General features: G+C 57.1%; 96 protein-coding genes, 1 tRNA gene and 2 riboswitches (2 of these 99 only partly in view). Of the genes, 38 read left to right on the forward strand and 59 right to left on the reverse strand.

The features are described 5' to 3' along the window. A protein-coding gene (gene gyrA / locus D7S44_RS06355; protein WP_120453115.1) for a DNA topoisomerase (ATP-hydrolyzing) subunit A crosses the window boundary here: on the forward strand, window positions 1-1,261 show its 3' portion. Its footprint begins 1,379 nt before the window's first position; only the last 1,261 of its 2,640 coding nucleotides appear in the window; its start codon lies off the left edge, out of view; its stop codon occupies window positions 1,259-1,261. 192 nt (window positions 1,262-1,453) lie between these two features. Then, entirely contained in the window at window positions 1,454-4,306 is a 2,853-nt protein-coding gene (gene rcsC / locus D7S44_RS06360; RefSeq protein ID WP_120453117.1) for a two-component system sensor histidine kinase RcsC, read from the forward strand. Between the two features lie 65 nt (window positions 4,307-4,371). On the opposite strand, the gene rcsB is transcribed toward rcsC, so the two are convergent. Genes rcsB through D7S44_RS06375 form a run of 3 tightly spaced genes read right to left on the reverse strand, consistent with a single transcriptional unit; the run spans window position 4,372 to window position 8,856 of the window. After that, window positions 4,372-5,022 carry a response regulator transcription factor RcsB gene (gene rcsB, locus D7S44_RS06365; RefSeq protein ID WP_033750421.1) on the reverse strand — a complete coding sequence of 217 codons (651 nt, stop codon included), beginning with the start codon at window positions 5,020-5,022 and terminating at the stop codon, window positions 4,372-4,374. A 1-nt stretch (window position 5,023) separates the two neighbouring features. Further along, on the reverse strand, window positions 5,024-7,678 hold the full coding sequence (gene rcsD, locus D7S44_RS06370) for a phosphotransferase RcsD (RefSeq protein ID WP_120454172.1): 2,655 nt from the start codon (window positions 7,676-7,678) through the stop codon (window positions 5,024-5,026). A 23-nt stretch (window positions 7,679-7,701) separates the two neighbouring features. Continuing rightward, window positions 7,702-8,856 (reverse strand): MFS transporter, encoded by a 1,155-nt coding sequence (locus D7S44_RS06375; RefSeq protein ID WP_120453119.1) that lies wholly within the window; start codon window positions 8,854-8,856, stop codon window positions 7,702-7,704. A 941-nt stretch (window positions 8,857-9,797) separates the two neighbouring features. Here D7S44_RS06375 and ompC point away from each other — a divergent pair. Next, complete coding sequence (gene ompC, locus D7S44_RS06380; RefSeq protein ID WP_120453121.1) at window positions 9,798-10,910, forward strand: porin OmpC; 1,113 nt, start codon at window positions 9,798-9,800, stop codon at window positions 10,908-10,910. A 25-nt stretch (window positions 10,911-10,935) separates the two neighbouring features. Here the strand turns inward: ompC and D7S44_RS06385 are convergent, their stop codons facing one another. Further along, on the reverse strand, window positions 10,936-11,499 hold the full coding sequence (locus tag D7S44_RS06385) for a TetR/AcrR family transcriptional regulator (RefSeq protein ID WP_120453122.1): 564 nt from the start codon (window positions 11,497-11,499) through the stop codon (window positions 10,936-10,938). A 103-nt stretch (window positions 11,500-11,602) separates the two neighbouring features. On the opposite strand from D7S44_RS06385, the gene D7S44_RS06390 reads away from it, so the two are divergent. The 4 genes from D7S44_RS06390 to D7S44_RS06405 all read left to right on the forward strand — a co-directional run bounded on the left by D7S44_RS06390 (window position 11,603) and on the right by D7S44_RS06405 (window position 16,030). Then, window positions 11,603-12,058: a nuclear transport factor 2 family protein gene (locus tag D7S44_RS06390; RefSeq protein WP_205685216.1), complete on the forward strand. Its 456-nt coding sequence runs from the start codon at window positions 11,603-11,605 to the stop codon at window positions 12,056-12,058. Window positions 12,059-12,584: 526 nt separating this feature from the next. Then, window positions 12,585-13,616 (forward strand): FAD:protein FMN transferase ApbE, encoded by a 1,032-nt coding sequence (gene apbE / locus D7S44_RS06395; protein WP_120453125.1) that lies wholly within the window; start codon window positions 12,585-12,587, stop codon window positions 13,614-13,616. Between the two features lie 17 nt (window positions 13,617-13,633). Continuing rightward, entirely contained in the window at window positions 13,634-14,275 is a 642-nt protein-coding gene (gene alkB, locus D7S44_RS06400) for a DNA oxidative demethylase AlkB (RefSeq protein WP_120453127.1), read from the forward strand. An 84-nt stretch (window positions 14,276-14,359) separates the two neighbouring features. Beyond that, window positions 14,360-16,030 carry a multidrug ABC transporter permease/ATP-binding protein gene (locus D7S44_RS06405; RefSeq protein ID WP_120453129.1) on the forward strand — a complete coding sequence of 557 codons (1,671 nt, stop codon included), beginning with the start codon at window positions 14,360-14,362 and terminating at the stop codon, window positions 16,028-16,030. 124 nt (window positions 16,031-16,154) lie between these two features. Here D7S44_RS06405 and D7S44_RS06410 read toward each other — a convergent pair whose 3' ends face one another. The 8 genes from D7S44_RS06410 to D7S44_RS06445 form a co-directional block, all read right to left on the reverse strand. Further along, entirely contained in the window at window positions 16,155-16,892 is a 738-nt protein-coding gene (locus D7S44_RS06410) for a 4'-phosphopantetheinyl transferase family protein (RefSeq protein ID WP_120453131.1), read from the reverse strand. 61 nt (window positions 16,893-16,953) lie between these two features. Then, complete coding sequence (locus D7S44_RS06415) at window positions 16,954-17,157, reverse strand: hypothetical protein (protein WP_120453133.1); 204 nt, start codon at window positions 17,155-17,157, stop codon at window positions 16,954-16,956. 676 nt (window positions 17,158-17,833) lie between these two features. Continuing rightward, on the reverse strand, window positions 17,834-18,319 hold the full coding sequence (locus D7S44_RS06420; RefSeq protein WP_120453135.1) for an Hcp family type VI secretion system effector: 486 nt from the start codon (window positions 18,317-18,319) through the stop codon (window positions 17,834-17,836). A gap of 21 nt (window positions 18,320-18,340) precedes the next feature. Next, window positions 18,341-18,673 carry a DUF1493 family protein gene (locus tag D7S44_RS06425; RefSeq protein ID WP_120453137.1) on the reverse strand — a complete coding sequence of 111 codons (333 nt, stop codon included), beginning with the start codon at window positions 18,671-18,673 and terminating at the stop codon, window positions 18,341-18,343. Next, window positions 18,667-19,125, reverse strand: a complete 459-nt coding sequence (locus tag D7S44_RS06430; protein ID WP_120453139.1) for an STM2901 family protein — start codon at window positions 19,123-19,125, stop codon at window positions 18,667-18,669. Before D7S44_RS06430 ends, D7S44_RS06425 begins: the two co-directional genes overlap by 7 nt. A gap of 536 nt (window positions 19,126-19,661) precedes the next feature. Continuing rightward, window positions 19,662-19,738 (reverse strand) — tRNA-Pro (locus tag D7S44_RS06435). A gap of 71 nt (window positions 19,739-19,809) precedes the next feature. Then, window positions 19,810-21,564 carry an LPS biosynthesis-modulating metalloenzyme YejM gene (yejM, locus tag D7S44_RS06440; RefSeq protein WP_120453141.1) on the reverse strand — a complete coding sequence of 585 codons (1,755 nt, stop codon included), beginning with the start codon at window positions 21,562-21,564 and terminating at the stop codon, window positions 19,810-19,812. Between the two features lie 21 nt (window positions 21,565-21,585). Further along, the gene (locus D7S44_RS06445; RefSeq protein ID WP_033750387.1) at window positions 21,586-21,813 is read right to left on the reverse strand and encodes a YejL family protein; all 228 of its coding nucleotides are present in this window, start codon (window positions 21,811-21,813) and stop codon (window positions 21,586-21,588) included. 158 nt (window positions 21,814-21,971) lie between these two features. Here D7S44_RS06445 and yejK point away from each other — a divergent pair, with 158 nt between their 5' ends. Further along, window positions 21,972-22,976 carry a nucleoid-associated protein YejK gene (yejK, locus tag D7S44_RS06450; protein ID WP_120453143.1) on the forward strand — a complete coding sequence of 335 codons (1,005 nt, stop codon included), beginning with the start codon at window positions 21,972-21,974 and terminating at the stop codon, window positions 22,974-22,976. Window positions 22,977-23,049: 73 nt separating this feature from the next. Here yejK and rplY read toward each other — a convergent pair whose 3' ends face one another. Beyond that, a complete protein-coding gene (rplY, locus tag D7S44_RS06455; RefSeq protein WP_033750384.1) occupies window positions 23,050-23,334 on the reverse strand; it encodes a 50S ribosomal protein L25 in 285 nt (94 codons plus the stop codon). Between the two features lie 130 nt (window positions 23,335-23,464). Next, window positions 23,465-25,219 carry a DNA repair helicase RadD gene (radD, locus tag D7S44_RS06460; protein WP_120453145.1) on the reverse strand — a complete coding sequence of 585 codons (1,755 nt, stop codon included), beginning with the start codon at window positions 25,217-25,219 and terminating at the stop codon, window positions 23,465-23,467. A 164-nt stretch (window positions 25,220-25,383) separates the two neighbouring features. Between radD and rsuA the strand changes: the two genes are divergently transcribed. From rsuA to D7S44_RS06475, 3 genes are all read left to right on the forward strand, one after another. Further along, complete coding sequence (gene rsuA, locus D7S44_RS06465; RefSeq protein ID WP_120453147.1) at window positions 25,384-26,103, forward strand: 16S rRNA pseudouridine(516) synthase RsuA; 720 nt, start codon at window positions 25,384-25,386, stop codon at window positions 26,101-26,103. Between the two features lie 10 nt (window positions 26,104-26,113). After that, on the forward strand, window positions 26,114-27,310 hold the full coding sequence (locus tag D7S44_RS06470) for a Bcr/CflA family multidrug efflux MFS transporter (RefSeq protein ID WP_120453149.1): 1,197 nt from the start codon (window positions 26,114-26,116) through the stop codon (window positions 27,308-27,310). A 404-nt stretch (window positions 27,311-27,714) separates the two neighbouring features. Beyond that, entirely contained in the window at window positions 27,715-28,035 is a 321-nt protein-coding gene (locus tag D7S44_RS06475) for a YejG family protein (RefSeq protein WP_120453151.1), read from the forward strand. Here the strand turns inward: D7S44_RS06475 and yejF are convergent. From yejF to yeiP, 9 genes are all read right to left on the reverse strand, one after another. Next, entirely contained in the window at window positions 28,022-29,620 is a 1,599-nt protein-coding gene (gene yejF, locus D7S44_RS06480; protein WP_120453152.1) for a microcin C ABC transporter ATP-binding protein YejF, read from the reverse strand. The two genes, D7S44_RS06475 and yejF, sit on opposite strands and share 14 nt — an antisense overlap. Window positions 29,621-29,622: 2 nt before the next feature. Then, window positions 29,623-30,648 (reverse strand): ABC transporter permease, encoded by a 1,026-nt coding sequence (locus D7S44_RS06485; protein ID WP_179256399.1) that lies wholly within the window; start codon window positions 30,646-30,648, stop codon window positions 29,623-29,625. Further along, window positions 30,645-31,730 carry a microcin C ABC transporter permease YejB gene (locus D7S44_RS06490; protein ID WP_120453156.1) on the reverse strand — a complete coding sequence of 362 codons (1,086 nt, stop codon included), beginning with the start codon at window positions 31,728-31,730 and terminating at the stop codon, window positions 30,645-30,647. The genes D7S44_RS06485 and D7S44_RS06490 overlap by 4 nt, the downstream gene beginning before the upstream one ends. A gap of 10 nt (window positions 31,731-31,740) precedes the next feature. Next, window positions 31,741-33,546, reverse strand: coding sequence for an extracellular solute-binding protein (locus D7S44_RS06495; RefSeq protein ID WP_120453158.1), 1,806 nt, complete (start codon window positions 33,544-33,546; stop codon window positions 31,741-31,743). A gap of 50 nt (window positions 33,547-33,596) precedes the next feature. Next, the gene (locus D7S44_RS06500) at window positions 33,597-35,177 is read right to left on the reverse strand and encodes a cyclic di-GMP phosphodiesterase (protein ID WP_120453160.1); all 1,581 of its coding nucleotides are present in this window, start codon (window positions 35,175-35,177) and stop codon (window positions 33,597-33,599) included. Window positions 35,178-35,403: 226 nt separating this feature from the next. Beyond that, entirely contained in the window at window positions 35,404-35,973 is a 570-nt protein-coding gene (gene mepS / locus D7S44_RS06505; RefSeq protein ID WP_120453162.1) for a bifunctional murein DD-endopeptidase/murein LD-carboxypeptidase, read from the reverse strand. A gap of 545 nt (window positions 35,974-36,518) precedes the next feature. Continuing rightward, a complete protein-coding gene (locus D7S44_RS06510) occupies window positions 36,519-37,220 on the reverse strand; it encodes a phosphatase PAP2 family protein (RefSeq protein ID WP_120453164.1) in 702 nt (233 codons plus the stop codon). Window positions 37,221-37,262: 42 nt separating this feature from the next. Continuing rightward, window positions 37,263-38,240 carry a CobW family GTP-binding protein gene (locus D7S44_RS06515; RefSeq protein WP_120453165.1) on the reverse strand — a complete coding sequence of 326 codons (978 nt, stop codon included), beginning with the start codon at window positions 38,238-38,240 and terminating at the stop codon, window positions 37,263-37,265. 71 nt (window positions 38,241-38,311) lie between these two features. Then, window positions 38,312-38,884, reverse strand: a complete 573-nt coding sequence (gene yeiP, locus D7S44_RS06520) for an elongation factor P-like protein YeiP (protein WP_103794119.1) — start codon at window positions 38,882-38,884, stop codon at window positions 38,312-38,314. Between the two features lie 160 nt (window positions 38,885-39,044). On the opposite strand from yeiP, the gene D7S44_RS06525 reads away from it, so the two are divergent. The 4 genes from D7S44_RS06525 (at window position 39,045) to fruA (ending at window position 43,347) form a co-directional block, all read left to right on the forward strand. Further along, the gene (locus D7S44_RS06525; RefSeq protein ID WP_120454174.1) at window positions 39,045-39,299 is read left to right on the forward strand and encodes a YkgJ family cysteine cluster protein; all 255 of its coding nucleotides are present in this window, start codon (window positions 39,045-39,047) and stop codon (window positions 39,297-39,299) included. Between the two features lie 274 nt (window positions 39,300-39,573). After that, window positions 39,574-40,704: a fused PTS fructose transporter subunit IIA/HPr protein gene (gene fruB / locus D7S44_RS06530; RefSeq protein ID WP_120453167.1), complete on the forward strand. Its 1,131-nt coding sequence runs from the start codon at window positions 39,574-39,576 to the stop codon at window positions 40,702-40,704. Then, a complete protein-coding gene (fruK, locus tag D7S44_RS06535; RefSeq protein ID WP_120453168.1) occupies window positions 40,701-41,639 on the forward strand; it encodes a 1-phosphofructokinase in 939 nt (312 codons plus the stop codon). The genes fruB and fruK overlap by 4 nt, the downstream gene beginning before the upstream one ends. 16 nt (window positions 41,640-41,655) lie before the next feature. Then, window positions 41,656-43,347: a PTS fructose transporter subunit IIBC gene (fruA, locus tag D7S44_RS06540; RefSeq protein ID WP_120453170.1), complete on the forward strand. Its 1,692-nt coding sequence runs from the start codon at window positions 41,656-41,658 to the stop codon at window positions 43,345-43,347. A gap of 94 nt (window positions 43,348-43,441) precedes the next feature. Here the strand turns inward: fruA and nfo are convergent, their stop codons facing one another. Then, window positions 43,442-44,287: a deoxyribonuclease IV gene (gene nfo / locus D7S44_RS06545; protein ID WP_120453172.1), complete on the reverse strand. Its 846-nt coding sequence runs from the start codon at window positions 44,285-44,287 to the stop codon at window positions 43,442-43,444. A 222-nt stretch (window positions 44,288-44,509) separates the two neighbouring features. Between nfo and D7S44_RS06550 the strand changes: the two genes are divergently transcribed. From D7S44_RS06550 to D7S44_RS06570, 5 genes are all read left to right on the forward strand, one after another. Further along, window positions 44,510-44,890, forward strand: coding sequence for a YkvA family protein (locus D7S44_RS06550; protein ID WP_120453173.1), 381 nt, complete (start codon window positions 44,510-44,512; stop codon window positions 44,888-44,890). Window positions 44,891-44,899: 9 nt separating this feature from the next. Then, window positions 44,900-45,766: a DNA-binding transcriptional regulator YeiE gene (gene yieE / locus D7S44_RS06555; protein WP_120453175.1), complete on the forward strand. Its 867-nt coding sequence runs from the start codon at window positions 44,900-44,902 to the stop codon at window positions 45,764-45,766. 129 nt (window positions 45,767-45,895) lie between these two features. Beyond that, window positions 45,896-47,362, forward strand: coding sequence for an amino acid permease (locus D7S44_RS06560; RefSeq protein WP_120453176.1), 1,467 nt, complete (start codon window positions 45,896-45,898; stop codon window positions 47,360-47,362). 224 nt (window positions 47,363-47,586) lie between these two features. After that, complete coding sequence (locus D7S44_RS06565) at window positions 47,587-48,645, forward strand: FecCD family ABC transporter permease (protein WP_120453178.1); 1,059 nt, start codon at window positions 47,587-47,589, stop codon at window positions 48,643-48,645. Continuing rightward, window positions 48,642-49,430: an ABC transporter ATP-binding protein gene (locus D7S44_RS06570; RefSeq protein ID WP_120453180.1), complete on the forward strand. Its 789-nt coding sequence runs from the start codon at window positions 48,642-48,644 to the stop codon at window positions 49,428-49,430. Before D7S44_RS06565 ends, D7S44_RS06570 begins: the two co-directional genes overlap by 4 nt. Window positions 49,431-49,481: 51 nt before the next feature. Here D7S44_RS06570 and fghA read toward each other — a convergent pair whose 3' ends face one another. The 3 genes from fghA to ptrR all read right to left on the reverse strand — a co-directional run bounded on the left by fghA (window position 49,482) and on the right by ptrR (window position 52,461). Then, the gene (gene fghA, locus D7S44_RS06575) at window positions 49,482-50,324 is read right to left on the reverse strand and encodes an S-formylglutathione hydrolase (protein WP_120453182.1); all 843 of its coding nucleotides are present in this window, start codon (window positions 50,322-50,324) and stop codon (window positions 49,482-49,484) included. 12 nt (window positions 50,325-50,336) lie between these two features. Then, entirely contained in the window at window positions 50,337-51,461 is a 1,125-nt protein-coding gene (locus D7S44_RS06580; RefSeq protein ID WP_120453184.1) for an S-(hydroxymethyl)glutathione dehydrogenase/class III alcohol dehydrogenase, read from the reverse strand. A gap of 88 nt (window positions 51,462-51,549) precedes the next feature. Further along, entirely contained in the window at window positions 51,550-52,461 is a 912-nt protein-coding gene (gene ptrR / locus D7S44_RS06585) for a putrescine utilization regulator PtrR (protein WP_120453185.1), read from the reverse strand. Window positions 52,462-52,565: 104 nt separating this feature from the next. Here ptrR and D7S44_RS06590 point away from each other — a divergent pair, with 104 nt between their 5' ends. The 7 genes from D7S44_RS06590 (at window position 52,566) to mglC (ending at window position 61,017) form a co-directional block, all read left to right on the forward strand. Continuing rightward, complete coding sequence (locus D7S44_RS06590) at window positions 52,566-53,693, forward strand: YbfB/YjiJ family MFS transporter (protein WP_120453187.1); 1,128 nt, start codon at window positions 52,566-52,568, stop codon at window positions 53,691-53,693. A gap of 125 nt (window positions 53,694-53,818) precedes the next feature. Next, window positions 53,819-54,484, forward strand: a complete 666-nt coding sequence (gene folE, locus D7S44_RS06595; RefSeq protein ID WP_120453189.1) for a GTP cyclohydrolase I FolE — start codon at window positions 53,819-53,821, stop codon at window positions 54,482-54,484. Between the two features lie 254 nt (window positions 54,485-54,738). Next, window positions 54,739-55,899 (forward strand): DUF418 domain-containing protein YeiB, encoded by a 1,161-nt coding sequence (gene yeiB / locus D7S44_RS06600; protein ID WP_120453191.1) that lies wholly within the window; start codon window positions 54,739-54,741, stop codon window positions 55,897-55,899. Window positions 55,900-56,046: 147 nt separating this feature from the next. Further along, complete coding sequence (gene galS, locus D7S44_RS06610; RefSeq protein ID WP_120453194.1) at window positions 56,047-57,087, forward strand: HTH-type transcriptional regulator GalS; 1,041 nt, start codon at window positions 56,047-56,049, stop codon at window positions 57,085-57,087. Between the two features lie 314 nt (window positions 57,088-57,401). Next, a complete protein-coding gene (gene mglB, locus D7S44_RS06615; protein ID WP_120453196.1) occupies window positions 57,402-58,397 on the forward strand; it encodes a galactose/glucose ABC transporter substrate-binding protein MglB in 996 nt (331 codons plus the stop codon). Window positions 58,398-58,466: 69 nt separating this feature from the next. Next, complete coding sequence (mglA, locus tag D7S44_RS06620; protein ID WP_120453198.1) at window positions 58,467-59,987, forward strand: galactose/methyl galactoside ABC transporter ATP-binding protein MglA; 1,521 nt, start codon at window positions 58,467-58,469, stop codon at window positions 59,985-59,987. Window positions 59,988-60,006: 19 nt separating this feature from the next. Next, on the forward strand, window positions 60,007-61,017 hold the full coding sequence (gene mglC / locus D7S44_RS06625) for a galactose/methyl galactoside ABC transporter permease MglC (RefSeq protein WP_120453200.1): 1,011 nt from the start codon (window positions 60,007-60,009) through the stop codon (window positions 61,015-61,017). Between the two features lie 231 nt (window positions 61,018-61,248). Here mglC and sanA read toward each other — a convergent pair whose 3' ends face one another. From sanA to metG, 6 genes are all read right to left on the reverse strand, one after another. Further along, window positions 61,249-61,968: an outer membrane permeability protein SanA gene (gene sanA / locus D7S44_RS06630; protein WP_120453202.1), complete on the reverse strand. Its 720-nt coding sequence runs from the start codon at window positions 61,966-61,968 to the stop codon at window positions 61,249-61,251. A 135-nt stretch (window positions 61,969-62,103) separates the two neighbouring features. After that, window positions 62,104-63,801, reverse strand: a complete 1,698-nt coding sequence (locus tag D7S44_RS06635; protein ID WP_120453203.1) for an NAD-dependent malic enzyme — start codon at window positions 63,799-63,801, stop codon at window positions 62,104-62,106. Window positions 63,802-63,956: 155 nt separating this feature from the next. Beyond that, window positions 63,957-64,847, reverse strand: coding sequence for a cytidine deaminase (cdd, locus tag D7S44_RS06640; protein WP_120453205.1), 891 nt, complete (start codon window positions 64,845-64,847; stop codon window positions 63,957-63,959). Between the two features lie 119 nt (window positions 64,848-64,966). Beyond that, window positions 64,967-65,659: a CidB/LrgB family autolysis modulator gene (locus tag D7S44_RS06645; RefSeq protein WP_120453207.1), complete on the reverse strand. Its 693-nt coding sequence runs from the start codon at window positions 65,657-65,659 to the stop codon at window positions 64,967-64,969. Beyond that, the gene (locus D7S44_RS06650; RefSeq protein ID WP_120453208.1) at window positions 65,652-66,041 is read right to left on the reverse strand and encodes a CidA/LrgA family protein; all 390 of its coding nucleotides are present in this window, start codon (window positions 66,039-66,041) and stop codon (window positions 65,652-65,654) included. Before D7S44_RS06650 ends, D7S44_RS06645 begins: the two co-directional genes overlap by 8 nt. A 345-nt stretch (window positions 66,042-66,386) precedes the next feature. Then, complete coding sequence (gene metG / locus D7S44_RS06660; RefSeq protein ID WP_120453212.1) at window positions 66,387-68,417, reverse strand: methionine--tRNA ligase; 2,031 nt, start codon at window positions 68,415-68,417, stop codon at window positions 66,387-66,389. Between the two features lie 163 nt (window positions 68,418-68,580). Between metG and apbC the strand changes: the two genes are divergently transcribed. Further along, the gene (gene apbC, locus D7S44_RS06665; protein ID WP_120453213.1) at window positions 68,581-69,693 is read left to right on the forward strand and encodes an iron-sulfur cluster carrier protein ApbC; all 1,113 of its coding nucleotides are present in this window, start codon (window positions 68,581-68,583) and stop codon (window positions 69,691-69,693) included. Window positions 69,694-69,716: 23 nt separating this feature from the next. Here apbC and D7S44_RS06670 read toward each other — a convergent pair whose 3' ends face one another. Next, the gene (locus D7S44_RS06670) at window positions 69,717-70,145 is read right to left on the reverse strand and encodes a GNAT family N-acetyltransferase (RefSeq protein WP_120453215.1); all 429 of its coding nucleotides are present in this window, start codon (window positions 70,143-70,145) and stop codon (window positions 69,717-69,719) included. A 227-nt stretch (window positions 70,146-70,372) separates the two neighbouring features. On the opposite strand from D7S44_RS06670, the gene ahpC reads away from it, so the two are divergent. Continuing rightward, a complete protein-coding gene (gene ahpC, locus D7S44_RS06675) occupies window positions 70,373-70,936 on the forward strand; it encodes an alkyl hydroperoxide reductase subunit C (RefSeq protein ID WP_120453217.1) in 564 nt (187 codons plus the stop codon). Between the two features lie 71 nt (window positions 70,937-71,007). Then, window positions 71,008-72,576 carry an alkyl hydroperoxide reductase subunit F gene (gene ahpF / locus D7S44_RS06680; protein WP_120453219.1) on the forward strand — a complete coding sequence of 523 codons (1,569 nt, stop codon included), beginning with the start codon at window positions 71,008-71,010 and terminating at the stop codon, window positions 72,574-72,576. 59 nt (window positions 72,577-72,635) lie between these two features. Here ahpF and D7S44_RS06685 read toward each other — a convergent pair whose 3' ends face one another. Both D7S44_RS06685 and D7S44_RS06690 read right to left on the reverse strand, forming a co-directional pair. Next, on the reverse strand, window positions 72,636-73,595 hold the full coding sequence (locus tag D7S44_RS06685; RefSeq protein WP_120453221.1) for an AEC family transporter: 960 nt from the start codon (window positions 73,593-73,595) through the stop codon (window positions 72,636-72,638). A 76-nt stretch (window positions 73,596-73,671) separates the two neighbouring features. Beyond that, on the reverse strand, window positions 73,672-73,869 hold the full coding sequence (locus tag D7S44_RS06690) for a hypothetical protein (RefSeq protein ID WP_120453223.1): 198 nt from the start codon (window positions 73,867-73,869) through the stop codon (window positions 73,672-73,674). A gap of 341 nt (window positions 73,870-74,210) precedes the next feature. Further along, a riboswitch (TPP riboswitch) is annotated at window positions 74,211-74,307 on the forward strand. Window positions 74,308-74,392: 85 nt separating this feature from the next. Here D7S44_RS06690 and D7S44_RS06700 point away from each other — a divergent pair. Together D7S44_RS06700 and D7S44_RS06705 are read left to right on the forward strand one after the other, a co-directional pair. Next, a complete protein-coding gene (locus D7S44_RS06700) occupies window positions 74,393-75,685 on the forward strand; it encodes a tyrosine-type recombinase/integrase (RefSeq protein ID WP_120453226.1) in 1,293 nt (430 codons plus the stop codon). 362 nt (window positions 75,686-76,047) lie between these two features. Next, window positions 76,048-76,692 (forward strand): recombinase family protein, encoded by a 645-nt coding sequence (locus tag D7S44_RS06705; protein ID WP_120454176.1) that lies wholly within the window; start codon window positions 76,048-76,050, stop codon window positions 76,690-76,692. Between the two features lie 122 nt (window positions 76,693-76,814). Here the strand turns inward: D7S44_RS06705 and D7S44_RS23455 are convergent, their stop codons facing one another. The 5 genes from D7S44_RS23455 to D7S44_RS06725 form a co-directional block, all read right to left on the reverse strand. Beyond that, window positions 76,815-76,985 carry a hypothetical protein gene (locus D7S44_RS23455; protein ID WP_158591219.1) on the reverse strand — a complete coding sequence of 57 codons (171 nt, stop codon included), beginning with the start codon at window positions 76,983-76,985 and terminating at the stop codon, window positions 76,815-76,817. 383 nt (window positions 76,986-77,368) lie between these two features. After that, a complete protein-coding gene (locus D7S44_RS06710) occupies window positions 77,369-77,791 on the reverse strand; it encodes a hypothetical protein (protein ID WP_120453228.1) in 423 nt (140 codons plus the stop codon). Window positions 77,792-77,946: 155 nt separating this feature from the next. Next, complete coding sequence (locus tag D7S44_RS06715) at window positions 77,947-79,218, reverse strand: hypothetical protein (protein WP_147402084.1); 1,272 nt, start codon at window positions 79,216-79,218, stop codon at window positions 77,947-77,949. A gap of 294 nt (window positions 79,219-79,512) precedes the next feature. After that, window positions 79,513-79,980, reverse strand: coding sequence for a hypothetical protein (locus D7S44_RS06720; RefSeq protein ID WP_120453232.1), 468 nt, complete (start codon window positions 79,978-79,980; stop codon window positions 79,513-79,515). Further along, window positions 79,977-80,357, reverse strand: a complete 381-nt coding sequence (locus tag D7S44_RS06725; protein ID WP_120453234.1) for a hypothetical protein — start codon at window positions 80,355-80,357, stop codon at window positions 79,977-79,979. The genes D7S44_RS06720 and D7S44_RS06725 overlap by 4 nt, the downstream gene beginning before the upstream one ends. A gap of 457 nt (window positions 80,358-80,814) precedes the next feature. On the opposite strand from D7S44_RS06725, the gene D7S44_RS06730 reads away from it, so the two are divergent. After that, window positions 80,815-81,453, forward strand: a complete 639-nt coding sequence (locus D7S44_RS06730) for a DNA N-6-adenine-methyltransferase (protein ID WP_271153145.1) — start codon at window positions 80,815-80,817, stop codon at window positions 81,451-81,453. A gap of 533 nt (window positions 81,454-81,986) precedes the next feature. Here D7S44_RS06730 and D7S44_RS06735 read toward each other — a convergent pair. Both D7S44_RS06735 and D7S44_RS06740 read right to left on the reverse strand, forming a co-directional pair. Continuing rightward, the gene (locus D7S44_RS06735; protein WP_120453238.1) at window positions 81,987-83,111 is read right to left on the reverse strand and encodes an RNA-guided endonuclease InsQ/TnpB family protein; all 1,125 of its coding nucleotides are present in this window, start codon (window positions 83,109-83,111) and stop codon (window positions 81,987-81,989) included. Window positions 83,112-83,235: 124 nt separating this feature from the next. Beyond that, window positions 83,236-84,744 carry a flagellin N-terminal helical domain-containing protein gene (locus D7S44_RS06740; RefSeq protein ID WP_120453240.1) on the reverse strand — a complete coding sequence of 503 codons (1,509 nt, stop codon included), beginning with the start codon at window positions 84,742-84,744 and terminating at the stop codon, window positions 83,236-83,238. A gap of 382 nt (window positions 84,745-85,126) precedes the next feature. Next, window positions 85,127-85,221: riboswitch (TPP riboswitch) on the forward strand. Window positions 85,222-85,255: 34 nt separating this feature from the next. On the opposite strand from D7S44_RS06740, the gene thiM reads away from it, so the two are divergent. The 3 genes from thiM (at window position 85,256) to fbaB (ending at window position 88,048) form a co-directional block, all read left to right on the forward strand. Continuing rightward, window positions 85,256-86,050, forward strand: coding sequence for a hydroxyethylthiazole kinase (gene thiM / locus D7S44_RS06745; protein WP_240629437.1), 795 nt, complete (start codon window positions 85,256-85,258; stop codon window positions 86,048-86,050). Continuing rightward, window positions 86,047-86,847 (forward strand): bifunctional hydroxymethylpyrimidine kinase/phosphomethylpyrimidine kinase, encoded by an 801-nt coding sequence (thiD, locus tag D7S44_RS06750; protein ID WP_120453244.1) that lies wholly within the window; start codon window positions 86,047-86,049, stop codon window positions 86,845-86,847. Before thiM ends, thiD begins: the two co-directional genes overlap by 4 nt. A gap of 148 nt (window positions 86,848-86,995) precedes the next feature. After that, entirely contained in the window at window positions 86,996-88,048 is a 1,053-nt protein-coding gene (gene fbaB, locus D7S44_RS06755; RefSeq protein ID WP_033750266.1) for a class I fructose-bisphosphate aldolase, read from the forward strand. A 108-nt stretch (window positions 88,049-88,156) separates the two neighbouring features. On the opposite strand, the gene D7S44_RS06760 is transcribed toward fbaB, so the two are convergent. The 13 genes from D7S44_RS06760 to D7S44_RS06820 all read right to left on the reverse strand — a co-directional run bounded on the left by D7S44_RS06760 (window position 88,157) and on the right by D7S44_RS06820 (window position 107,932). Then, a complete protein-coding gene (locus D7S44_RS06760) occupies window positions 88,157-88,843 on the reverse strand; it encodes a GntR family transcriptional regulator (protein ID WP_120453246.1) in 687 nt (228 codons plus the stop codon). 100 nt (window positions 88,844-88,943) lie between these two features. Continuing rightward, the gene (locus D7S44_RS06765; protein WP_120453248.1) at window positions 88,944-90,404 is read right to left on the reverse strand and encodes a mannitol dehydrogenase family protein; all 1,461 of its coding nucleotides are present in this window, start codon (window positions 90,402-90,404) and stop codon (window positions 88,944-88,946) included. 64 nt (window positions 90,405-90,468) lie between these two features. Then, window positions 90,469-91,752, reverse strand: a complete 1,284-nt coding sequence (locus D7S44_RS06770; RefSeq protein WP_120453250.1) for an MFS transporter — start codon at window positions 91,750-91,752, stop codon at window positions 90,469-90,471. Window positions 91,753-91,829: 77 nt separating this feature from the next. After that, a complete protein-coding gene (locus tag D7S44_RS06775) occupies window positions 91,830-92,837 on the reverse strand; it encodes a Zn-dependent oxidoreductase (protein WP_120453252.1) in 1,008 nt (335 codons plus the stop codon). Window positions 92,838-92,847: 10 nt separating this feature from the next. Then, complete coding sequence (gene manD / locus D7S44_RS06780) at window positions 92,848-94,062, reverse strand: D-mannonate dehydratase ManD (protein WP_120453254.1); 1,215 nt, start codon at window positions 94,060-94,062, stop codon at window positions 92,848-92,850. A 323-nt stretch (window positions 94,063-94,385) separates the two neighbouring features. Then, on the reverse strand, window positions 94,386-95,285 hold the full coding sequence (yegS, locus tag D7S44_RS06785; RefSeq protein WP_120453256.1) for a lipid kinase YegS: 900 nt from the start codon (window positions 95,283-95,285) through the stop codon (window positions 94,386-94,388). A gap of 222 nt (window positions 95,286-95,507) precedes the next feature. Continuing rightward, window positions 95,508-96,869, reverse strand: a complete 1,362-nt coding sequence (trhP, locus tag D7S44_RS06790; RefSeq protein ID WP_120453258.1) for a prephenate-dependent tRNA uridine(34) hydroxylase TrhP — start codon at window positions 96,867-96,869, stop codon at window positions 95,508-95,510. A gap of 120 nt (window positions 96,870-96,989) precedes the next feature. Next, window positions 96,990-97,697 carry an envelope stress response regulator BaeR gene (gene baeR, locus D7S44_RS06795; protein WP_120454178.1) on the reverse strand — a complete coding sequence of 236 codons (708 nt, stop codon included), beginning with the start codon at window positions 97,695-97,697 and terminating at the stop codon, window positions 96,990-96,992. 6 nt (window positions 97,698-97,703) lie between these two features. Further along, window positions 97,704-99,092: an envelope stress sensor histidine kinase BaeS gene (gene baeS / locus D7S44_RS06800; RefSeq protein WP_120453260.1), complete on the reverse strand. Its 1,389-nt coding sequence runs from the start codon at window positions 99,090-99,092 to the stop codon at window positions 97,704-97,706. Continuing rightward, window positions 99,089-100,495 (reverse strand): multidrug transporter subunit MdtD, encoded by a 1,407-nt coding sequence (gene mdtD, locus D7S44_RS06805; protein ID WP_120453262.1) that lies wholly within the window; start codon window positions 100,493-100,495, stop codon window positions 99,089-99,091. The genes baeS and mdtD overlap by 4 nt, the downstream gene beginning before the upstream one ends. A 20-nt stretch (window positions 100,496-100,515) precedes the next feature. Then, window positions 100,516-103,590 carry a multidrug efflux RND transporter permease subunit MdtC gene (gene mdtC, locus D7S44_RS06810; RefSeq protein WP_120453264.1) on the reverse strand — a complete coding sequence of 1,025 codons (3,075 nt, stop codon included), beginning with the start codon at window positions 103,588-103,590 and terminating at the stop codon, window positions 100,516-100,518. Then, entirely contained in the window at window positions 103,587-106,709 is a 3,123-nt protein-coding gene (locus D7S44_RS06815) for an MdtB/MuxB family multidrug efflux RND transporter permease subunit (RefSeq protein WP_120453266.1), read from the reverse strand. The genes mdtC and D7S44_RS06815 overlap by 4 nt, the downstream gene beginning before the upstream one ends. Beyond that, entirely contained in the window at window positions 106,709-107,932 is a 1,224-nt protein-coding gene (locus tag D7S44_RS06820) for an MdtA/MuxA family multidrug efflux RND transporter periplasmic adaptor subunit (RefSeq protein ID WP_120453268.1), read from the reverse strand. Before D7S44_RS06820 ends, D7S44_RS06815 begins: the two co-directional genes overlap by 1 nt. A gap of 238 nt (window positions 107,933-108,170) precedes the next feature. Between D7S44_RS06820 and D7S44_RS06825 the strand changes: the two genes are divergently transcribed. Together D7S44_RS06825 and D7S44_RS06830 are read left to right on the forward strand one after the other, a co-directional pair. After that, the gene (locus tag D7S44_RS06825; RefSeq protein WP_120453270.1) at window positions 108,171-109,130 is read left to right on the forward strand and encodes an aldo/keto reductase; all 960 of its coding nucleotides are present in this window, start codon (window positions 108,171-108,173) and stop codon (window positions 109,128-109,130) included. 212 nt (window positions 109,131-109,342) lie between these two features. Continuing rightward, window positions 109,343-110,683 (forward strand): carbohydrate porin, encoded by a 1,341-nt coding sequence (locus D7S44_RS06830; protein WP_167456956.1) that lies wholly within the window; start codon window positions 109,343-109,345, stop codon window positions 110,681-110,683. A 128-nt stretch (window positions 110,684-110,811) separates the two neighbouring features. Here the strand turns inward: D7S44_RS06830 and yegD are convergent, their stop codons facing one another. From yegD to D7S44_RS06845, 3 genes are all read right to left on the reverse strand, one after another. Further along, a complete protein-coding gene (yegD, locus tag D7S44_RS06835) occupies window positions 110,812-112,164 on the reverse strand; it encodes a molecular chaperone (RefSeq protein WP_120453272.1) in 1,353 nt (450 codons plus the stop codon). A 63-nt stretch (window positions 112,165-112,227) separates the two neighbouring features. Continuing rightward, complete coding sequence (locus D7S44_RS06840; RefSeq protein ID WP_120453274.1) at window positions 112,228-114,792, reverse strand: diguanylate cyclase; 2,565 nt, start codon at window positions 114,790-114,792, stop codon at window positions 112,228-112,230. Between the two features lie 167 nt (window positions 114,793-114,959). After that, a protein-coding gene (locus D7S44_RS06845) for a phosphatase PAP2 family protein (protein ID WP_120453276.1) crosses the window boundary here: on the reverse strand, window positions 114,960-115,343 show its 3' portion. It continues 231 nt past the right edge of the window; 384 of the gene's 615 nt are visible here — the last part of the coding sequence; its start codon lies off the right edge, out of view; it ends in the stop codon at window positions 114,960-114,962.

Here is a 115,343-nt window from a genome sequence, read left to right on the forward strand (position 1 = left end):
TCTTCGTCTGCAGAAGCTCACCGGACTTGAGCATGAAAAGCTGCTCGACGAGTACAAAGAGCTGCTGGAGCAGATCGCTGAATTGCTCAATATCCTGATGAACGCCGAGCGTCTGATGGAAGTGATCCGGGAAGAGCTGATCGCCATGCGCGACCAGTTCGGCGACGAACGCCGCACCGAGATCACCGCCAACAGCGCCGATATCAACATCGAAGATCTGATCAATCAGGAAGATGTGGTCGTGACGCTGTCGCATCAGGGTTACGTCAAATATCAGCCGCTCTCGGATTACGAAGCGCAACGTCGCGGCGGCAAAGGCAAGTCGGCGGCGCGCATCAAGGAAGAGGATTTTATCGATCGTCTGCTGGTAGCCAATACCCACGACACTATCCTCTGCTTCTCCAGCCGCGGCCGTCTCTACTGGATGAAGGTCTATCAGCTGCCGGAAGCCAGCCGTGGCGCGCGTGGCCGCCCAATCGTCAACCTGCTGCCGCTGCAGCCTGACGAGCGTATTACCGCTATCCTGCCGGTGCGCGAATATACCGAAGGCTTCAATATCTTTATGGCGACTGCCAGCGGCACCGTGAAGAAAACGGCGTTGCAGGAGTTCAGTCGTCCACGCAGCGCGGGCATCATCGCCGTGAACCTGCGCGAAGATGACGAGCTGATCGGCGTCGCGCTGACCAACGGCAACGACGAGGCGATGCTCTTCTCTGCCGGCGGTAAAGTGGTGCGCTTTGCGGAAAGCGCTGTCCGCGCCATGGGCCGTACGGCGTCAGGCGTGCGCGGCATCAAGCTGGCGGAAGGGGATCGCGTGGTGTCGCTGATTGTGCCGCGCGACGAGGGCGCGATTCTCACCGTGACGCAAAACGGCTACGGCAAGCGTACCGCGATTAGCGAGTATCCTACCCGGTCGCGTGCGACTCAGGGCGTGATCTCCATTAAGGTCACTGAGCGTAACGGTCCGGTGATTGGCGCGGTACAGGTTGTCGACAGCGATCAGATCATGATGATTACCGATGCCGGCACCCTGGTGCGCACCCGCGTCTCCGAGGTGAGCATCGTGGGTCGTAACACCCAGGGCGTAATCCTGATCCGTACTGCGGAAGATGAGAACGTGGTTGGTCTGCAGCGCGTAGCCGAACCGGTGGAAGAAGAAGAGCTCGACGCTATCGACGGCAGCGTGGCGGAAGGCGAAGAGGATATCGCGCCGGAAGCTGAAACTGACGACGACGCGCCGGAAGCGGACGAAGAAGAGTAACGCTTCAGGCTCACGCCGCCAGGGAGGGCGGCACTGAATTTTACGGCAGGAAAGGGCAACCCGACCTGCCGTTGTTTTTTACGGCGCGGCTTGTTACGCACCGATGCTGACTGGCTTTTCTTTCCTGATAAAGCTAGTGTAATGAGCATTCTGAAGCCAGCCCGTTATTAACCTTGCCGTAGTGAGTTTCCCTTGAAATATCTGGTCTCTTTCCGAACCACGCTGCGTATCTCACGCTACCTGTTCCGTGCGCTGGCGCTGCTGCTCTGGACGTTGGGCGCGGTGCTGACCACCTTCTTTATCATCAGCGTGCTGCATGATAAAGAGAGCAGCGTGCGGCAAGAGTTCGCCAGCAACTACGGTCAGGCGGAATGGTATGTACGCCACTCCGCCGACGTGATGCGCGAACTGAAGTACATTACTGAAAACCGCCTTACCAGCGCCAGCAGCGGTCTGGATATGCTTAACGGCGTGCTGCCGGGCAAATCGACGCTGCCGCAGTTTACGCCGCTCTTCTCCGACGGCGACTGCTCCTCCATGAGTAATACCTGGCGCAACTCGCTGGATACCCTCAGCTACTACATCAACTACTGGAAAAGCAACTTCGCCTCGACCTACGAGCTGAACCGCGTATTTTTTATCGGCGGCGAGAGCCAGTGTCTGGCGGACTTTAGCATCGGCAGCAGCAAGGTGGATCGCGAACGCAGCCTGAAGGCGCTGCGCGAGCGCGTGCTGCGCTATCGCAACGGCAACGACGAAGAGCGCCGCAACCCGATCTACTGGGTCAACGCCAGCGCGCAGCCCGGCGTCGGCACCTTTTATATGATGGTGCCGGTCTATGTCGCCAATAAGCTGCAGGCGCTGCTGGGCGTCGAGCAGAATATCCGCCTGGACGAGTTTATCCAGCCAGGCAGCCTGCCGGTGGTAGCCACCATTATCGACGAAAATTACCGCCCGCTGCTGACGTCGCGCCGCGGCGGCGCTGGCTTCTCGCTGGACGATCTGTCGGATGATAAAAGCTGGTTCGGCTATCTTGACGGCTACCGGCAGCTGGTGCTGAAAAAGCCGCTGCCGCCCTCTGATTTAAGCGTGGTGTGGTCGGTATCGACGCGCGTGCTGGTCGATCAGCTCAAGCTGATGATCATCAACGCGCTGCTACTGAATCTGCTAAGCGCAATTGTGCTCTTCACCCTGGCCTGGCTTTTCGAGCGCCGGATGTTTCTGCCGGCCGAAGAGAATGCGCACCGGCTGGAGGAGCATGAGCAGTTCAACCGCAAAATCGTCGCGTCGGCGCCGGTGGGTATCTGTATTTTACGCACCCGTGACGGCACGAATATCCTCAGTAACGAACTGGCGCATAACTATCTGACGCTGCTGACGCAGGAAGATCGCCAGCGGCTCAATGAAATTATCGGCAGCCAGCAGGTAAATTTCGTCGACGTGCTGACCGGCAGCAATACCAACCTGCAAATCAGCTTCGTGCATTCGCGCTACCGCAATGAGAATGTGGCGATCTGCGTGCTGGTGGATGTCTCCGCGCGCGTGCGCATGGAGCAGTCGCTGCAGGAGATGGCGCAGGCGGCGGAGCAGGCGAGCCAGTCGAAATCGATGTTCCTCGCCACCGTCAGCCATGAGCTGCGTACGCCGCTCTACGGCATTATCGGCAATCTCGATCTGCTGCAGACCAAACAGCTGCCGAAAGAGGTCGATTCGCTGGTGACCGCGATGAATAACTCGTCGAGCCTGCTGCTGAAGATCATCAGCGATATTCTCGACTTCTCAAAAATCGAGTCGGAACAGCTGAAAATTGAGCCGCGTCCTTTCTCGCCGCGCGAGGTCCTTAGCCATATCGCCGGGAACTACCTGTCGCTGGTTATGAAAAAGCGGCTGACGCTCTACTGCTTTATCGAGCATGACGTGCCGCTGGCGCTGGATGGCGATCCGCTGCGGCTGCAGCAGGTGATCTCCAACCTGCTCAGTAACGCCATTAAGTTCACGCACACCGGCTGCATTATCCTGCATGCCAGCGTGAAAGAGGGGTATCTGGCGTTCCGCATTCGCGATACCGGCGTCGGCATCCCCGCGAAAGAGATTACGCGACTGTTCGATCCTTTTTTCCAGGTGGGTAACGGCGTGCAGCGCAACTTCCAGGGCACCGGGCTGGGGCTCGCCATTTGTGAAAAGCTGACCAATATGATGGATGGCGATATCGAAGTGGACTCCGAGCCTGGCATGGGCAGTCAGTTTATCGTGCGTATTCCCGTCTATAACGGCCAGCATCCTGCGCCGCCGCTTCTCGACGGGCTGCACGATAAAACCCTGTGGATCGATATGCGCAACGACTATCTCGCCAGCTTTATCGAGCGCGATCTGCAACAGCAGGGCATTTATATCCAGCCCTATACCGGCAAAGCGGGCAGCGACGACGTATTGATCACCGACTACGAATTCGAAACCGACCAGCCGCTGCAGGCGGTTATTATCTTCAGCGGCGCGCATATCGACATGCCGCGTGAAATTGCGCCGGGACGCTGGCTGCACAGCACGGCGACGCCGCACGAGCTGCCGAGCCTGCTGGCGCGCATCTACCGCATCGCTATCCAGAGCGATACGGCGACCAACCTGGCGCTCTCTGCGCCGGCGGAGGAGGTGATCAGCAACGACGACATCATGGTTCTGATTGTCGACGATCACCCCATCAACCGCATGCTGCTGTCGGAACAGTTGGGCACCCTGGGTTATCAGGTGAAAACCGCGCAGGACGGCGTCGATGCGCTTAACGTCATCAGCCGCAGCGAGATCGATATTGTGCTGAGCGATGTGAATATGCCGAATATGGACGGTTACCGTCTGACGCAGCGTCTGCGCCAGCTCGGCCATGCTTTCCCGGTGATCGGCGTGACCGCCAACGCGCTGGCGGAAGAGAAGCAGCGCTGTATGGAAGCCGGTATGGATAACTGCCTGTCGAAACCCGTAACGCTGGACGTGCTGAAAACCACGCTGGCGGTTTATGCCGAGCGCGTAAGAAAAACGCGGGAAGGGTAGGCTGGTGTCAGCGTGGTTTGGGAAAGGAAAAGCAGACGGCGCGTTAGCGCCGTCTGAGCAGCGCGTTAATCCTTATCGATTTGGGTGGCGCTGACGGAAGAGAGATAGTTCAGCAGGGCGATATCGTTATCTACGCCCAGCTTCATCATCGCCGATTTTTTCTGGCTACTGATGGTTTTAATACTGCGGTTCAGTTTCTTGGCGATTTCTGTCACCAGGAAGCCTTCGGCAAACAGACGCAGCACTTCGCTCTCTTTCGGCGACAGACGCTTGTCGCCATAGCCGCCGGCGCTGATTTTCTCCAGCAGCTTCGCCACGCTTTCCGGCGTGTACTTTTTACCTTTTTGCAGAGCGGCCAGCGCTTTCGGCAGATCGGTCGGCGCGCCCTGTTTCAGCACGATGCCTTCGATATCGAGATCCAGTACGGCGCTGAGGATTGCCGGGTTATTGTTCATGGTCAGTACAATAATTGACAGATCGGGATAGTGACGTTTGATGTATTTGATCAGCGTGATGCCATCGCCATACTTCTCGCCAGGCATGGAGAGATCGGTGATCAGGACGTTGGCGTCAAGCTTTGACAAGCTGTTAATCAGTGCTGTTGAGTCTTCGAACTCACCTACAACGTTGACCCATTCAATTTGCTCCAGAGACTTTCGGATACCGAAAAGAACAATTGGATGGTCATCGGCAATAATTACATTTAAGTTATTCATCTTATTGGTTACCTTGCTGCAGCAGTTCATTGACATAAGCGTCGATGGCACTGGTGGTATTTGTAATGTTTGAATCGTCACATGCTTTGATGTGCTGTTCTAACTCTTCACAAAGCTGTTTGCCCGGCGTCAGGTTGAGCATGGCAAACACGCCTTTAAGGCGATGCGCTGTCTGAGCAAGCATGGCGTAGTCCTTTTCCGCCGACTCAGTATACAGTCTCTTTACATCAGGCGGTACTGTCTCGGTAAACAGCTGGAAGTAGCCACCGCTGAGCAGCGGGGTCAGTTCCTCGTCTTCTGTACTCTCCTCCATGGAATCATGGGCCAGCTGTTGTTCAATCAGAGCCAGCAGCGCATCCTGGAGCGCATTGCTGAGATTGAAGTTGACCCGGTATTGCCGATCGTTTAGCGCGTGATGACCCAACTCATCCTCCGCCAGCAGCAGCGCCCAGCCGCTCAGCCTGGCAGGATCGTCGGTCACCAGCACGTCATGTTCCTGGCCTGACAGCCGCTCCTCGGGCGACAGGCAGCGCGCGCCCCAGTTTTCCAGATGGCGGCAGACGATTTTGTATACATCCTCTACCTCAATCTCGATGAGCGCGGTCACGCCGTCCAGCAGCTTCTCCTCTTCTTCTTCCGTCTGCGGCTCTACTGCCAGCGGAAGCTGAATAGAGTAGCGTGTGCCGATATCCGGCTTAGCGATAATGTCCAGGCTGCCGCCCATCTGCTTGCAGAGCTGCTTACAGAGGAAAAAGGCCATGCCGGACGCCTGGCCATAGCGATCCTGGCTGGTTTCGCCCAGGAACGGGAAGTCGGCGTTCGCCAGCTCGTCGACGGTCAGCCCCGCGCCGGTATCCACCAGCTCAATCATCAGGCGCTCCGGACGGGCCTCATCGGCGCTCACCGTCAGGGAAATCTTGCCCCAGCGCGTGGTGGTCAGCGCATAGTGCATCAGCGTGGCGAGCACTTTACGCAGCGCGCGACGGTCGCCGAAACGCTGTTCATCATTGGGCTGCAGGTTATTCACTACCAGCGACAACCCTTTACGCCGCATCAGCGGCAGGCTTTCCAGGGCGATCTCATCCAGCAGTTCCTGCAGACTGAAAACGCTGGCGTCGGGCGACCAGTCGTGCGCTTCCAGTCGGTTAAGCAGCACAATATCGTCTACCAGCCGCGCCAGGCTTTGGCTCTGGTCCAGCAGGTCGAGCACGGTTTCATCTTCGTCGCGCTGGCTAAGCTGCACCAGCTGCGCCACTACTTTCTCCAGCGGACGATTCAGCGCGTGACCGAGATTTTGCAGCAGCTGTTGCCGCATCTGATGGTTGCGATCCAGTACCTGCTGCGCCTTTTGCAGCTTTTTGTTTACCAGCAGCTCGCGATCCTGATCGCGCATCAAAAAGAGCTGAGTATGCGGCGACAGCACGCTGCGCGCATGGCGAATCTCATACACTTCGTTGTTAATGGTCGCCTGCAGAACGCCCTGATGCTGGTCAGACATATTAATGATTTTTTGCAGGTTCAGATGCGGCAAAAGATGTTCTGCGATCTTATTGCTGAGAATGGTGCGGTTGCTGGCGAAATCATACACCAGCAGGCCAACCGGCAGGCTGGCGACGATCTCTTCGTTCAGCACGCGCAGCGAATCCAGCTCTGCGCTCTGGTTTTCGCTCGGGCGCAGCGACTGCTGGCGCAGCAGCGTCATACCGGCGAAAGAGAGCAGGAACAGCACCAGGTTCACCAGCAGCGGCCACAGCAGATTATGCAGCGTATCCATCATCAGGCTGGTGAGCGGCACGCGATAAACCAGCTGCAGCGGCGTGCTTGGCAGGGTGGCGGCTATCTCCAGGTCTGGATTGACGATAGCGATCTGCGTGTTTTCGCTCTCTTCCTGATCGTTTGCGGCAGGCAGGGTGGCGTCCTGGCGCAGCTGGAAATTTTCAATCGGCATGTTCTGCGGCGTGAGATCGTTGATCGGCAGATCGAAGGCGACCACCGTCGCCAGATGGCCCGGCTGGTTAAAAGTCGTGCGCAGCGTAAAGTAGTGATCGTTCTGAAAGGCGAAATGGCGCAGCGGCGAGAAACTCTCGCGCTCGTCCAGTGCATTGGCCTGCTGCAGCATCTCGGCGCGACGACCATCCACCAGCGAGCTGATGGCGCTCTCTTTATAGCGCGTCGCCATATCTTTCAGCGGCAGGGTGGAGATCATAATCAGGCTGTTGTCCTGACCATTGAGGAAATACATCGACCAGGTCGGATTCTCCGCGCCCCACAGCGTATCCAGGTAGCTCGACATGCGCATTGTCATATCGAGCGTGCTGCTGTCGTGCGAGCCGAAAATCAGCGCTTCCGTTTTGCGGCGAGTTTTTTCCAGATAGTAGACGTCCGGACGCAGCCGCGTCTCCTGCAGGCTACTGTTCGGCGAGCTTCCCGCCGCGCTGGTGGCAAGATTTTCATAGATTTGCCAGGTGGCGAAGCGATAGGCGTCGATACGTTTTTGCGTCGCTCGCGCCAGATCGGTCATAGCATAGCGTTTCTCGGTCAGCCAGGCGTTGACCGAGTTGTGTACCATAAAGCCCAGCGCCAGCAGCAGCACCAGATTAAAAATCACAAAAAAGCGAGTGACATTGCCGGATGTCAGTGGAAACTTAAAGGGCAACATAGCGTGTCAGGCACCTGAAATCATCGCGCAACCAGTCGGGCACTGGCGGCCACAGCCAGCAGCAGCAGCGCGATGAGCAGAAAGGCACCGCTGAGGCTCAGCCATTGAGAAATAAATCCGATTAAGGCCGGACCTGAGAGAATACCCGCATATCCCAGCGTTGTCATGGCGGAAATCCCCAGATTTGAGGGCATATCCTTTTGATTCCCGACGGCATTAAATAACATCGGCACCGTATTGGATAAACCAAAGCCCACCAGCAGAAACGCGAGCAGGGCCATCTGCGGCCAGGGCAGATATACCGCCAGCGCCAGACCGGCCGCCGCCGTCAGCGCGCCTGTCAGCATAACGAGAAAACGGCCAAAACGGTGGATGATTCTGTCGCCGGTCAGACGGCCAATGGTCATCGCCACCGAGAAGAGCGCATAGCCCAGGCCCGCGTGCGCGGTTGACATATCCGGGCTTTGCAGCAGCAGCAGCGCGCCCCAGTCGAGTACGGCGCCTTCGGCAAGAAACAGAATAAAGCAGAGCAGGCCAAGAAAAGCGACGAAGCCGCGCGGGACCACCAGCCACGGCTGATCGGGCTGGTGCAGGCGCTCGCTCATCAGCGTCGGCAGGCTCGTTGCCAGCAGTAGCAGCATCAGAAGCATCACCAGCATGACCGATGCCAGCGGCGACAGGCCGACGCCGAGCAGCAGGCTGATCGCGCCTGCACCCAGAATGCCGCCGAGACTAAAGAAGCCGTGGAAACCAGACATCATCGGCCTGCGCGCCGCTTTCTCTACCTCGACCGCCTGCACGTTCATGGCGACGTCCAGCATGCCCAGCCCGGCGCCGAAGATCATCAGCGTCACGGCCATCATCCACATGACGTTCAGCGTCGCCAGCAGTGGAAGCGTTGCCAGGATCACCAGCGTAGAACAGAGCATGACCCGACGGCAGCCGAAACGGCCGACCAGCGAGCCGGTTACCGGCATTGCCGCCAGCGAACCGATGCCCAGACAAAGTAGAAGCGCGCCCAGCGAAGCGCCACTCAGCGCCAGACGCTGGCTGGCGAACGGCACCAGAGGCGCCCAGGAGGACATGCCGAGACCGGCGATAAGAAAAACGAGGCGTGTCCCCAGACTGACACGGTTATGAAGTTTCCTGGGTGATGCAGCGTCCAGTGCGGTCATAGTCATTTTCGTGAGTGTTAAAGCGACGAAGTGTAGCATTAAAGCCATTGCCGCACGCGTTGCCGGTAAAGGCAGAGTAACGATAATTCCATGTAAAAACCGGCATTTTAATGACTTTTACCCCGCCTCCACGCTTTTCCAGAACTTTCCTGGCTCGCTTGTGAAAAAGCAGCGACGCTAAAGCCAGTTTTCTCCATTGAAAATAGCCCTCTTAACGCTTTTAAAAACCCGTCTGGGTCAGCCTGGCGCAACAGGTGCGTCGGCCGTTCGGGTTATAAACAACGCACTGAAAGGCTACATCTTTTCCGGTGAAATATATCCCGACGAACGCAGCGCTGAAGAGAAATAAGCCCAGGGGCAACAGGAAACTCAACGCTTTATTACCGTGATAAATCATTGGCGAGAATATTAAAGAACACAATTAACTGGATGTGCGATTATTAGCAATAAATGCTCAAGGGAAGTGGAGCAATTTTAAACGAAGTTACTGACTTAACTTACGAGGCGGGATAACAGGAAATGCAGGGCAAAAAAATGCCGGGCATACAGGCCCGGCGGGAAATAGGGTAAACATCTCATTCGGGGTGAATGAAGGTAATAATGAAATAAATGATGATAGCGGGATCTATTGTATTCACAGATGACGCATATGTTTTATCATTCAGTGCTCAGAAATTAGTGATTCTAATAACATGAAATTTAAGGATAAAAAATCCATTTGATATTTTGTGCGATAATTTTTATCGATGCGTGCTGGTTATTAGTTCCGCAAAATTTACATTTGGAAATAACTATTTCGAATTATGAAACAGTTTTGGAAATTTCGTAGCATTTTCGTGATAGCTTATTGCCCTTTATAAAATAACAATGGCGTGCCGGCTGAATTTTTAAGCGTTCAGCTCGCAGTGGCAAAAATAAGGCACATAACAGAGGGTAATAAAATGAAACGTCGCGTTCTCTCCCTGATGATCCCTGCGCTGCTGGTTGCAGCAGGTTCTGCAAGCGCAGCGGAAATTTACAACAAAGACGGCAACAAATTAGACCTGTTTGGTAAAGTCGACGGTCTGCACTATTTCTCAGATAACGACGGTAATGACGGCGATCAGTCTTACCTGCGCTTCGGTTTTAAAGGCGAAACCCAGATCTCCAACGAGCTGACCGGCTACGGCCAGTGGGAGTATCAGGCGGCGCTGAACACGGCGGAAAGCGAAGGCACCGCTGACAGCTATACCCGCGTTGGCTTCGCCGGTATCAAGTTCGGCGATGCGGGCTCATTCGACTACGGCCGTAACTACGGCGTAGCTTACGATATCGGTGCCTGGACCGACGTCCTGCCGGAGTTCGGCGGCGACACCTACGGCGCGGACAACTTTATGTTCCAGCGCAGCAACGGTCTGGCAACCTACCGTAACTCTAACTTCTTTGGTCTGGTGGACGGCTGGAACTTCGCCGTTCAGTATCAGGGCAAAAACGACAACCCGAGCCGCGAAACCTCTGGTCGTAGCGTGCTGGGCGAGAACGGCGACGGCTGGGGCCTGAGCACCACCTACGATCTGGGCTCCGGCTTCGGTATCGGCGCGGCGATGTTCGAGTCTGACCGCACCAACAACCAGAACGGCGCAGCGCCAGGCATCCTGGGCCGCGGCGACAAGGCGGAAGTCTACACTGGCGGCCTGAAGTATGACGCCAACAATATCTACCTGGCGGCGATGTATAGCCGTTCCTACAACGCGACGCGCTTTGGATCCACGAGCGACACGGCGTACGGTTTCGCCGACAAAGCGGATAACTGGGAGCTGGTGGCGCAGTATCAGTTCGATTTCGGCCTGCGTCCGTCTCTGGCGTTCGTTACCTCACGCGGCACCGACGTGCAGAACTGGGGCAAACAGAACCTGAAAAAATATGTTGATGTAGGTGCGACCTATTACTTCAACAAAAACATGTCGACCTACGTTGATTACCAGATCAACCTGCTGGACGACAACGCCTTCACCGACGCTGCCGGTATCAATACCGACGATATCGTCGCGCTGGGTCTGGTTTATCAGTTCTAAACCCGCCAGGAGCGTAGCCTGCGGGCTACGCTCCCGTTTGCAGAATTGCCGCCAGCGCGGCCGCTAAATCCGCCGTCACCGCCTCCGCCTCTTCTCCCAGCTGTACCTGCACAATCGCGCCTTCCGCCAGCAACATGATCTGTCCGGTTTTGCATCGCTCTTCTGGCGCCAGCCGCCGTGCAATGGCGTCCGCCATTTCTCGCTTATGCCGTCGAATCCGCTCGCTAATATCGGGCAGGCTATCACCCAGCTCTGCGCTGGCGTTAATAAAGGCGCAGCCGCGATAGTCCTCTTCATCAAACCAGCTTTTCAGCGCGGCGGGCAGGGCATGCTGCAACAGCGGCATCTGCGCCAGCGCCTGCTGAAATCCCTGCATCCAGCGCTGATGACGCAGATCCAGCACCGTAGCGATAAGCTGGTTTTTCGCCGGGAAATGGCGATAGAAAGTCACTTTGGTTACGCCAGCCTCCGCAATCACTTTGTCGATGCCGGTGGCGCGAATACCTTGCTGATAAAAGAGCCGCTGCGCCGTGGTCAGAATACGGTCTCGGGCAGAGGCGTCAGGATCGAAAAGGAGCGGAGCGAGCATAATCAGACCTGCGTTTTTTAGTAGACAGAATTGTCTACATGCAGCAGAGTAAAGCAAGTAGACAAACCTGTCTACCGACTGACTTTAACCACAGGAGATGACAATGCTGCTTCCTCCGTTTAGCGAACAGAGTGCAATACAAAAAGTACGTATGGCGGAAGATGCCTGGAACAGCCGCGATCCACAGCGGGTATCACAGGTTTACAGCCTGGAGACGCGCTGGCGCAATCGCAGCGAAAATGTGCAGGGGCGCGACGCGGTGGTGGCGTTTCTCAGCCGCAAGTGGGCGAAAGAGCTCGATTACCGTCTGATCAAAGAGCTGTGGGCGTGGCATGAGGATCGGCTGGCGGTACGCTTTGCCTATGAATGGCATGATGACAGCGGCAACTGGTTTCGCAGCTACGGCAATGAAAACTGGCGCTTCGGCGCGGATGGCCTGATGATCGAGCGTTTTGCCTGCATTAACGATCTGCCGATTACGGCCAGCGAACGCCGTTTCCACTGGCCGCTCGGCAGGCGCCCGGACAACCATCCGGGGCTTAGCGAGCTGGGCATGTAATTACGACTGCGGTGTGCGCCTGCGCCTTGCCGCCTGTTTTTTCTCAGGCTGCGGCGGCACGCTGCCTTCAAATCCTGTTCCTGCCAGAGTAAACGCGGAAAAACTCAGCCACTGTTGCCATTGGCTGAACGTTGACGATGATTTACGCATGCTGCACCTCCCGGAAATAAACCCGGTCTAAACAGTGCAGCATTCATGCCAGCTCGATCGCTCTCACAGCCACGGATTACCCGCATACTTTGCTACACTGCCGCAGCATTTTGGTGCAGCTCTGCTCAACGCTGGCGCGCCGCGCCCCATGCGAGCCGTTTTTGACGCCGCTGTTGCAGCAGCTTGATGATGCTGAAAATAAATACGCCGCCAGCGATGGCGAGAATCAGATAGATCATAGGAGCCTCCTGTTATCAGCCGGGACAGCACCACAGGGTGTGCCAGGCTGCGCGGGTTTACAAGCCGCTTTTGGTTACTTTACTGACTAGTTATGCTTTGTTTCGGGCTGGAATATAGCGTTACAGATGAGAGAAGAATGCGATACTGGAATATTCTGCTAATGACAGCGGCGATCTGCGCCCTGAGCGCCTGTGATAAGGCGACGCCGCAGCAGGCGATGGTGCTGGAAGGCAAAACCATGGGGACGGTGTGGCGTGTATCGCTGGCGGGCGTTGACGCCGCTCGCAAAGCGGGATTGCAGCAGGCGATCCAGCAGCAGCTTGACGCGGACGACCAGGCGCTTTCAACCTGGAAACCTGATTCAGTGCTGTCGCGCTTTAACCGCTATCAGGGGAGCGCGCCGCAGCCGGTTAGCGCCGACATGGCGGATATCGTGACTGAGGCGCTGCGTATCGGCGCGAAAACCGGCGGCGCGATGGATATTACCGTGGGGCCGCTGGTGAATCTCTGGGGCTTCGGTCCGGCAAAACAGCCTGCTCACAGCCCAACGGAGGCTGAAATTGCCGCAGCGAAAGCGCTAACTGGCTTGCAGCACCTGCGCGTGATCGAGTCGGTAGAAGGGCAGTGGCTGCAGAAAGATCTGCCCGGACTCTATGTCGATCTCTCTACGATGGGCGAAGGCTACGCGACCGATCACCTGGCGCGGCTGATGGAGCGCGAAGGGATCAATAATTATCTGGTTTCGGTAGGCGGGGCGGTATTGAGCCGCGGCCAGAATGCTCAGGGACAGAGCTGGCGCGTGGCAATTCAGAAGCCCACCGACAGCGAGAACGCCGTACAGGCGCGCGTCGATTTGCAGGGACACGGCATCAGCACATCCGGCAGCTATCGCAACTATTATGAACTGGATGGCAAACGCATTTCGCACGTCATCGATCCGGCGACTGGCCGTCCCATCGAGCATAAGCTGGTCTCTGCCACGGTTATCGCCACGACGGCGCTGGAGGCGGACGGCTGGGATACCGGACTGATGGTGCTGGGCAGCGAGAAGGCGAAAGCGCTGGCGCTGCAGCAGCATCTGGCGGTCTACCTGATCAGTAAAGAGGGCGATAAATTCGTCAGCTGGATGTCGCCGCAGTTTGCTGCCTTTGTGATCGACAGCGAATAAAAGCGCAAGGGGGAATAATGCTTGACCTGTTTAGCGAAGAAGCGCCGTGGCAGGAGCCGCTGGCTGACGGCGCGGTGATCCTGCGACGTCGCGCGCGTGAAGAAGCGCCAGCCCTAATGGCGGCGATCCTGGCGGTAGCGCAGCAGAACCCGTTTTATCATCGCATCACGCCAGGCGGCCACCGCATGTCGGTGGCGATGACTAACTGCGGCGATTTCGGCTGGTCGAGCGACTCGCGCGGCTATCAGTACACCGAACAGGACCGCGAGAGTGGCCGCAAGTGGCCGCCAATGCCGCCGCTGTTTCGTCAGCTGGCGCTCGACTGCGCGCGCGAGGCGGGATTTCCGCACTTTAATCCCGACGCCTGCCTGATAAACCGCTACGAGCCTGGCGCAAAGCTGTCGCTGCATCAGGACAAAGATGAGAAGGATCTGCATCAGCCGATCGTATCGGTTTCGCTGGGACTACCGGCGGTGTTTCAGTTCGGCGGTTTCGCGCGCGGCGACGCCACCCAGCGCGTGCTGCTGGAGCATGGCGACGTGGTGGTATGGGGTGGGCCGTCGCGCCTGCGTTATCACGGTATTTTACCGCTCAAGCCTGGCGACCATCCGCTTGCTGGCGCGTTCCGCTACAACCTGACCTTCCGCCGCGCCTTCTGAGCGCGGCGTTGTTGCGAATAACTATTGCTATCATTCCGCATCGCTTTAAACTGCTGGCTGCTTTCCTGACTGCTGGACTTATTTATGGCGTTGCTCAAGGTTGTTTTTCGCCAGTTTCGCTGGCCTTTTATCGGTGTCATCCTGCTGACGCTGCTCAGCGCCGTGCTCGGCATCGCCATGATCGCCTATATCAACAGCGAAATGATCTCGGCCATCAATACCTCTTTCTCCGTGCTGCCTGGCTTTTTGCTGCAGCTGGTGTTGCTGATGGCGGTGACGCTCGCCGCGCAGCTGGCGCTGACGCTGCTGGGGCACCAGTTTGTCTGGCGGCTGCGCGGCGAATTTATTAAGCGCATTCTTGATACCCGCGTCGAACGGCTGGAGCAGATCGGCAACGCGCAGCTGCTGGCCGGGCTGACCAGCGATATTCGCGCGATTACGATCGCCTTTGTCCGTCTGCCGGAGCTGATTCAGGGCATCATCATTACGCTGGGCTCCGCTCTCTATCTCGCCTGGCTGTCGCCGAAAATGCTGATGGTCTCCAGCCTGTGGATGGCGATCACACTGGTGGGCGGCTGGCTGCTGGTGTCGCGCGTTTATCGCCATATGGCGAAACTGCGCGAGGTTGAAGATGATCTCTACCGTGATTTCCAGACGGTGACGGAAGGGCGCAAAGAGCTGCATCTTAACCGCGAGCGCGCCCAGCTGATCTACGAGACCGTTTATCAGGAGGACGCGAAAGCTTATCGTCACCATATTGTGCGCGCCGACACCTACCATCTCAGCGCGGTGAACTGGTCAAACATCATGACGCTCGGCGCCATCGGCATGGTGTTTTTTATGGCGAACAGTCTTGGCTGGGCGAACACCGCGGTGGCGGCAACCTTCTCACTGACGCTGCTGTTCCTGCGCACGCCGTTGCTGTCGGCGGTTGGCGCGCTGCCGACGCTGCTCAGCGCGCAGGTGGCGTTTCGCAAGCTTAATGCCTTTGACCTTGCACCTTACCAGGAGGGCTTCCATACGCTGCCGCCGCTGGCGGAGTGGCGCACGCTGGAACTGCGCGACGTCAGGTTCCACTACGGGAAAAACGGCTTTGAAGTTGGGCCAATCAACCTGACGCTGCGGCGCGGCGAGCTGGTGTTTCTGATTGGCGGCAACGGCAGCGGCAAGTCGACGCTGGCGATGCTGCTGACGGGCCTCTACCAGCCGCACGCCGGCACGCTGCTGCTGGATGGCAAGCCGATCGGCGCGGAAGCGCTTGACCACTGGCGCAAGCATTTCTCCGCCGTGTTTACCGATGTGCACCTGTTCGACAGGCTGATTGGCCGGGAGGGCGTGCCCGCTAACCCTAAACTGGTACAGGCCTGGCTTGAGCGTCTGAAAATGCAGGACAAGCTGAAAATCGAAGGCAACAAAATACTCAACCTGCAGCTGTCGAAAGGGCAGAGTAAGCGAGTGGCGCTGCTGCTGGCGGCGGCTGAGGAGCGCGACGTGCTGCTGCTGGACGAATGGGCGGCGGATCAGGACCCCCATTTCCGGCGTGTCTTCTATCGTGAGCTGCTGCCCTGGCTGCAGGCGTCAGGCAAAACCGTGTTCGCTATCAGCCACGACGACCACTATTTTATCCATGCCGACCGGCTGCTTGAAATGCGCGAAGGCAAACTCAGCGAGCTGACCGGACGCGAGCGTGAAATGGCGACGCTGGATGCGGTACAGCGCACCGATCTGTCTTATCCGCAAAATGAGAAAGCTTAGCGTAAAGGGTTAGTGGCGGGGTTGCTGGCGCTGGCGTTAAGCTGTGCCTCAGCAAAAACAGCCGTTTTTGCCTCCCTGGAATATTTTCTGTCGTCTTGTGTTTATACCGGCTTAGCCTCTCTTGCTAAGCCGGTTTTTTATTGCCCGTAAGCGGATGGACCAACAGCGTCAGCACCCGATCCGCCTCCAGCTGAAATTCCGCTTCCAGCCGCGTACCCGCGGCGAAAGCCCGGCTAAAAGAGTCATTCAGACAGATTACCGCCTTGCCCGTTGTTAAATCGACCTCCTGCAGGCTCGCCTGATGAAAATCCATCGGCTGGTGCAGCTGCGGCCACAGCGCTTTGTACAGGCTCTCTTTCAGCGAAAAGAGCAGCGTCGCGGCCTGTGGAAAGGGCAGCGGCAGCACACGCAGTCGTGCGTTCTCTTCATCGCTCATCAGTACAGCAGCGGTTTCTTCGGCGGTGCGCTGGCTCATTGTCATTTCGATATCGACGCCAACACAGCACGGCTGCTGCGTAACGGCCAGCGCCACCGCGCCGTCGGTGTGCGACAGCGATGCCTGAATGCCCGGCGGCCAGACAGGGGAGCGATCGCTGTGGTTCCGCAGCAGAAAATCAGAGATGCCAAAGCCGCGCATCACTTCGCGCGTCAGCCAGCGGCTGGCAAGGTACTCGGCACGACGTTTTTTCACCGCCCGGCGCAAAGCGGAAGGGAGAGGCAGGTTCCAGCGCACGCTGAGGTCGTCGTTATAGAGGTTTAGATCGAAGCGCGCCTGCGCCAGCACGTGATCGCCACGGTGCATATGGGAGGTATAAATAAAGCCGCCTTCGGGGGGCGGCAGGGAAATCATTTGAAGATTCATGAGGTTCCACGGCAGCGCGCAAAAGGACATTAAAGCAGCCCACCATGGACGCGGCAACCGCTTAGTCGTTAGGCGGAATGGCAAAGCCCTTCACGGAAACCACGAAATGGTTGTGACCCTTGGTGATGCGCGCGCCGCGATCGCACCAGCGAGAGGCCAGCCGAAAAAAATCGTCGCTGCCGATATTGTAAGCCAGTTCCACTTTACTGACGCCTGAATGAAGCAGTTCTTCTGCATCCTGCAGGCTCTTCGCTTTGATAACCATTGTGATATCCATCCGAAATTCAGAGATCTTTAGATTAATCACTTTTTATGACAGTTTTGTTTCATTAGGGTTAAAAAGCGCGACGGCTTGCAATTTTTGTGAGACCGGTCAGGGATGATTGCACAGAGTAAGCAGCTGAAGGGCCTACAAATCCTTTACTCTCCTGGCAGTTACTCTGTTCATTTTCATAGAGCGCAGCCATTAAAAAGGCCGCACATGGCGGCCTTAGTGGGTTACTACTTCTTATCCGGTTCAGGACGTTTATCGCCTGACTCCGGCGCGTTGTTTGGATCGTCTTTTTCAATGTAATGCATAAACTCTCCTCTTGTTACCCACACACAAAAGAGAGTATAGACCATGTTTCTGACCCGATGGTGGAAGGGGGCGGTTCAGGCCCGGCACGGCAGTAACAAAACGGGGCAGCAAAGAGTACAAGGCGGGTTGCAGATCATGTCTTTCTTTTGACGTAAAAGTGACATCAGAATTAACCGGACAATAACTGCGCCAGTAGCAAAAATGTAATCGCCTTCTTTGCTTAATGAAAAGCAGGCCGCTTCAGATCATGGCAGTTGGCGTGTTGGAGCTAGCTGAGGGAACAAGCCGCGTCTGGTTTATCTGCATCGAAGGGTGGGAATGGTTAATAATTACGTTTGCGATACCATCACGGCATGTCGGCTCAGGCGGTAGGTCGCTCATTCCATGAATCATGAGCCAGCAGATTACCGTCCTTATACAGATGGGTTATTTTTTCGTAGTTCAGCGCGACTTCCTCCATATGACCTGTGCCCGGACAATCACGGGTGTCGTGCATCATGGGGCTGACCGAAATCACTTTAACCTTTTCCAGCGTGATTCGGTAATACTCCACTTCTTGCCCAGCGTAGTCGATATGATAAAACCGAAACTCAGCTGTTTGAAGTGTCTGGCCCGTTGCTGCGGCCTTGAAAAGATACGGAGAGGCGCTATCAATTTCTTTAGTAAACTGGAAAGGCGAGTGCTGGCGTGTTCCCGTTACTCTTCCTGTCATCGGGTCCGTAGGAAGAGTTAAGCTATGGTGAAAACCTCGTAGCTCTATACTTCCTTCACGATCCAGCACATCGGATGCCCCCTGGATAACTGAACCGCCGTCATCGGTCAAAAATAAGTGAACAGGTACGGCCATTTTAATGCTCCTTACTTGTGTTTAATCGTATAACCAGCGACCAGCCTTCGCTGATTCAATTAGCATACCGATGGTGAAATCTGGGACGGGTATCGGCGGGACTTTTTTAAAGGGGTTCCATGAAACAGGCACGTCAGGATAATAGGTCTCTATTTTAAAGTTGCCCTTGTCAATGTTGAAAGTTGTAAAAAATTCGTCCATAAGATCTTCGGCTTCACTTACATCTAACTGCATATCTGTATCTAAATCGGTCTTCGGATTTAGCTTCCTTTGTTTTTTCTCGTTATTAAATAAATAAACGCCGTTGTAGCGCCTGACTAAGTGGTAAATACGCTGCTCAATATCATCTACCATAATTTATCCTTACCTCGTGCTATGGCATTGTAATCCCGTACAGAACAGTAGGTGATACGAGATACATCGGTAATTAAAATAACTTCACCTATAAGAGGGATAGTTCGACCGACGAAGGTACTGATTTTAGCAACCATTCTGCGTTCTGCTGTCCATGGGGTGTAACCTCCGACCCACGTTGGTAATTTGATCCCAAAAGGAAATTTTGCGGTTTTAAACAGCCCTCTCATGGACTGAGATGCTCGTGATGTGCCTTGTTTCGCTCCAGCAGGTTTCGCCCTGGTTTTCTGATTATTCACCCCACTATAGAGGGCAACCACAGCGGCAATATCCTGAATGCCGAAATGATTCGCAGTATTCATTACAAAAACCATGAAAAAAAGCTCAGAGGCGGTAAGGTTGGATCGCCCTGCATAGAAATATGCTCCGTTAAGCTCTTCAACTGTATCCATACGTTACCCTCGACGCTTTTCTTGTTTGAGGAGGAACCGGCCACAGGATTAACGGAATACAATTCTTCAGAAGGGGCGGCCAACGAACCGTTTTCTATATTAAGAAAATTCTCTCTTTAGTAAACAGAAGACGTGAACGTATTTCTTCTCATTTGAGAATGAACGTAACCTGATAAAGTCTCCCGTGCTCTGGCTGTTTTTATACCCATCCTTCGATGAAGCACTCGTCACGGCACGTAAGTTCGAAGCACACCGTTCACAGAACGCGGCGAAGAGGTACTGAGCAGGTTAAAAGAGAGCAGGTTGATAACCCGGACGGGCGGCGGTTTTGTCATTACAGACAGCGGATAAAAATCGCGGGCAAGGCGTCTGCTGAGGCCGGTGTACCGGAAACGTAAGTGACATCATTATGCGCGTTTGACGGGATGACGAGCCTGTATAGTCATCAACGCTTCATTTCTTCAGCACGAGGTTTGCCATCGTAAGATTCAGGCATAAAAAAAGCAGCCTTAACAGGCTGCTTTAGTTGGGAATTTTGGTCGGCACGAGAGGATTTGAACCTCCGACCCCTGACACCCCATGACAGTGCGCTACCAGGCTGCGCTACGTGCCGAACAGTGGGGCTTAGTCTACTGTTTCTTCGCCGGAATGCAAGCAGCTGGCGTCTAACTGCCTCATAAATAATCAGTTAGCGATAAAGCGCTTCTCTTCCGTCAGCACCTGCAGCAATAACGCCAGCTCTGGCCGGTGATCTTTCAGGAGATTGCCCTGCGCATCGTAGGCGCGATAGCTGCCATTATTGTTGAGCACCAGCGTCACCTGAGGCGTGGTCACCACCAGACGGTTATCTTCGCTGCTGGCGACCCAGTCGTGGCGGCGCTGCGCGGCAAAGAGATCTTCCCCTTGCGAATAATTCACCGGGCTGGTGCGCACATGCAGCAGGCGCTGCATCAGCGTCGCCATCACATCCTGATGGTCGGTCAGACGATCGATGGTCTGCGCAGGCGTATCCGGCCAGTGAATCACCAGCGGAACCTGCAGGTTCGCACGATTGCCTACGTTACCGGCGTTGCCGTCCAGCGCCACGCCTTGTTGCGCAGTAATCACCACCACGGTCTTTTTCAGCAGATCGCGCTGTTGCAGCGTGGTGAGCACGTTATGAATTTGCTCATCAATCGTCGCAGCCTGACGCAAGTAGCTGCGTTGACGCATTTTCGCCGGCGTGCCGCTCAGATCGACGCCGTCCAGCGCAAGCCAGGAGAACCAGGGGTTGCCGTCGCCTTTCTGCCCGTTCAGCCAGTTTTGCCACTGGGTGACCGTGCTGGCGTTGGGCTGGCTGTCGGTATTCGGCAGCGTATAGTCCGTCAGCAGCGCCTGGCGATAGAGCGGCTGGTTAAAGCCCTCCGATGAGAAAAGCCCAAACTGGTAGCCCTGCGAACTTAATGCGCCAAGCAGCGCCGACGGCATGCGCGCCGCCAGCACGCCGTCCATATAGCTGGCAGAAATGCCGTAGAACAGGCCAAACAGCCCTTTTTCCGGAATATCGCCTGCGCTGTAGTGCTGGGTAAAACGCACATTATCGCTGGCGAACTGATTAAGCTGCGGCAGCGTTTTTGCCATATCGCCGCCGTTCAGCGTTTTCACGGTGATGACCAGCAGGTTATTGCGCGTGCCGCCATCGCGGAAGGTGATATCGCTAAGCGGGTACTGTACCGAAACCGCTTCCGGATCGCCCTGCTGAATCAGGCGCTGCTGATAAGCCTGCGCGTCCAGTAAACCGTGGCGCTCAAGAAAGCGTCGGGCGGTCATCGGATAGGAGAGCGGCAGGTTAGCGCGCTGCATGGTAATCGGACGATAGAAATTGGCATCGGCCCAGATATAGAGCAGGTGGCTGGCGAAAAACGCACTGATAAACAGCGCCGCCAGCGGCTTGCCGAACGAGCGCCGGTTCAGGCTGCGCAGCTTCTGCCAGCTCCAGGTGGCGAACAGCATCTCCACCAGGAAAATCAGCGGCACGCTGATAAACATCAGCTGCCAGTCGCGCGCCATCTCGCTCTGGTCCGGGTTGATCACCAGCTCCCACACCACCGGATTAAGGTGCAGATGGAAGCGGTTGAACACCGCGCTGTCGACCATAATCAGCGTCAGCCCGACGGTAGCGATAATCGCCGACAGGACGCGCAGCAGCCGCTGCGACATCACGACAAAGGTCAGGGGAAATATCGCCAGCAGGTAGACGGCGAAAACAATAAAGCTGAAGTGGCCGATCCAGCTGCTGAAAGCGTAAACGCGTCCAACGAGCGAAGCGGGCCAGTCGGCGACCGCCAGATAGCGGCTGCCTAAAATCAACGCGAATAAAATATTAAACAGAGCAAACCAGTGCCCCCAACTGATCATCTGGGACACTTTTTCGCGGTAGCGCTGCCGGTTGGTTACCATATTATGCGGTCAAATCAGCGATTAATGGGCGTTGTCGTCACGTACGGAGGCCTGCAGGGCTTCCGCGAAAGATCGTGCCAGTGAACGGCGCTGCGCCGGCGCAACGTCGCTGTTGATCACGTTGGTCACCATATTCCCCAGCACCATCAGGGAAAGGTCGGTCGGCGCATTGTCTTTCTGCAGCACCTGGGCCAGTTGCGCGAGGAGTTTTTCCACGCGTTCGTCGCTGTAACGGGATGATTGTGGCATATCGTCGACTAATCTCGTTTCAAAAGGCGATATAGTACCGTAACAACAGGGTTTTTACCGCAATTTTATCGAAAGCGCATCGTTCGGCTATCGCATGGAGTTGAAAGCCGGTGCGGGCGGTGTTTGAATACGCGCCTGAACCAAAAGGAGAGTCTACCATGAGTCTGGATATCGACCAGATTGCCCTGCATCAGCTTATCAAGCGCGACGAGAATCAGCTTGAGCTGGTGCTGCGCGATACGCTGCTGCCCGCCAACGCCACCGTGGAAGCGATGGTAGAGGAGCTGCACCGCGTCTACAGCGCCAAAAATAAAGCCTACGGTCTGTTTAACGAAGATAGCGAACTGGCCGAAGCGCTGCGCAACTGCCGGAAGGGCAATGATGACTTCCTGGCGTTCAGCCGCGCGGCGACCGGCCGTCTGCGCGACGAGCTGGCAAAATATCCTTTCGCCGAAGGTGGCGTGGTGCTGTTTGTGCACTATCGCTATCTGGCGGTGGAATATCTGCTGGTGGCGGTGCTCAATAGCCAGAGCAGCATGCGCGTCAATGAGCAGCTCGACATCAGCAGCACCCACTATCTTGACATCAACCATGCCGATATCGTGGCGCGCATCGACTTAACCGAGTGGGAACTGACGCCGGACTCCACCCGCTATCTGACTTTTCTGCGCGGCCGCGTAGGGCGCAAAGTCGCCGATTTCTTTATGGATTTCCTCGGCGCCAGCGTCGGTCTTGATACTAAAGCGCAAAACCGCGGCCTGCTGCAGGCGGTGGATGACTACTGTGCGGAGTCGGCGCTTGATAAGAACGAACGACAGAACTATCGCCAGCAGGTTTACAGCTATTGCAACGAGCAGCTGCAGGCGGGCGAGGAGATCGCGCTGGAAGATCTGTCGAAGGAACTGCCGCCGCTCGGCGAGAAATCCTTTCAGGCCTTTACGCAGGAGCAGGGCTATGAGCTGGAGGAGCACTTTCCGGCGGATCGCAGCACGCTGCGCCAGCTGACCAAATTCGCCGGCAGCGGCGGCGGTTTGACGCTAAATTTCGACGCCGCGCTGCTGGGTGAGCGCATCTTCTGGGATCCGGCCACCGATACCTTAACCATTAAGGGCACGCCGCCGAACCTGCGGGATCAACTGCAGCGGCGCACCAGCGGCAAATAAGCGTGCAGGCGCTGTCAGTCAGCAAAAAAAAAACGCCGCATAAGCGGCGTTTTTTATATCGATTCGTAGGCGATTAGGCGCGTACGAAGTCGATGTGGTGCAGTTTTGGCTTGAACGGGTGACGCTGAACAGCCTGCACTTTGACGTTGGTTTCTTTACCGTCGACAACCAGAGTCAAAACGTCAGTGTAGAAACCTGGCTTGGTCTGCAGGTTCATTACTGAGTCGTGGTCCAGTTCGATAGAAACAGCGGCTTCGCTACCACCATAGATGATGGCCGGGAATTTGTTCGCTGTGCGCAGGCGGCGGCTCGCACCCTTACCCTGCTCTTTACGTACTTCTGCGTTGATGGTCAACATTATCATGTCTCTTTAATAATTCCTGCTACAGGCGACCCAGCAACAGGAGGGTTGTTCAAAGGCTAATGCGAATGCAAAAGCGGGCGGCAGTATAGCGGTAATGGGCGGGGCGGGCAAATGATTCCGCCGTTTAGCGCAGCTCGTTGGCGCGGCGAAAGCGTCCCTGATAGTCGAAAAGCTTCTCGCGCACCTGCCAGAACTGCCCTTTAGCGCGCGCTACCACAAAATCGGGATGGCGCAGCAGCGGCTGCAGCGCGACCACGTCGGCCGCGGTTTGCCAGCCGAGCGGCACGCCCGGCGCGCGCTGATGCGGCCGCATAAAAAGCTGTTCGAACGCCTTACGCTGAGCGGGCGTACTCAGACGAAAGCGTTCGTCGACGCTGGTGCCATCCTCGTCGAAATAGGTCGCCTTCAGCCATTCGCCTTTATCATCGCGGCCATGCGCCAGCGTCATGCCGCCGCAGCGCAGCACCAGCGCATCCTTCAGCTTCAGCGCCGCCTTCAGCATATCGTCGGGATCGACCAGCACTTTATCGCACTGATGGCAGCGGCGCGCCGCGATATCGTTTTCGGCGCCGCAGTCGGGACAGCTTTTAAAGCGGAAGCGGAAATCGCACTGTTCGCGGTTGCCTTCGTCATCTTCCAGCACGCCCTGACAGCGGCGGCCGAAGTGCTCGATAATCATGCCGTCTGCGGTGGTTTTGCCCCAGAAGGTGTTGGCGAACCCGCAGGCGGGACAGAACACCTGTACCGGCTCATTGTCGCTGGCGCCTTTCGGCGCGCCCACTTCCGGCGTAAAGAGATCGTGCGGGTTGCCGGCGTAGTCGAGAATCAGGCAGTCGGTTTTGCCCGGCGACAGGCGCAGGCCGCGCCCGACGATCTGCTGATAGAGGCTGACCGACTCGGTAGGGCGCAAAATAGCGATAAGATCGACATGGGGCGCATCGAAGCCGGTCGTCAGCACCGCGACGTTAACCAGGAATTTCAGCTGCTGCGCCTTAAACGCGGCGATAGTCGCATCGCGCGCTTTAGCGGGGGTTTCCGCCGAAATCAACGCGCTATTGTCGGGCAGCAGCGAGAGGATCTCGCGCGCGTGCTCTACCGTCGAGGCAAACACCATCACGCCGCGCCGATCCTCGGCGAATTCCACGATCTGGCTAATGATATGCGGCGTTACACGCTGCTGCTGCTTTAGCTCGCGATTAAGATCGGACTCGCTGAACAGCCCGTTGGCCTGCGCTGTCAGACGGCTGAAGTCATACTGCACCACCGGCATATCAAGCCGCTCCGGTGGCACCAGAAAGCCGTGTTTGATCATATAACGCAGTGGCAGCTCGTAGATGCAGTCGCGGAAAAAGGCTTTCTCGTCGCCGCGCACCATGCCGTGATAGTGAAACTGATAGATCCAGCCTTTGCCGAGGCGAAAGGGAGTCGCCGTCAGGCCCAGCAGGCGCAGCTGCGGATTGTGCTGGCGCAGATGAGTGAAAATTTGCTGATACTGGCTGTTGTCGTCATCGCTGATGCGATGGCACTCATCCACGATCGCCAGCGAAAAGGCGCTGTCGAACTGATCCAGATTACGCGCTACCGACTGCACGCTGCCGAATACCACTTTGCGCTGACTCTCTTTGCGCTGCAAACCGGCGGCAAAGATATCCGCTTCAAGGCCATAGGCCTGATATTTGCTGTGGTTCTGCTCCACCAGTTCTTTAACGTGCGCGAGCACCAGCACGCGTCCGCGCGCCAGCCGCGCCAGCTCGGCGATCACCAGGCTTTTGCCTGCGCCGGTCGGCAGTACGATCACCGCCGGTTCGGCGTGACGACGAAAATGATTGAGAGTCGCGTTAACCGCGTCTTGCTGATAGGGACGTAGAGTAAAAGCCATTGCCGATCACTTTTGCGAAACTGAGCGAGATTATGCCATGAAAATAGAGGAAACGCAGGAACGGCTCTGTGCGACAGCCTCGGTTCGGGCTATACTTCTCCTACTTTTTCAACGGGTAAAACCCCGTTTCAGTTTCCCTCCGCAGTAACAGGCAAAGCGAATTCATGCGACTCGACAAATTCATCTCTCAGCAACTGGAAGTCAGCCGGGCTATTGCCGGTCGTGAAATCCGGGGGCAAAAAGTCACCGTTAATGGCGAAGTGGTGCGCGACACCGCCTTCAAAATCCTGCCCGAGCATGAGGTGGAATATGACGGCAATCCGCTGCAGCTGCAGGTAGGGCCGCGCTATTTTATGCTGAACAAGCCGCAGGGCTACGTCTGCTCCACGGACGATCCCGATCACCCGACTATCTTGTTTTTTATTGAAGAGCCGACCGCGTGGAAGCTGCATGCCGCAGGGCGCCTTGATATCGACACTACCGGTCTGGTGCTGCTGACCGACGACGGACAGTGGTCGCACCGCATTACCTCACCGCGCCATCACTGCGAGAAAACCTACCGCGTCACGCTGGAGCATCCCGTCGCTGAAGATGTGGCGCAGCAGTTCGCCGCAGGCATTCAGCTGCACGGCGAAAAATCCCTGACCCAACCGGCGCGGCTGGAGGAGATTACGCCGACCGAGGTGCTGCTGACGCTCAGCGAAGGGCGCTATCACCAGGTGAAGCGCATGTTTGCCGCCGTCGGCAATCGCGTGGTCGGGCTGCATCGCGAGCGCATCGGCGGCATCGTGCTGGATGCGGATCTGGAGCCGGGCGAGTATCGTCCGCTGACGGAAGATGAAATTGCCAGCGTCGGGTTGCCCGACGAGTTAAAACAGAAATAGCGGAGCGGCCGTGCGCAAGGATAAAAATTCAGCTGTGGGACTGGTAGTGATTCTGGGATTGCTGGCGATGCTGATGCCGCTTTCCATTGATATGTATCTGCCCGCGATGCCGCAGATCGCCCGCGAATTCGGCGTAGCGGCGGGTCGCGTGCAGATGACGCTTAATCTCTATATCCTTGGTTTCGCCATCGGTCAGCTGGTATATGGCCCGCTGGCGGACAGCTACGGCCGCAAACCGGTCATTGTGCTCGGCACGCTGATTTTCGCCTGTGCGGCGGCAGCCTGCGCGCTGTCGCAGTCGATTGACCAGCTGATTCTTATGCGCTTTCTGCACGGTCTTTCCGCCGCTGCGGCCAGCGTGGTGATTAACGCCCTGATGCGGGACAGCTACTCGAAAGAGGATTTCTCGCGCATGATGTCGTTTGTCATGCTGATCACCACCATCGCACCGCTGCTGGCACCGATTATCGGCGGCTGGCTGCTGCTGGTATGGGACTGGCACGCCATTTTCTGGACGCTGTCGATCGCCGCCTTGATCACCACCGTGATGGTGATGACGCAGATCCGCGAGACGCTCAGGCCGGAACAGCGTCAGCGTTTTCACCTGCGCACCATGCTGGGTAACTTCGTCACGCTGTTCCGTCACAAGCGCGCCTTCAGCTATATGCTGGCGAGCGGCTTCTCTTTTGCCGGGCTGTTTACCTTTCTGAATGCCGGTCCGTTCGTCTATATCGAGGTAAACCACGTGTCGCCGCAGAACTTCGGGTATTACTTCGCGCTGAACGTGGTATTTCTGTTTGTCATGACGCTGATCAACAGCCGCGCGGTGCGCCGCTTTGGCCCGCTGGCGATGTTCCGCGCCGGGCTGCTGATTCAGTTCGCGATGGGCATCTGGCTGCTGGCGGTCAGCGCGCTGCACATGGGCTTTATTCCTATGGTGCTGGGCGTCGCCATGTTTATCGGCTGCGTCTCGATGGTCTCCTCCAACGCCATGGCGGTTATTCTGGATGAGTTTCCCCATATGGCAGGCACCGCCTCGTCGCTGGCGGGCACGCTGCGCTTTGGCGTCGGCGCGCTGGTAGGCGCGCTGCTGTCGACGGCCAGCTTTAACAGCGCCTGGCCGATGGTGGGCACCATCGCGGCATGCGCTACGCTCTCTGTTCTCTTCTTTATCTACGCGTCGCGCCCTCGCGCTATCAGACGCTAAGCCCCAGCCCCGCCGCTTAAAGCGTCCCGCGCAGGGACGCTTTAAGCGGCTTTGCGACAGGGCCAGGCCACTCAGCGTCGGCAAGGTTGTCACCGCCCCTTTGACATGCCCTTTTTGGTATTTTCCCCGCTTCGCTCTCTGACGCTACCGTCGTTATGTTTCTTATATGTGAAAATTAATGATTAAGAAAGTAACGAGATTGCGTCTAAACTGATTGTTAACTGTCGATGAACGCGGTACTAATAGGCCAAAATGCGAGCCGAATCGCAAATAACAATCTTTTCCCACTTCGTTTAGTGGGAAACGAGAGAGCAGGCCTTGACGTCCGTTTCTGCCGTTTAGCAGCAACAGCAAGCGACGTTCATCGTGACTGAAGTTAATCGCTCTGGGGATATCTGTTAACTATGCTGCAACTTTCCATCGTGCATCGCCTGCCGCAGCGCTTTCGCTGGGCCAGCGAGCTTCATAGCGCTATCGTGGCGGAAGAGGGCGTCGCCAACGAGCAGGATCTTATTGCGCTGCGCCTGATTAGCCATGATGGTCATCTTGGCTGGGAGATCATGCATCAGCTGCAGGATGCGCTGGCGTCGATTCAGGTCGAGTGCAAAGTAGCGGAGTGCGAAGGGTCGCCCTGTCTCTTTATTTTGCGCAGCGACGAAAGCGCGACGAACTGCTGCCTGAAAAACCAGGGTGTGGCGATCGCGGAAACCTTTAACGGTCACTGAGTTGCGCCGAGGCCAGCAGCTCGCGCGTATAGTCTGCGGCGGGCGCGGCGAACAGCCTCTCGCAGTCGCCTTGCTCCACGACTTCGCCCTGACGTAATACCATCACCTGATGACACAGCGAACGCACCACCTGTAAATCGTGACTGATAAAGAGATAGGTCAGCTGGTGGTGCTGCTGCAGCCTGCGCAGCAGCGTCAGAATCTGTTTCTGTACTGAGCGATCCAGTGAAGAGGTCGGTTCGTCCAGCACCATCAGCTGCGGTTCAAGCACCAGCGCGCGTGCAATAGCGATCCGCTGGCGCTGACCGCCGGAGAACTCCGCCGCATAGCGATGACGGCTCGCCGCGTCTAATCCAACTTCCTCCATCACCGCGATCACGCGCGCTTCCTGTTGGGTAGCGTCGAGAGCGGGTTGATGCACCGCCAGCCCCTCGGCAATGATCTGCTGCACCGTCATACGCGGATTCAGAGACGAGTTGGGATCCTGAAATACCACCTGTATGCGACGACGCAGCGGTAACAGCTCCCTGCGCGACAGATCGTGCAGCGGCTGGCCGTCGAACCAGATCTCGCCCTGCGCGCTGAGCAGCCGCAACAGCGCCAGGCCGGTGGTACTTTTGCCGGAGCCGGATTCGCCCACCAGTCCGAGGCTCTCGCCGCGCCGCAGCGAGAAGCTGAGGTTGCTGACGGCAACTTTTTCCGCCACCTGCCGCCTGAAAAGGCCGCGCCTGACCGGAAAGCTAACGCGCAGGTCGCGCACCTGCAGCAGCAGCGGCGCGTCGGGACGCAGCGGTACGGCGCGGCCTTCCGGCTCCGCCGCAAGCAGCTGCTGCGTATAGGGATGTTGCGGCTGGCTGAACAGCGCATGGCTGCTGTTGTGCTCGACGATTTTACCCTGGCGCATTACGCTGACGTTGTCCGCCAGCTGCTGCACGATGCCCAGATCGTGGGTAATAAACAGCATGGCCATGTTGCGTTCGCGCTGCAGCTCGCGCAGCAGGCGCAGGATTTGCGCCTGAACGGTGACGTCCAGCGCGGTGGTCGGCTCGTCGGCAATCAGCAGCGCAGGTTCGGTAAGCAGCGCCATGGCGATCATCACGCGCTGGCGCTCGCCGCCGGAGAGCTGATGAGGAAAATCATTCAGCCGCGAGGCGGGGTTACGGATGCCGACCCGATCGAGGCAGCTGAGGATCTCCCCACGCGCCGCTTCGCGCCGCATGCCGCGGTGCAGGGAGAGCACCTCATAAAGCTGCTTCTCAATGGTGTGTAAGGGGTTAAGGGAGACCATCGGCTCCTGAAAGATCATCGCCATCTGGTTGCCGCGCAGACCGCGCATTCTGCGCTCGCTGACGCGCAGCAGATCCTCGCCGTTAAACAGAATTTCGCCGCCGGAATAGCGCGTCGGCGGCGCAGGCAGCAGCTGCATCACCGCAAGCGCGGTCACGCTTTTGCCCGAGCCCGATTCGCCCACCAGCGCCAGCGTTTCGCCAGCGTCGATACTGAAGGAGAGATCCTCAACCACGGTGCGCGTCACGCCGCCGCGGGCAAAGGCGACGGAAAGATGATGAATGGCAAGCAGCGACATAATCAGCCTCCCCAGGCGGGATCGAAGGCGTCGCGTACCGCTTCGCCAATAAAGATCAGCAGTGACAGCAGGATCGCCAGCGTAAAGAAGCCCGCCAGCCCCAGCCAGGGTGCCTGCAAATTATTCTTACCCTGCAACAGCAGTTCGCCGAGCGACGGCGACCCCACAGGCAGACCAAAGCCGAGAAAATCGAGCGAGGTCAGAGTCGCGATCGATCCGCACAGGATAAACGGCAGAAAAGTCAGGGTGGCAACCATGGCGTTGGGCAGCATATGCCGCAGCATAATGCGCCCGTCGCTGACTCCCAGCGCCCGCGCGGCGCGGATATAGTCGAAGTTGCGCGTGCGCAGAAACTCGGCGCGCACCACGCTGACCAGCCCCATCCAGCCGAAAAACACCGTCACCAGCAGCAGCCACCAGAAGTTGGGCTGGATGACGCTGGAGAGCAAAATCAGTAAAAACAGCGCGGGCATGCCGGACCAGACTTCAATCACGCGCTGACCGATAAGATCGATGCGGCCGCCGAAATAGCCCTGAACAGCGCCGACGATAATGCCGATAACGCTGGAAAAGAGCGTCAGCATAATTCCGAACAGCAGTGAGATGCGCGTGCCGTAAAGCAGACGCGCCAGCACGTCGCCACCGCTGGCGTCGGTGCCCAGCCAGTTTTGCGCCGAAGGCGGCGAGGGGAAGGGCGTCGAGGTCGCGAAGTTGATGGTGCTGTCGCTAAAGCGTATCGGCGCCCACAGCGCCCATCCTTTCTCATTCAGCTGTTTTTGCAGCCAGGGGTCCTGATAGTCGGCGGCGGTCGGCAGCGCGCCGCCGAAATCGCTTTCGCTGTAGCTGACCAACAGCGGCACAAACCAGCGCTGCTGATAACGCACCAGCAGCGGCTTCTCATTGGCGAGCAGATCGGCGCCGAGTGAAAGCACGAAGATAACCAGAAAAATCCACAGCGACCAGTAGCCGCGTCGGTTGTGGCGGAAACGCAGCCAGCGCTGCTGATTGACGGGAGACAAGCGCATCAGCGGCCCTCAAAATCAATACGGGGATCGACCAGCGTATAGGTCAGGTCGCTGAGGATATTCATCAGCAGGCCGATCAGGGTAAAAATATAGAGCGTGCCGAACATCACCGGGTAGTCGCGCTGAATAGTGGCGTCATAGCCCAGCAGGCCCAGTCCGTTCAGCGAAAACATCACCTCTATCAGCACCGAGCTGGTAAAAAACATGCTGATAAAGGTGGCGGGAAAGCTGGCGATAACCAGCAGCATGGCGTTGCGGAACACGTGATGATAAAGAATGCGTCGCTCGCTCACGCCTTTGGCACGCGCCGTCACCACATATTGCTTGCGGATCTCATCGAGAAAGCTGTTTTTGGTCAGCATCGTCAGGGTGGCGAAGCCGCCAATCACCGTCGCCAGCACCGGCAGGCTGATATGCCACAGATAATCTGCGATTTTTCCGTACCAGGAGAGAGAGTCAAACTGCGGCGAGGTGAGACCGCGCAGCGGAAACCAGTCGAGATAGCTGCCGCCGGCGAACAGGACAATCAGCATAATGCCGAACAGAAAGGCGGGCACCGAATAGCCGATGATAATAAAGGTGCTGCTCCAGACGTCAAAGGTGCTGCCGTTGCGTACCGCTTTTTTGATGCCCAGCGGAATCGATACCAGATAGATAATCAGCGTGCTCCACAGCCCAAGGCTGATGGAAACCGGCAGGCTCTCTTTAATCAGCTGCAGCACTGATGCGCTGCGGAACAGGCTGTCGCCGAAATCGAACCGCACATAGTTCCAGAGCATCTCGACATAGCGCTGCCACATCGGCTTATCGAAACCGTAGCGCTTTTTAATTTCAGCAATCACTTCCGGATCGAGGCCGCGTGCGCCGCGGTACTGATTATCTCCGGGGCTGGCGCGGTTCAGGGACGCGCGCGCGCCGCTCTCGCCGCCGCCGGGCAGGCCTGTGGTCTGGCCGAACTGAATGTTAGCCAGCGCCTGGTCAACCGGGCCGCCGGGCGCGATCTGCACGATAAAAAAGTTCAGCGTAATAATCGCCCACAGCGTGGGAATAATCAGCAGCATTCTGCGCAAGAAATAGGCGGCCAACTCAGGCTCCTCAGCGTCGTTCGGCCGGCAAACGCGCGGCTTTGTTCACGTCATACCACCAGTTTTCCAGACCGCTGGCATAGGCGGGCTTTACCGCGGGATGGGAGAATTTATCCCAGTAGGCCATGCGATCCTCAGCGTTGTACCACATCGGGATCATATACGCATTCCACAGCAGGATGCGATCCAGCGCCTGGCCGAGCGGCAACAGCGCCGCTTTATCGCCCTGATGCGCCACGATGGCTTTGACAAAGTGATCGACCAGCGGATCTTTGAGCCGCGCGCTGTTCCATGAAGAGTCGATAAAGTCAGATTGCCAGCTGGTCTGGAGATCCGAACTGGGCGTGGGCATCGCCAGATAAACGCGGGCGATCATATCGTAATCGCCTTCGCGCAGCCTGCGCAGATACTGTGAGGCATCCACCACGCGCAGCGTCAGGCTGATGCCGAGACGCGACAGGCTATGCTGGAAGGGCAGGGCCCAGTCGTTGCTGGCGCCGCTGCGCAGCAGCAGTTCAATGCGCATCGGCTGGCCGGTTTTGTCGTTCACCAGCTGCTGGTTTTTCACCTGCCAGCCCGCCTGACGCAGCAGATCCAGTGCTTTCAGCAGGTTAGCCCGATCGTAGCCGCTGCCATCGGTGCGCGGCGGCGCGTAGGGTGCGCTGAAAACCTCAGGCGGCAGCTGTTCTTTAAAAGGCGCCAGCAGCGCCTGTTGCGCCGCGTCCGGCAGACCCTGCGCGGCGTACTCGGTATTCTGAAAATAGCTGCTGACCCGCTGATAAGCGCCATAGAACAGCGCTTTATTCATCCACTCAAAATCGAAGGCCAGCGTGATCGCCTGGCGAACCCGACGATCGCGGAACAGCGCTTTTTCATTGTTCATGGCAAGCCAGGTGGTATTGGTCGACACCCTGTTGGGCGTGGTCTCTTTGACAATCTGCTGATCGTCGAAGTTACGGCCGCGATACTGGGTCGCCCATTTTTTAGCGGAGGTCTCTTCGCGCAGGTCGAACGCGCCCGCTTTAAAAGCTTCAAACGCGACGTTATCGTCAAGATAGTAGTCATAGCGCAGGGTATCGAAATTGAACCGGCCCCGGTTCACCGGCAGATCGGCCGCCCAGTAGTTTTTCACCCGGCTGTACTCGATATACTGACCCAGCTTGTAACGACTGATACGGTAAGGGCCGCTGGAGAGCGGCGGCGAACTCAGTGGCTCATTGAATTTTTTATCCTGCCACTCTTTCTGCGGCAGCACCGGCAAGGTCAGCAGTCCCAGCATCAAATCTTTTTCTGGCTTCGGCAGGTCAATGCGGACGCGCTGGCTATCCAGCGCTTTGATCGTCACGCCGCGATAAACGACGCGAAACTGCGGCACGCCTTCGCGCATAAATTTATCGAAGGTAAAGGCGACGTCCTGCGCGGTAATCGGCGTGCCGTCGTGAAACTGCGCGAGCGGATTGAGGCGTATCTCCATCCAGCGGAAGTTGTCGGCATAGCGCGCCGACTCGGCAATAAGCGGATAGTAGCTACCCGGTTCGTCATCAGACCCGACAAACAACCGATCGTAGAGCGCCTCGGTGCCTGCGCCGGGATTGCCACGCGAGGCGTAACGGTTAAAGTTGTCGTAGGTGCCGACTACCGCCTGGATAAGTTTGCCGCCTTTAGGCGCAGCGGGATCCGCATAGTCGAAGTGGCTAAAGTCAGCCGCATATTTGGGCTCGCCCAGCGTGGCGAATGCGCGGCTTTCATGCACCACTTCCGCGCGCAGCGGCGTGCTAAGGGCGACCAGCAACAGCATGATCAGGCGAAACAGCATAAGGTTAGCGCTCTCCTGTCGTCATTCAACATCCGGGGCGGGGCGGCCTGTTATCCTGACAGCGTCGCCAGGCTGCGACTGCGGTAATAGTCAATCAGGCGGTCCGGCTTCAGGGGGCGACTGAAAAGATAGCCCTGCATATGACAGACGCCGTGCTTCACCAGCCATGCCGCCTGCTCGCCCGTCTCCACGCCTTCCGCCACGGTTTTCAGATTCAGCTTTTTCGCCAGATGGAGCACGGCGTCCAGCACCGGGGAGTTCAGGGTCTGCGTCCCGATGCTCTGCACAAAGCCACGGTCGATCTTAAGATAATCAAAAGGGTATTTTTCAAGATAGATCAGGGCGCTGTGGCCAGTGCCGAAGTCATCTATCGCAATCTGAATATCGTTCTGATGAAGCCAGGCGAAAACCTCTCCGGCGTTTTTATCCCGCACCATGGTGCGCTCAGTCACTTCAAATACGTAGTTAAAATGGTTATCCGGCATCGCCGCTATCCAGCGCTTAACGTCCTGCTGAAAACTCTCCGACGCCAGATGCAGCGGCGAAAGATTGAGACTCATATGGGTGCCGGCGGGCACGTAAGGATTGAGTCTGTGGGCGTCTCGCGCCACCAGCTCGAACAGATGCCGCGTCAGCGGAATAATCAGGTTCAGCGACTCCGCGTAGCTGATAAACATATCCGGCGGGATCATGCCCTCGCTGGGGTGGTTCCAGCGCAGCAGCGCCTCCAGCCCGTAAGCGCGCCCGCTATGGGTGCTGATCAGCGGCTGGTACTCGACGTGAAATTCGCCGCGTTTTATACCGAGCAGGATCTCTTTGCCTGGGCGCTGATTCAGCGAGAGCAGCAACCAGCAGCCGCCGCCGACCAGCAGCGACAGCAGAATGCCGCTCAGCACGATCATAAGAATATCGCGCGTCGATATCGTATCGCCATAGAGTACAAACTGCAGCGGATAGCCGTCGAGCGGCAGCTGCATCAGCGGCTGCTGCGGCAGTTCGCTGTTGGGGATAACGGTCTGTCGCCAGCTGGTAAGCGCGCTGCTTTGCGCCACCAGCGCCATGCCGGAGATTTCCGAATGGTAAGAGGCCAGCAGCTGATAGGGCGTCAGGTTAAGATTAACGGTCGCGAACACGCCGGACTGCACGCTTTGCGGATTACGCAGCCAGAGCGCAAAAACGGGCTTGCCGGGCTGCAATGGCGTGCCGCTCAGCAGGCGCAGATCGCGATCCCGGCTGAGATCGGTCTGGTCTGAAATGGCATTAAGCGGCAGGGAAAACGCCCCGGTTGCCGAGGAGCAGAAGGCGTAGCCCTCGCGCACCAGTAAAATCGCACGCAGGTCGTTGGCGAAGGCAGCGCGGGAAGTCAGCTCCTGATTAATAGCATGGCAGTCGAAACGGGTTAAAGAGAGAAGGGGATTCAGGGTATTGGCGACAAGCGTATCCAGCGATTGTTGTAGATCTGCGCGGCTGTCGTGCAGCAGCTGCTGGTGCTGATGCTGCCGCTTATACCAGGTGTAAGTCAGCAGAGTCAGGGTAAAAAAAATAAAGAACAGGCTACCGAAAATCGCGCTGCTCCAGGCGATGCGGCGAGGATAGGTGGCCTGGCGCATCAGCGCCCTGGACAGTGGCATGAAGTGCTTTCCCCTTGTCTTATCTTTTATTATTGACTGTGCACGACTGCTCTCTGGCGAAGGTCATGAGAATATAACGAGATGACAGGAAATGTCTCGATATTCTTCTGATAAACAATCACTTTTTACGTTATTAATACGCCTTTATCTGGCACAGGGGCAAAAAAAAACGCTGCCGAAGCAGCGTTCTGTTTTCTCTGGCTGAGAAACGATCGAAGGTCAGGGATTAGCTGGGATTACGGCTTAATACCCGACGCCCTTCGCGGTAGCGTTTTTTCCAGTAGCTGTCGTTCAGACTGGAGATCATGACGCCGCTGCTGGTGGACGCATGGACAAAGTTATCGTTGCCCAGATAGATCCCAACGTGACGCCCCGTCGAACCGGCGTGGAACAGAACCAGATCCCCCGGACGCAGCTTGCTACGTGAAATCTCACTGCCGGTATCCTGCTGTTCAGAGGTCGAGCGCGGCAGTTCTAAACCAAACTGATCGCGAAACGTACGTTGAACAAAAGCAGAACAGTCGATGCCGCGTTTAGTATCGCCGCCGAGGCGGTAACGCACGCCTTTCCAGTCGGCATATTGCTCCATGATGCGGGACTTAACATCCACGCTCCGCACCATCTCTTCGAACTCATCCTGAGACGCCTGAAGTAAAAAACCATTCTGGTTTTTAACGTCATGATTCTCGTTTTTTGCGTGTTGACCGGTACTGCTGCATGCCGAGAGGAGAGTTGCCAGCGCTACTGCAGGCACAATCCGCCAGATATATCTCAGTATTGGTTGAGACTTGACCATTGTTCGTATATTCCTTCGATGTCCTTACGACAGAATGTCGCCAGCCAGATGACAAAACGGATTGAGATTAATAAGCGTTGCACGCTAAGACAATTCCTTAATTACTAAAATGTGTTAACGAACACGTTTTGGTATAAAAAAGAACCGCATTTTCTGCTGCCGTACCCTCAACGCATGGGAGGTTAACCGATTCCAGACGCCGTGGCGAGTGGTTTTACGTAAATTCTGATAGCTTTTTTTGATGTGAAATCAGTCTGTAACAGAGTGGTTACTTTATCGGCAATTTTAAAAAATTATCTTTAAAATAAGCGGTAAAAACAGGGCTAATTCTACGGGTAGGACGCTTTTTAAGAGCGTTGGGGCTGGACAGCCGGGGGAAAAGCGCCTTTATCAGCAGAAAACATCATACTATTTTCTTTATATCACCATATGGTTAGCGTGCTAATAATACTGGGCTGATTTTATTAAGCGCGGAGGGATAAGAAAAAGGCTATTCTTCCATCCGCGCTTATCAGTCTATTTCGACTTGCGATACCCGAGGGTATTCAGGGCTTATATTTGCCCGGCAGTTTACGGTAGAAAAAGCTGACGATAGCGTCGCTCAGCGGCGTCAGCAGCACCCAGCTCAGTCCAGCCAGCAGTACCGAAAGCGAACCGACGGCAATATCAGTAAACCAGTGCGCACCCGCCATCACGCGCGGCAGCGCGAAAATCACCACGATAGCCGCGCCGATAAGAAAGGCGCGGAAGCCAAAATAGCGCCACATAAAACAGGCAAAAATCATCAGCATCATGCCGTGATCGCCAGGGAAGCTGTTGGCTGAGGCGTCTTTGGCCGGAATACCGGTCAGTTCGCTGACGCGATGCGCATTTTCGAAAAACAGCGTCGGGCTTTTATGCTGCACCGGCAACAGATGGCCGAGCTGATTGAGGATAACCGCGCTGAACAGCATAGTAATGCCGATCGCCAGCAGACGACGACGGCCCGGCGGCGTTTCGCGACGCCAGTAAAAGAGATAAAGCGCGCCCATCGCCAGCAGCGACACCAGATCGAACCCACGGAAGTTAGTGATCGCCACCAGCATGGCAAAGCCAGGATGATCGACCATCTGGTCGTTGAAGCTGAAAAAGATCCCTTTATCGACGCCAGCCCAGAAACCGTGGTCGGGCGGCAGGTACCAGGAGAGAAACAAAACAACGCCAAGCGCGTTGAGTAGCAGAATTGTGATAAGACGAGTTGCGCGCATCGTATTCACTCAAATAAAAATTAACGGCAGAAACTAACCTGGCTAGTTTAAACGAAGCCTCAACAGCTGGGACTGCAAACGATTCCAGTCAACCGGTTGCGAATGGATCAGTTCAATACGGCTGTCGGGCGCAGCGGCAGTAAGCGTTTCGACATGTACATCGCCCTTTTGGCCATTAATGCGAAGCGAGCCGTCCGGCGTACGCAGCACGCCTTTAATGCGCTCGACCGACGCAAGACGCGCCCAGGCCAGCAGCGCTTCGCCATCAAAAAGCGTCGCGCCGTCGAAGATCCAGCCGCAGGCAACGTAACCCTGGCCTTCATTTAACGCGCGGCGCCAGCGCGTTCCGCCCTCAAGGCGCAGCGCGGCGAGGCCGCTATCGCGTTTAAGGTGAGCATGATGATGTGCAGGCTGCGGCAGCGTTTGACGGTTTGTGCGCGGCAGATCGAGCAGCGCAGGATCGATCGCGCCGAAGCGGGTAGCGATAAAAGGGCGGCCGTTGAGCGTTGCGTCCTGCCACTGTTGCAGGCGCTGACGGTCATCGTCGTTCCAGCCATCGCTTTTATTGCCAATAATAATGTCGGTCGCCGCCAGCTGATCGCGGAAATTTTCATTCGCCGTTACGCGTGGGTCGGCGAGCTGACGCGCATCAAGCAGGGTCAGCGTGGCGTTAAGCTGCAGATGCGGCTGATAAACCGGCGCGTTCAGCATCTCCAGCAGCTGGCGCGGATGACCGAGCCCGGTCGGTTCAATCAGCAGGCGATCGGGGCGGTTCTGCTTCAGCAGCATATTCAGCCCTACCTGCATTGGCAGGCCGTTGACGCAGCACATGCAGCCGCCGGGAATTTCCTTCAGCACCGCGCCGCTGTCGCGCAACAATGCGCCGTCAATGCCGATTTCGCCGAACTCATTAACCAGAACCGCCCATTTCTCCTGCTCCGGCTTGCCCGCCAGCAGATGGCGCAGCAGGGTGGTTTTACCGCTGCCGAGAAAGCCGGTAATAAGGTTTACGCGCGTCATGCTCTGCCTCCTTAAATGAGAATGGCCGCGAAGGCGGCCATAATGTTATTTTATAACATAAATCGCGGCGGTTAGTCGGCGCGACTCATATAACGGCGTTCAGCGATATGAATGCGGATGCGGTCGCCGTTACTCAGGTATTCCGGCACCTGAATGCTCAGTCCGGTACTCATGCCGGCCGGTTTGGTGCGCGCGCTGGCAGAGGCACCTTTGATGCCCGGCGCGGTATCGACAATTTCCATATCCACGGTCTGCGGCAGTTCGAGCGCCAGCACCTGACCGTCCATCGTCAGCACCTGAATGCCCGGAATGCCGCCTTCAGGAATAAACAGCAGCTCTTCTTCGATCTGATCTTTCTTGAATGAATAAGGCGTATAGTCCTCGTCATCCATAAAAACGTATTCGTCGCCGTCAATATAAGAGAAGGTGACGCTGCGGCGGCTGAGCTGGATGACGTCCAGAATATCGTCGCCTTTAAAACGCTCTTCTACCTTCAGGCCGGTACGAATATCAGTGAAGCGCATTTTATACAGCGTGACGGCGCCGCGCGCGCTTGGGCTCTGAATATCGATATCTTTGACCAGCAGCAGTTTGCCGTTCCAGCTTACCGCCATCCCTTTTTTGATCTCATTCGCTCTTGGCATTGCAACTCTCGCTTAAAGGAGGATTCCGATGCGCGCCACGTTACTCGCGCCGGGTTAAACAGGCAATATGGCGCCGGAAAAAATGCGCGCAATGACGCAGTCATGGCTTTCGCGCACGCGGGCTGTTATTGTCGCGGCTTCATACCCGCTGGAGCGCATCATGCAATGCCGTAGTCAGTGCGGCGCCTGCTGTACCGCGCCTTCTATCTCTTCGCCGATCCCCGGTATGCCGCATGGCAAGCCGGCGAACACGCCCTGCATCCAGCTTGATGCCGATCTGCGTTGCAAACTGTTCGGCTCTCCGCTGCGGCCCGCCGTCTGCGCCGGCTTGCAGCCGTCGCGCGATATGTGCGGCGCGACTCGCCACGATGCCATGGTCTACCTGCTGCAGCTGGAAGCGGATACCGCGCCCTGAGTCTGCTGACGGTGCTGACGGTTTCGCGCCGCGTGGTGACGTCGTTACAGCATCCCTTTCAGCTTACGCCGCCTTAATTTCGTCCGGTCCTTGTGAATTGTGCGTAACGTCAAAAATCTGCTACGCATTTTACGCATTTTCTTGCATGGCCTTGTGCGCTGTACCAGACTCCTTGAAACGTTTCAGCGTAGCAGATACGCGCTTTGCGCAACCTCGCCACGCTTTAAACGGCCATCAGGCTGAAACGATTCAATTTCAGTAAGCGAGGAGAAATATGTTCCAGCTCGAATTGCAGGCCATCCACACCGGAGCCAGTGCACAAAATAAAGAAGAGGCTATCCGCCAGGTCGCCGCGGCGCTGACCGCGGCGGGCAACGTGGCGGAGGGCTATGTCAACGGCATGCTGGCGCGCGAGCAGCAGACCTCAACTTTCCTGGGCAACGGCATCGCCATTCCGCACGGCACCACCGATACGCGCGACCTGGTGCAGAAAACCGGCGTACAGGTGTTTCAGTTTCCGCAGGGCATCGCCTGGGGCGAAGATCAGATCGCGTATGTGGCGATCGGTATCGCCGCGAAATCTGACGAGCATCTGGCGTTGCTACGCCAGCTGACGCATGTGCTGAGCGACGACAGCATCGCCGAACAGCTGAAAACCGCCTCGGCGGAAGATCTGCGTGCGCTGCTGATGGGTGAAAAACAGCCAGCTGAATTCAGCTTCGACACCTCGCTGATTACCTTAGACGTGGCCGCAAACGATCTGATTACGCTACAGGCGCTGAATGCCGGTCGCCTGCAGGCGGCTGGCGCGGTAGACGCCAGCTTTGTTGCCGACGTCGTCGCCGCGACGCCGCTGAGCCTGGGGCAGGGCATCTGGCTGAGCGACAGCCGCCGCGGCAATCTGCGCAGCGCGGTTGCGGTCAGCCGCGCCGCCACGCCTGGTGAGCACGAAGGCGAAAAAGTGGCGCTGCTGGTGACGGTTTCCGCCGTCGACGATCGCCCGCTGGAAGTGCTGAGCTATCTCAGCACGCTGCTGCTCAACGGCAAGGCGGATCGCCTGCTGAAAGCGGACGCAGCGGGCCTCTATGCGCTGCTGACCAGCGAAGTGGACGAGCAGGCCGACGTGCTGAGCGCGGAGTTCACCATTCGTAACGAGCACGGGCTGCATGCGCGTCCCGGCACGGCGCTGGTAACCGTCATCAAACAGTTCAACAGCGATATTACCGTCACTAACCTCGACGGCAGCGGCAAACCCGCCAACGGACGTAGCCTGATGAAAGTGGTCGCACTGGGCGTGAAGAAAGGTCACCGTCTGCGTTTTACCGCCAGCGGCGACGATGCGCAGCAGGCGCTCAACGCCATTGAAGAGGCGATTAATTCCGGCCTGGGCGAGGGGGTAGCATGAGCAGACGCGTCGCAACTATTACCCTGAATCCCGCCTACGATCTGGTGGGTTTTACCCCGGAGATCGAGCGCGGCGAAGTCAACCTGGTGAAAACCACCGGGCTGCATGCGGCAGGCAAAGGCATTAACGTGGCGAAAGTGCTGAAGGATCTCGGCATCGACGTTACGGTTGGCGGCTTCCTTGGCAAAGAGAATCAGGACGGCTTTCAGCAGCTGTTCAGCGAGCTAGGGATCGCTAACCGTTTTCAGGTCGTGCCGGGCCGCACCCGCATCAACGTCAAGCTCACCGAGCAGAACAACGACGTCACCGATCTTAACTTCTCTGGTTTTGAAGTAAGCCAGCAGGACTGGGATCGCTTTACCAGCGACTCGCTCACCTGGCTGGGCCAGTTCGACATGGTGTGCGTCAGCGGCAGCCTGCCGTCGGGCGTACAGCCGGAAGCCTTTACCCGCTGGATGAGCGAGCTGCGCACCCATTGCCCCTGCATTATTTTCGACAGCAGCCGTGAAGCGCTGGTGGCGGGTCTGAAAGCCGCCCCCTGGCTGGTGAAGCCAAACCGCCGCGAGCTGGAAATCTGGGCCGGTCGCAAACTGCCGACGCTGCAGGATGTGATTGGTGCGGCGCATGAACTGCGCGAGCAGGGCATCGCCCATGTGGTGATTTCTCTGGGCGCCGAGGGCGCGCTCTGGGTGAACGCCTCAGGCGAATGGATCGCCAAACCGCCGGTGTGTGAAGTAGTCAGCACCGTGGGCGCAGGCGATTCAATGGTCGGCGGGCTGATCTACGGCCTGCTGATGCGTGAATCCAGCGAGCATACACTGCGTCTCGCGACGGCAGTGGCGGCGATGGCCGTCAGCCAGAGCAACGTCGGCGTGACCGATCGTACCCAGTTGGCCGCAATGATGGCGCGCGTCGACTTACAACCCGTTAACTGACAGCAGGAGAGCGATAATGAAAACGCTGCTGATAAAAGATCCTTCTATTGGGCTGGCCTCTGCCTATATGGCACAACAGCGTCTGGCGGCAGCCGCCGCGCAGGCTGGCTTAACCCTGACGGAAAACCCGGCGGAAGCGGAGCTGGTGATCGTTGCCGGCCGCGAGTTGCCGAACGACGCCGCGCTGAACGGTAAATCGGTCTGGCTGGGCGATGTGCAGCAGGCCGTACGCGCGCCGGAGCAGTTCCTTGCTCAGGCGAAAGCGGAAGCGAAATCCTGGCAGCCGACCGCCGTCGCTGCGGCACCAGCCGCAGCGACGGCAGGCGGCCAGAAACGTATCGTTGCGGTCACCGCCTGTCCGACCGGCGTGGCGCACACCTTTATGGCCGCCGAGGCTATTCAGGCTGAAGCGACCAAACGCGGCTGGTGGGTGAAAGTGGAAACCCGCGGCTCCGTTGGTGCAGGCAATGCGATTACGCCCGAAGAAGTCGCGGCGGCCGATCTGGTGATCGTCGCGGCGGATATCGAGGTCGACCTGGCGAAATTCGCCGGTAAGCCGATGTACCGCACCTCAACCGGGCTGGCGCTGAAGAAAACCGCGCAGGAGCTGGATAAAGCCGTTGTCGAAGCCAGACCTTATAAAGCCGCTGGCGCGCAGAGCGGCGAGCCGCAGAACGAGAAAAAAGAGAAAGCAGGCGCTTACCGTCACCTGTTGACCGGCGTCTCTTATATGCTGCCGATGGTGGTGGCGGGTGGTCTGAGCATTGCGCTCTCCTTCGCCTTCGGGATTACCGCCTTTAAAGAGCCGGGCACGCTGGCAGCGGCGCTGATGCAGATCGGTGGCGGTAGCGCCTTCGCGCTGATGGTGCCGGTGCTGGCGGGCTATATCGCTTTCTCCATCGCGGATCGTCCCGGCCTGACGCCAGGCCTGATTGGCGGCATGATCGCCACCAGCATTAACGCCGGCTTCCTCGGCGGCATTATCGCCGGTTTCATCGCCGGTTACGCAGCGAAGCTGATCAGCGGCAAGGTCAAACTGCCGCAGAGTATGGAAGCGCTGAAGCCAATCCTGATTATTCCGCTGTTTGCCAGCCTGATCACCGGCCTGCTGATGATCTACGTAGTAGGTAAACCGGTCGCGGCGATCATGAGCGGCCTGACCGCATGGCTGGCGAATATGGGCACGGCGAATGCGGTACTGCTGGGCGCGATTCTGGGCGGCATGATGTGTACCGATATGGGCGGTCCGGTGAACAAAGTGGCGTACGCCTTCGGCGTCGGGCTGCTCAGTTCGCAAACCTACGCGCCGATGGCGGCGATTATGGCTGCGGGTATGGTGCCGCCGCTGGCGATGGGCGTAGCGACGCTGGTTGCGCGTCGTAAATTTAATAAAGGTCAGCAGGAGGGGGGGAAAGCGGCGCTGGTGTTGGGTCTCTGCTTTATCTCCGAGGGCGCGATCCCCTTCGCGGCGCGTGACCCGATGCGCGTACTGCCGTGCTGTATTGTCGGCGGCGCGATTACCGGCGCGATCTCTATGTATATCGGCGCGAAGCTGATGGCGCCGCACGGCGGGTTGTTCGTGCTGCTTATTCCTGGCGCGATTACGCCGGTGCTGGGCTACCTGGTATCGATTATCGTCGGCACCGCGGTGGCGGGACTGGGTTACGCCATTCTGAAACGTCCGGAAGAGGAGCTGGCGAAAGCCTGAACCCCGGCGTAACAGAAAAGGAGAAGGGAGCCATCTGGCTCCCTTCTTTTTTATCGCCTCAACATACCCGCTGCTTTGAAGCAGCAGCGCGTCTTTAACTTTTCTGCTCTGACTTCAGCCAGGCGATCTCATCCTTCCAGATATCCGGATTAATGGTTTCCAGAATCAGCGGGATGCCGTCGAAGCGCGCATCCTTCATCAGCCAGCTAAAGACCGTTTTGCCGATATTGCCTTCGCCCAGGCTGTGATGACGATCGACGCGGCTGCCAAAGGCGCTTTTGGCGTCGTTAAGGTGCATGCCGCGCAGATACTGCAGGCCGACGATGCGCTCAAAGGCGGCGAAGGTCTCTTCGCACGCCGCTTCGGTACGCAGATCGTAGCCGCCAGCAAAGGCGTGGCAGGTATCGATACAGACGCCGACGCGGGATTTATCCTCGACGTGCTCGATAATCGTCGCCAGATGTTCGAAGCGGAAGCCGAGATTGCTGCCCTGACCGGCTGTGTTTTCAATTACCGCCACAACCTGCGACGTCTTATCCAGCGCAATATTGACCGACTCGGCGATGCGCTTCAGGCAGGCTTCTTCCTCGATCTGATTCAGATGGCTGCCGGGATGGAAGTTAAGCAGGGTCAGGCCCAGCTGCTCAGCGCGCTGCATCTCATCAATAAAGGCTGCCCGCGATTTTTCCAGCGCGTCCATAACCGGATGGCCGAGGTTAATCAGAAAACTGTCGTGCGGCAGGATCTGCTGCGGGCCAAAATTATATTTTTCGCACGCGGCTTTAAACGCGTCGATAGTGGCGGCAGAGAGCGGGGCCGCCTTCCACTGTCGCTGATTCTTGGTAAACAGAGCAAACGCGGTGGCTTCCAGTTCATGGGCACGAATCACTGCCTGATCTACGCCGCCAGCAGCGCTGACGTGTGCGCCGATATATTTCATGCCGCTTCTCCTGAAAAGGCTGACTAAAAGAAGCCCGCATCATACCCGATGCGCCTGATGCAAGAAATGCTGCGCCAGCAGATTGAACGTCGCTGGCCGCAATCGCGGCGTTCAGAACATCGACTGATCTGTATATGTCATATGAACCCTGCGCCGCGCTGGCTTAAAGGTGAAATTGATAATATATTTGCAATCAACCAGATAAACCGATAAGGCCGAAAGATGTTATTTGCCCGTTTGCGCCGCTGGGCCGCCCTGATCAAAAAAGATGTGCTGACGCTGTGGTTCGCCTGCCGCGATCCGCGTACGCCGTGGTGGTTTAAGCTGCTGGCGTTTGGGCTGGTGGCCTATGCGCTCAGCCCCATCGATCTTATTCCCGACTTTATCCCGATCGTCGGTCTGCTGGACGATGCGATTATTATTCCGCTGGGCGTGCTGATCCTGCTGCGCCTGCTGCCGCGCGACGTGCGCATCAGCAGCGCGGAGCGTGCCGAAGTGCAGCGCGCGCGCGGCAAAAAGGTCGTCAGCGGCTTTGGCCTGTTTTTAATGGCGCTGATCTGGCTGGCGGTGCTGTTTTACCTGGTGCATCGCTACGCCATGTGAGGAGAAACCATGCATATCACGCTGCGTCAGATAGAAGTGTTTACCGAGGTGCTGAAAAGCGGCTCGACGACCCAGGCCTCGCAGGTGCTGGCGCTCTCGCAGTCTGCGGTGAGCGCGGCGCTGGCGGACCTGGAGGGCCAGCTTGGCGTTCAGCTGTTCGATCGCGTCGGCAAGCGGCTGGTGCTGAACGAACACGGTCGTCTGCTCTATCCGCGCGCCATTGGCCTGCTGGAGCAGGCGAGTGAAATCGAACAGCTGTTTAAAGAGGACAATGGCGCAATCCGTATTTACGCCAGCAGCACCATCGGCAATTACCTGCTGCCGGGCATGATAGCCGCTTTTCGTCGCGACTTTCCCGGCCTGCCGCTGGAGCTGAGCGTCGGCAACAGCCAGGACGTCATTAACGCGGTGGCCGATTTCCGCGTCGATGTCGGCCTGATTGAAGGGCCGTGTCATATGACCGAACTGGTGAGCGATCCCTGGCTGGAGGATGAGCTGGTGGTGTTCGCCGCGCCCGATGCGGAGATTCTGCGCCAGCCGGTCACGCTGGAGAGCCTCGGCAACGCGCCCTGGATCCTGCGCGAACGCGGGTCCGGCACGCGCGAAATCGTCGACTATCTGCTGCTCTCGCATCTGCCTGCCTTTCAGCTGGGCATGGAGCTGGGCAACTCAGAGGCGATCAAGCATGCGGTGCGGCACAATATGGGCATCAGCTGTCTGTCGCGTCGCGTTATCGCCGATCTGCTGGAGGCGGGAACGTTAGTGGAGCTGTCGCTTCCGCTGCCGCGGCTGACGCGCACGCTGTACCGTATTCACCATCGTCAGAAGCATCTTTCCAGGGCGCTTAACCGCTTTCTCTCTTACTGCCGCGAATAGCCGCAAGAGGTTTTTGCTTATAATTCAGCGGCGATCATGAAGGTAACTAATAACACGGCCTCAATGCTATACAGGGCAGGGTGAATTGCTACAATCGCGCCTCATTTTTAGCGAGCCTAGTGTTTACACATGCATAACGACACAAATACAACACAACAACCTGCGTTACGACGCGAGTTAAAGGCGCGTCACCTGACGATGATCGCCATCGGCGGTTCGATCGGCACCGGCCTTTTTGTGGCCTCCGGCGCCACGATCTCTCAGGCGGGCCCCGGCGGCGCGCTGCTTTCCTACGCGCTGATTGGCCTGATGGTCTACTTCCTGATGACCAGCCTCGGCGAGCTGGCGGCTTTTATGCCGGTTTCCGGCTCTTTCGCCACCTACGGTTCAAAATATGTTGAAGAAGGCTTCGGTTTCGCCCTGGGCTGGAACTACTGGTACAACTGGGCGGTCACCATCGCCGTGGATCTCGTCGCCTCGCAGCTGGTAATGAACTACTGGTTCCCTGATACGCCGGGCTGGATCTGGAGCGCGATGTTCCTCTGCCTGATGTTCCTGCTTAACTTCATCTCCGTGAAAGGCTTCGGCGAAGCGGAATACTGGTTCTCACTGATTAAGGTCGTCACCGTCATTATCTTTATCGTCGTCGGCGTACTGATGATCCTTGGCATTCTGCGCGGCGGCGAACATGCCGGCTGGCATAACTGGCAGGTCGGCGACGCGCCGTTCGCGGGCGGGTTCGCCGCGATGATCGGCGTGGCGATGATTGTCGGCTTCTCTTTCCAGGGCACTGAGCTTATCGGCATCGCGGCGGGCGAGTCGGAAGATCCGGCGAAAAACATTCCGCGCGCGGTGCGTCAGGTTTTCTGGCGTATTCTGCTGTTCTATATCTTCGCTATCCTGATTATCAGCCTGATCCTGCCTTATACCGATCCGCAGCTGCTGCATAACGATGTAACCGATATCAGCGTCAGTCCTTTTACCCTGGTGTTCCAGAATGCGGGCCTGCTGTCGGCGGCGGCGGTGATGAACGCGGTAATCCTGACGTCGGTGCTGTCAGCGGGCAACTCCGGCATGTACGCCTCAACGCGCATGCTCTATAACCTGGCGAGCGAAGGCAAAGCACCGCGCATTTTCGCGCAGCTGTCGAAAGGCGGCGTGCCGCGCAACGCGCTGCTGGCGACCACCGTCGTGGCGGGTCTCTGCTTCCTGACCTCGAAGTTCGGCAACCAGGAAGTCTATCTGTGGCTGCTGAATACCTCCGGTATGACCGGCTTTATCGCCTGGCTGGGCATTGCCATCAGCCACTATCGCTTCCGTCGCGGCTATATCGCGCAGGGCCACAGCCTTGACGATTTGCCGTACCGTTCAGGCTTTTTCCCGGTCGGTCCGATTTTTGCCTTCGTGCTCTGTCTGATCATCACGCTGGGCCAGAACTATCAGGCTTTCCTTAACGACAAAATCGACTGGTACGGCGTCGCCGCCACCTATATCGGACTGCCGCTGTTTTTGATTATCTGGTTCGGCTACAGGCTGACGCGAGGCACCCGTTTCGTGAAGTACAGCGACATGGAATTCCCGATCCACAAAGAGTAAAGCTCACTGCACAGGTGACGAGGCCCGAAGAGCAAAGCGTCCGACCACAGAAAAGTGGGTCGCCTTTGCGCTCGGGCCTTGTCATTGGCGTAAGCACAGGAAGCGCGGCGGGTCCGCGCTTTTTGCGTTAAGGTGCCCTTTTGTTTAGGTTGAAGAATTGATAATTATTATCATCTGCTCTATTGTGGCAGCGTTTTCGACCGAACCTTTAGAACAGGCTTTTTATGACGGACTCAACTCTGCCCGCGCAGGGCGCTATGGGCCGCTATCATCAGGTATTGCGCCGCCGCATGCTGATGATCGCCGTACTGGTGCTGGCCATTATTGCCTCGCTGGTGCTGGATTTTACGCTTGGCCCGGCTGGACTCTCGCTGCCGACGCTGTGGCAATCTCTGCTTCACCCCACAACCGTCGATGCCGGTACGCGCGTGATCGTCTGGGATATCCGCTTGCCCTATGCGCTGATGGCGGTGGTGGTGGGATTTTGTCTTGGGCTGGCGGGCGCCGAGATGCAGACCATCCTTAATAACCCGCTGGCCAGCCCCTTTACCCTTGGCGTCTCCTCGGCGGCGGCTTTTGGCGCAGCGCTGGCGATTATTCTCGGTATCGGCATTCCTGGCGTGCCGGATCAGTGGCTGATTTCCGCCAACGCCTTTGTTTTTGCTCTGTTCGCCGCGCTGATGCTCGACGGTGTGACGCGCTGGACGCGGGTCTCTACCTCAGGCGTGGTGCTGTTCGGCATTGCGCTGGTGTTTACCTTTAACGCGCTGGTGTCGATGATGCAGTTTATCGCCAGCGAAGATACCCTGCAGGGCCTGGTGTTCTGGACCATGGGGAGCCTCGCGCGCGCCTCCTGGGAGAAGCTGGGCGTGCTGAGTGCCGCTTTTGCGCTGCTGCTGCCGTTCTCGCTGCTCAGCAGCTGGAAACTGACCGCGCTGCGCCTCGGCGAAGACCGTGCGGTCAGTTTCGGCATCGACGTCCGCCGTCTGCGCCTCGCGACGCTGCTGCGCATCAGTATTCTTTCCGCGCTGGCGGTCGCCTTTGTCGGGCCGATCGGCTTTATCGGGCTGGTGGCGCCGCATATCGCCCGCATGATTTTCGGCGAAGATCATCGCTACTATCTGCCCGCCAGCGCCCTGACCGGCGCGCTGGTGCTTTCGATGGCGTCGGTGGCGTCGAAAAACCTGATTCCTGGCGTGATTATTCCCGTCGGCATCGTCACCTCGCTGGTTGGCGTACCCTTCTTCCTGAGCATTATTCTGCGCCACCGGGGGAATGTATGAGCCAGGGACTGACGTTAAAACACTTCACGACGGGCTACCCGAAACGCAAAGTCATTGAGGATCTCAGCGTGCCGCTGCTGCCGCGCGGCAAAATCACCGTGCTGCTGGGGCCGAACGGCTGCGGTAAATCGACGCTGCTGCGCGCGCTGGCCGGGCTGAACAAAGGGCAGGGCGAACTCTGGCTGAACGGCGAGGAGCTGATGCAGCAACCTTTTGCCCGCCGCGCCCGGCGCGTGGTCTATCTGCCGCAGTCGCTGCCTGCGGGCGTGCATCTGCATGTGCTGGAGTCGATCATTGTGGCGCAGCGCGCGTCTGGCGGGCTGCACAACGCCGCCAGCGAGGCGGAAGTGATGTATCTGCTGGAACAGCTTGGCATTTCACACCTGGCGATGCGCTATCTCGATCAGCTTTCGGGCGGCCAGAAACAGCTGGTGGGCCTGGCGCAGTCGCTGATCCGTCGCCCGGAACTGCTGCTGCTGGATGAGCCGCTGAGCGCGCTGGATCTTAACTATCAGTTCCATGTGATGGATCTGGTACGGCGCGAAACCGCCCAGCGCAATATCGTCACCGTTGTGGTGGTGCATGACATTAATATCGCCTTACGCCATGCGCACCATGCGCTGATGCTGAAAGAGGGCGCGTTGATAGCGGACGGCGCGCCGGATCGGGTGATTACGCCGGAAACGCTGGCGCAGGTCTATGGCGTGAAAGGACGTATTGAGCGCTGCTCGCAGGGGATGCCGCAGGTAATGATCGACGGGCTGGCGGATTCAGCGCTGGTTTAAATAGCGTGCCGCACCTCTGATATTCAGGGCCGCATTGCGGCCCTGAATGCACTACACCAGCAGATGCTGCGCATGGAAGCGCAGATGATCCTCGACGAAGGTCGCGATGAAGTAGTAGCTGTGGTCATAGCCGGGCTGCACGCGCAGCGTCAGCGGGAATCCCACCTCTCTTGCCACCACATCCAGCCGCTCCGGCTGCAGCTGATCCGCCAGGAACTGATCGCTGTCCCCCTGATCGATCAGGATCGGCAGACGCGCCTGCACCTCGCGCATTAGCGCGCAACTGTCATAGTCGCGCCAGGCCGCGCGGTCCTCGCCCAGGTAGGCGCTAAACGCTTTCTGACCCCAGGGCACGTCGCTGGGATTGACGATAGGCGCAAAAGCCGACGCCGACGCGAAGCGGTTGCCGAGGCGCAGCGCCAGCATCAGCGCGCCGTGGCCGCCCATCGAATGCCCCATAATCGACTGCCGCTCGCTGATACTGAAGTTGCCAGCGATCAGCGTCGGCAGCTCCTGGCTCAGGTAGTCGAACATGCGGTAGTGCGCTGACCAGGGCGCCTGGGTGGCGTTGAGATAGAACCCCGCGCCCTGACCGAGATCGTAAGCGGCGTCGTTGGCGACCGCATCACCGCGCGGGCTGGTGTCCGGCATAATTAACACCAGTCCCAGCTCCGAGGCGACGCGCTGCGCGCCGGATTTGGTGCTGAAGTTTTCATCCGTGCAGGTCAGCCCTGCCAGAAACCACAACGCGGGCGGCGGCGTGTCGTCTTTCGGACTGGGCAAAAAAATGCTGAAGGTCATCGGGCAGTTCAGCACGTCTGACTGATGTCGCCAGCGTTGTTGCCAGCCGCCGAACATCCGGTGTTCTTCCAGCAGTTCCAGCGTGGTTGCCATATCGCCTCCCGATTACTTGTTAAAGTGCACCACCGAACGAATAGATTTTCCTTCGTGCATCAGATCGAAGGCCTCATTAATCTCTTCCAGCGGCATGGTGTGGGTAATAAAGTCGTTCAGGGCGAATTTACCGTCCAGATAGTCCTGCACGATGCCCGGCAGCTGCGAGCGACCCTTCACGCCGCCGAAGGCAGAACCGCGCCAGACGCGACCGGTGACCAGCTGGAACGGACGGGTAGAGATCTCTTCGCCCGCGCCGGCCACGCCGATAATTACCGATTCGCCCCAGCCCTTATGGCAGCACTCCAGCGCGGAACGCATGACGTTGACGTTGCCGATGCACTCAAAGGAGAAATCTACGCCGCCGTCGGTCATCTCAACGATAACGTCCTGGATCGGCTTCTCATAATCTTTCGGATTCACCAGATCGGTCGCGCCCAGCTTGCGTGCCAGGTCGAACTTGCTGGTATTGATGTCGATACCGATGATGCGTCCGGCTTTCGCCATTTTTGCGCCGATAATCGCCGACAGACCAATGCCGCCAAGGCCGAAAATCGCCACGGTATCGCCTTCTTTAACTTTGGCGGTATTCATCACCGCGCCCATACCGGTAGTGACACCGCAGCCCAGCAGGCAGACTTCCTCCAGCGGCGCTTCTTTGCTGATTTTCGCCAGCGAAATTTCCGGCACGACGGTGTACTCGGAGAACGTCGAGGTGCCCATATAGTGGAAAATCGGCTTGCCGTCTTTAAAGAAGCGCGTCGTGCCGTCCGGCATCAGGCCTTTGCCCTGCGTTGAGCGGATCGCCTGGCAGAGATTGGTTTTGCCCGACAGACAGAATTTGCACTTGCCGCACTCCGGCGTGTAAAGCGGGATCACATGATCGCCTACCTCGACGCTGGTCACGCCTTCGCCGACCGCTTCCACAATGCCGCCGCCTTCATGGCCGAGAATCGCCGGGAACACGCCTTCCGGATCTTTGCCCGACAGGGTATAGGCATCGGTATGGCAAACGCCGGTGGCAACGATGCGCACCAGCACTTCGCCTTTTTGCGGCGGCATCAAATCCACTTCTTCGATTTTCAGCGGTTCGCCAGCGGCCCAGGCAACGGCGGCACGGGTTTTAATCATGTTCATGCATTCCCTCTTGCGGTCAGATGGGGACGCGCCGAAGCGGTCGCGCCCGTAGTCGTGATATCAATAAAAATAGCGCGTAACTGAGTAATTAGTCTGCGACCTGCAGCGGATGCAGCAGCCGATCGTCCTGCGGCCGGTCGTCAAACATATCAATAATCAAATATTTCAGGGCTTCGACGTTGGGCGTAAAAGCGTCGCGTCGCCACATCAGCCAGGTGGCGGTGTCGCGGTACGCCGGCGGCAGCTCATGCGCCTGCACGCGGGCGCGCTCAGGCATCTGCGCTAATACCGACTCCGGGATCATCGCCACGCCCGCGCCGCCCGCCACGCAGGCCATCATCGCGTGGTAGGACTGGATCTCCATGACGCTGCCGGGCGCGACACCGCTATCGCGATACCAGGCTTCCAGCTTCACGCGATAGGAGCAGCTGTTGCGAAAAGCGAACAGCGTATCGTTTTGCGCGTCGCGCGCGCTCTCCACCGGCGCATGATCGAGGCTGGTGATCAGCGTCAGGGTTTCCCGGAAGGCGATACAGCCGTTGAGATCGTCATAAGGCGCCGGACCGTCAACCAGCGCGGCGGCCAGCGTGCCTTCGCGCACTTTGTCGATAATCTCGCCGGAAGTGCTGGTGATCAGCGACAGCGCGACCTTCGGGAAGCGCTGATGGTAGGCCGCCAGCAGGCCCGGCAGGCGCGTCGCGGCGGTGCTCTCCATTGAGCCGAGCGCGAAGTTACCCGCCGGTTCGCCGGCGCGCGCCATGCTCAGCGCCTCGTCGCTCAGCGTCAGGATACGCTGCGCATAGTTAAGAAAGTTGTGGCCCATCGGCGACAGGCGAATGCGCTGTTTCTCACGGATAAACAGATCGACGCCAATCTCCTCTTCCAGCTGGCGCAGCCGCGTGGTGAGATTAGAGGGGACGCGATGGAGTTGTTCCGCGGCGCGCGCCAGCGAACCGGTTTCGGCCACAGAACAGAACATACGTAGCTGGACAAGATCCATGTATTCTCTTCCCGTAAACAACTTAATGCGAATTATTCAGTTTTCGTGAGTTTAATAAGCTGGCATGTTATAAGCAAGTGATAATAAAACGCAGGAGTAGGGGAATGGCTTTTCGCGTGGCGCTCAGCGCCTTTCTGGCGCTGGTAGTGGTGATGGGGATTGGACGTTTCGCTTTTACGCCGCAGGTGCCGCTGATGATACACGACGGCCAGCTGACGCTGACCAGCGCCAGCCTGGTCGCGGCGCTTAACTATCTCGGCTACCTGTGCGGCTCCTTTGACGCGATGCGCGCCAGGCGTCATGTCGAACTGCGCCTGCAGCTGGGCGTCTGGGGCGCGGTGATCCTGACGCTGCTCTCCGCCTGCGTCAGCGGCCCCTGGCTGCACGGGGCGGTGCGCTTTCTTATCGGCTGGGCGAGCGGCATGGCGCTGGTGCTGGTCGCCGCCTGGAGCAGCGAACAGCTGCATCATTACGGCCGCCCCAGCCTGTCAGCGGCGGTATTCGCCGGACCCGGCGCGGGGATTTTCATCAGCGGCCTGCTGGCGGTGCAGCTGCATGCGTTTCAGGTTTCCGCCTCGCTGGCCTGGGCGGCTTATGGCCTGCTGGCGCTGCTCTTTATCGCCGCTGTCGCGCGCAATTTGCCGCGCCGCGTCGGCGATCTGCATCGACCCGATCAGGCGCCGCAGCCGCTGGTGCTGACCAGGGATCTGCGACGGCTGGTGCTGAGCTACAGCCTGGCGGGCTTCGGCTATATTCTGCCCGCGACTTTTCTGTCGCAGATGGCGGCGGCGCGCTTTCCCGATGGCGCATTCGCCCAGTTCGTCTGGCCGATTTTTGGCGGCGCGGCGATAGTCGGCATCGCGCTGGGGATCCTGACGCGCGGCCTCGCCAGCACGCACCGGCGGCTGGCGCTGGTGCTCTGGGCGCAGGCGCTGGGCGTCGTGGCGGCGGCGTGGCTGCCGGGCTTTAGCGGCCTGCTGATCGGCGCGCTGCTGGTGGGCGGCGGCTTTCTCTGCGTGGTGCAGCTTGCGCTGGCCTGCGCGCGCGAGCTGGCGCCGCAGCATACGCGCTATATGGCGGGACTGCTGACTACCGGCTACGCCATCGGGCAGCTGGTGGGGCCGGTGCTGTCGTCGCTCTCTACCGCGCTGCTGCATCGGCTGGAGCCGGCGCTGTGGATCGCCGGTCTGGGGCTGGCCGCGGGCGGTCTTCTGGTCTGGCGGCGATCATAATGAAAAGCTTTCATCGCCGATTGGATTGATTACTGGATTACCCAAACGGAAAGCTTCACAATACGCGCTCAGAATTGAACCCGTCGGTCTCTCCGACGGGCGTTACACCTGCGGAGATGAGTACGATGAGCACCCTTAGTCAGGAAGCTATCCTGGTTCACGAAGCGCTGCTGGCGCGAGGCCTGGAAACGCCGTTACGCGCGCCAACGCGTGAAATGGATGATGAAACCCGTAAGCGCCTGATCGCTGGCCACATGACTGAAGTCATGCAGCTGCTGAATCTGGATCTTGAGGATGACAGCCTGATGGAGACGCCGCATCGCATCGCCAAAATGTATGTGGATGAGGTGTTCTCCGGCCTGGATTACGCTAACTTCCCCAAAATCACCGTCATTGAAAACAAAATGAAAGTGGATGAGATGGTGACGGTGCGCGATATCACGCTGACCAGCACCTGCGAACATCACTTTGTGATCATCGACGGCAAAGCCACCGTGGCCTATATTCCAAAAGATAAGGTGATCGGCCTGTCGAAGATCAACCGTATCGTCCAGTTCTTCGCCCAGCGTCCGCAGGTGCAGGAGCGTCTGACGCAGCAGGTGCTGGTGGCGTTGCAGACGCTCCTTGGTACCAACAACGTCGCGGTTTCTATCGATGCGGTGCATTACTGCGTGAAAGCGCGCGGGGTGAAGGATGCCACCAGCGCAACCACCACCACTTCGCTGGGCGGTCTGTTTAAGTCGAGCCAGAATACCCGCCAGGAATTCCTGCGCGCGGTACGCCATATTTAAATCTCAGGGCGAGGCTGTTGGCTATGCGCCTGCGCGGGTGAGAGCGCCCGATCGTAAAGACGCAAACAGGAGATCGCGGCCCGTGCAGACAGGCACCTTATTTGAGGTGCTTTGGTTAGCGGGCCAGGGCTCTGCGTTGTGCAAAAACGCTCCCGGCGTTTTTTTCCTGATGCGGGACGTTTGCTCTTCGGTCTGTGCCATCCGCCTGCAGGCTTTGTAAGCCGCCTCTGTTTCTCACGTCAACAGGGACCGATATGCAACGTTATCATGCGCTGGATTTTATTCGCGGCTGCGCCATCCTCGGCATTTTGTTGCTTAATATCGTCGGCTTCGCTTTACCTTCCGCCGCTTATCTGAATCCTGCCTGGCATGGCGAACCCGCTACCGACGAGGTCTGGACCTGGGCGGTGCTTGATACCCTGGCGCAGCTGAAATTCCTTACCCTGTTCGCGCTGTTGTTCGGCGCGGGTCTGCAGCTCCAGCTGCCGCGCGGCGGCCGCTGGCTGTCGGCGCGCCTGACCCTGCTGGCGATTATCGGTCTGTTCCACGCCATTGCGATGTGGGAAGGGGATATCCTGCTTGATTATGCCATTATCGGGCTGATCGTCTGGCGTATGCTGCGCGACGTGCCCTCAACGCGCAGCCTGTTTCATACCGGCGCGCTGCTTTATCTGGTGGGCTGCGGCGTGCTGCTTATTTTCGGTTCCATCTCCGATCCTGAACCGAGCAGTTCATGGCTGCCAGGCGCGGCCGAGCTGGAGTATGAACGCTTCTGGAAGCTGACCGGCGGATGGGAAGCGGTGCATAACCGTCTCGATCATCTCTCTTCCAGCCTGATGGCGCTGGCGGCGCAGTATGGCTGGCAGCTGGCCGGACTGATGATGATGGGCGCCGCGCTGCTGCGTTGCGGCTGGCTGACCGGCGGATTTAGCGTGCGACACTATCGCCGCTGTGCCGCGTTCTTGCTGATAACAGGCTATGCCATCGCGCTGTCCGGCGTGGTGTCGCAGTGGATGCTGCACTGGTCGTTTCGCTGGAGCGCCTTCTATCTGCAGGTGCCGCGCGATCTCGCCAGCCCCTTTATCAGCCTCGGCTATGCTGCGCTTATCCTGGCCTACTGGCCGCGGCTGGTTCGCTGGCGCTTCAGCGCGGCGATCCAGTGTGTCGGCCGTATGGCGCTGAGCAACTACCTGCTGCAGACGCTGATCTGCACCACGCTGTTTTATCGCTTTGACCTCTTTATGCGCTTCGACCGCCTGCAGCTGCTGGCGTTTGTCCCTGCTGTCTGGCTCGTCAATATCCTCTTCTCGGTAATCTGGCTGCGCTTTTTCCCGCAGGGGCCGCTTGAGTGGCTCTGGCGTCGGCTGACGCGTCTGGCGGCAGGCAAAACGCCGCATCGTCCCTCATTCAGATAATGATGTTCATCACAAAGGTTACATAATTGTATGTAACCGTTTTCATCAGTGTGACGTGATTCACGCTGCTGGTTAGCTGCGCCTGACAGAATAGCGCCGGGTTTACTTCCTGGCGTGATGCCTTTTTTTCCTCTGTGGAACAGCTGCATGATAACGATTCGTGATGTTGCCCGTCTGGCTGGCGTGTCGGTGGCGACCGTCTCACGCGTGCTGAATAACAGTAGCGCTGTCACCGCCGACACGCGCGATGCGGTGCTGCAGGCCGTGGAGTCGCTGGGCTATCGCCCTAATGCCAACGCGCAGGCGCTGGCGACGCAGGTCAGCGATACCATCGGCGTGGTGGTAATGGACGTTTCCGATCCCTTCTTCGGCGCGCTGGTAAAAGCGGTGGATACCGTGGCACAGCGCCTGCATAAACATGTATTGATCAGCAACTCCTGGCATCAGGAAGATAAAGAGCGCCATGCGATTGAGGTGCTGATCCGTCAGCGCTGCAATGCGCTGGTGGTGCACGCGAAAACGCTTTCAGACGAAGAGCTGGCCTCTTTTATGCAGCAGGTGCCGGGCATGGTGATGGTAAACCGCATCGTGCCGGGCTTCGCCCATCGCTGCGTCAGCCTGGATAACGTGGCTGGCGCGCTGATGGCGACCAGAATGCTGCTGCAGCAAGGACATAGCCGCGTTGGCTATCTCTGCTCCAGCCATCCGATCGAGGATGTGCAGCAGCGCCGCGACGGCTGGGAGCAGGCGCTGGTGGAGCAGGGCATTCGTCCGCAGGAGAGCTGGATCGCCAGCGCCGAACCCGATATGCAGGGCGGCGAAGCGGCCATGGTGGAACTGCTGGGGCGCAACGTGCATCTCAGCGCGATTTTCGCCTACAACGACGGCATGGCGGCCGGTGCGCTTACCGCGCTGAAAGATAACGGCATTCAGGTGCCGCAGCACTTCTCCATTATCGGTTTCGATGATATTCCCATGTCACGTTACACCGATCCTCAACTGACTACGGTGCGCTATCCCATTGTTTCTATGGCAAAACTGGCGACAGAGCTGGCGCTGAGCGGCGCGGCGGGCCAGCTGGACGCCAGCGCGCAGCACGTCTTTATGCCAACGCTGGTGCGTCGTCATTCAGTGGCTCAGCGACAAAATGTGGAGTCGGTCACTAATTCAGGCGATAGCCTGATGTAACCGTTTTCAATCTGTGATTGTATTCACAGTTAATTAACATGCCGCTCACTATGATGGCTGCGTCTTACCGGACTGAAACATTATGTAACGCCGCCATAACCGCAGCAGGCGTGGTTTCAGCAACCCGTTGAAAAGGTTCATCACATCTTCAGGATGCGTTGTCGCACAAGGAAGTCAGGTTTCTGGACGGCGATTCAGCGGGGTAGCGGAATACCACTCGCCTCTTTTTGACTCGCCGAATCTTATTTTACCGAAAGCTCTTACGCGTCCGACGCGTCTGAGCCAGTACTACCCTGCAAAAAACCGGAGATACCATGAATAAGAAGGTTTTCACGCTTACAGCTTTGGTTGCCAGCATGATGTTCGGCGCAACGGCACACGCAGCGGACACGCGTATCGGCGTGACCATCTATAAATATGACGACAACTTTATGTCGATGGTACGCAAGGACATCGAGAAAGAAGCCAAAAACCTCGGCGGCGTGCAGCTGCTGATGAATGACTCGCAGAACGACCAGTCCAAGCAGAATGACCAGATTGACGTGCTGATGGCGAAAGGCGTGAAGGCGCTGGCGATTAACCTGGTGGATCCGGCTGCGGCGGCCGTGGTGATCGATAAAGCACGCAGCAATGACGTGCCGGTAGTGTTCTTCAACAAAGAGCCGAACGCAAAAGTGCTGGCCAGCTACGACAAAGCTTACTATGTCGGCACCGACTCTAAAGAGTCCGGCATTATTCAGGGCCAGCTGATTGAGAAACACTGGAAAGCCTCGCCGAACTGGGACCTGAACAAAGATGGTCAGATTCAGTTCGTGCTGCTGAAAGGCGAACCGGGCCATCCGGATGCCGAAGCGCGCACTAAATATGTCATCGATACCCTGAACAAAGACGGCATCAAAACTCAGCAGCTGGCGATGGATACCGCAATGTGGGACACCGCGCAGGCTAAAGACAAGATGGACGCGTGGCTCTCTGGCCCGAACGCTAACAAAATCGAAGTGGTGATCGCTAACAACGACGCCATGGCGATGGGCGCGGTTGAAGCGCTGAAGGCGCATAACAAGACCTCGATTCCTGTGTTCGGCGTCGATGCGCTGCCGGAAGCGCTGGCGCTGGTGAAATCGGGCGCGCTGGCGGGCACCGTGCTGAACGATGCTGAAAACCAGGCGAAAGCGACGCTGGATATGGCGAAAAACCTGGCGGACGGCAAAGCGGCGACCGAAGGTACCAGCTATAAAATTACCGACAAAATCGTCCGCGTACCTTACGTTCCGGTCGATAAAGAGAATCTGTCTCAGTTCCAGAAGTAATCCTGTCCGGGCGCGGCTGAGCCGCGCCCTGTTTTCACTTGACCAACGCTTTTTTTAGCCAGGTAAATTATGGCCAGTGATAATCCGACCGCGCAGCGTGAATATCTGCTGGAAATGACGAATGTGTCAAAATCATTTCCAGGGGTTAAAGCCTTAGATAATGTGAATTTAAAAGTGCGGCCTCACTCCGTTCATGCATTGATGGGTGAAAACGGCGCCGGTAAATCGACATTATTGAAATGCCTGTTTGGTATTTATAAAAAAGATACGGGGAGCATCCTGTTTCAGGGTGAGGAAATAGATTTTAAAAGTTCAAAAGAGGCGCTGGAAAACGGCGTTTCGATGGTGCATCAGGAGCTGAACCTGGTTTTACAGCGCACCGTTATGGACAATATGTGGCTGGGTCGCTATCCGCAAAAAGGCCCTTTCGTCGATCAGGATAAAATGTATCGCGATACCAAAGCGATTTTCGACGAGCTGGATATTGATATCGATCCGCGTGACAAAGTGGCGACGCTCTCTGTCTCGCAGATGCAGATGATTGAAATCGCCAAAGCGTTCTCCTATGACGCCAAAATCGTCATTATGGACGAGCCGACCTCTTCGCTGACGGAAAAAGAGGTGAACCACCTGTTCACCATTATCCGCAAGCTGAAAGATCGCGGCTGCGGCATTGTTTATATCTCGCACAAGATGGAAGAAATTTTCCAGCTGTGCGACGAAATTACTATTCTGCGTGACGGGCAGTGGATCGCCACCCAGCCGCTGGAAGGGCTGGATATGGATAAGATCATCGCCATGATGGTCGGCCGCTCCCTTAACCAGCGCTTTCCCAGCAAAACTAACGTGCCGGGCGAAACCATTCTTGAGGTGCGTAATTTAACGTCGCTGCGTCAGCCGTCGATTCGCGACGTTTCGTTCGATCTGCGTAAAGGGGAGATTCTGGGCATTGCCGGGCTGGTAGGCGCCAAGCGTACCGATATCGTCGAAACTCTGTTTGGTATTCGCGAGAAAGTCAGCGGCACTATTAAGCTGCACGGCAAAGCGATTAATAACCACAGCGCCAACGAAGCCATTAATCACGGGTTTGCGCTGGTGACGGAGGAGCGTCGCTCTACCGGTATTTATGCCTTTCTGGATATCGGGTTTAACTCGTTAATCTCGAATATTAAGAAGTATAAAAACAATATCGGGCTGCTGGACAATAAGCGCATGAAGAGCGATACCCAGTGGGTTATCGACGCCATGCGCGTAAAAACGCCGGGGCACCATACGCAAATTGGATCGCTTTCGGGCGGCAACCAGCAAAAGGTTATTATCGGCCGTTGGCTGCTGACCCAGCCTGAAATACTGATGCTTGACGAACCGACGCGCGGTATTGACGTCGGCGCGAAATTCGAAATCTACCAGCTGATTGCTGAGCTGGCGAAGAAAGAGAAAGGCATCATTATTATCTCTTCCGAAATGCCGGAGCTGTTGGGCATTACCGATCGTATTCTGGTGATGAGCAACGGTCAGGTAGCAGGCATTGTAGATACCAAGACAACCACGCAGAACGAAATATTGCGTTTAGCGTCATTACACCTTTAATGAAGCAAGGGCTGTTAACATGAAAGCGACTACTAAAAAGAATGCGCTAACCTGGCTGAAAGAGGGCGGCATTTATGTCGTTCTGCTGGTTTTACTGGCTATTATTATTTTCCAGGATCCGACATTTTTAAGCCTGATGAACCTGAGTAATATCCTCACCCAGTCTTCGGTGCGTATTATTATCGCGCTGGGCGTGGCGGGGCTGATCGTTACCCAGGGTACCGACCTCTCGGCCGGGCGTCAGGTGGGGCTGGCGGCGGTAGTGGCGGCAACGCTGCTGCAGTCGATGGAAAACGCCAACAAGGTCTTCCCGACGCTGGAAACCGTACCGATTCCGCTGGTTATTCTGGTGGTGTGCGTTATTGGCGGCCTGATCGGTCTGCTGAACGGCGTCATTATCGCCTATCTCAAGGTAACGCCGTTTATTACCACGCTCGGCACCATGATTATCGTGTACGGCATCAACTCGCTCTATTACGATTTTGTCGGCGCGTCGCCGATTGCCGGGTTTGATACGGGCTTCTCAAAGTTCACGCAGGGCTTCTTCCGCTTTGGCGACTTTAAGCTCTCCTATATTACCTTCTACGCCATTATCGCTATCGTTTTCGTCTGGATCCTGTGGAACAAAACCCGCTTCGGCAAAAACATTTTTGCTATCGGCGGCAACCCGGAAGCGGCGAAGGTTTCTGGCGTTAACGTGAACTTTAACCTGATCCTTATCTATGCCCTTTCCGGCGTGTTTTACGCCTTCGGCGGGATGCTGGAAGCGGGCCGTATCGGCAGTGCCACCAACAACCTCGGCTTTATGTATGAGCTGGACGCTATCGCGGCGTGCGTGGTGGGCGGCGTCTCCTTTGCGGGCGGCGTGGGTACGGTAGCGGGCGTGGTGACCGGCGTGATCATCTTTACCGTGATCAACTACGGTCTGACCTATATCGGCGTGAACCCTTACTGGCAGTACATTATCAAGGGCGGCATCATTATCTTCGCCGTGGCGCTGGACTCGCTGAAGTACTCGCGGAAGAAGTAATACTGAAGGAATATTGAAAAAGAGCGACCTGCGGGTCGCTCTTTTTATTTGGCCGGTACCGGTTGGTTGTCAGAGGCTGCGCGGGCGACAGAGGCTGTTCCGCAAAGTCGCTTAAAGCATCCTTGCCCGCTCGGCCCGCGCCTTCCATGGCGCGGGACGCTTTGCTCCACAGCCCCTGTCGCCCGCTGGACAGGCTTCGGAGCTGCCTGAATAAAATGACATCCGCTCTTTCTATTTCTGCGCTTTCTGCTCGCTTTCCAGCAGCTGCTCCGGCGTCACCGCCGGATAGCTCTGCGCATCTTCCGGCACCTCATGCACCGCCGGTATTGGCACCAGCGGGCCAAGGAAGCGCGGCTCGCGCTTCATTACATAGAGATCGGCCAGCGCACCGAGACGTGCGCCCACCTCGCGGAAACGGACGCTGAGCATATTTTTCGGTGAGGGCACCGCATAGCACTGCGCCTGAATACCCATATGCAGGGCGATGAACAGGGCGCGCTCGCAGTGGAACCGCTGGGTGATAATAATAAAATCGTTGGTGTCGAACACCTTGCGCGTGCGCACGATCGAGTCAAGCGTACGGAAACCCGCATAGTCCAGCACGATATCCTGTGGATCGACGCCAGCTTTGATCAGATCGCGACGCATGGTCATGGGTTCGTTATAGCTGCTCATGGCGTTGTCGCCGCTCAGCAGCAGATAGTTGACCTTGCCGCTGTTGTAGGCATTCAGCGCGCCCTGAATGCGATAAAGGTAATACTGGTTATAGACGCCGGTGCGGTAATACTTCGCGGTGCCTAGTACCACGCCAACCTGACGATGCGGCAGCGAGGCGACGTCTTCATAAATATAGGGGGCGGTTTTCCAGCTGATCCAGCGATCCAGGCCGAGCGCGGTCGCCACCACCAGTAAGATGATGAACAGAAGACCAATAAAAACGCGTTTCAACATACGCGTGGGCGCTCGAGGTCAGGAAAATTCGGTGCATCAAGGCTACTTGAGGACCTGCTACGAAGCAAGTTACCGCCGGCTGGCTGATGGATTTTTGCGCGACTGCCGGGCCTGAGACGGCCCGGCGTTGGTCTGTCAGATAGAGGTACGACGATAGTGGCGATACTGCGGCAGCCAGAAGTTATTAGCCACCGCCTGCGACAGCACATCTTCCGACGTGACTACCGCGACGCCAGCCAGCTGCGCGGCTTTGCCGACTTCCATGGCGATAATTTTCGATACGCCCTGAATATCTTTAATCTCCGGCAGCACCGGACCTTCGCCTTCGTTCACCAGCGGCGAACAGTCGGCCAGCGCGCGGCTTGCCGTCATCAGCATTGAGTCGGTAACGCGCGTCGCGCCTGAGGCGATAACGCCCAGACCGATGCCAGGGAAGATATAGGAGTTGTTACACTGCGCGATCGGATAGGTTTTGCCTTTCCAGCTCACCGGCGAGAAGGGGCTGCCGGTCGCTACCAGCGCCGCGCCGTCTGTCCAGGCGATAATATCCGCTGGCGTCGCTTCCACGCGTGATGTCGGGTTGGAGAGCGGCATCACGATGGGTCGCGCGCAGTGTTTGTGCATCTCGCGGATGATCTCTTCGGTAAAGAGCCCCGGCTGGCCGGATACACCGATGAGAATATCGGGACGGGCGTTGCGCACCACGTCAAGCAGCGAGATTGAATCGCTTACGGTATCCCACTCTTTCAGGTTTTCGCTCTTCTGCACCAGCTTGCTCTGGAAGTCGAGCAGGTTAGGCAGTTTGTCGGTCAGCAGGCCGAAGCGATCGACCATCAGCACGCGCGCGCGCGCCTCTTCATCGCTTAATCCTTCAGATTTCATCTGGGCAATGATCTGCTCGGCGATGCCGCAACCGGCGGAACCCGCGCCGAGGAAAACCACTTTCTGCTCGCACAGGCGGCTGCCCGCGGCGCGGCTGGCGGCGATCAGCGTGCCGACGGTCACGGCGGCGGTGCCCTGAATATCGTCATTGAAGCAGCAAATTTCATCGCGATAGCGCTGCAGCAGCGGCATGGCATTTTTCTGCGCAAAGTCTTCAAACTGCAGCAGCACGTTCGGCCAGCGGCGTTTTACCGCCTGGATAAAGTCATTAACGAACGCGTCATACTCTTCGCCGGTAATGCGCGGATGACGCCAGCCCATATAGAGCGGATCGTTAAGCAGCTGCTGGTTGTTCGTACCGGCGTCCAGCACAACCGGCAGCGTATAGGCAGGTGAAATGCCGCCGCAGGCGGTATAGAGCGACAGCTTGCCGATAGGAATGCCCATGCCGCCGATGCCCAAATCGCCGAGGCCGAGAATGCGCTCGCCGTCGGTCACCACAATCACCTTTACGTTCTGCTTGGTGGCGTTTTGCAGCATATCTTCAATATGGGCGCGGTTCGGATAGGAGATAAAGACGCCACGTGCGCGGCGGTAGATCTCGGAGAAGTGTTCGCAGGCCGCGCCGACGGTCGGGGTATAGATAATCGGCATCATCTCTTCGAGATGATTGTCGAGCAGGCGATAGAAAAGGGTTTCGTTGGTGTCCTGAATATTGCGCAGGTAGACGTGCTTATCGTTATTGTTTTTGAAATCCTGGAACTGACGCCAGGCGCGCTCAGCCTGCTCTTCGATACTCTCGACCGCTTCAGGCAGCAGGCCGTTGAGGTTAAATTCGTTGCGCTCTTCCAGCGAGAAGGCGCTGCCTTTATTCAGCAGGGGAAATTCCAGCAGGATCGGGCCAGCGTAGGGGATGTACAGCGGACGCTTACTTTCGTACTCATGTTCCATGAATTGATGCTCCGGTTGCGGTGTTGTCTGGCAAAGCTCAGACGCCAGTCGTTCTTTTTTTGTGTTGCTGGCGCACGATCCTATGAAATTTCTCGCCGATGTACAGCTTTTGTAAATAAAAGATATTGCAATTGTTGAAAAGCGTGTTGCGCGCCTCAGGCTTTGCGCAGCGTGACGCGTGCGAGCTGGGTGCAGCCCAGTGCGGCCAGGGTCGCCTGAGTGGCGGCGAACTGGTTCAGCGTGGCGTTTTCCACTTCAGCCAGCGCTGCCGCCTCGATATTTTCACAGGCTTCGCCCTGCATATTCAGCAGGATCAGCGCGGCCTGTAGCGGCGGCAGGCTCGGGTTATAGGCGGCATTCTCGGCGTAGCGTCCGGTGACTATCGCGCCGCCCGAGGTGCGTAGCGCAATGCCGCTGTGGGAGCCGCTGTAGGGCGCATGGCTCTCGTTAGCGGCCGCGATTGCCGCCTGCGCCAGCGCATCGCCTTCCGCCAGATAGCCGTGGTCCACCTTATCCAGCAGCAGCGTGGTGATGTTCAGGTCGCGTGGGCCGAACGCGTCCGGCAGATAGTCGCCCAGCGTGCTGACGTTACGGCCAGGCAGGCTGATGCGCAGATCGGTGCCGCTGTTGAGTTCGTTCATAAACTGACGACAGTGGCCACACGGCGTGTAGTTGACGGTAACGGCTTCCAGACGGCGCTCGCCGCGTAGCCAGGCGTGCGCGATTGCGCTCTGCTCGCCATGTACCGTTTGCTGCAGCGCCACGCCCGTAAACTCCATATTGGCGCCGAAATACCAGTGGCCGCTGACGCCGCGTGCCACGGCGCCCACGTTGAAGCGCGAGACCGGCACAACTGCACAGGCTGCCGCCAGCGGCAGCAGCGCCAGGGCGAGCGCATCGGCGTCCAGCTGGGTCTGCTGCATCAGCGATGCAACCTGCTCCGGCGTCAGCATCGCCTGAAACTGCGCGTCGTCAAGGATCGGACGCAGCGCGCTTTGCAGGGCCGCGGGCAGCGCGTCGAAGGCGGAGGTGAAACGTGGATGCATGATAGCCTCGTCAATATCAGGCGGCCCATTGCCGCCTGAAGGGTTATATGTGATCTGTATCGCTCTGACAATGCAACAGATTTTCATCGTTTCAACTTTGCGAGATCTATCGCAAAGTTTTAGCCAAAGGCGTGCAGCAGCAGCGGAAAAATAAAGGGCGCCAGCAGTGAGGTAATAATGCCGCACAGCACCAGCGCCAGCGAGCTGAACGCGCCTTCCTGGTAGTCCACCTCCGCCGCGCGCGCCGTACCGAGCGCGTGAGACGCATTGCCGATCGCCAGTCCGCGCGCCGCGCGGGTTTTTATCCCCAGCAGGTTCAGCACCATATGGCCGAATACCGCGCCGAGCACGCCGGCAATCAGCACGCAGATGGCGCTGATAGCGGGAATGCCGTGCAGCGAGGCGGAGACGGCCATCGCAATCGGCGTGGTCACGGATTTAGGCAGAATAGTGGCGGCGATTTCCGGCGTCGCCCCCATCCACAGCGCGATAGCGGTGCCGGAAACCATGGCGGTCAGGCTGCCGATAAAGCAGACGCCGATAAGCGACTTCCAGCGCGCGCGAATTTGATGCATCTGCTCGTAGAGCGGCAGCGCCAGCGCAACGACTGCCGGCTGCAGCAGCTGATTAAGGATCTGGCTGCCGGCGAAATAGCGCGTATAGGGGATGTGCAGCAGCAGCAGCAGCGGGATGATGATCGCCATCGCCACCAGCAGCGGATTGAGTAACGAGATTTTCAGCTTTGCCGCCAGGCGGCGCGCCAGCATAAAGGCGCCGACGCTGAGCGGCAGCGACCACCAGATGTCACTCACCGGGCTTCTCCTGCACGCTTCGCGTATGAATTTTATGGGCGCTCCAGCCGACAATGGTCAGGACAAGAAAGGTGCTGACCACGATAGAGACCACAATCGGACCGAACTGGGCGCTCAGCACGTCGGTGTAGTTCATGATGCCGACGCTGATGGGCACAAACAGCAGCGCCATATAGCGGATCAGCAGATGGCAGCCTGGCTTAACCCAGTCCACGGGAAGGATCTGCGTCGCCAGCAGGGCGAACAGCGTCAGCATGCCAAGGATGCTGCCAGGAATAGTAATCGGCAGCAGTACGGCGATGGCGTTACCCGCATAGAGACAGAGATAGATGATGACGAAGGCGCGTACGTAGCGCCAGCAAAGAGACAGCACGGTGGGCATAGCAGGCTCCTGTTTTCACTGCACAACATAATACGCACTAAGCGTTAAGCGTGCTAGCGATCACACTTACCTTGAGGACGACACTTTTCCTGGCTAATGGCCGCAAACAAGCCAGCAAGCGGGGGAGATGGACCAAAGAGCAAAGCGTCCTGCGGCAGAGACAAAAAAGCAGCGTGTTAGCCCGTTTACGGGCGCACCTCAGAGATGAGGCGCGTAGCCGCGCAGGCGGAGCTGGCAGGGATGCCGTTTTTGGCGTCTGTACGATCGAGCCATGTTCCCCGCGACGGGCACGTTAGCGAAAGCCTAAGGGCGACAATGCTGTCGCCCTTATCCAGCCTGTAACCCTTACTTAACCGGCATACCCGGCTGCGCGCCGCTGTCGACGGAGAGCACAAACAGATCTTTTCCGCCCGGACCGGCTGACAGCACCATGCCTTCCGAAACGCCGAAGCGCATTTTACGCGGCGCGAGGTTGGCGACGATAATCGTCATCTTGCCGATCAAGACCGAAGGATCCGGATAGGCGGCGCGAATGCCGGAGAAAATCTGACGCTTCTCGCCGCCCAGATCGAGTTGCAGACGCAGCAGCTTATCAGAGCCTTCCACCAGTTCGGCGTTTTCAATCAGCGCCACGCGCATATCGACTTTCGCGAAGTCGTCAATAGTAATGGTGTCGCCAATCGGCGCATCCGCCAGCGGGCCAGTGGCCGGTTTGCTGGCCGCTGCGGCATCCTCTTTCGACGCTTCAATCAGCGCGTTAACTTTGGTCATTTCGATACGTCCATAAAGTGCTTTAAACGGCGCTACCTGATGGCTGAGCAGCGGCTGCGGGATAGCGTCCCAGCTTAATTCGCAGTTGAGGAACGCTTCGGCGCGCTCGCTCAGGCTCGGCAGCACCGGCTTCAGCCAGGTCATCAGCACGCGGAACAGGTTGATGCCCATCGAGCAGATCGCCTGCAGATCGGCGTCGCGACCCTCTTCTTTCGCTACCACCCAGGGCGCCTGTTCGTCTACATAGCGGTTCGCCAGATCGGCCAGCGCCATAATTTCGCGAATGGCGCGGCTGAACTCGCGGCTCGCCCAGGCTTCGCCAATCTTCTCAGAGGCGTCGACAAAGGTCTGGTAGAGCGCCGGATCCGCCAGCTCGGCCGATAGCTGGCCGTCAAAGCGTTTGGTCAGGAAGCCGGCGTTGCGTGACGCCAGGTTGACCACCTTGTTAACGATGTCAGCATTTACGCGCTGTACAAAATCTTCCAGGTTGAGGTCGATATCGTCGATGCGCGAGGAGAGCTTGGCGGCATAGTAGTAGCGCAGGCTGTCGGCATCCAGGTGCTGCAGCCAGGTGCTGGCCTTGATAAAGGTGCCGCGCGATTTGGACATTTTGGCGCCGTTTACCGTCACATAGCCATGCACGAACAGATTGTTGGGCTTGCGGAAATCGCTGCCTTCCAGCATTGCCGGCCAGAACAGGCTGTGGAAGTAGACGATATCTTTGCCGATAAAGTGATAAAGCTCAGTGGTGGAATCTTTCTTCCAGAACTCGTCGAAATCGATATCGCCGCGTTTGTCGCACAGGTTTTTAAACGCGCCCATATAGCCGATCGGCGCATCCAGCCAGACGTAAAAATATTTGCCCGGCGCGTCCGGGATCTCAAAGCCGAAGTAGGGCGCGTCGCGTGAGATATCCCACTGCTGCAGCCCAGACTCAAACCACTCCTGCATTTTGTTCGCAACCTGCTCCTGCAGCGCGCCGGAGCGCGTCCAGGCCTGCAGCATGGCGCTGAATGAAGGCAGATCGAAGAAGAAATGCTCAGAGTCGCGCATTTCCGGCGTCGCGCCGGAGACTACCGATTTCGGCTCGATCAGCTCGGTCGGGCTATAGGTCGCGCCGCACACTTCGCAGTTGTCGCCATACTGATCCGGCGATTTACATTTCGGGCAGGTGCCCTTGACGAAACGATCCGGCAGGAACATGCCTTTCTCCGGATCGTACAGCTGAGAGATGGTGCGGTTTTTAATAAAACCGTTCTCTTTCAGGCGGGTGTAAATCAGCTCGGACAGCACGCGATTCTCGTCGCTGTGCGTCGAGTGATAGTTGTCGTAGCTGATGTTGAAACCGGCGAAATCGACCTGATGTTCCTGACTCATTTCGGCGATCATCTGCTCCGGCGAGATGCCTAACTGCTGCGCTTTCAGCATGATCGGCGTACCGTGCGCGTCGTCAGCGCAGATGAAATAGACCTGATTGCCACGCATTCGCTGGTAACGCACCCAAATGTCTGCCTGGATATGCTCGAGCATGTGGCCGAGATGGATCGATCCGTTCGCGTACGGCAGGGCGCACGTTACCATTATTTTTTTAGCGACTTGAGTCATAGTTTGCGTAGCTTTCTGTTGATTGAAAAAACGGGCTTAGATGGTAACTCATGCCCTGGCGGGCGTAAACACAAGGGCGGCCTGGCGTCGACTGTGCCGACATCTGATATGATTGTTGTGTTACCGCTGAACCCAGCGACAGAAAAAATAACAAGGAGTGGGGATGACAGCACAATCCCGGACATCACATTCACCTGAAGCCCTGCGCGCCGTGGTTATGGGCGTGTTAAGCGGCTTCCGGCATCCAACCCTCGATCACAATCTCACCACGCTGAAAGCGCTGCATCATGTGGCGCTGCTGGACGGCAAGCTGCATATCGAACTCGTTATGCCGTTCGCCTGGGCGAGCGCCTTTGAAGAGCTGAAAGCGCAGGCCAGCGCTGAGCTGTTGCGCCTGACCGGCGCGCAGGCGATCGACTGGCGGCTGCGCCACGATATCGCCACGCTGAAGCGCGTCAAAGGCCAGCCCGGCGTTAACGGCGTGAAGAACATTATCGCCGTCAGCTCCGGCAAGGGCGGCGTTGGCAAATCGAGCACTGCCGTCAATATGGCGCTGGCGCTGGCGGCGGAAGGGGCGCGCGTCGGCATTCTCGATGCGGATATCTACGGTCCGTCAGTGCCGAATATGCTGGGCACTGAGCACGAGCGTCCTACCTCGCCGGACGGCACCCATATGGCGCCGATTATGGCGCACGGTCTCGCCACTAACTCTATCGGCTATCTGGTGACGGACGATAACGCGATGGTATGGCGCGGTCCGATGGCGAGTAAGGCGCTGATGCAGCTGCTCAATGAGACGCTGTGGCCAGACCTTGACTATCTGGTGCTTGATATGCCGCCGGGCACCGGCGATATTCAGCTGACGCTGGCGCAAAACGTGCCGGTGACGGGCGCCATTGTCGTCACCACGCCGCAGGATATTGCGCTGATCGACGCGCGAAAAGGCATGGTGATGTTTGAGAAGGTAAACGTGCCGGTGCTGGGCGTCGTGGAGAACATGAGCCTGCATATCTGCAGCCACTGCGGCTTCCATGAGCCGATTTTCGGCACGGGCGGCGCGGAAAAGCTGGTGGCGGATTATCAGACGCAGCTGCTGGCGCAGCTGCCGCTGCATATCAACCTGCGTGAAGATCTGGATGACGGCGAACCGACGGTGATCCGTCGCCCGGAGAGCGAGTTTACCGCGCTCTATCGCCAGCTGGCGGGTCGCGTCGCGGCGCGTCTCTACTGGCAGGGCGAAGTGATCCCCGGCGATATCGCCTTCCGCGCGCTGTAGGCCAGCGTACCGCTGGCGTCGCGTCAGGACGCCAGCGGAAAGTGCATCAGCACATATTTTCCCTGCTCGCTCTCGCCTTGCGCGATCATCTTCCAGCCGTGCTTAAGATAGAACGCCTGCGCCGCCTTGTTCATCAGCAGACACTTCAGCGCACCGGTGCTGGTAAAGCGCGCCTGCACTTTCTCCAGCAGCGCGGCGCCGACGCCGCGGCCCTGATAAGCGGGATCGACATACAGGCTATGGAGAAAATTATCATTCTCCAGCACGCCGGCAAAACCGACGCGATGCCCCTCAAGCTCGGCGACCCAGACGGTCTCTCCCAGGATCACACTGTCAAAATCTTCCAGCTGCCAGTGGCTGTCGTCAAGCCAGCGCCAGTTATGGCGGCGCGCAGCCAGAAACAGGGTTCTCAGAAACGGACGATCGGCTTCGGTATAAGAACGGATCAGCACGGATAAACTCCCTTAACGCCTTTTCTACAAAACTAGCAGTTCTGCCGTGAAAAGATAAACGACGTTAAATCAATGTGCTTTGCGTGTAGAATGCCGGGGCGGCGTCAATAGCGGTGCGGCTTGCCGCGTTTGATAGCTTTCGTTTATCTGATTGATAACGACTGCATATTAGAAGTTGGCCCGAAAATTTTGTAACGTACATCACATCTTTTAGCGGAGGACTTCAGATGTCTATCATCAATACCAAAATTAAACCGTTCAAAAACGCTGCGTTTAAAAACGGCGAATTCATCGACGTAACTGAGAAAGACGTTGAAGGTAAATGGAGTGTATTCTTCTTTTATCCAGCTGATTTCACCTTCGTTTGCCCGACTGAACTGGGTGATGTGGCTGACCACTACGAAGAATTCCAGAAACTGGGCGTAGATATCTACTCTGTTTCTACCGACACCCACTTTACCCACAAAGCCTGGCACGGTTCTTCTGAAACCATCGCGAAAATCAAGTATGCCATGATCGGCGACCCGACTGGCGCGCTGACCCGCAACTTCGAAATCATGCGCGAAGCTGAAGGTCTGGCTGACCGCGGTACTTTCATCGTTGACCCGGAAGGCATCATCCAGGCAATCGAAATCACTGCTGAAGGTATCGGCCGCGACGCGTCTGACCTGCTGCGTAAAGTGAAAGCTGCTCAGTATGTCGCTTCTCACCCAGGCGAAGTTTGCCCGGCTAAATGGAAAGAAGGCGACGCAACTCTGGCTCCGTCTCTGGACCTGGTTGGCAAAATCTAATTTCTGTACCGGCTTTTCGATCTTCTCTATCGGGTGCTACGGCACCCGATTTCTTCTGACAGGAACTCACTATGCTCGACACCAACTTAAAAACCCAGCTCAAGGCCTACCTTGAGAAATTAACCAGGCCTGTTGAGTTGATCGCCACCCTGGACGATGGCGCCAAATCAGCGGAAATTCGCGATTTGCTGGCGGATATCGCGAGCCTGTCTGAAAAAGTCAGCTTCCGCGAAGAGAACGATCGTCCGGTGCGTAAACCCTCTTTTCTGATCACCAACCCTGGCTCGCACAGCGGCCCGCGCTTTGCCGGTTCGCCAATGGGTCACGAATTTACCTCGCTGGTGCTGGCGCTGCTGCAGACCGGCGGTCATCCGTCGAAAGAGACGCAGAGCCTGCTCGACCAGGTTGCGTCGCTGGATAGCGACCTGCATTTCGAAACTTACTACTCGCTCTCATGCCACAACTGCCCTGACGTAGTACAGGCGCTGAACCTGATGGCGATTATTAATCCGCGCGTCTCGCACACGGCGATTGACGGCGGCATGTTCCAGAATGAAATTACCGAGCGCAACGTGATGGGCGTTCCGGCAGTCTACCTGAACGGCAAAGAGTTCGGTCAGGGTCGTATGAGCCTCGCCGAAATCGTCGGTAAGGTCGACACCAACGCGGACAAACGCGCAGCGGAAGAGCTGAACAAGCGCGACGCCTATGAAGTGCTGATCGTCGGCAGCGGCCCGGCGGGCGCGGCAGCGGCGATTTACTCAGCGCGTAAAGGTATCCGCACTGGCCTGATGGGCGAGCGTTTCGGTGGCCAGGTGCTCGACACCGTGGATATCGAAAACTATATCTCCGTACAGAAAACCGAAGGCGCTAAGCTGGCTGGTTCGCTGCGCGCCCACGTTGACGACTACGACGTTGATGTGATCGACACCCAGAGCGCGATCAAGCTGATCCCGGCGGCGAAAGAGGGCGGCCTGCATGCGATTGAAACCGCGTCAGGCGCGGTGCTGAAATCACGCAGCATCATCATCGCCACCGGCGCGCGCTGGCGTAACATGGGCGTACCGGGCGAAGAGCAGTACCGCACCAAAGGCGTTACCTACTGCCCGCACTGCGACGGTCCGCTGTTTAAAGGCAAACGCGTTGCGGTTATCGGCGGCGGCAACTCCGGCGTTGAAGCGGCTATCGATCTGGCGGGTATCGTCGAGCACGTTACGCTGCTGGAATTTGCTGGCGAAATGCGCGCCGACCAGGTGCTGCAGAACAAACTGCGCAGCCTGAAAAACGTCGACGTGATCCTTAACGCGCAGACCACGGAAGTGAAAGGCGACGGCAGCAAAGTGACCGGTCTTGCCTATATCGATCGCAACAGCCAGACGGCGCACGATATCGCGCTGAGCGGCATCTTCGTGCAGATTGGCCTGCTGCCGAACACCACCTGGCTGGAAGGCGCGGTAGAGCGCAATAAAATGGGCGAGATCCTGATCGATGCTAAATGCGAAACCAGCCTGAAAGGCGTATTCGCGGCGGGCGACTGCACCACGGTGCCCTACAAGCAGATTATCATCGCCAGCGGCGAAGGCGCTAAAGCCTCACTGAGCGCTTTTGACTACCTGATCCGCACCAAACCGGCTGAATAAGTTTAATTTTTTGCGATAGCCACGCAACGGCCCCGTGATTTCTGTCTCGGGGCCTTTTTTTAATAGCCCGCCATCGACATCAGCATCATCCACACCGGTGTTGTCACCGCCGCAAACAGGGTAGAAAAGAGCATGCTGGCCGCCGCGGGACCTGTCAGCACGTTAAACTTCTGCGACATCAGGTAGACATTCACGCCCACCGCCATCGATCCCAGCAGGACCACGACCCGGCTTTCCAGCGGCGGAAGGTGCACCAGCCAGGCGATCGCCCAGATCGTCATCGGCTGTAAAATCAGCTTGAACAAACAGATGGTATAGCTTTCACGCAGACCGTCGCGCACGCGGTAGTGCGCCAGACTCATGCCGAGCGTTACCAGCGACAGCGGCGCGGCAATGGAGCCGAGCATACGCAGCGGTTCGGCGGCGATAGTTGGCAGCGGCTGTTTTAAAAAGCTCCACGCGGTGCCGCTGAGGATGCCGATAATGAGCGGATTTTTCGCCACGCTGAGCAGCGTATGACCGATGCCTTTTAGCGAGAAGCTACCCTGTTTCGCCCACTCCACGGAGAGCGTCAGCAGCGTCCAGAGGATAAGGCTGTTGAACACCAGCACCAGCGCTACCGAAGGCAGCGCCTGCGGGCCGAGCAGCACCGTCGCCACTGGAATACCCAGCATCACGTTGTTGGAGAAGATGCCACCGAGCGCGAAAACCGTACCTGCAACGCCGTCGAGCTTAAACAGACGCGCGCCCACGATACGCCCGAGGATAAAAATCAGCAGGCAGCTGCCGAAAAAGGCCAGCAGCAGCCGCACATCCACCGGCGGGCTTTTATAGAAGTCGCTCATAACGCGGAACAGCATGCAGGGCAGGGCAACGTTAAACACGAAGCGGTTCATGCCTTCGCTGATGGTTATCGGCCATTTGCCGATGCGCGTCAGGGCATAGCCAAGGAGAATCAAAATAAACAGCGGAGCGGAAAGGTAAATCTGATGGGTAAGCGTATCAAGCAAGCTGGGCATGGCACGTCTGTTTTCTGCATCGGGTAACATCAGCCTAACATGACGTTGCCAAAAGCGTCACCTTGCAACAGGCTCTTTAACCCAGCCAGCGTCGCGCCTGCGCATCGCTGATATCACGGTAATAGATGCGATGAATAATTTCATCGCAATGTCGACAGCGGGCGGAAATAAAAGTAGAGAAAAAGGATCGGCCGTTGGGCGCAACGGCGTAAGCGCGAGAAATATGAATATCCTGCCAGCGGTGGCAATGCGGAATAAACGGAAAAAACGTCATTTTGCTTTCCTGAGCCTGGCGGCGATTGAATGAATATATTTAATACATTGATAATTATAATTATTATTCACTGTCTCAGGCAGGTGGGGTTTATGCGGCAGACAGGGCAGCCTGGCGAAAGCAGAGGTTTCGCTCGCGGTTTCCTGATCTCTATTCCCGGCTCGCTAATATTTAATAAAATATTTTGCTGGCAGCCGCTTAATTTAAAACCCGCAGCATTAAGCCCTTTTTTTCTTCCAGGCTGGTTGATCGAGATCATGCTGAACTACGCTAACTGGTAATACCTCTTTAGAGGTAGCTATATTGCTTTCGCTGGCCGCCTCTCTTATGCTGCTGGCGTACCATTCGACTCGGGGTGCCCTTCTGCGTGAAGGCTGAGAAATACCCGTATTACCTGATCTGGATAATGCCAGCGTAGGGCCACCGTCAAAGACGTAAATGTAACCCGTTTTTATTAAAAACAACGGGTTACTTATCTCTCATTGCTCTCTAATTTTCACTGAGGTCAAATGAGGGTGACATTATGAGGTATAAATCTCTTCGTTATACGTTTCAGCGTTCGAATACGTATTACATCCAATTCCGTTTCTCTGACGGTAAATCTTTCAAACGTAGCCTCGACACTGATAGCTATCGTGTTGCCAGCGCGATGATGGCTTCGCTGATTCCTCTGGTTCCATTTGTCCAAGATCAAACTCTTGCACTGACAGATTTCACAAAACGCATTGATGCAATCAAATCCTCACTAGCAGGGGATTTGAAAAGTGTCCTTTCGTTTGCAGGTGGTAAATCAAAGTCTGAGAAAGCTGTGAAGCCTAAAGAGGTAAAGTCGGGTTTGTCACTCGTCAAAGCCTGGGAAATGTATAAGGCGGCGAAAGGAACTAAATGGAGTCGTGGAATTGCACAGGCCAATGAGCGCTTCATGGAGGTTTTGTTTGTTGTGCTGGGCAAGGAGAAGGATGTAATCACGGTCAACAAACATGACATCAAGCAAGTAATGGAAGTAGTTGAAAATCTGCCTAAGCGTGTAGTGCAGCCATACCGCTCTATGACGCTGGAACAATTGATAGCGCTTGAAGACGTTCCAGAGGCTGATCTTGTTGGTGATGAGGCGATGCATAAGCATCTGAAGATCTACAAAAGCCTGTTCAAAACCTTCCTTACTGATGACAAGGGAATACTTGAAAAGAGTCCTACAGACGGCATTTCCGCTTCAGCCTCTAAAGCACGTTATGGCGCTTACTCTGCATCTGAGATGAGGAAGTTTGTTCAGTGGGCTATTGGGCAGCCGGAGGGCTGGGAGAAATGGATCATGCTGCTGCTTGCTTACACGGGGTGCAGAAGAGGTGAAATAGCCACATTACGTAAGCAGCAAATCAAGTATGACGAAGATAGCAAACGTCACTACCTTCTTATTGCTGAAAATGGGCAGGGCAAGACAGACAATGCTACCCGTAGAGTTGTAATACACTTGCACCTGATTGAATGGGGCTTCTTGGACTTTGTAGCGCAATCTGATGATGTTCTTTTCCCTGATGTCTCAGGAAGCAACATGACGAAGATAGGTAAGACGTTTTCTGATGTCAGAGATCAACTTGGTATTCCTTATCTTGATGATCACCAGCAAAGAAGGTTACTTCATTCAATGCGCCACGCTGTAGCCACAACCTCAATGGCGGGTTGGGTGAAAAACGTTGCTCACCTACAAGCTACATTAGGGCATCAAATGACAGGGATCGGAGTTACCAAACGATATTTACACTCATTCCCATTATCAGCGATTCATTACGTGATTGATGGGTTAGATTGGAGCTAAACTTAAAGGGCTAAAGTTACTCCAGACTCACTTATAGTGAGTTTCGTCTATACGCCAATTGCAATAAATCTCGTCTAGATTAACTTCGCTTGTGGCGGGATTTTGCTATTACCTCCACCTACCCGGGATATTTTGACGCCCCCTTCCGAACACACACGCAAAGCGTTAAGCCGCGCAAAACCCCGCCGCCAAAATGAACAGGTCGAACCAGCCAAATATCTGAAGGTGAACATTTCTCTTTAGGGTATACCTCAAAAATAGTTATGAGAATGGTCTCATTAGGGTGTTATTTTCACCTTATTGACTACGAAAAATGAGATGCGTATCATTAGGGTCACTTAGATGAACCTTTGAGAGACTTTATGGTTAATACATTGATTTATGCTCGTGCGTCTACTGCTGGACAGAACAGCTCTCGTGCGCTGCCTTCACTGCGTGAGTTCGCTGGTGCTCGTGGTTGGCACGTTAGTGGTGAGTATGTGGAGAATGCTTCAGGTGCAAAGCTGGCACGTCCAGAACTGGATAAGCTACTGTCAGATAGTAAAGCTGGTGATGTGCTGCTGGTGGAGAGTATCGACCGCCTGAGCCGTCTTGAGGCTACACAGTGGGAAGTGTTGAAGCGTAACATCCAGGATAAGGGACTGTTGCTGGTGGTGATGGATTTGCCTACTTCGTGGAATATGCTTCAGGGTGAAATGACCCCGGTGATCGCTGGTGTGTTGAAAGCCGTCAACTCTATGCTGATAGACATTCTGGCGACTATGGCACGTCAGGACTATGAGACACGCCGCGCACGTCAGGCGCAAGGGATTGCTAAGGCTAAAGAAGCTGGCGTTTATGCTGGTAAGCCGAAGGATGAGGAAGCGCGTGAAATGGTTCGAGATCTGCTGGAGAAGGGCGTAGGACCTGCACGTATTATGAAAGCTGCTGGTATTAGCCGTGCCACTTACTACCGAATCAAAAAAGAGTTGGCTGTGAATGAAAAAGATTCCCGGACAACCAGATAAGGATTGCTAGTCCGGGGTGCCCCCAGTAAGGCAATGTTCACACAGCAAGAAGGGAAATCACCGCGAATAGATTTCCCTCCCAACATAGCTTCCTGCCATGCTAACGGCACTATCTCATTATTTCACAATACTTTCAGGCGTTTTTTTATGTTCTTTTGCCTTTCTGCAAACTCATGACGCAGATCATCTTTTAATACCGCTTCAATGAAGGCTAACTGCTTTTCATTAAATTCCCAGCCATCCAGTTTTTGAGCTTCCACTTCTTTTAGTTTGTTGCCCAATACAGTATGCACAAAGCTCCCCCCATGCCAGTGAACAAAAAAGTAAAAGAAGTAACCACGTCAATCTCCGTGACATTGAACCTTTGTAAAATCATACAAGATGAGAATTATCTCATAAGATCATAAATGGACCTGGCTTTAGGATTAGTCCTAGATCTTTTTGTAGAAGATTTGACGTTAAAGCTGGGAGTTATAGCTCATAAGCGAGCTAAGAAAAGTAACCGGCAACGTATAAGGAGTAACACGAAGCCGGGGCCTGGAGTGGCAAGGGCGGCTTAAGCCACCGACGTTGGTATCACGAGGAAGATTCAAAATCCTCGGCACTAAATCATTATAACAATAAAACATAACTTATACATTTAAATTATTAAAAATACCTCTTTTGAGGTAATCAACTAAGGGCGGTGCACCTGCCGTAAATCATCTGCCAAAGTGCAAGGCCACGCCTTAAAATCCCAACTCTCCAATGTCCAGGCTGTTCGCCATTTCACAACAAACCATTCCCAACTTTGACTGATGCTGTTTGCGTCAACTTGTTCGCGTTGCTCGTCCGATAGCTTACGCTCTCCGCTCACATAATCTTCGAAGTTGTCCTGATGGATCAGGTAGCCCGGTGAGTATTCAATGAAGGGCGTCCCATCAATACGGCGGGGGCACGGTATTTGCTTCTCTCTGGCTTTCTCAGGCGCTTTCGGTTGTTCTTGTATGTTGATGTTATCTAACTTGTTTAGATCGTTTCTGATGGCGCTGATGCGACTTGCTGCATCTGCGTTCAGGTATTCGCTTGCGCGTTGGTTGTAGTCTTTACGTTGTCCCATTGAGCCTCCGGGCAGTTATTGGCGCTGCGGCTGTATGCCGAGGATTAGTTGCGACCGTTGATTATTAAAATTAAAACTAAGTAGTGGTATGACCAGCGGTCAAACTGCGGTATGAAAAAGCTGTTTTGAATAAAACTTTTGAAGATGAAATGTTGTTAAGCAAAGCGGTAATCTGAAGGCACAATCCCATACTGGAGAAACGTAAAGCTGTCTGACTGCCATTGCGCCACTCTGATAAAAAGATCCTGCCAGATGCTTTCTGCGGTGCCTGCTGGCAACTTCTTATTAGCCTGAACAAAGGCTCTTGGAACGATGCTATTTTGTTTGTGAGGGTTCGCTGCGTCTGCCAGACTAGACAGGAGGTTTTCTTGATCTGCATCCATTGTTGACAGTTGGGTGTGATAGGGTGGATAGGCCAGGAAGTAGTTGTATCCTCCACGGCACAGCGCATAACCTTCCTTAACCAGCGATTGAGCATACCGCTGTTGTTGACTGCCTGACGGGTAAAGCTGTGCGAATCGAATCAGTTCGCGCAGATAAACTTCTGCTACTTTCTTCTCCGGGTAAACCGGGAGTGCTTCCCTGTGGTCGGACGATTCAAGGCGTTTCCCCGTGGCTTTGTTGTAACGGGTGATTTCTTGTTCTAAGTGGTTCATATCGTGTTCCTCATTCTCAGTGTATGGCTCGCCAAAGTGCTCGCGTATCTGCACCATGACTTCTTTGTTATGTAATTGGGAAGCAATCTCCAGTAATCGAAAGAACGGGAGATTCTCCAGATTGGGGATTTTTGCCTTTAAAGACTTGTAGGTGATTTCTTTTTTACCGCGCTCAACGCCTGATGCACGAAGAAACTCCTCCCAGATACCTTGTTCAGTAAGGTATGTGCGGATTTTGGCTCTGATGCTGCTGTCGCTTGTGTTGGCGTCAATACGGTATGGCATCTTGAGGTATCCGGCTGCAATGCTGACGCCATGACCCTGAACAGGCATTGCTGCCTGTGCTGCACGGTTATTGCTGGCTGGTGCAACAAAGAGATTGTTTGGGTGAAGTGTGCCGATCCTGCCTTTTACTTTCTTGCCGGGGTAGATGTGGCAAATGTCATAGTTGAAACCATCCTTCGCATACGGCAAACGCGATTGTTTCCATCTCACCAGATGGAACAGGGCAAGCATTTCTGCTTTGGTGGCTGGAAGGATTTCGACTGTTTTACTTCGCTTGCATTGCTTCACCAGCCAGTCTGATACACCTGAACGAAAGAAGGCAGACTCCAGATCTTCAAGTGGTGTCTCTGATTGTTTGGTTGATGTTTTGGATGATTTTGTTGGTTGTTTTCTTGATGCTGCTTTCCGGCAATTGACGCTGCAATAGACTGCTGTGGAACGTTGAGGCTGAAACTCAACTCCACACTGTTTGCAATGAATGTTCATACACTCCTTGTGAAATAGATTAAGGGGTAATGTCGTGACTGATGTCACTCCAAAGAATACCTGTGAAACAGGCCTTAGCGTGACATATTCTTACCCCTGCTAGATCATCATTCTTTTTGGGGTAAAACCCAGTAATGACGCGGGTTTAGAGGTCATTAATTGCTGTTCAAAAAATAACCGACCTCCGAAAAATGGCCCTTTTTTACCTCTATTTTACTCCCCCATTTTCGAGACTTTTATCTAAGAAGGGAGTAAAATTTTTCGGTGCTGATGTGAGAGATAACTGTGTTCATTTTACTCACTCTCACTGTCTGCCAGTGCCGCCCGGATACGTTCGCGCATACTTGGGGCTTCTGCTTCCAGTGTTGCGGCTTCCTCTGCTGCTTTTGCTTCCATTTCTGCACGGTGGCGGGCTGCATACACCTGACTGATTTCATCGGTGATTTCGTCCATCAGTGCAGCTTCGGCTGCTGCCTCGAGCTCTACACGATCTGCATCGATGACAGACTGAGGGCGGTCGAGAACAACGCGCATCATTGGACTACCCGGAATGAAGATGTCCTGTGATCGCAGGTCTGCAATGCGGTATCCGTTGAGGATGTGCTCTTGCAGGCGCACTAAACTGATCGGATGGGGTTCTGTTAGCTCGACACGCTCACGCAAGTGACGACGGACATACTCGGATACGTATCCGTCTCGTTCTGCCTTGTAGATGGCTTTGATTTCTTTTACTGCTGCTGGTGGTAGTGAGAATGGTTTCATTGTTGTTGCTCCTTAATTTCTAAAAGTCGTTTGATGTTGATTCGGTTGCAGCTTTTGCACGTAAAGGGTGATTTGTTATCTGCCGCGTATTCGGTGACGTAATACCAGGTGCCATCGTAGTAATCCTTTCGGATGAGGGCAGATTCTAGCCACTGATTTAAAACACGATGAGGGTTGCCGTTATCCCATTCCTGAATGAAGTCTTCCCAGGTGAAGCAGTGCTTCATCATCTGTTCAGCCCAATACAGGAAGGCCACACGGGTTGGGGTTGTCGGTAGGTTATGACTGCGGAGGCGGTCACGGTAAACGTGATATTCAAATCGAGGTAGCCACGTCTCGATGAGGTGCAGCGAATTGCTGCTGTCTGTGTCATTCATCTGTATGAGATTTCCTTTTGTTAAGATGAAAAAATCCCACGCGAAAGGAAAGCCCGGTTCATTACGGAGACACTGCTTGGATGACAGTTTTGATAATGAACGCGGCAATCGCGTGGAACTTTTTGGGTTTCACTGGTGTGAAGGTTTGCTATGAAATGGTGCTGTGTGACGCGATCACGGCTGGGCCTGTGATGCCCAAAGCTCGATAGGGGAAAGTAAACTCTGAGCTTTGCTTACCCTACACCCTCATAATAACAGATTTAGCACAAAATGTCAATTGTTATTTATTGACTTGATTCTGTTATCTGTGATAGGGAAGGTTATTGCTGAGTGGTATCTAATGGGAATAAAGGTTGCTTGAATGACGGCTGTTTTGTAAACATAGTATCTCACTATTAGAGCGAGTTATGGGATCAAGGAGCAGGCTATCACTATCAGGGACGAATGCTTTCGATACATACGGCACGGTGTTAACAATGGCGGTAAGGATGACTGGCGCACGCCGTTTCAGTTGTTAAGGGAATTAGACAATGAATTTGATTTCACGGTTGATGCAGCAGCAGATGCTGATAATGCAGTGTGTGATCGTTATTGGGATGCTGGTGCTGACGCACTAAAACAGAGCTGGAAAGGTGAGAGGGTGTTTTGCAATCCTCCTTTCTCAATGACGGCTGATTTCCTTACAAAAGCAGGTGAGGCTGACTTATCCATATTGGTGATTGCAGCTAGGCCACAAGCTACATATTTTCTCTCTGGCGTGTTCGCTAACCCTCACTGTCACGAAATCAGGTTTCTGCATCGTGGCGTCAAGTTCATCCATCCTGCACGGCTTGAGAGCGTCAGATCACCATTACCAATCTGTGTTGTTGTGTTTAGAAAAGAACATTGTGCAGGAGATAAGCGCGTAACTGTAGCTTGTGCCGATTCAGGGAAGGAGTTATGCACGGTAGCAGGACGTAAGCCTGGCAAACCTTCAACGCACACATTCTCAATCAAGGATAAGGTTATTCAGGACTTTAGGAGAGGCATTAAGGTAGGTGAATTAGTGGAGCGGCATAAAGTGAGTAGGGCAACCATTTACAGATGGGTCAGATAGCTCCTGTGATGTTCTAAGAAACACGCTTAACAGAATTGGTTGTTGGGTCAAGGTTGGAGAATAGAGTGCATAAGAAGGGCATTACAGGAAGTGTAAGATGTTGTGAGTTATCTCAGCAGGATAACCTTAAGGTTAACTGTATTGTGTTTCATCTGTTAGATCAGAGAGGTTAGAACTAACGTTAGTTAGCACTAGAGTTAAGGTGATGTATCTAACCACTCACTAACCTTGTCCCTTTATCTTAAACAGGAAGGGATACATTAATTAGCTATGTTCCATTCCGTAGACTCCTATCTACGATAGTCATCTACTACATGAAACATAGCTAGAGAGAATATTTAAATAAAAGGATTACCATACTCGCTATCGCTCGCAACTTCGGCGTTAAAATACCACAAACAAAAGTAAAAGTCAATTAAATTCTCTTGCTTTTTATCTGGTTGTATGCTCGCAAATGGCTAGACAATTTTTTGTTTTGCCACATAACTCAAAGTTAAGGGCAGACGTTGACATCCGGCGCGGATAACCCGAGCTTACAGCAAGATAACGGTGCTTTTGCCATCTTCTGAGGGTTCCTGTTTCATCGGATGGCCTAAAAACTCCGCTCCTCCACAGGCAATAACGGCATGCCCTGCCGCTAGAATCTTCTCAGCCCTAAGCCTGCCATAAAGGTTGCTTGAGGCGTTATCTGAAACTGGCTTGAAATTGTTATCGCGTTCGCGCACGGTCATAAGTTCGCCACCATTCCAATTCAGCTTGTAATCAAGCTGCCTTTTTAATTCATAAGTCTCGTTGGATAGGAAACGTTTAGTGCTCTTAGGACGCTTTGATAAAGAGGTTGCAGCCTCAAGATTTTCGATCACAACAATCGCGTGGTTTTTGCTTAGTGTTGTTGAAATCTTATGAAAATGGTCTTTACGCATATTTGAGATGCGATTTAACAAGCGGTTTACTTTATGCCTTTGTTTGACCCAATTAGAGCTAAATCTCTTCTTCTTGCGCAGACGCTTAATGTTTTTCTCAAGAGACTTTTCCATTTTGGGTAAAGATGCTTGAGACAAAAAATCAGTGCTGTCAGAAGTGGTGATGCATTCAATGTTGCTGGCATCAAGACCTATCATTGATGATTGCTGCGATGAAGGTTCATCAACCTCAGCTTCGGTCTGCAAACTCACATACCACTTGTCCAGCTTCATTGAAACTGTGACGTTTTTAATCACGCCTGTAATGGAGCGACTTTTTCTGTAACGCACCCAACCTAACTTAGGCAATTGGATTCTTTCATTGCCTTCATCAAGCTTCACGCGCTGAGTGGGATAACGGAATGCATCATTTTTCCCTTTCTTTTTTGGGGAAGGAAAGGTTGCTCTACGTGAAAAGAGATTGTTGAATGCTTTATCAAGATCCTTCAATGTTTGTTGAAGGATCTGGGAAGGGGCATTACTCAACCAGGACATTTCTTCTTGGCTTTTCCATTCAACAAGCCACGGTGCCATTTTATTATAAGGTATGTAGCGATCACCATTTCTCCAGATGTCGCTTTGCATAGTTAGAGCACGATTGTAGACAAAACGACAAGCACCAGCGAATGACTTCATAGAAGCAATCTGTTCTGGATTTGGTTTCAACTGAAACTTGTATGCTTGACGCCTGATCATTTCGACAACTATTTAACCTAAAAGTAGACTTCAAATTATGTGTATTTCATCAGTAAACACATTGCAATTGCAATGCTTTTACGGTTGAAATAAAGCCCCCCGCGAATACGGGGAGCCTTTGCTATTAGCCCTGAAGCAGAGACAATACCTGCTGTGGAACCTGATTAGCTTTAGCCAACACTGAGTTACCTGCCTGCTGGATGATCTGTGCTTTAGACATGTTTGAAACTTCAGTAGCGTAATCTGCATCCTGAATACGAGACTGCGCTTCAGAAAGGTTAGTAGTGGTGTTGTTCAGGTTAGTTACCGCTGAATCCAGACGGTTCTGAACAGCACCTAAGCTTGAACGGAACTTATCAACCTGCGCGATAGCAGCATCAAGTGCTTTTAAAGGATCCGTTGTTGTTGTGGTGCTTACTTCAGCTAGGGGGCTTGAGGTGTCAGAGAAATCATGTTTAGATGCTTTAGATGCAAGATAAGTCTTACTACCAATAGTAGCAACCTCAGTATGACCGTCGATTCCCCCTAATTCTACAGCAGCTTTAGAGCTGGCACCTACTGATGAAGTATAGGAAATTGTCTTGGCATCGAGAGTGGTGCCATTAGTTCCATCATAATCCGTTGCATAGAGTTTACCACCTGCAGCCTGCAAGGCATAACCAGCATTAGAAGTATTGCCATTGGTATCAGTTTCGGTCAACTTAACAAGAGTAAGGTCATCTGCGCCGTTAGTTAATGTCACGCCTGCTGCAGCCAAGGTAGAAGCAGCCTTAGTCAAGTCAATTGCATTGCCTGAACCTTGTTGAACAAACGTTACAGCGGTCGCTCCAGTTGGAGAGGCTGTCTTATTAGAAACTTTGACGCTTCCATCTGTTCCAACTGTAGCCTCATAAGTTCCGCTAATAGATCCAGTAGATGCTGTATCATTCACCGCAGCATAATATTTACCTGAGTCCTTATCGAAGGTTACTCCTGTGACAGACAAGGTGCCACCTGAACCTGCGGTTAAATCTGATGTGTCAGCTGAACCAGTATTTATAGAGGTTGTTGTATTGGAATAAGTCAGTCCAGTTACAGCTTCTGAAGTAACAGATGTTGGTTTTTGGACATTAAATCCAGAAAGTCCAAGTGTGGAAGAGTCAATTTTCTGCAAATCAATGCTAATAGTCTGCCCATCGTTTGCACCCACTTGGATTGACATTGAGTTATTAGCCTTTGATAGAACGCTTACTCCGTTGAACTGGGTTTGACCTGAAACGCGGTCAATCTCGTCCAGACGTGAGGTGATTTCGTCTTGGATTGAAGACAAGTCGGAATCAGAGTTGGTGCCGTTCTGTGCTTGAACAGTCAGTTCACGAACACGCTGTAAGTTGTTGTTGATTTCTGACAGTGCGCCTTCAGTGGTCTGCGCCAGTGAGATACCGTCGTTGGCGTTACGCGCAGCCTGAGTCAGGCCATTAATGTTTGAGGTGAAACGGTTAGCTATTGCCTGGCCCGCTGCGTCATCTTTGGCGCTGTTAATGCGAAGACCAGAAGACAGACGCTCAATTGATGAAGATAGAGCAGACTGGTTCTTGTTGATGTTGTTCTGAGTGATCAGCGAGAGGCTGTTGGTGTTAATTACTTGAGCCATGGTAAAAGTTCCTATTAATCAAGTCATTTGGTTAAGGTTTGGGCTTAAACCCCTTCGGCTTCAGCGCCGTCATACCTACTATCGTCACCCCTCAGAAAAACTTTAACTTCCTTTTTATTTCTTTTTCCAAACTAACGTTCGGTAGGGGCTTGCATCAGGCAGCCTGTCAACCAGCCATCTTTATTAATCGGCACATTGGCTCATTTCCTTAAACTTTTGGATAATGCCTAGGTGAGGTCAAGGGTGGGGTAAAACGTGAGGTCAAAGGTGGGGTAATCAGGCTTTATCCGTTTCCGGCGATCAAGAAGGCGAATGTGGAGAGGCTAGCTTGCTTTGCAAGCGACACTTCCCGTATGCTGGTGAAAAGTAATGAGAGATTTACTTTAATGACTCGGGGTGCCCCTGTATACAGGGCTGAGATACACCCGCTGACCTGATCTGGATAATGCCAGCGTAGGGAAGTCAGATGCCTGACCGCATTCGCCTTCTTGTTCGCCGGTTGGGAGTAATAATGATCCACCAACCTCAACGCTTTTCCGACGCGCATTTCGCGCCCGTTCTCGCCCGTTTCGTTCAGCAGCAGCCGCTGGTTCACTGTATGACCAACGATGTCGTGCAGAACTTCACCGCCAACGTATTGCTGGCGCTTCACGCTTCGCCCGCGATGGTTATCGACCCTGATGAGGCCGCGCAGTTTGCCGCGATAGCCGATGCGTTACTGATCAATGTCGGCACGCTGACTCGTGACCGTCGCGATGCGATGCTGGCGGCGGTACAGGCCGCTGAGGCATCGCAGACGCCCTGGGTGCTCGATCCGGTCGCGGTCGGGGCGCTGCGGCTGCGCACTGAATTCAGCCAGCAACTCCTTGCGCGGCGACCTGCCGCGGTGCGTGGCAATGCCTCTGAAATCCTCGCGCTGGCGCAGCAGAGCGTCGGCGGGCGTGGGGTAGATACGCAGCATCAGGCGGAAGCGGCGCTGGAGGCGGCGCACAGCCTGGCGAAGCGCGCGCAAACGCTGGTGGTCGTCAGCGGCGAGGTCGATTACGTCACAGACGGAGATACGACCTTGAGCATACCCGGCGGCAGCGCACTGATGACCCGCGTGGTGGGCACCGGCTGCGCGCTTTCCGCCGTAGTGGCGGCCTTTTGCAGTTTGCCCGGCGAACGGCTGCACAACGTCGCCAGCGCCTGCCGCGTGATGGCGTGCGCAGGTGAATGCGCCGCTGCGCAGACAGGCGCGCCGGGCAGCTTCGCCACGCTGTTTATTGATGCCTTATGGCAGCTGGCACAGGAGGCGCGCGCATGAAGCGTATCAACGCCCTGACTATTGCCGGAACCGACCCCAGCGGCGGCGCAGGCATTCAGGCCGATCTCAAGGCTTTTTCAGCGCTCGGCGCCTATGGAACCAGCGTCATTACCGCGCTGGTGGCGCAGAATACCTGCGGCGTGCAGTCGGTCTATCGTATCGATCCGGACTTTGTGGCGGCGCAGCTCGACTCGGTGCTGAGCGACGTGCGCATCGATACGGCGAAAATCGGCATGCTCTCGGAAACCGCCATCGTGCAAAAAGTGGCGGAAAAGCTGAAACGAGCCGACATCCCTTTTGTGGTGCTGGATACGGTGATGGTGGCGAAAAGCGGCGATCCCTTACTCTCGCCAGACGCGATCGCCAGCGTACGCGAGCTGCTGCTGCCGCAGGTGTCGTTAATTACGCCGAACCTGCCGGAAGCGGCCGCACTGCTTGAGTGCGCGCCAGCGCGCAGCGAAGAGGCGATGCTGGAGCAGGGCAACGCGCTGCTGGCGCTCGGCTGCCAGGCGGTGCTGATGAAAGGGGGGCATCTTGGCGACAGCGAAAGCCCGGACTGGCTGATCACGCGCGAGGGCGCAGAGCGCTTTACCGCGCCGCGCGTCAACACGCGCCATACACACGGCACCGGCTGTTCGCTCTCCGCCGCGCTGGCGGCGCTACGCCCGCGTCATGACAGCTGGGCGCAAACGCTGCGCGAGGCGAAAGCGTGGCTGCAACAGGCGCTGATGCAGGCCGATACGCTGGAAGTAGGCAAAGGCATCGGGCCGGTGCACCATTTTCATCGCTGGTGGTAGGGCAGAACGCCCTGGAATGAGAAATCTTGCTACGGATCCGTCTGAAAAATGGAGTCAGCAATTTGCGTCGTGATGCTGCGACGTTCAGGCTGTGGTGGCTCGCGCCGGTCTGCGCCGGCGCATCACCTCTTTTCTGACAGGAGTTAACATGACGGACATCGTACAGTTACTGGGCCAGGACGCGGATTCTCTTCTTCAGCATCGCTGTCTGGCCCTGCCCGCGGAAAACCTCTATTTGCCCGGCCCCGATTATGTCGATCGCGTGATGATCGACAATAACCGTTCGCCTGCGGTGCTGCGTAATATGCAGACGCTATACAACACCGGCCGCCTCGCGGGCACCGGCTATCTGTCAATCCTGCCGGTCGATCAGGGCGTGGAGCATTCGGCGGGCGCCTCCTTTGCCGCCAACCCGCACTATTTCGATCCCAAACATATCGTTGAGCTGGCGATTGAAGCGGGCTGTAACTGCGTGGCGTCAACCTATGGCGTGCTGGCCTCGGTGGCGCGCCGTTACGCGCATCGCATTCCCTTTATGGTGAAGCTGAACCACAACGAAACCCTGAGCTATCCGACGCAGTATGACCAGACGCTCTATGCCAGCGTCGAGCAGGCGTTCAATATGGGGGCAGTCGCCGTCGGTGCCACGATCTATTTTGGTTCCGAACAGTCGCGCCGCCAGATTGAAGAGATCGCCGCCGCTTTCGAGCGTGCGCACGAACTGGGCATGGTCACGGTACTCTGGGCTTATCTGCGCAATAACGATTTCAAAAAAGATGGCGTGGACTATCATGCCAGCGCCGATCTCACCGGACAGGCTAACCATCTGGCGGCGACCATCGGCGCGGATATCGTCAAGCAGAAGCTGGCGGAAAATAACGGCGGCTACAAGGCGGTGAAGTTTGGGCATACCGATGAACGCGTTTACAGTACCCTGACCACAGACAACCCGATTGATCTGGTGCGCTACCAGCTGGCGAACTGCTATATGGGCCGCGCCGGGCTGATTAATTCCGGCGGCGCGTCGGCGGGCGAAACCGATATCGCAGAATCGGTGCGCACCGCGGTAATCAACAAGCGCGCGGGCGGCATGGGGCTAATCCTGGGGCGCAAGGCGTTTAAAAAGTCGCTTAAGGATGGCGTGGCGCTGATTAATGCGGTGCAGGATGTTTATCTCTCTAAAGAGGTCACCATCGCCTGATTAAACCCGGCTTCGCCAGGGGTTTAAGGGGTCTGGATAAGGAGTTTACGGATCCTGCGACGAAGAGATGAAAAAGGCCAGCGGACGCTGGCCTTCTTTATTATGAGATTACAGCGACTCAAACCACTCGCTGTTGCGCTCGGCAATGGGCGTAATGGAGAAAATCATCTCCTGCAGATGACGGCGCATTGCCGCTTCGGCAGCGTCGGCATCGTGATTTTTTAACGCCGACAGAATCTCCTCGTGCTGCTCTATCAGGCTGTCCGGCGGCGAGACTTCGCTCAGCGTCAGGAAGCGCACGCGGTCCATCGCCGCTTTGATATTTTCTACCGTCTCCCACGCCAGCGCGCAGTTAATGCTCTCGGCAATCAGCCGATGGAACTCATCGTCGAGGCCCAGAAACGCCTGGCTGTCCTGACGGCTGGCCGCCATTTTCTGCAGCTGAAGATTGTGCTCCAGCGTCATCAGCGCCGCAGGCTCAATCTCCAGCGCCGCACGCCGCACGACCGAAACCTCTACCGCTTCGCGAATAAACCGGCCATCCGCTACGCGGCGCGCAGAGATTTTCCGTACGAAGGTGCCGCGCTGCGGCAGTACCTGCACCAGACCCGCCTCTGCCAGCTTGATAAAGGCTTCACGCACCGGCTGGCGCGACACGTTAAACCGGGCTGAAACTTCTTTTTCTGACAGCAGCGAACCCGGCTGGATGACGCAGGTCACGATATCCTTCCGCAGATAACGATAGATCTGCTGGTTAACCGGTTCGCTGGTGGTAATGGTATAGGCGATTGACATGCGGCATATCCGTATTACGGCTGGCCGTAGCCAGCCCGTTGGGAAAGTGTCAGTCTAATCAGCGCGCTGCGACTGCGCCAGCGCTTTTGATACTGAACAATTACAGCGAATGGACAATCTGCGCCACGGTGGCGCGTGCGCCATGCTCGCGCAGCTGCAGCCAGAAGCGCGTCAGCGTGGCGACGACTTCCGCATTCTGCGCCAGATCTTCGCCAAATACCGCTTTCATCCCCAGCAGCGCTTTCACGCGCGCTTCACCTTCGGCGCTGGCAGCTACGCGCTCCGCCAGCTCCGCTTTCAGCGGATCGCGGATCTCGATCGGCGCGCCTTGCTCATCCACGCCGCCGACATAGCGCATCCAGCCCGCTACGCCCAGCAGCAGCAGGTCGCAGTTGCTGCCGTTGCGCAGGTGCCAGCGCACGCTGTCGAGCAGGCGCTGCGGCAGCTTCTGCGTGCCGTCGGTTGCGATCTGCCAGGTGCGGTGCTTAATCGCGCGGTTTTCGTAACGCGCGATCAGCGAGTCGGCGTAGGCGGTGAGATCGACGCCCGGCGTGCGCAGCGTCGGCGCCTGCTGCTCAAGCATTAGCCTGCGGGCGGCGGTGCGCAGGCTGGTATCGGCCATACAGTCGCTGATGTATTCATAGCCGGACAGGAAGCCGAGATAAGCCAGAAAGGAGTGGCTGCCGTTAAGCATCCGCAGCTTCATCTCTTCAAACGGCAGCACGTCTTTAACCAGTTCCGCGCCCGCCTGCTCCCAGGCTGGCCGACCGCTGACGAAATTATCCTCGATGACCCACTGGAAAAAGGGTTCCGCTTCGACCGCGACCGGATCGCTACAGCCGAGGCGGTCGGCAAGCTGAGCAAAGGCGCTGTCGGTCATCGCCGGAACGATGCGATCGACCATGGTGGAAGGGAAGGTGACATGTTGCTGAATATAGTCCGCCAGCGCGCCATCCTGCCGCTGCGCCAGCTGTACAATCACATTGCGCGTGACGTGGCCATTTTCCGGCATATTGTCGCAGGACATCACGCTGAACGGCGGCAATCCCGCGTCGCGGCGTCGGCGGATCGCCGCCAGAATCAGGCCCGGCAGCGAACGCGGCGCATCGGGATGGGCCAGATCGTGCTGGATATCGGGATGTTCATGGTTGAGGTCGCCGCTGGCGGGATGATGGCAGTAGCCTTTCTCTGTTACCGTCATAGAGACAATCGCCACGTCCGGCTGGCTCATGGCGGCGATGACCGCCTCAATGCCGTCGCCTTTGCCGTGCAGCGCTGAAGTGATGACGCCGATGACCCGCGTATTTAGCGAGTCGTCAGCCATTTCCGTGAGGGTATACAGGTGATCCTGCTGACGCAGCGCCTGAATCAGCTCGCCGCTGTTGAGGTTGACTTCACAATAGCCCCAGTCACTGCCCTGTTCCGCCAGCTTGTCGCTGCACAGCGCCTGGTGCGCGCGGTGAAAAGCGCCGAAGCCAATATGCACCATGCGGGTTTTCAGTTTGCTGCGATCGTAGCGCGGGCGCTGCACGTCGGCGGGAAGGCGATCAATCTCTAACATAGTCCGTCCTTATGGCAAACGGGGCGTCCTGCGCCCCGTGATTCAGTCATGTAAAACGTTCTGCTTATACCGAAACCGGCTTCTTGCTCGCTTTCGGGCTGCGGATAACGAACAGCACCAGGAAGGCGCCAACGGCGGCGACGCAGCCGGCCAGTACAAAGGCGCTGTCAAACTTGCCGGTATGCTGCACGATAAAGCCGGTGACGATCGGGCCGATGATGCCCGAGAGGCTGCCTACCAGATGAATAAAGCCGCTGATGCTGCCGACGCGGCTCTTGTGCACCACGTCCTGAATAATCGCCCAGTAGATGGCCCCGGTGATATAGAGGAAGAAGATCGATATCGACATCATCATCACTGCAGAGTTGACCTCTTTTACCGTACCCGCCAGTGCCACACAAACGGCGGCGGCGAACAGTGAGACCACCAGCACAATTTTACGGGACAACAGTAACTTGCCGGTAATATTGAAGATCTTGTCTGAGATCCAGCCGCCCAGCGCCAGACCGACGAAGCCGACAATCCACGGGATCATGGTGGTGATCGACATCGATTTAATATCGAGGCCGTGCGCCTGCACCAGATAGGCCGGGAACCAGCTCAGGAAGAAGAACAGAATATAGTTGTAGCAGAAGAAGGCGAAGGCGGTGACCAGAATAATCGGCTGACGCAGATAGTAGCCGAAGCCGTGGGACGCCTGTGCCAGATCCGCTTCTTCGCCCGGCTGCTCGGCTTTCAGTTTATCAACCAGCGCGCGCTCTTCATCCGAGACATGCTTGCTCTTTGCCGGGTTGTCTGCTGAAACGAACAGCCAGATCCCCATCCATACCAGACCAATCAGGCAGATAATAACGAAAGCCGGACGCCAGCCGAAGGCGAGAGCGAGGTAGCCGATAATGGGGCCCGCTACCGCGCCGCCCAGCGGCGAACCGGCGCTCAACAGGCCCATCGCGGTGGCGGCCTGTTTTTTCGGGAACCAGCCGTTAATCGCTTTGTTGGCTGAGGCGCAAATAGGGCCTTCCGCCATGCCGAACAGTACGCGCAGGATCAGCATCGACCAGAAGCCGGTCGCCAGCGCGGTCATGCCGCAGAACAGCGACCACATGCCAACCGCCAGGCCAAGCACGATTTTCGGGCCAAAGCGGTCAGTGGCGACGCCGCCGATGAAGTTGAACAAGGCATAGCCGAAGAAGAAGCTGCCGAAGATCATGCCGAACTGTTCGGCGTTGATCGCCAGATCTTTTTCTACCAGCGGCAGAGTAAGGGAGAGGGCGACACGATCGAGGTAGTTGATCATGTAAACAAGAAACAACAGCAGTACAATTGTCCAGCGCAGATTTTTAAACATAGTGGCTCCAACGCTTTTTTATAGTGATAGTAGGCCGGCAGCGCGCTGCCGGCTGAATCCCCGGTGAGGCAAGGCGGCTACATCTCTAAAACGACCTTACAGCAGGTGCGGGGGTCTTTTTCGAACAGCGTCATCGCGCGTTCGATTTCGTCGAGCGAAAAGTAGTGCGTAACCAGTTTTTCTGGCTGGATCAGCCCCTGTTCCATCCACTCAATGACCTGTGGAAAGCGATGGCTGTTAAGGCGAGAGGTAAACAGCGACAGCTCTTTGCTGGTGAGACTTTGTTGCGTGATGCTACACGGCTCGCCGGAGAAGCCGAGCAGTCCGATACGCGCGGCGGGCGAGGCGATCGCCGCTGCTTCTGCCAGAATCGACGGATGGCAGGCGGCATCAATAATCAACGTCGGCTGCACCCCTTCCAGCTGCGCCGCCAGCGCCACTTCGGCGTTGTTGAAGACGCGATCCGCGCCGCTGGCCTGCGCCAGCTCAAGACGCTCCGGCAGACGATCCACCACCAGCACCTGCGCTACCTTATAGACTCCTTTCAGCACCTGAATCGCCGTCAGGCCCATCGGACCCGCGCCGTAAATCAGCGCCACATCCTGCGGCTGCGGCTTAAGGAACGCGGTAATATTGGCCGCGATAGTGAAAGGTTCCACCATACTGGCCAGCCTGTCAGGGATGGTCGTCGGCAGGGTATAAGCGTTGCTGGCGGGCGCGACGCTATACTCGCTGAAGCCGCCGTCGCGATGTACGCCGATCACGCTCAGCGTGGTGCAAACGTTAGGGCGGCCTACCGAGCAGGGATAGCAGTGGCCGCAGCTGACGACGGGATCGACCGCCACGCGTTCGCCGATGCGGCTGGCGTCAACACCGTCGCCGACGGCATCAATCACGCCGAAAAATTCATGGCCGATGACGCGCGGATATTTAGCGAAAGGGTTATGGCCATGCCAGATATGCACGTCGGAGCCGCAGATGCTGGCGTATTTCACCTTTACGCGTACTTCGCCCGCAGCGGGTGCAGGTAACGGACGCTCCGCCAGAACCAGCGTGCCGGGTTGTTCTATAACAACGCTTTTCATGATGCGCTCCTTACCAGTTCCACAGTGTGCCGTCTTCCAGACGGGCCACTGGCAGATAAGCGGGTTCATAGGGATATTTCGCCGCCAGCTTTTCATTAAATTCGATACCCAGCCCCGGCTTGTCGCCCGGATGCATAAAGCCATCTTCGAAGCGCCAGTTGGCGTCAAACAGCTCCATCATCTGCTCGGAGAAGCCCATATACTCTTGCACGCCGAAATTCGGCACCCACAGGTCAAAGTGGAGCGCCGCCGCCATGCAGACCGGCGAGAGATCCGAGGGGCCGTGCGAGCCGGTGCGTACCTGGTAGAGCGAGGCGAAATCGGCGATGCGGCGCATGCCGGTGATGCCGCCTGCGTGGGTGATGGTGGTGCGGATATAGTCGATCAGCTGCTCTTCAATCAGCTGCTTGCAGTCCCAGATACTGTTGAACACTTCGCCGACCGCAATCGGCGTGACGGTATGCTGGCGGATCAGGCGGAAGCACGCCTGGTTTTCAGCGGGCGTCGGGTCTTCCATCCAGAACAGGCGGTAATCTTCGACGCTTTTGCCGAAGCGCGCCGCTTCGATCGGCGTCAGGCGGTGATGCATATCGTGCAGCAGGTGTTCGTTGAAGCCGAATTTATCGCGGATGGCTTCAAACAGCTTCGGCGTAAAGTCGAGGTACTTCTCCGTTGACCACAGCTGCTCTTCCGGCCAGTTCCCTTTGGTTGCTGGCTCATAGGCCAGCCCTTTGCCTTTCGCCATGCCGTAAGTGGTTTTCATGCCCGGCACGCCGCACTGGGCGCGAATCGCTTTGAAGCCCATCTCCTTGTGCTTTGCGTAGTCATCCATCACTTCATCGATGGTATGGCCGGTGGTGTGGCAATAGACCATAACGCCGGTGCGCGAGGCGCCGCCCAGCAGCTGGTAGAGCGGCATATTGGCGGCTTTGCCTTTGATATCCCACAGCGCCGTATCGACCGCAGAGATAGCTGACATGGTGACCGGCCCGCGACGCCAGTAGGCGCCTTTATAGAAATATTGCCAGATATCCTCGATCTGATGCGCGTCGCGGCCAATCAGCTGCGGACACACATGATCTTTCAGGTAGGAGGCGACCGGCAGTTCGCGGCCGTTAAGGGTCGCGTCGCCGATGCCGGTAATGCCTTCATCGGTGGTGATTTTCAGCGTAACGAAGTTTCTGCCTGCGCAGGTAACAAAGACTTCAGCGTTAACAATTTTCATTTTTCCGTGGCCTTCATTCAGCAATCAATGCTGAAAAAGTACGCGCATTTATACTACCATACAAGTTGAGGTTGCAGAGTTGTGAAGACAATCACAGAGAGAATTTCAGGGCTGGCGCGCAGCTCTTAAGCCCGCGCCAGCGGCAGAAAAGCTAACAAGCAGGCAGCACGCCCCGAAAAGCAAAACGTCCCGCGCCGTGAATGACGCGGGACGAGCAGACAGGGATAGTCTCTTTTGCCTTTATGTCACTGGGTGATGCTGCGCACGTCAGCGCAGCCGGTTTAGCCAGAGCGGCGCTTGACTCAGCGCCCGGGAGGCTAACGTCAGGCCAGCAACGCGCACTGCGGCGGCAGACGGCAGCTAAGCGCGCCGGGTAGTACCTCAATGTCGAACTCGCGGCCGGAGAGCGGTTCGCCATCCAGGTTAAAGGTCATCTCATTTGGCGAAACGATGCGCAGCGAAGTGAGTTTAGCGGTCACAATATTCGGATTGTCGTCGTTGCTGGTCAGCGAGTGCAGCAGGGTGGGCAGCAGCTCCTGCGCGGTGACGATGCTGACGTCCAGCAGGCCGTCATTGATCAGCGCCGATGGACACAAACGCTGGCCGCCGCCCGCCTGACGCCCGTTGCCGACGCCAATCGCCAGCGCGTCGCCCTGCCAGTGAAACTCAGGGCCGGTAATCTCGCAGCTATCGGGTTTCAGCGTGTCCATCCGCATCAGTCCGTGAATAAAATAGGAGACGCCGCCCAGCGCAGACTTCAGCTTCTCCGGCGTTTCGGTCGTGATGCGGGTGCCGAAACCGCCGGTCGCCATATTAATGAAAAAGCGATCCTGATTAACCCGCGCCAGGTCGATAACGTGAGCCTTGCCCTGAACCGCCAGGCGCAGCGCGGGCTCCATTTCGGCAGGAATGCCGACGCTGGTGGCAAAATCGTTGGCGGTGCCAAGAGGAAGAATGCCCAGCACCGGCCGTCGGGCGGCATCAACGGCGGTCAGCGCGGTGGCGATTTCGTTAATAGTGCCGTCGCCGCCGCCAGCAACGATGGTCTCTGCGCCCAGTCGCAGCGCTTCCTCGACGTAACGTTCGCCGTCGCCTTTCTCCCAGGTAACGCGCACGGCGATGGCAAAGCCCTCATCGCGCAGCGTCGTGACAGCCGCGCGCAACTCCTCGTTACCTGCGCCTTTGCCGTTAAGAATTATTAGAGTAAGCGATTGTTTTTCCATTATCCATTCCTTGAAAACCCACAAAGATTTCTGCTTATAGCATAGTCAGGAGGGAAAATTTACGGGAGAAAAGCGGAAAAAAGAAAACCCGCACGGGGGAGCCGGGCGGGTGAATGAGGTGGTTCCTGATACAACAGCTATTAGTTGTTACTCGTTCGCAGCAGGCGCGACTATAAAGGAGCGCGCAGCGGCGGTCTGTGATCCTGTTCTAACTTCGTCTGTTTACTTGCGCGACGTGAGTAATTTGCTATGGGGATCCCGCGTGCTGCTGCCGTCGGTGAAATTGCGCAGCAGCAGGCCAAACGCCAGCCCGACATCCGCAGGCACCGGTATCCAGACGCGATGGCCGTCGCCAGGCGCGACGTCAATGGCCGCGCCGCGCGCATCCTGCATCGCTTCCAGCCTGCAGTTCAGATTGCCGTTGGGCGTCATGATCTCCAGGCTGTCGCCGAGCAGAAACTTATTTTTTACCGCCACTTCCGCCCAGTCGCCGCGACGCTCGCCGGTAAATTCGCCGACAAACTGCTGGCGTTCCGAGATCGAATAGCCCTGCGCGTAGTTCTGGTAGCTGTCGTGCGTATGGCGGCGCAAAAAGCCCTCGGTATAGCCGCGATGCGCCAGCCCCTCCAGCGTGGTCAGCAGCTCGGGATCGAAGGGTTTCCCGGCCGCGGCGTCGTCGATAGCGCGGCGGTAAACCTGCGCCGTACGCGCGCAATAGTAGAAGGATTTGGTACGGCCTTCGATTTTCAGCGAATGAACTCCCATTGCGCTCAGGCGCTCGACGTGCGCTACCGCGCGCAGATCCTTAGAGTTCATAATGTAGGTGCCGTGCTCATCTTCAAAGGCGCTCATGACCTCGCCCGGCTTCATCTTCTCTTCCAGCAGGAACACCTTATCGGTGGGCTGGCCAAGACCCAGCGTCGGCGTCACCTCCTGCACCTCGACGATATTGCCTGCCTCGTCCTGCTTCCCTTCCTCAACCTTATATTCCCATCGGCAGGCGTTGGTGCAGGTGCCCTGATTCGGGTCGCGCTTGTTCATATAGCCTGAAAGCAGACAGCGACCGGAGTAGGCCATACAGAGCGCTCCGTGTACGAAGATCTCAATTTCCATCTCCGGCACCTGCTGGCGGATCTCGGCGATCTCCTCCAGCGACAGCTCGCGCGACAGGATCACGCGCGTCAGCCCCATCTGCTGCCAGAATTTCACCGTCGCCCAGTTGACCGCATTGGCCTGCACGGAAAGGTGGATCGGCATCTGCGGAAAAGCTTCGCGCACCAGCATAATTAAACCGGGATCGGACATGATCAGCGCATCGGGCTGCATCTCTACGACCGGCGTCAGGTCGCGAATAAAGGTTTTCAGCTTGGCGTTATGCGGCGCGATATTGACCACGACATAGAATTTCTTGCCCAGCGCGTGCGCTTCAGCGATCCCTTTGGCAAGGTTGTCATGGGTAAATTCATTATTGCGCACGCGCAGGCTGTAGCGCGGCTGTCCGGCATAGACCGCGTCTGCGCCATAGGCAAAGGCGTAACGCATATTCTTCAGCGTTCCCGCTGGAGAAAGCAGTTCTGGTTTCATGGTGTTCTCACTGATGTCAGGTCAGCATGCCGCCTGGCGCGGCACGTGCAGCGGTCGTCACCTTAACGGCCCTGCAAAAGGTGCGGAATTGTAGGCGGCGGAGAGAGCAAATCAATTGATCTAGATCAACTGACACAGATCCGCTTCCCAGCGATAGCCCATGCCGTACACGGCGCGGATAAACGGCTGGTCGGCGTCGAGGCTTTCCAGCTTGCGCCGCAGATTTTTAATATGGCTGTCGATGGTGCGATCGGTGACGACGCGGTAGTCGTCGTAAAGATGATTCAGCAACTGCTCACGCGAAAAGACTTTTCCCGGCTCCAGCGCCAGGGTTTTCAGCAGGCGGAACTCGGCGGGCGTTAGCTCCAGCGGCTGGTCGTGCCAGCTCGCCTGGAAACGGTTCTCGTCAATTTTCAGCAGCGACGCTTTGCCCGCTTCTTCCGGCGCGCGTCTGACGCGGCGCAGAATGGTTTTCACCCGCGCCACCACTTCGCGCGGGCTGAAAGGCTTACAGATATAATCATCCGCGCCGATTTCCAGGCCGAGCAGGCGATCGATCTCCTCGGTGCGCGCCGTCACCATAATGATCGGCAGCTCAGAGAAGCGGCGGATTTCGCGGCATAGCGTCAGGCCGTCGCTGCCGGGCAGCATCAGGTCCAGCAGCATCAAATCGGGCGGCGTCTGCTGGACGAAAGGCAGCACGTCGTTGCCGTGGGCAATATGATGGGTGCGGTAGTTAGAGGCTTCCAGATAGTCGATCATCAGCTGCGCCAGCTTCGGCTCGTCTTCCACTACCAGAATCAGCGGGTCGGTTTTTTCGGGGTTCATCATCAGTTACGGCTGGGGGACATAGCGCAATTGTAGCGTGATTTTCAGTCCACCTAAATCAGAGTGCTCCGCAGCGATATGGCCGCCGTGCGCGTCGACGATGTTTTTGCAGATAGCCAGCCCCAGCCCTGAGCCGCCGCTGGCGCGATTGCGCGACCCTTCGGTGCGGTAAAAACGCTCGAAAATTTTCGCCTGCTGCTGCGCGTCCACGCCCGGCGCGCTGTCGGCAAAACTCATCCGCCAGCAGGGCGCTTCATACCAGAGCCGCACCTCAACCTGGCCCGGCGCGTCGGTATAGCGCAGGCTGTTCTCCAGCAGGTTGGTGAACAGCTGCATCAGGCGGTCGGGATCGCCGAAAAAGGGGGCTTCGTCCGGCATTTGCAGCGTCAGCGTCAGGCCGTGGCTGCGATAGCGCTCGTTAAAGCTGCCCGCGCTCACTTCCAGCAGCTGCACCAGATCGGTGGCCTGCTTGCGATAGGCGAGGGCGCCCTCGTCTGAAAGCGAAAGCTGATGCAGATCGTCCACCAGCTTGCTGAGCACGCCGACTTCGCTCAGCAGCGAGCCAATCGCCTCCGGCGTCAGCTGGCGTACGCCATCCTGCATCGCCTCCAGTTCGCCGCGCAGGATCGCCAGCGGCGTGCGCAGCTCGTGGGAAATATCGGCCATAAAGGCGCGACGCATGCTCTCGTTCTTCTCCAGCGAGCTGGCGAGGCGGTTAAAATCCTGCGCCAGCTGGCCCAGTTCGTCGCGGCTGCCGACTTCGACGCGCGTGGCGAAGTTGCCCGCCGCCAGATGGTGCGTGCCCGCCACCAGCCGTTTGACCGGTGCCAGCAGGCCGCGCGACATTAGCCAGGTCACCAGCGCCGCCAGCAACGTCGACAGGCCGACGATCAGCCAGCTGGTGCGCCTTTGTTGATGATCGAAGTTAATATCGGTGCTGCGCGTCAGGCGCTCCGGCGGCGAACCGACCACCCAGCCAACTATTTTGCCGTTGCTGGTGGTGATATTGCGCCGTGAACCTTCCGGCGGTACCGGCGCGCGCGGCCCCGCCAGCACCTTATACTGCTGGTCGATAATCCAGAACTGGGTACGCCAGCCATGCGGCGGCAGCTGGTTGCTGCTGTCGGGATTCTGCTCCAGCGAGCGCAGCATGGTGTACACCAGCCGATCGTTATGGCGCAGAAAATCCCAGCTGCCGTGCTGTTCATATTGATCGGCCAGCGCGTCGCCGAGCATGGCGAGCCGCTGCTCGTTGCCGCGCTTGATATAGTCGACGAAGCCGTGCTCGAAACTCAGACGCACGCCCCAGTGCATGGTGATCAGCACCAGCATGCAGGTAGAAAAAATCGCTAAAAAAAGTTTGGCGCTGATGCCCAGGCGCAAAGGGGACTTCATGGTTTTCTCCGGCGTCGCAGATCGACGTTTTTACTGGTTTCCTTCGGCACGCGCCAGAACACCAGCGCGGGCAGGGCGATAATCAGCGCCATGCAGGCGTAAGCGGTCATAAACAGCGTATGGGTATTGTCGCTGCTGCCCAGCGCCTCCTGGCCGAAAGCGCCCAGCAGCAGACCGGCGATGGTGACGCCAATACTCATCGACAGCTGCATAATCATCGACAGCAGGCTGTTGCCGCTGGAGGCGAGCTCGTCCGGCAGATCTTTCAGCGTCAGCGTGTTCATGGAGGAGAAGCGCAGCGCGTTCACCATGCCCTGCATCAGCAGCACCAGCGGCAGCAGCCATATCCAGCCGAGCAGCGCCACTACCGGGAAAAGCAGCACCACTACGGCGAGCGCCAGGGTGGTGCCGACCAGCGTATTGCGGTAGCCGAACAGGTTAACGATGCGCACCACCACGCGTTTAATGCCCATATTGCCAAGCACCATCGGGATCATCATCAGCCCGGCGTGAAACGGCGTATAGCCCATGCCAACCTGCAAAAAAATCGGCGTCATAAAAGGCAGCATGCCGCTGCCGATGCGGCCGAGGAAGCTGCCGAGAAGACCAATCGAGTAGACAGGGCTGTCGAACAGTTTCAGGCTGAACAGCGCGTTGTCGTTGCTGCGCGCATGCATCAGATAAAACAGCAGCGAGAAAACGCCGATCAGGATCATCGCGCCCAGCAGCAGCGGCGAACCACCGCTGCTGCGCTGGCCGTCGAGCGCCATCGTCAGCGTCGCCATACCGGCAGCCAGCAGCAGAAAGCCGAGAAAGTCGAAGCGCCGCGTCTTCATTGAGTAGTTCGGCATCAGCGTGATAGTGGCGATAGCGCCAACAATGCCGACGGGAATATTAATCAGAAAGATCCAGTGCCAGCTGGCATACTCCACCAGCACGCCGCCGAGCGCCGGGCCGACCAGCGGGCCGATCTGTCCCGGCAGGGTCACAAAGGTCATCGCTGACATATACTGCTCGCGCGGCACGATTTTCATAACGGTTAAGCGACCGACCGGCACCATCATCGCGCCGCCGATGCCCTGCACCACGCGCGCCATCACCAGCTGGTCCAGCGTTGAGGAGAAGGCGCAGAGCAGCGAACCGACGCTGAACAGCACGATAGCGCTGAAGAAGATGTTACGCACGCCGAAGCGGTCCGCCAGCCAGCCGCTCATCGGCAGCGTCACCGCTACCGTCAGCAGATAGGAGACGATCACCGAATGCATATGCAGCGGACTGACGCCCAGATCATGCGCCATCGACGGAATGGCGGTGTTGACGATGGTGGTGTCCAGCGTTTGCATAAAGAAACCGAAAGCGACAATCCATAGCTGCCAGCGAACCGTGGCTTTTTGGGCATTCATTCTTCTTTTCTCTCCTCTCCTTAACTCTCCACCGGGCAGGCTACTTTGCCGCGCCTGCGCCGCAGCTTATCCATATAGAGATAGACCACCGGCGTGGTGTAGAGCGTCAGCAACTGGCTCATAATCAGCCCGCCAGCGATGGTGATGCCGAGCGGCTGACGCAGCTCTGCGCCGTCGCCGCTGGTGAGCACCAGCGGCAGCGCGCCGAACAACGCGGCAAGCGTGGTCATCAGAATAGGGCGGAAACGCAGCAGGCACGCCTGAAAAATAGCGTCGCGCGCGCTCAGATTGCCGCTGCGCTGCGCATCCAGTGCAAAATCCACCATCATAATGGCGTTCTTCTTGACGATGCCGATCAGCAGCAAAATACCGATAAGGGCGATGAGGCTGAAAGGCGTATTGAACAGCGTCAGCGCCAGCAGCGCGCCGACGCCCGCCGAGGGCAGCGTCGAAAGGATCGTCAGCGGATGAACGTAGCTCTCATACAGGATCCCCAGCACGATATAGACGGCGGCGATAGCGGCGAGCATCAGCCAGAGCTGGCTGCTCTGCGACTGCTCAAACACCTGCGCAGTACCGGCAAAGCTGCCGCGTACGCTGGAGGGCACGCCGAGCGCAATCATCGTGCGGTCGATCGCCGCAGAGGCTTCTGACAGCGAAACGCCCTCTGGCAGGTTGAAGGAGATGGTCGAGGCGGCGGAGAGCCCTTCATGGTTTACCGACAGCGGCGCGTTGGCGGGCTGCCATCGGGCGAACCACGACAGCGGAACCGCCTTGCCGTCACCGTTAATCACAAACATCTGATTCAGCGCGCTGATATCCTGGGTGTAGCGCGGATCGACCTCCATCACCACTTTGTACTGATTCAGCGGCTGATAGATGGTGGAGATCTGCCGCTGGCCGAAGGCGTTGTTCAGCAGCGCGTTCGCCTGGGAGACGTCTATGCCGAGACGCGACATGCTTTCACGATCGTAGAGCAACGCCATTTCGCTGCCTTTATCCTGCTGATCCGAGTTTACGTCCGCCAGCTGCGGCAGCGCGGAGAAGGCCTGGCGGATTTTCGGCTCCCATTCGCGCAGCGCGGCGAGGTCGTCGGAGAGCAGCGAATACTGATAGCTGGCGTTTGATTCGCGGCCGCCGGCGCGCAGATCCTGTACCGCATTGAGATAGAGATTCGCGCCAGGCTCTTTCGCCAGCTTCGCGCGCAGTCGGGCAATAACCGCCTGGGCGTTTTCGCTGCGCTCCGAAAGCGGCTTCAGCGAAATAAACATCGAACCGCTGTTGGTGCGCATCCCGCCGGTAAAGCCCACCACGCTCTCCACTGCCGGGTCAGCTTTCACGATCACCATAAAATCCTGGAGCTTCTGGCGCATCGCCTGAAAGGAGATGCTCTGATCGGCGGAAATAGAGCCGGAGAGCCGGCCGGTATCCTGTTCTGGCATAAAGGTTTTCGGCACCTGAATAAACAGCCAGACGGTGAGGGCGATCGTGCCGAAAAGCATCAGCAACACCCAGCGCGCATGGTTCAGCACCCAGCCCAACGAGCGGCCGTAACCCTGCTGGATCGCCAGCAGCATGCGGCCCGCGCCGCGCCGACGCGGCTGGCTGCGCGCCCTGTGCGGTTTCAGCAGGTAAGCGCACATCATCGGCGTCAGGGTAAGCGAGACCACCATAGAGATGGCGATCGCGACCGACAGCGTAATGGCGAACTCCGAGAAAAAGCGGCCTATCAGCCCGCCGATCATCAGCAGCGGCAAAAAGACGGCGATCAGCGACAGGCTCATCGACAGCACGGTAAAGCCTACCTCACGCACGCCGGTCAGTGCCGCCTGCAAAGGCTTCATGCCCGCCTCGACGTGGCGCGCGATATTCTCCAGCACCACAATGGCGTCATCCACCACGAAACCGGTAGCGATGGTCAGCGCCATCAGCGACAGGTTATTCAGGCTAAAGCCGCAGAGGTACATCGCGGCAAAGGTGCCGATCAGCGATACCGGCACGGCGGCGGCGGGGATGAGCGTAGCGCGCCCGGATCGCAGAAAAACGAATACCACCATAATGACCAGCACCACGGCGATGGTCAGGGACTGCTCGACCTCATGCAGCGAGGCGCGGATGGTGGGCGAGCGGTCCTGCGCGATCTGCAGATCAATGGCGGCGGGAATGGTTTCGTGTAGTGTCGGCAGCTCGGCGCGAATGCGGTCGACGGTATCGATCACGTTCGCCTCTGGCGTTTTACGCACCAGTAGCAGCACGGCGGGCTTGCCGTCCGCCATCCCTGCGTTGCGCACGTCCTGCACTGAGTCCCGCACGCTGGCGACGTCGGCGAGCTTAACCGCCGCGCCGTTGCTGTAGTGCACCACCAGCGGCGCATAGTCGCTGGCGGTTTTCAGTTCGTCATTGGTGCGCAGCTGCCAGCGCTGCTGGCGATCCTCCAGCGCGCCCTGCGGACGACGCTGGTTGGCGTTGGCGATCGCCTCACGCACCGCGTCCAGCGAAACGCCCTGGTTAAACAGCGCCTGCGGATTCAGCGCAACGCGCACCGCAGGCAGCGAGCTGCCGCCGACCGTCACGTCGCCGACCCCTTCAATTTGCGACAGTTTCTGCGCCAGCTGGGTGGAGGCATAGTCGTAAAGCTGGCCGGGATTATAGATATCCGACGTCAGCGTCAGGATCATAATCGGCGCGTCCGACGGGTTAACCTTGCGGTAGGTCGGGCGGCTCGGCATCCCGGTCGGCAGCAGGCTTTGCGCCGCGTTGATGGCCGCCTGCACGTCGCGCGCCGCCCCGTTGATATCGCGGTCAAAGTCGAATACCAGAATAATGCGCGTGCTGCCGAGCGAGCTGGTGGAGGTCATTTCGCTGACGCCGGCGATGCGTCCCAGCGAGCGCTCCAGCGGCGTCGCCACTGACGAAGCCATAATTTCCGGCGACGCGCCCGGCAGCGAGGCGGAGATGACAATCACCGGAAAATCGACCTGCGGCAGCGGCGCCACCGGTAGCAGCCGAAAACCGAGCGCACCCGCCAGCGCAATGGCGATAGTCAGCAGCGTGGTGGCGACCGGGCGATGAATAAAGAGCGCAAAGAGCCTCACTGCTCCGCCTCCCGGCCGCTAAAGCGGCGGCGCGCGGCCTGACCCAGTCGATCAAACAGCAGATAGATCACCGGCGTGGTAAACAGCGTCAGCACCTGGCTCAGGATCAACCCGCCCACCATCGCGATGCCGAGCGGATGGCGCAGCTCCGCGCCGACGCCGGTGCTGAGCATCAGCGGCAGGGCGCCCAGCAGCGCCGCCAGCGTGGTCATCAGAATCGGACGAAAACGCAGCAGGCACGCCTGATAGATAGCGTCAAAGGGCGCCATGCCCTGTTCGCGCTCGGCGGCCAGCGCGAAGTCGATCATCATAATGGCATTCTTCTTCACGATGCCGATCAGCAAAATAATGCCGATAATGGCGATGATATCCAGCTCGCCGCCGCTCAGCATCAGCGCCAGCAGCGCGCCAACGCCAGCGGTGGGCAGCGTCGACAAAATGGTGATGGGGTGGATAAAGCTCTCATAGAGCACGCCGAGCACGATATACATCGCGACGATGGCCGCAACGATCAGCCAGACAGTGCTGGTCAGCGCCGCCTCGAACGCCAGCGTGCTGCCCTGGAACTGAGTCATCAGCTCCGCAGGCATGCCGAGCCGCTCTTCCGCCGCGCTGACCGCTTTCACCGCGTCGCCCAGCGAGTAGCCGTCGGCGACGTTAAAGGAGAAGGTCGCCGACGGGAACTGATCGAGATGGTTAACGCTGAGCGCGCTGTGGCGCTGCTCAATTTTCGCGATGGCGCTGAGCGGCACGCTACCGCCGTCGGCACTGGCCAGGCGGATGCCTTCCAGACCCGCCAGGCCCGGCGTGGCGCGGTTATCCTGTTCCAGCACCACGCGGTACTGGTTCGCCTGCGTGTAAATGGTCGAAATCAGGCGCTGGCCGAAGGCGTTATAGAGCGCGTTATCAATATCGGCCATGCTGATGCCGAGGCGGCTGGCGCTGTCGCGATCGACGTTAACGTACGCCTCCAGCCCCTGATCCTGCCAGTCGCTGCTGATATCGCGCAGTTCAGGGGACTGACGCAGCGCGTCCAGCAGCTTCGGCACCCAGCTACTGAGCGACGCCAGCGAGCCGGACTGGAGCGTAAACTGATAGGGCGTGCGGCTCGACTGGGTTTCAATCGTGAGATCCTGCACCGGCTGCAGCCACAGCGTTACGCCGGGCAGGTGGCTTACCTGCTGCTGCAGCCGCTGCTGCACCTGTGGGATGCGGTCATCGCGTTCGCTTAGCGGCTTCAGGTTAATCTGCAGGCGCGCGCTGTTAAGCGCCGCATTGGTGCTGTCCACGCCGACGAAAGAGGTCATGCTCTGCACCGCCGGATCTTTCATAACCAGCGAGGCGACGTCGCGCGTGCGCTCCGCCATGCTGGCGTAAGAGGCGCTCTGTGGCGCCTGCAGCGTACCCTGAATAATCGAATTATCCTGCTGCGGAAAAAAGCCTTTCGGAATAAGGATCCACAGCAGTACGGTAAGCAGCAGCGTGCCGAGCGCGACCGACAGCGTCAGCCAGGGGTGCGCCAGCACCTTGCGCAGCCAGCGGCCATAGCCAGCGATCACCCGTTCGAAAAAGGCTTCGCTGGCACGCGAAAAGCGGTTCTGCTTGCGCAACGATTCGGCGCTCAGCATACGCGCGCACATCATCGGCGTCAGCGTCAGCGAGACCACGGCGGAGATAAGGATCGCCACCGCCAGCGTGACGGCGAACTCGCGGAACAGACGGCCAATCACATCGCCCATAAACAGCAGCGGGATCAATACCGCGATAAGCGAAAAGGTGAGGGAGATAATGGTAAAGCCGATTTCGCCTGCGCCCTTGAGCGCGGCAACAAGAGGCGTTTCGCCTTTCTCCAGGTAGCGCGTAATGTTCTCAATCACCACGATAGCGTCGTCCACCACGAAGCCGGTGGCGATAGTCAGCGCCATCAGCGTCAGGTTATTGATGGAGAAGCCAAGGAAGTACATCGCGGCGAAGGTGCCGACCAGCGATAGCGGCACGGCGACCGCGGGGATAAGGGTCGCAGGCACGTTGCGCAGAAACAGATAAATAATCATCACCACCAGGCCAATCGCCAGCATCAGCTCGTGCTGGGTATCGGTGACCGAGGCGCGGATATTGGTCGTGCGGTCGCTCAGCAACTGCACCTTCACCGACTTCGGCAGCGTAGCGGTGAGCGATGGCAGCAGCGCGCGGATATTATCGGCGGTGGCGATAATATTGGCGCCCGGCTGCCGCTGTACGTTAAGCACGATGGCGGCCTCGCGGTTCGCCCAGGCACCGAGCCAGCGGTTCTCCGCCCCCTGTTCGATCGTCGCGACATCACCCAGCCGCACCGGCGCGCCATTTTTATAGCTGATAATCAGCTGGCGATAATCCTCCGCCGACTTCATCTGATCATTGGCGGAAAGAGTAATGGCGCGTTCCGGGCCGTCGAGGCTGCCTTTCGCCGAGTTGACGTTGGCGCTGCTGATGGCGGTACGTACCTGTTCGCTGGTGAGGCCCAGCGACGCCAGCGCCTGGGCGTTCATCTGCACGCGAACCGCCGGGCGCTGACCGCCGGAGAGCGTCACCAGACCAACGCCGGAGACCTGAGAGATCTTCTGCGCGACGCGCGTCTCCACCATATCCTGCACCTGAGTCAGCGGCATGCTGCTGGTGGTGACCGCCAGCGTCATGATCGGTGGGTCGGCGGGGTTGACCTTGCTGTAGACCGGCGGATTGGGCAGGTCATTGGGCAGCAGGCTGGTGGCGGAGTTGATGGCAGCCTGCACTTCCTGCTCGGCGACGTCGAGCGGCAGCGTGAGCTGGAACTGCAGGGTGATAACCGATGCGCCGCCGGAGCTTTGCGACGCCATCTGTTTCAGTCCCGACATCTGGCCGAACTGGCGTTCAAGCGGCGCGGTTATGGAGGAGGTCGTGACATCCGGGCTGGCGCCGGGGTAGAGCGTCACTACCTGTATAGTGGGGTAGTCCACTTCCGGCAGCGCCGAAACCGGCAGAAACCGGTAGCCGAGGATGCCCGCCAGCAGAATCGCGATCATCAGCAGCGTGGTGGCGACCGGACGTAAAATAAACTGACGCGACGGCCCGCCGCTGGCGTCAGGAGGCATAACCTGCATTACTCGCGCGCTCCTTTCGCCGGTTGCGCCGCGCGACTGCTTTTCAGCGCGGTGCTTTGCGGCGCAACCACTTCAACCTGCGCCCCTTCCGTCAGGCGATCCAGACCGTCGGTGACCACGCGTTCGCCCGCGCTGAGCCCGGCGGTGATCACCACCTGGCGGCTATCTTGCAGTCCGGCAGTGACGCTTTTCTTGCTCACCTTGTTGTCGCTGTTGACCACCCAGACAAAGTGGCCCTCATTGCCCATCTGCAGCGCGGCGGTAGGGATCACAATCGCATCCTGCAGGGTATTGACCTTCAGCCGCGCGTTAACGAACTGGTTAGGAAAGAGCTTGTCGTCCTGATTGTCAAAGCGCGCCTTCATCTTGATGGTGCCGGTTGTGGCGTCAATCTGGTTGTCGATGCTGAGCAGCGTGCCCTGTGTCAGCAGCGTCTGGTTGCTGCGGTCCCAGGCTTCGACCACCAGCGGCTGGCCGCTTTTTTGCGCCTGCATAATGTCGGACAGGTCATTTTCCGGGAGGCTAAATAAAAGGTCGATGGGATGGGTCTGGGTGATGACCACCAGCCCGTTGGTGTCGCCGCTAGTGATGTAGTTGCCTGCATCGACCTGTTTCAGGCCGACGCGGCCCGCAATCGGCGAGGTAATGCGGCTGTAGGTAAGATTAAGCTGCGCGCTGGCGACGCTGCCTTCGTCCGCCTTGATAGTACCCAGGGTTTCGCTCACCAGTGAACGCTGGGTATCCAGTTCCTGCTGCGACACCAGCGAGGTTTTCGCCAGTTTCTCAAAGCGCGCGAGATCGCGGCGAGCGTTGGCCAGCGTCGCCTGGTCTTTCGCCAGCTGGCCCTGCGCCTGAGTTAAGGCGACCTGATAAGGTCGCGGATCGATCTCCGCCAGCAGTTGACCCGCTTTGACCTGCTCTCCTTCCTGAAAGTGAATCGCCATCAGCTCGCCGTCGACGCGGCTGCGTACCGTAACGGTGCTGGCGGCGGTCACGGTGCCGAGCCCGCTGAGAAAGTGCGGCACGCTCTGGCTAACGGCGGTGGCAGCCTGAACCGGCGCTGGCGCGCTCCCTGCACCCCCTTTGCCGCGGTGCGGTCGGGCGGCGGCCTGAGGATCGGCGTCGGGCTGCGCCGGATGATGCCACCAGTAGTATCCGCCTGCGGCGGCAGCAATGACCGCCAGCACCAGCAGGCTCTTTTTCAACAAGGAAGGTCGGTTCATCTTATCGTTTGCTCTCCAGCAGTAGCGAAATCCCCAAAACGCAGGCTGAAACGCGGCAGCCTGCAAATAGCAGAGTGTAGACCCGCAAAGCGGGCAGAAGTTGAAGGAATTAAGGATATCTGTCAGTACGGCCTGAGTATCCCTCCTGGAACAAACTTATGGAGGAATTACGTATAAAGGGATGTTTTGGCTTTTGCTATGCTTTTGGACAGGTCATTTATTGCAGAAGGAGAAAAGGATGAGTCAGGTTGAAACCCGTCAGCTCGGCGATACGGGCATTCAGGTGCCACTGCTGACGTTCGGCGGCAACGTTTTCGGCTGGACCCTGGATCAGGAGCAGTCGTTTTCGTTGCTGGATGCGCTGGTGGAAAAAGGGCTGTGGTTTATTGATACCGCCGACGTCTATTCGCGCTGGGCGCCGGGCAATAAAGGCGGCGAGTCAGAGACCATTATCGGCAACTGGCTGAAAAAGAGCGGCAAACGCGACCGCATCGTGCTGGCGACCAAGGTAGGCATGGAGCTGTCGCCGGAGAAAACTGGCCTGAAACCGCAGTATATCCGTCAGGCGGTGGAAGATTCGCTGCGCCGTCTGCAAACCGACTATATCGATCTCTATCAGGCGCATCGCGACGATGAAGATACGCCGCTGGCGGAAACCCTGGCCGCGTTCGATTCGCTGATCAAAGAGGGCAAAGTACGCGCCATCGGCGCCTCTAACTACAGCGCGCCGCGTCTGCAGGAGGCGCTGAAGATCAGTGAAGAGCAGGGTCTGGCCCACTACGCGACCCTGCAGCCTGAATATAATCTCTACGATCGCGAAGGCTATGAGTCGGCGCTGGAGGCGGTGGCGACGCAGCACGGTCTCGGCGTGATTAACTATTATTCGCTGGCAAGCGGCTTTCTGAGCGGCAAATACCGCAGCGCCGCGGACGCGAGCAAAAGCGCGCGCGGCCAGGGCGTGGTGGAGAAGTATCTCAATCCGCGCGGCCTGAAGATCCTTGCCTCCCTTGATGAAATCAGCCAGGCGCATAACGTGACGCCGACCCAGGTAGCGCTGGCGTGGCAGATTGCGCGACCGAGTATTACCGCACCGATCGTCAGCGCCACCTCGCTGGCGCAGCTGGACGATCTGATCGGCGCGACGCAGCTGCGTCTAACGCCGGAAGAGATCGAAAAACTGGCGCAGGCCAGCAGCTAATCGCGTTAGACGGGGCGTTTACGCCTCGTCTTTAATTTGCGTGCCATATAATGCGTTCGTCTTAACCGCGTTTCCGTTCAGCGATCCCCTTCACATTTGTTTGAAGAAACTGTCTCTTTGCTTATTCGTGCGCACTTTTTTACAAAAGTTGAACTTTTCGCAGCACTATCCTCTGCGTGGAAATAACCTTCATTCAGATAAGAAGAACGATTATGAACAGAAAAAAAGCAGTGCAACATTTCCCGCTGCGCCGTGTTGCGGCCGGCTCCCTGATGTTCGCCATGCTTAGCGCATCTGCTGTGGCCGCAGACGCGTTCAGCTACGACTCGCCTTACATGTTCGGCGACTGGGGCGGCACGCGAACGCAGCTGGAAAACGACGGTATTAAATTTGACGTTAATTACACCATGGAAAGCGCATCGAACCTCGGCGGCGGCGCCGATACCAACACGTCAATGCGCTACAGCGATCAGTGGGCGTTCGGCGCCAATTTCGATCTGCAGAAGCTGCTCGACTGGCAGGATGCACAGTTCCAGATGACCATCACCAACCGCGACGGCCAAAATATTTCCGATCAGGTGGCCGATCGCCGCACCGGCATGCTCTCTTCAGTGCAGGAAGTGTATGGACGCGGACAAACCTGGCGTCTGACACAGTTCTGGCTGAGCAAAGGACTGTTTGACAACGTTGTGAACCTGAAAGCGGGTCGCGTCACCGTCGGTGAAGATTTCGATAACTTTGACAGCAAGTTCCAGAACCTGGCGTTCGGCAGCGGGCAGGCGGGCAACTGGCGCGGCGACCGCTGGTTTAACTGGCCGGTATCGCAGTGGGGCGGCCGCGTAAAAGTTAACATCACGCCGGAAGTCTTCTTCCAGGTCGGTTTCTATAACCAGAACAGCGCCAACTACGATCGCGGCGATGGTTTCCGTCTGGATACCAGCAACTCCGAAGGCAATATGGTGCCGGTGGAACTGGGCTGGAAACCGACGCTGGGTCCGGACAAGCTGCCGGGTAACTACCGCATCGGCTACTACTACTCGTCGGTTAACGGCGACGTTTACGGCAGCTGGCGCGACGGCGGCTATCAGGATAAAGATCACGCCTATGGCGGCTATGTGCTGTTACAACAGCAGCTGACCGCGCAGGGCGGCGACGTTAGCCGCGGTATCGGCGTGACCGTTCAGGCAGTAATGAACGATCACAAAACCTCGAAGACCGATAACTATCAGTCGATCGCCTTTACCTGGGCAGGTCCGTTTGACGCGCGTCCGGAAGATGAGATCGGTATTGCCGCGGGTCGTATTCACGTCAACAGTGATTACACGCGCGCGCAGCGTCAGCAGAACGCCGCCAACGGCGAGACGGACTTCAACAGCCCGACCTATCTGCCGATTCAGGATGGTTCGGAATATAACTACGAGCTTTACTACAACGTGAAGCTGGCGAAATGGCTGCAGGTGCGGCCGAACCTGCAATATATCGTTGCGCCGGGTGCGGTGAGCGAAGTGAAAGATGCTTTTGTTGGCGGCATCAGCGCCAATATCAACTTCTGATAAAACTGCAAGCGGCCCGCGATGGGCCGCTTAATTTTGTCCCTGTCGCGGGCTGTTTTGCTCTTCGAACCACGTCTTCCGCTTCCTGAACGTCTCCGCTCTCTGTAACCCCCACCCAGGCTGGCACGTTAACGAAACATTACCTCTGCCCAGCGCGCCAGACCGGCCGTTACCGAACCGAAATCATCGCCGCTGGCGACGGGCGTATCCGGCAGCGCCTGCTGCAGCGCGGCGCGCAGCACCGGCGAACGCGCGCTGCCGCCCGTCAGATAAATTACCTCTGGTTTTGCGTCGCAGCTGGCGAGCGCCAGATGCACCTGCTCCAGAATCCGCTCCAGCGGCTGGTTGATCGCCTCCTGCAACATTCCGTCGCTGATGACGGCGTGCAGCTGCGGGGCGATAAAGTCGAGGCTGGCGTCGAAGGAGGCGCGATCGGAAAGGGCGATTTTGCTCTCCTCCGCGGCGCGCACCAGACGATAGCCGAGCTTCTGCTGCCACACCTTCAGCAGATGCGCCACTGGCTCGCCCTGTTCCGCGTCGCGCACCAGATCGCGCAGCAGTTTGCCGCAGGCGGCGGAATAGAATTCGCTTTGCGCTGGCACGTCGTTAATCGCCACCGCGTTCCACCACGGCAGGGCGGGCAGGGCAGTGCCTTTTTGCGTCTTGCCGCCCAGCCCGAGCAGCGGCATCAGGGTTTTAAACGCCAGCATAATGTCGAGATCGTTGCCGCCGACGCGGCAGCCGCTGTGGCCGAGCAGGCTTTGACGACGGTCCGACAGCTTACGCCACTCCGGCCCCATCAGCAGCATCGAGCAGTCGGTGGTGCCGCCGCCGATATCCACCACCAGCACGCGCGTCTCTTTATCCAGCGTTGCTTCGAAATCGAGCCCTGCCGCGACCGGCTCAAACTGAAACTCCACGTCGCGGAAACCGGCGCGCTTCGCGGCACGCAGCAGAATGCCCTGCGCCTGTGCGTTGGCTTCGTCGCCGCCCAGTCCCTGAAAGTTGATGGGACGGCCGATGACCGCCTGGTCGATAGTGCCGTCAAGCTGCGCTTCGCCCTGCTCGCGGATATGGCGCATCATGGCGCAGACCAGATCTTCAAACAGCGCGATCTGCTGCGGTTTCAGCCCGCTGGCGCCGAGAAAGGATTTTGGGGATTTAACGAACCAGGTCTCTTCCGGGTCGACCATATAGTGCTGCAGCGCGTTCAGTCCGAACTGCACGCTGCCGGCCGATACTTCGATGTCCTCTTCGCGGTTATAGCGCAGCGCGCGCTGCAGCAGCGCGGTGGTTTCCGCATCCGGCGTCGCGACCTGATGATGGCGGTAGAGCCATTCGCTCACCGCTTCGCGCGTGGGTGCGGCAATCATCGACGGCAGCAGGCGCTGGCCCTTCTCCAGCGCCAGCAGGCGCGGCATGCCGTTTTCGCACACCGCAATGGAACAGTTCGCCGTACCATAATCGAAACCAATGAACATCTGATGCCCCTCCCGGAAAAAAGGGGGCGACTTTAGCGCAGCTGAGCGGGGCTGGCAAGCGGCTCAGTGCGCTTCTGGTGCATAGATCGTCAGCCGCCCGCGTCCCGCTTTTTTGGCGTTATAACAGGCGATATCCGCCTGCGACAATACCTCTGCGCCGACGCCGTTGGTGGCGGAGAACTGCGTCAGACCGGCGCTGGCACCGACCTGAAAAATGTCGTTCTGCCAGTTAAAGGTGTAGCCATTGACTGCCGAGACGATGCGCTGCACCACCTCACACCCCTGCGCTATCGGGCACTCCGGCAACAGCAAGGCGAACTCGTCGCCGCCGAGGCGCGCCAGAAAATCGGTGCCGCGCAGGTGCCGCTGCATCAGCCCAGAAAGTTCGCGCAGCAATGCATCGCCTGCCGCGTGCCCGGCGCTGTCGTTGACCGCTTTAAATTTATCAAGATCGATAAAAGCCAGCACATGCTGATGCTGATGCTCAACGGCGTCGTTCAGCAGGCGCTGAAGCTGACGGTCGAAGCTGGCGCGGTTCGGCAGGCCGGTCAGGGTATCATGCAGCGCGCTATAGCTGAGATGCTTCATCATTTTGCGCGATTCGCTGACGTCCTGAATGACCATTACCGCGCCGATCTCCTCGCCTTCCAGGGTGCGCAGCGGCGTTATGCTGTAGTGAATCTCTACGACGCCGCCGTCAGCGGCGTGCAGCACCAGCTCGTCATCCAGCTCGGGCGTCGTTTTTTCCGTTGGCAGGCGGCGGAGCAGCAGGTTCTCAACCGGCGGGCCGTGACGTCCCTGGGTGATATGCAGCAGTTCGCTCAAGGGTTTTCCCGCCGCCTCTTCCTGACGCCAGCCGCTCATCTTTTCCGCAACCGGGTTCATAAAGGTCACGCGCATTTCGCTGTCGGTGCTGATGACCGCTTCGCCGATGGAGTCCAGCGTGATCGCCATCCGCTCTTTTTCCTGAAACAGCGCGTCGGTAAGGTTACGCAGGTGGGTCACGTCCTGACAGATGCCCAGCATACGTTCAAGGCGTCCGTCCTGACTGAAGAAGCGGCGCGCCTGCGTGCGCAGCGTGTGTACGCCGTCGGCGCGCTGAATGCGGTACTCAATATCGAAAACGTCGGCGCTTTCCTTTGACGTCATCAGCGCCAGATCGAGCCGCTCGCGATCTGCCGGATGCACCTGGCTGCGCCACAGCTCGCGGCTGGGCTGCTGGTGCGCGGGCAGGCCGAACAGCGCGTACATATGGCGGTCCCACATCATCTCATTGCGCACAAGGTTCCACTCATAGACGCCGATTTCGCCCGCTTCGTTCGCCAGCGTAATGCGCTCCATCAGATGACGATTGACCTGCTCGCTCTGCTTCAGCTCTGAGATATCGATAATCTGGGAAATAAAGTAGAGCGGTTTACGCGCGGCGTCGCGCACCAGCGATACCGTCAGGCGCGCCCAGACAATTTCGCCGCTTTTGCGAAAGTAGCGTTTTTCAATGGTATAAGCGTCAATATCGCCGCGCAGCAGCCTGTCCGCATGTTGCAGATCGTTCTCCAGATCGTCGGGATGAGAGATCTGCTGGAAGGTGAGCTTTTTCAGCTCGGCGGCGGGAAAGCCTAGCGTCTGGCACAGGGAATTATTGACCTGTAGCCAGACCCCTTGCGGCGATACCAGCGCCATGCCGATAGCGGAATACTCCATCGCGTGGCGAAACCGGGTTTCGCTTTCGCTGATATGGTGCTTCTCGCGCTGAAAGGCATCCATGACCAGCGACATCACATGGCTCGGCATCAGCACCAGCAGAAAGGGGAGCCAGTTAGCTATCTGACCGGGCGCATTGCCGGGCGTTTCAATGCTTACCAGGCCGAGCGCCAGAACCAGCGAAATAGTACAGGCGTTAAGCAGAAACAGCAGAAACGCCTCCCGCTTCGGCAGGCGTACGGCGCACCAGAACAAAATCACCACGATAAAGGTGAATGGCCAGGGCATAAAGCGCAGCGCCAGCCAGCTCGCGCCAGCGGTCAGCAGCAGGTTAAAAAGGAACTCTGCCAGGCGTCGCACGCTAATTGAGCCGATCCTGAGCGGCCAGGGCATCAGTAACAGCACCGGACCCAGCGCCAGCATGCCGATGACTTCGGAAATCACCCAGGTTAAGAGAAAGGGCAACGTGCCGCTGCCGTGGATGTTCAGCATCCACAGCGCCAGCAGCCCGCCCAGAAGAGGAGTGAGAACGCCTACCGACAGGACAAAACGCAGCCAGTCGAGCAGGGAGTTAAGCGGCGCCTGACGACTGAGCAGCCCGCGCAGTAAAACGCCGCCGAGGATCGCCTGCAGCACATTCAGCAGCGTGAATTTCAGATTCGCCAGTTCAGGTCCGATTATCAGCGCATTCGCCAGGCCGGTGCCCGCCACGCAGCCCAGCAGCAGCAACGGCGCATGGCGGGAAGGCGCGCGAAATGCCACGATAGTCATCAGCGCGGTCGCGAACCAGAGTGGCGAAATGCGCCCGCTGAACACGATCAGCTCCAGACAAAAAAGCGTCAGCACAAAAGCGAGCACGGCCAGAATCAGGGCGCTCAGCAGGCGGTTTTGCGGTTTGTCCAGCGAGGACAACAGTTCAACACTCATTTACTAACCCGGCAACGCGCACGGCGTCAAAATGACGAAAAATGCGCCAGTCATACTCTTCCGCGCATGCTAGCACATCACCGTCGCTGTGGGTTTGTTAAATCAAATTTCTGCGATATTCAACGAATTGACTGGCTCTGTCGCCGCAAAAAAAAGCGGCGAAAAGGTTACTGGCGGAACAGATCGGCGCGGGTAAAAGGCTTTTCCAGTCCGGCCAGATCCGCAGAGAAACGTTCAAGAAACTGCTGCGTGGTGGCAACGCGGCCATGGCCCATCAACAGCAACGGCACTAAAAAGGCCGCGCCGACCTGCGGCCAGCTAAAGCCCTTCAGCGCGGTGCGGCGCTGGCTGAGCAGAAAGGCGGAACTGAGGGTAAAGCCCAGCAGCAGCCCGGTCGCCACTTCACTGGCGGAGTGCGCATGCATCACCAGGCGCGAGAAGCCCACCATAAGCGGTATAAGGTAGCCGACGCCGATGGCGAGCAGACGCAGCAGGGTCGGCCAGCGGCCGGAAACCAGCCACAACATAACCGGCCAGAGCGTCGCCGACAT

Source organism: Pantoea piersonii (genome assembly GCF_003612015.1).
GTDB classification, from domain to species: Bacteria; Pseudomonadota; Gammaproteobacteria; order Enterobacterales; family Enterobacteriaceae; genus Pantoea; species Pantoea piersonii.

Bases quoted from the DNA above. Each gene is read 5' to 3' on its own strand.
- rcsB (WP_033750421.1), bottom strand. From the start codon at position 5,022: ATGAATAACTTAAATGTAATTATTGCCGATGACCATCCAATTGTTCTT.
- D7S44_RS06375 (WP_120453119.1), bottom strand. From the start codon at position 8,856: ATGACCGCACTGGACGCTGCATCACCCAGGAAACTTCATAACCGTGTC.
- ompC (WP_120453121.1), top strand. From the start codon at position 9,798: ATGAAACGTCGCGTTCTCTCCCTGATGATCCCTGCGCTGCTGGTTGCA.
- D7S44_RS06385 (WP_120453122.1), bottom strand. From the start codon at position 11,499: ATGCTCGCTCCGCTCCTTTTCGATCCTGACGCCTCTGCCCGAGACCGT.
- D7S44_RS06390 (WP_205685216.1), top strand. From the start codon at position 11,603: ATGCTGCTTCCTCCGTTTAGCGAACAGAGTGCAATACAAAAAGTACGT.
- apbE (WP_120453125.1), top strand. From the start codon at position 12,585: ATGCGATACTGGAATATTCTGCTAATGACAGCGGCGATCTGCGCCCTG.
- alkB (WP_120453127.1), top strand. From the start codon at position 13,634: ATGCTTGACCTGTTTAGCGAAGAAGCGCCGTGGCAGGAGCCGCTGGCT.
- D7S44_RS06405 (WP_120453129.1), top strand. From the start codon at position 14,360: ATGGCGTTGCTCAAGGTTGTTTTTCGCCAGTTTCGCTGGCCTTTTATC.
- D7S44_RS06410 (WP_120453131.1), bottom strand. From the start codon at position 16,892: ATGAATCTTCAAATGATTTCCCTGCCGCCCCCCGAAGGCGGCTTTATT.
- D7S44_RS06415 (WP_120453133.1), bottom strand. From the start codon at position 17,157: ATGGTTATCAAAGCGAAGAGCCTGCAGGATGCAGAAGAACTGCTTCAT.
- D7S44_RS06420 (WP_120453135.1), bottom strand. From the start codon at position 18,319: ATGGCCGTACCTGTTCACTTATTTTTGACCGATGACGGCGGTTCAGTT.
- D7S44_RS06425 (WP_120453137.1), bottom strand. From the start codon at position 18,673: ATGGTAGATGATATTGAGCAGCGTATTTACCACTTAGTCAGGCGCTAC.
- D7S44_RS06430 (WP_120453139.1), bottom strand. From the start codon at position 19,125: ATGGATACAGTTGAAGAGCTTAACGGAGCATATTTCTATGCAGGGCGA.
- yejM (WP_120453141.1), bottom strand. From the start codon at position 21,564: ATGGTAACCAACCGGCAGCGCTACCGCGAAAAAGTGTCCCAGATGATC.
- D7S44_RS06445 (WP_033750387.1), bottom strand. From the start codon at position 21,813: ATGCCACAATCATCCCGTTACAGCGACGAACGCGTGGAAAAACTCCTC.
- yejK (WP_120453143.1), top strand. From the start codon at position 21,972: ATGAGTCTGGATATCGACCAGATTGCCCTGCATCAGCTTATCAAGCGC.
- rplY (WP_033750384.1), bottom strand. From the start codon at position 23,334: ATGTTGACCATCAACGCAGAAGTACGTAAAGAGCAGGGTAAGGGTGCG.
- radD (WP_120453145.1), bottom strand. From the start codon at position 25,219: ATGGCTTTTACTCTACGTCCCTATCAGCAAGACGCGGTTAACGCGACT.
- rsuA (WP_120453147.1), top strand. From the start codon at position 25,384: ATGCGACTCGACAAATTCATCTCTCAGCAACTGGAAGTCAGCCGGGCT.
- D7S44_RS06475 (WP_120453151.1), top strand. From the start codon at position 27,715: ATGCTGCAACTTTCCATCGTGCATCGCCTGCCGCAGCGCTTTCGCTGG.
- yejF (WP_120453152.1), bottom strand. From the start codon at position 29,620: ATGTCGCTGCTTGCCATTCATCATCTTTCCGTCGCCTTTGCCCGCGGC.
- D7S44_RS06495 (WP_120453158.1), bottom strand. From the start codon at position 33,546: ATGCTGTTTCGCCTGATCATGCTGTTGCTGGTCGCCCTTAGCACGCCG.
- D7S44_RS06500 (WP_120453160.1), bottom strand. From the start codon at position 35,177: ATGCCACTGTCCAGGGCGCTGATGCGCCAGGCCACCTATCCTCGCCGC.
- mepS (WP_120453162.1), bottom strand. From the start codon at position 35,973: ATGGTCAAGTCTCAACCAATACTGAGATATATCTGGCGGATTGTGCCT.
- D7S44_RS06510 (WP_120453164.1), bottom strand. From the start codon at position 37,220: ATGCGCGCAACTCGTCTTATCACAATTCTGCTACTCAACGCGCTTGGC.
- D7S44_RS06515 (WP_120453165.1), bottom strand. From the start codon at position 38,240: ATGACGCGCGTAAACCTTATTACCGGCTTTCTCGGCAGCGGTAAAACC.
- yeiP (WP_103794119.1), bottom strand. From the start codon at position 38,884: ATGCCAAGAGCGAATGAGATCAAAAAAGGGATGGCGGTAAGCTGGAAC.
- D7S44_RS06525 (WP_120454174.1), top strand. From the start codon at position 39,045: ATGCAATGCCGTAGTCAGTGCGGCGCCTGCTGTACCGCGCCTTCTATC.
- fruB (WP_120453167.1), top strand. From the start codon at position 39,574: ATGTTCCAGCTCGAATTGCAGGCCATCCACACCGGAGCCAGTGCACAA.
- fruK (WP_120453168.1), top strand. From the start codon at position 40,701: ATGAGCAGACGCGTCGCAACTATTACCCTGAATCCCGCCTACGATCTG.
- fruA (WP_120453170.1), top strand. From the start codon at position 41,656: ATGAAAACGCTGCTGATAAAAGATCCTTCTATTGGGCTGGCCTCTGCC.
- nfo (WP_120453172.1), bottom strand. From the start codon at position 44,287: ATGAAATATATCGGCGCACACGTCAGCGCTGCTGGCGGCGTAGATCAG.
- D7S44_RS06550 (WP_120453173.1), top strand. From the start codon at position 44,510: ATGTTATTTGCCCGTTTGCGCCGCTGGGCCGCCCTGATCAAAAAAGAT.
- yieE (WP_120453175.1), top strand. From the start codon at position 44,900: ATGCATATCACGCTGCGTCAGATAGAAGTGTTTACCGAGGTGCTGAAA.
- D7S44_RS06560 (WP_120453176.1), top strand. From the start codon at position 45,896: ATGCATAACGACACAAATACAACACAACAACCTGCGTTACGACGCGAG.
- D7S44_RS06565 (WP_120453178.1), top strand. From the start codon at position 47,587: ATGACGGACTCAACTCTGCCCGCGCAGGGCGCTATGGGCCGCTATCAT.
- D7S44_RS06570 (WP_120453180.1), top strand. From the start codon at position 48,642: ATGAGCCAGGGACTGACGTTAAAACACTTCACGACGGGCTACCCGAAA.
- fghA (WP_120453182.1), bottom strand. From the start codon at position 50,324: ATGGCAACCACGCTGGAACTGCTGGAAGAACACCGGATGTTCGGCGGC.
- D7S44_RS06580 (WP_120453184.1), bottom strand. From the start codon at position 51,461: ATGAACATGATTAAAACCCGTGCCGCCGTTGCCTGGGCCGCTGGCGAA.
- ptrR (WP_120453185.1), bottom strand. From the start codon at position 52,461: ATGGATCTTGTCCAGCTACGTATGTTCTGTTCTGTGGCCGAAACCGGT.
- D7S44_RS06590 (WP_120453187.1), top strand. From the start codon at position 52,566: ATGGCTTTTCGCGTGGCGCTCAGCGCCTTTCTGGCGCTGGTAGTGGTG.
- folE (WP_120453189.1), top strand. From the start codon at position 53,819: ATGAGCACCCTTAGTCAGGAAGCTATCCTGGTTCACGAAGCGCTGCTG.
- yeiB (WP_120453191.1), top strand. From the start codon at position 54,739: ATGCAACGTTATCATGCGCTGGATTTTATTCGCGGCTGCGCCATCCTC.
- galS (WP_120453194.1), top strand. From the start codon at position 56,047: ATGATAACGATTCGTGATGTTGCCCGTCTGGCTGGCGTGTCGGTGGCG.
- mglB (WP_120453196.1), top strand. From the start codon at position 57,402: ATGAATAAGAAGGTTTTCACGCTTACAGCTTTGGTTGCCAGCATGATG.
- mglA (WP_120453198.1), top strand. From the start codon at position 58,467: ATGGCCAGTGATAATCCGACCGCGCAGCGTGAATATCTGCTGGAAATG.
- mglC (WP_120453200.1), top strand. From the start codon at position 60,007: ATGAAAGCGACTACTAAAAAGAATGCGCTAACCTGGCTGAAAGAGGGC.
- sanA (WP_120453202.1), bottom strand. From the start codon at position 61,968: ATGTTGAAACGCGTTTTTATTGGTCTTCTGTTCATCATCTTACTGGTG.
- D7S44_RS06635 (WP_120453203.1), bottom strand. From the start codon at position 63,801: ATGGAACATGAGTACGAAAGTAAGCGTCCGCTGTACATCCCCTACGCT.
- cdd (WP_120453205.1), bottom strand. From the start codon at position 64,847: ATGCATCCACGTTTCACCTCCGCCTTCGACGCGCTGCCCGCGGCCCTG.
- D7S44_RS06650 (WP_120453208.1), bottom strand. From the start codon at position 66,041: ATGCCCACCGTGCTGTCTCTTTGCTGGCGCTACGTACGCGCCTTCGTC.
- metG (WP_120453212.1), bottom strand. From the start codon at position 68,417: ATGACTCAAGTCGCTAAAAAAATAATGGTAACGTGCGCCCTGCCGTAC.
- apbC (WP_120453213.1), top strand. From the start codon at position 68,581: ATGACAGCACAATCCCGGACATCACATTCACCTGAAGCCCTGCGCGCC.
- ahpC (WP_120453217.1), top strand. From the start codon at position 70,373: ATGTCTATCATCAATACCAAAATTAAACCGTTCAAAAACGCTGCGTTT.
- ahpF (WP_120453219.1), top strand. From the start codon at position 71,008: ATGCTCGACACCAACTTAAAAACCCAGCTCAAGGCCTACCTTGAGAAA.
- D7S44_RS06685 (WP_120453221.1), bottom strand. From the start codon at position 73,595: ATGCCCAGCTTGCTTGATACGCTTACCCATCAGATTTACCTTTCCGCT.
- D7S44_RS06690 (WP_120453223.1), bottom strand. From the start codon at position 73,869: ATGACGTTTTTTCCGTTTATTCCGCATTGCCACCGCTGGCAGGATATT.
- D7S44_RS06700 (WP_120453226.1), top strand. From the start codon at position 74,393: ATGAGGTATAAATCTCTTCGTTATACGTTTCAGCGTTCGAATACGTAT.
- D7S44_RS06705 (WP_120454176.1), top strand. From the start codon at position 76,048: ATGGTTAATACATTGATTTATGCTCGTGCGTCTACTGCTGGACAGAAC.
- D7S44_RS06710 (WP_120453228.1), bottom strand. From the start codon at position 77,791: ATGGGACAACGTAAAGACTACAACCAACGCGCAAGCGAATACCTGAAC.
- D7S44_RS06715 (WP_147402084.1), bottom strand. From the start codon at position 79,218: ATGAACATTCATTGCAAACAGTGTGGAGTTGAGTTTCAGCCTCAACGT.
- D7S44_RS06720 (WP_120453232.1), bottom strand. From the start codon at position 79,980: ATGAAACCATTCTCACTACCACCAGCAGCAGTAAAAGAAATCAAAGCC.
- D7S44_RS06725 (WP_120453234.1), bottom strand. From the start codon at position 80,357: ATGAATGACACAGACAGCAGCAATTCGCTGCACCTCATCGAGACGTGG.
- D7S44_RS06735 (WP_120453238.1), bottom strand. From the start codon at position 83,111: ATGATCAGGCGTCAAGCATACAAGTTTCAGTTGAAACCAAATCCAGAA.
- D7S44_RS06740 (WP_120453240.1), bottom strand. From the start codon at position 84,744: ATGGCTCAAGTAATTAACACCAACAGCCTCTCGCTGATCACTCAGAAC.
- thiM (WP_240629437.1), top strand. From the start codon at position 85,256: ATGATCCACCAACCTCAACGCTTTTCCGACGCGCATTTCGCGCCCGTT.
- thiD (WP_120453244.1), top strand. From the start codon at position 86,047: ATGAAGCGTATCAACGCCCTGACTATTGCCGGAACCGACCCCAGCGGC.
- fbaB (WP_033750266.1), top strand. From the start codon at position 86,996: ATGACGGACATCGTACAGTTACTGGGCCAGGACGCGGATTCTCTTCTT.
- D7S44_RS06760 (WP_120453246.1), bottom strand. From the start codon at position 88,843: ATGTCAATCGCCTATACCATTACCACCAGCGAACCGGTTAACCAGCAG.
- D7S44_RS06765 (WP_120453248.1), bottom strand. From the start codon at position 90,404: ATGTTAGAGATTGATCGCCTTCCCGCCGACGTGCAGCGCCCGCGCTAC.
- D7S44_RS06770 (WP_120453250.1), bottom strand. From the start codon at position 91,752: ATGTTTAAAAATCTGCGCTGGACAATTGTACTGCTGTTGTTTCTTGTT.
- D7S44_RS06775 (WP_120453252.1), bottom strand. From the start codon at position 92,837: ATGAAAAGCGTTGTTATAGAACAACCCGGCACGCTGGTTCTGGCGGAG.
- manD (WP_120453254.1), bottom strand. From the start codon at position 94,062: ATGAAAATTGTTAACGCTGAAGTCTTTGTTACCTGCGCAGGCAGAAAC.
- yegS (WP_120453256.1), bottom strand. From the start codon at position 95,285: ATGGAAAAACAATCGCTTACTCTAATAATTCTTAACGGCAAAGGCGCA.
- trhP (WP_120453258.1), bottom strand. From the start codon at position 96,869: ATGAAACCAGAACTGCTTTCTCCAGCGGGAACGCTGAAGAATATGCGT.
- baeR (WP_120454178.1), bottom strand. From the start codon at position 97,697: ATGAACCCCGAAAAAACCGACCCGCTGATTCTGGTAGTGGAAGACGAG.
- baeS (WP_120453260.1), bottom strand. From the start codon at position 99,092: ATGAAGTCCCCTTTGCGCCTGGGCATCAGCGCCAAACTTTTTTTAGCG.
- mdtD (WP_120453262.1), bottom strand. From the start codon at position 100,495: ATGAATGCCCAAAAAGCCACGGTTCGCTGGCAGCTATGGATTGTCGCT.
- D7S44_RS06815 (WP_120453266.1), bottom strand. From the start codon at position 106,709: ATGCAGGTTATGCCTCCTGACGCCAGCGGCGGGCCGTCGCGTCAGTTT.
- D7S44_RS06820 (WP_120453268.1), bottom strand. From the start codon at position 107,932: ATGAACCGACCTTCCTTGTTGAAAAAGAGCCTGCTGGTGCTGGCGGTC.
- D7S44_RS06825 (WP_120453270.1), top strand. From the start codon at position 108,171: ATGAGTCAGGTTGAAACCCGTCAGCTCGGCGATACGGGCATTCAGGTG.
- D7S44_RS06830 (WP_167456956.1), top strand. From the start codon at position 109,343: ATGAACAGAAAAAAAGCAGTGCAACATTTCCCGCTGCGCCGTGTTGCG.
- yegD (WP_120453272.1), bottom strand. From the start codon at position 112,164: ATGTTCATTGGTTTCGATTATGGTACGGCGAACTGTTCCATTGCGGTG.
- D7S44_RS06840 (WP_120453274.1), bottom strand. From the start codon at position 114,792: ATGAGTGTTGAACTGTTGTCCTCGCTGGACAAACCGCAAAACCGCCTG.